This is a genomic window from Xanthomonas sp. WHRI 7064 (genome assembly GCF_040202355.2).
GTDB lineage: Bacteria > Pseudomonadota > Gammaproteobacteria > Xanthomonadales > Xanthomonadaceae > Xanthomonas > Xanthomonas arboricola.
Map to the genome: position 1 here is coordinate 4,469,656 of NZ_CP167821.1, position 115,343 is coordinate 4,584,998.

The 115,343-nt window shown below is 65.9% G+C and carries 94 protein-coding genes, 1 other RNA gene and 4 pseudogenes (2 of these 99 only partly in view); 44 read left to right on the top strand and 55 right to left on the bottom strand.

All coding sequences use genetic code 11. The features are described from left to right. Positions 1 to 724, bottom strand: partial view of a shikimate dehydrogenase gene (aroE, locus tag ABQY74_RS19065; protein ID WP_349794049.1) — the 5' portion only. Its footprint begins 128 nt before the window's first position; 724 of the gene's 852 nt are visible here — the first part of the coding sequence; its start codon is at positions 722 to 724; its stop codon lies beyond the left edge, outside the window. Positions 725 to 776: 52 nt separating this feature from the next. Between aroE and ABQY74_RS19070 the strand changes: the two genes are divergently transcribed. Next, positions 777 to 1,658 (top strand): TolB-like protein, encoded by an 882-nt coding sequence (locus tag ABQY74_RS19070; RefSeq protein ID WP_349794047.1) that lies wholly within the window; start codon positions 777 to 779, stop codon positions 1,656 to 1,658. 882 nt (positions 1,659 to 2,540) lie between these two features. Here ABQY74_RS19070 and ABQY74_RS19075 read toward each other — a convergent pair. The 3 genes from ABQY74_RS19075 to ABQY74_RS19085 form a co-directional block, all read right to left on the bottom strand. Then, a complete protein-coding gene (locus tag ABQY74_RS19075) occupies positions 2,541 to 5,060 on the bottom strand; it encodes a sulfite reductase flavoprotein subunit alpha (protein ID WP_349794045.1) in 2,520 nt (839 codons plus the stop codon). A 379-nt stretch (positions 5,061 to 5,439) separates the two neighbouring features. Beyond that, entirely contained in the window at positions 5,440 to 6,429 is a 990-nt protein-coding gene (gene hemB / locus ABQY74_RS19080; protein ID WP_024939082.1) for a porphobilinogen synthase, read from the bottom strand. 258 nt (positions 6,430 to 6,687) lie between these two features. Beyond that, complete coding sequence (locus ABQY74_RS19085; RefSeq protein ID WP_005989387.1) at positions 6,688 to 6,930, bottom strand: hypothetical protein; 243 nt, start codon at positions 6,928 to 6,930, stop codon at positions 6,688 to 6,690. Positions 6,931 to 7,130: 200 nt separating this feature from the next. Between ABQY74_RS19085 and ABQY74_RS19090 the strand changes: the two genes are divergently transcribed. From ABQY74_RS19090 to ABQY74_RS19125, 8 genes and pseudogenes are all read left to right on the top strand, one after another. Beyond that, positions 7,131 to 7,571 (top strand): hypothetical protein, encoded by a 441-nt coding sequence (locus ABQY74_RS19090; protein ID WP_104555866.1) that lies wholly within the window; start codon positions 7,131 to 7,133, stop codon positions 7,569 to 7,571. A 364-nt stretch (positions 7,572 to 7,935) separates the two neighbouring features. Next, complete coding sequence (locus tag ABQY74_RS19095; protein ID WP_172454298.1) at positions 7,936 to 8,724, top strand: hypothetical protein; 789 nt, start codon at positions 7,936 to 7,938, stop codon at positions 8,722 to 8,724. Between the two features lie 51 nt (positions 8,725 to 8,775). Continuing rightward, positions 8,776 to 9,921, top strand: a complete 1,146-nt coding sequence (locus tag ABQY74_RS19100) for a type IV secretion system protein (protein WP_349794044.1) — start codon at positions 8,776 to 8,778, stop codon at positions 9,919 to 9,921. Between the two features lie 237 nt (positions 9,922 to 10,158). Then, a complete protein-coding gene (locus ABQY74_RS19105; protein WP_258080438.1) occupies positions 10,159 to 10,554 on the top strand; it encodes a DUF4189 domain-containing protein in 396 nt (131 codons plus the stop codon). Positions 10,555 to 10,647: 93 nt separating this feature from the next. Then, positions 10,648 to 11,253: pseudogene (locus ABQY74_RS19110) on the top strand (type IV secretion system protein); the annotation flags it as partial. Positions 11,254 to 11,266: 13 nt separating this feature from the next. Next, on the top strand, positions 11,267 to 11,797 hold the full coding sequence (locus ABQY74_RS19115; RefSeq protein WP_104555911.1) for a DUF4189 domain-containing protein: 531 nt from the start codon (positions 11,267 to 11,269) through the stop codon (positions 11,795 to 11,797). A 58-nt stretch (positions 11,798 to 11,855) separates the two neighbouring features. Further along, positions 11,856 to 12,203 carry a DUF4189 domain-containing protein gene (locus ABQY74_RS19120; protein WP_372470107.1) on the top strand — a complete coding sequence of 116 codons (348 nt, stop codon included), beginning with the start codon at positions 11,856 to 11,858 and terminating at the stop codon, positions 12,201 to 12,203. A gap of 93 nt (positions 12,204 to 12,296) precedes the next feature. Next, positions 12,297 to 12,623, top strand: a pseudogene (locus tag ABQY74_RS19125) (type IV secretion system protein); the annotation flags it as partial. A gap of 82 nt (positions 12,624 to 12,705) precedes the next feature. On the opposite strand, the gene ABQY74_RS19130 reads toward ABQY74_RS19125, so the two are convergent. The 3 genes from ABQY74_RS19130 to ABQY74_RS19140 all read right to left on the bottom strand — a co-directional run bounded on the left by ABQY74_RS19130 (position 12,706) and on the right by ABQY74_RS19140 (position 18,238). Continuing rightward, complete coding sequence (locus ABQY74_RS19130; protein WP_181109827.1) at positions 12,706 to 14,496, bottom strand: DUF885 domain-containing protein; 1,791 nt, start codon at positions 14,494 to 14,496, stop codon at positions 12,706 to 12,708. Positions 14,497 to 14,837: 341 nt separating this feature from the next. Next, positions 14,838 to 17,066: a S9 family peptidase gene (locus tag ABQY74_RS19135; protein WP_349794041.1), complete on the bottom strand. Its 2,229-nt coding sequence runs from the start codon at positions 17,064 to 17,066 to the stop codon at positions 14,838 to 14,840. A gap of 482 nt (positions 17,067 to 17,548) precedes the next feature. Next, positions 17,549 to 18,238: a glutathione binding-like protein gene (locus ABQY74_RS19140; RefSeq protein ID WP_016902799.1), complete on the bottom strand. Its 690-nt coding sequence runs from the start codon at positions 18,236 to 18,238 to the stop codon at positions 17,549 to 17,551. Between the two features lie 252 nt (positions 18,239 to 18,490). On the opposite strand from ABQY74_RS19140, the gene ABQY74_RS19145 reads away from it, so the two are divergent. From ABQY74_RS19145 to ABQY74_RS19165, 5 genes are all read left to right on the top strand, one after another. Continuing rightward, positions 18,491 to 21,505 (top strand): TonB-dependent receptor, encoded by a 3,015-nt coding sequence (locus ABQY74_RS19145; protein WP_349794039.1) that lies wholly within the window; start codon positions 18,491 to 18,493, stop codon positions 21,503 to 21,505. Between the two features lie 176 nt (positions 21,506 to 21,681). Then, a complete protein-coding gene (locus ABQY74_RS19150) occupies positions 21,682 to 22,383 on the top strand; it encodes a SapC family protein (protein ID WP_349782800.1) in 702 nt (233 codons plus the stop codon). Beyond that, positions 22,373 to 23,386 (top strand): cupin-like domain-containing protein, encoded by a 1,014-nt coding sequence (locus tag ABQY74_RS19155; RefSeq protein WP_349794037.1) that lies wholly within the window; start codon positions 22,373 to 22,375, stop codon positions 23,384 to 23,386. The genes ABQY74_RS19150 and ABQY74_RS19155 overlap by 11 nt, the downstream gene beginning before the upstream one ends. A gap of 12 nt (positions 23,387 to 23,398) precedes the next feature. Further along, positions 23,399 to 24,964, top strand: coding sequence for a tryptophan halogenase family protein (locus tag ABQY74_RS19160; RefSeq protein WP_349794035.1), 1,566 nt, complete (start codon positions 23,399 to 23,401; stop codon positions 24,962 to 24,964). Positions 24,965 to 25,096: 132 nt separating this feature from the next. Beyond that, positions 25,097 to 26,116 carry an energy transducer TonB gene (locus tag ABQY74_RS19165; protein ID WP_016904635.1) on the top strand — a complete coding sequence of 340 codons (1,020 nt, stop codon included), beginning with the start codon at positions 25,097 to 25,099 and terminating at the stop codon, positions 26,114 to 26,116. Between the two features lie 332 nt (positions 26,117 to 26,448). Here ABQY74_RS19165 and ABQY74_RS19170 read toward each other — a convergent pair whose 3' ends face one another. From ABQY74_RS19170 to ABQY74_RS19190, 5 genes are read right to left on the bottom strand one after another with little or no spacing between them, the layout of a single operon-like run. Then, positions 26,449 to 27,642, bottom strand: a complete 1,194-nt coding sequence (locus ABQY74_RS19170; protein WP_349794033.1) for an ABC transporter permease — start codon at positions 27,640 to 27,642, stop codon at positions 26,449 to 26,451. Further along, complete coding sequence (locus ABQY74_RS19175; RefSeq protein ID WP_016903657.1) at positions 27,639 to 28,385, bottom strand: ATP-binding cassette domain-containing protein; 747 nt, start codon at positions 28,383 to 28,385, stop codon at positions 27,639 to 27,641. The genes ABQY74_RS19170 and ABQY74_RS19175 overlap by 4 nt, the downstream gene beginning before the upstream one ends. A gap of 31 nt (positions 28,386 to 28,416) precedes the next feature. After that, positions 28,417 to 29,994, bottom strand: coding sequence for an alpha/beta hydrolase (locus ABQY74_RS19180; protein ID WP_349794030.1), 1,578 nt, complete (start codon positions 29,992 to 29,994; stop codon positions 28,417 to 28,419). 60 nt (positions 29,995 to 30,054) lie between these two features. Further along, positions 30,055 to 30,255, bottom strand: a complete 201-nt coding sequence (locus ABQY74_RS19185) for a helix-turn-helix transcriptional regulator (protein ID WP_016903655.1) — start codon at positions 30,253 to 30,255, stop codon at positions 30,055 to 30,057. Beyond that, the gene (locus ABQY74_RS19190; protein ID WP_349794028.1) at positions 30,252 to 30,839 is read right to left on the bottom strand and encodes a hypothetical protein; all 588 of its coding nucleotides are present in this window, start codon (positions 30,837 to 30,839) and stop codon (positions 30,252 to 30,254) included. The genes ABQY74_RS19185 and ABQY74_RS19190 overlap by 4 nt, the downstream gene beginning before the upstream one ends. A gap of 328 nt (positions 30,840 to 31,167) precedes the next feature. Here ABQY74_RS19190 and ABQY74_RS19195 point away from each other — a divergent pair, with 328 nt between their 5' ends. Continuing rightward, a complete protein-coding gene (locus ABQY74_RS19195; protein ID WP_349794027.1) occupies positions 31,168 to 32,733 on the top strand; it encodes a beta-xylosidase in 1,566 nt (521 codons plus the stop codon). Between the two features lie 282 nt (positions 32,734 to 33,015). Here ABQY74_RS19195 and ABQY74_RS19200 read toward each other — a convergent pair. Together ABQY74_RS19200 and ABQY74_RS19205 are read right to left on the bottom strand one after the other, a co-directional pair. Further along, positions 33,016 to 33,090: non-coding RNA, sX9 sRNA (locus ABQY74_RS19200), on the bottom strand. Between the two features lie 62 nt (positions 33,091 to 33,152). After that, entirely contained in the window at positions 33,153 to 33,425 is a 273-nt protein-coding gene (locus ABQY74_RS19205; RefSeq protein ID WP_039514053.1) for a metal/formaldehyde-sensitive transcriptional repressor, read from the bottom strand. A 65-nt stretch (positions 33,426 to 33,490) separates the two neighbouring features. Here ABQY74_RS19205 and ABQY74_RS19210 point away from each other — a divergent pair, with 65 nt between their 5' ends. After that, on the top strand, positions 33,491 to 34,552 hold the full coding sequence (locus ABQY74_RS19210; RefSeq protein ID WP_349794025.1) for a cation diffusion facilitator family transporter: 1,062 nt from the start codon (positions 33,491 to 33,493) through the stop codon (positions 34,550 to 34,552). Positions 34,553 to 34,808: 256 nt separating this feature from the next. On the opposite strand, the gene ABQY74_RS19215 is transcribed toward ABQY74_RS19210, so the two are convergent. Then, positions 34,809 to 35,636 carry a ferredoxin--NADP reductase gene (locus ABQY74_RS19215; RefSeq protein ID WP_161961245.1) on the bottom strand — a complete coding sequence of 276 codons (828 nt, stop codon included), beginning with the start codon at positions 35,634 to 35,636 and terminating at the stop codon, positions 34,809 to 34,811. A gap of 35 nt (positions 35,637 to 35,671) precedes the next feature. Here ABQY74_RS19215 and ABQY74_RS19220 point away from each other — a divergent pair, with 35 nt between their 5' ends. The 4 genes from ABQY74_RS19220 to ABQY74_RS19235 all read left to right on the top strand — a co-directional run bounded on the left by ABQY74_RS19220 (position 35,672) and on the right by ABQY74_RS19235 (position 39,334). Further along, the gene (locus ABQY74_RS19220) at positions 35,672 to 36,688 is read left to right on the top strand and encodes an ABC transporter ATP-binding protein (protein ID WP_039521112.1); all 1,017 of its coding nucleotides are present in this window, start codon (positions 35,672 to 35,674) and stop codon (positions 36,686 to 36,688) included. Next, the gene (locus tag ABQY74_RS19225) at positions 36,685 to 37,488 is read left to right on the top strand and encodes an ABC transporter permease (protein ID WP_016903649.1); all 804 of its coding nucleotides are present in this window, start codon (positions 36,685 to 36,687) and stop codon (positions 37,486 to 37,488) included. The genes ABQY74_RS19220 and ABQY74_RS19225 overlap by 4 nt, the downstream gene beginning before the upstream one ends. A gap of 5 nt (positions 37,489 to 37,493) precedes the next feature. Continuing rightward, positions 37,494 to 38,438, top strand: a complete 945-nt coding sequence (panE, locus tag ABQY74_RS19230) for a 2-dehydropantoate 2-reductase (RefSeq protein ID WP_181098573.1) — start codon at positions 37,494 to 37,496, stop codon at positions 38,436 to 38,438. A 380-nt stretch (positions 38,439 to 38,818) separates the two neighbouring features. Next, the gene (locus ABQY74_RS19235) at positions 38,819 to 39,334 is read left to right on the top strand and encodes a hypothetical protein (protein ID WP_016903647.1); all 516 of its coding nucleotides are present in this window, start codon (positions 38,819 to 38,821) and stop codon (positions 39,332 to 39,334) included. 6 nt (positions 39,335 to 39,340) lie between these two features. Here ABQY74_RS19235 and ABQY74_RS19240 read toward each other — a convergent pair whose 3' ends face one another. The 7 genes from ABQY74_RS19240 to ABQY74_RS19270 all read right to left on the bottom strand — a co-directional run bounded on the left by ABQY74_RS19240 (position 39,341) and on the right by ABQY74_RS19270 (position 49,782). After that, complete coding sequence (locus ABQY74_RS19240) at positions 39,341 to 39,748, bottom strand: acyl-CoA thioesterase (RefSeq protein ID WP_104626514.1); 408 nt, start codon at positions 39,746 to 39,748, stop codon at positions 39,341 to 39,343. Positions 39,749 to 40,122: 374 nt separating this feature from the next. Further along, a complete protein-coding gene (locus ABQY74_RS19245) occupies positions 40,123 to 40,449 on the bottom strand; it encodes a thioredoxin family protein (RefSeq protein ID WP_039514063.1) in 327 nt (108 codons plus the stop codon). Next, positions 40,421 to 40,906, bottom strand: a complete 486-nt coding sequence (locus ABQY74_RS19250) for a flavodoxin (RefSeq protein WP_349794022.1) — start codon at positions 40,904 to 40,906, stop codon at positions 40,421 to 40,423. The genes ABQY74_RS19245 and ABQY74_RS19250 overlap by 29 nt, the downstream gene beginning before the upstream one ends. A 200-nt stretch (positions 40,907 to 41,106) precedes the next feature. After that, positions 41,107 to 42,150: a ribonucleotide-diphosphate reductase subunit beta gene (locus tag ABQY74_RS19255; RefSeq protein ID WP_039521116.1), complete on the bottom strand. Its 1,044-nt coding sequence runs from the start codon at positions 42,148 to 42,150 to the stop codon at positions 41,107 to 41,109. Positions 42,151 to 42,334: 184 nt separating this feature from the next. Then, complete coding sequence (locus ABQY74_RS19260) at positions 42,335 to 44,833, bottom strand: ribonucleoside-diphosphate reductase subunit alpha (RefSeq protein ID WP_024940692.1); 2,499 nt, start codon at positions 44,831 to 44,833, stop codon at positions 42,335 to 42,337. A gap of 1,093 nt (positions 44,834 to 45,926) precedes the next feature. Beyond that, positions 45,927 to 46,967 carry a DUF475 domain-containing protein gene (locus tag ABQY74_RS19265; RefSeq protein WP_102255111.1) on the bottom strand — a complete coding sequence of 347 codons (1,041 nt, stop codon included), beginning with the start codon at positions 46,965 to 46,967 and terminating at the stop codon, positions 45,927 to 45,929. Positions 46,968 to 47,073: 106 nt separating this feature from the next. Next, the gene (locus tag ABQY74_RS19270; protein ID WP_184231458.1) at positions 47,074 to 49,782 is read right to left on the bottom strand and encodes a bifunctional acetate--CoA ligase family protein/GNAT family N-acetyltransferase; all 2,709 of its coding nucleotides are present in this window, start codon (positions 49,780 to 49,782) and stop codon (positions 47,074 to 47,076) included. 198 nt (positions 49,783 to 49,980) lie between these two features. Here ABQY74_RS19270 and ABQY74_RS19275 point away from each other — a divergent pair, with 198 nt between their 5' ends. The 3 genes from ABQY74_RS19275 to ABQY74_RS19285 all read left to right on the top strand — a co-directional run bounded on the left by ABQY74_RS19275 (position 49,981) and on the right by ABQY74_RS19285 (position 54,286). Beyond that, a complete protein-coding gene (locus tag ABQY74_RS19275) occupies positions 49,981 to 50,766 on the top strand; it encodes a DUF4198 domain-containing protein (protein ID WP_349794017.1) in 786 nt (261 codons plus the stop codon). Between the two features lie 141 nt (positions 50,767 to 50,907). After that, entirely contained in the window at positions 50,908 to 51,807 is a 900-nt protein-coding gene (locus tag ABQY74_RS19280; RefSeq protein ID WP_349794015.1) for an EF-hand domain-containing protein, read from the top strand. Positions 51,808 to 51,946: 139 nt separating this feature from the next. Continuing rightward, the gene (locus tag ABQY74_RS19285) at positions 51,947 to 54,286 is read left to right on the top strand and encodes a TonB-dependent hemoglobin/transferrin/lactoferrin family receptor (RefSeq protein WP_104608776.1); all 2,340 of its coding nucleotides are present in this window, start codon (positions 51,947 to 51,949) and stop codon (positions 54,284 to 54,286) included. A 220-nt stretch (positions 54,287 to 54,506) separates the two neighbouring features. Here ABQY74_RS19285 and mgtE read toward each other — a convergent pair whose 3' ends face one another. Then, positions 54,507 to 55,874, bottom strand: coding sequence for a magnesium transporter (gene mgtE / locus ABQY74_RS19290; RefSeq protein ID WP_039521126.1), 1,368 nt, complete (start codon positions 55,872 to 55,874; stop codon positions 54,507 to 54,509). 548 nt (positions 55,875 to 56,422) lie between these two features. Here mgtE and ABQY74_RS19295 point away from each other — a divergent pair. Continuing rightward, complete coding sequence (locus ABQY74_RS19295; RefSeq protein WP_349794012.1) at positions 56,423 to 58,234, top strand: monovalent cation:proton antiporter-2 (CPA2) family protein; 1,812 nt, start codon at positions 56,423 to 56,425, stop codon at positions 58,232 to 58,234. Between the two features lie 311 nt (positions 58,235 to 58,545). Here the strand turns inward: ABQY74_RS19295 and zwf are convergent, their stop codons facing one another. The 5 genes from zwf to ABQY74_RS19320 all read right to left on the bottom strand — a co-directional run bounded on the left by zwf (position 58,546) and on the right by ABQY74_RS19320 (position 66,197). Further along, positions 58,546 to 60,408 (bottom strand): glucose-6-phosphate dehydrogenase, encoded by a 1,863-nt coding sequence (gene zwf, locus ABQY74_RS19300; RefSeq protein WP_349794010.1) that lies wholly within the window; start codon positions 60,406 to 60,408, stop codon positions 58,546 to 58,548. Next, positions 60,405 to 62,204 carry a glycoside hydrolase family 15 protein gene (locus ABQY74_RS19305; protein WP_349794008.1) on the bottom strand — a complete coding sequence of 600 codons (1,800 nt, stop codon included), beginning with the start codon at positions 62,202 to 62,204 and terminating at the stop codon, positions 60,405 to 60,407. Before ABQY74_RS19305 ends, zwf begins: the two co-directional genes overlap by 4 nt. 63 nt (positions 62,205 to 62,267) lie before the next feature. Further along, positions 62,268 to 62,597, bottom strand: coding sequence for a low molecular weight protein tyrosine phosphatase family protein (locus tag ABQY74_RS19310; protein ID WP_016902847.1), 330 nt, complete (start codon positions 62,595 to 62,597; stop codon positions 62,268 to 62,270). A 26-nt stretch (positions 62,598 to 62,623) separates the two neighbouring features. Continuing rightward, the gene (locus tag ABQY74_RS19315; protein ID WP_102257126.1) at positions 62,624 to 65,944 is read right to left on the bottom strand and encodes an ankyrin repeat domain-containing protein; all 3,321 of its coding nucleotides are present in this window, start codon (positions 65,942 to 65,944) and stop codon (positions 62,624 to 62,626) included. Next, on the bottom strand, positions 65,937 to 66,197 hold the full coding sequence (locus tag ABQY74_RS19320) for a YcgL domain-containing protein (RefSeq protein ID WP_039529613.1): 261 nt from the start codon (positions 66,195 to 66,197) through the stop codon (positions 65,937 to 65,939). Before ABQY74_RS19320 ends, ABQY74_RS19315 begins: the two co-directional genes overlap by 8 nt. A gap of 218 nt (positions 66,198 to 66,415) precedes the next feature. On the opposite strand from ABQY74_RS19320, the gene ABQY74_RS19325 reads away from it, so the two are divergent. The 5 genes from ABQY74_RS19325 to ABQY74_RS19345 all read left to right on the top strand — a co-directional run bounded on the left by ABQY74_RS19325 (position 66,416) and on the right by ABQY74_RS19345 (position 71,249). After that, positions 66,416 to 67,612 (top strand): beta-ketoacyl-[acyl-carrier-protein] synthase family protein, encoded by a 1,197-nt coding sequence (locus tag ABQY74_RS19325; RefSeq protein WP_046345038.1) that lies wholly within the window; start codon positions 66,416 to 66,418, stop codon positions 67,610 to 67,612. Next, positions 67,612 to 68,385 carry a beta-ketoacyl synthase chain length factor gene (locus tag ABQY74_RS19330; RefSeq protein WP_039521138.1) on the top strand — a complete coding sequence of 258 codons (774 nt, stop codon included), beginning with the start codon at positions 67,612 to 67,614 and terminating at the stop codon, positions 68,383 to 68,385. The genes ABQY74_RS19325 and ABQY74_RS19330 overlap by 1 nt, the downstream gene beginning before the upstream one ends. Then, complete coding sequence (locus tag ABQY74_RS19335; protein ID WP_039521140.1) at positions 68,382 to 69,203, top strand: glycosyltransferase family 2 protein; 822 nt, start codon at positions 68,382 to 68,384, stop codon at positions 69,201 to 69,203. Before ABQY74_RS19330 ends, ABQY74_RS19335 begins: the two co-directional genes overlap by 4 nt. Continuing rightward, positions 69,200 to 70,822, top strand: a complete 1,623-nt coding sequence (locus ABQY74_RS19340) for an NAD(P)/FAD-dependent oxidoreductase (RefSeq protein WP_349794005.1) — start codon at positions 69,200 to 69,202, stop codon at positions 70,820 to 70,822. The genes ABQY74_RS19335 and ABQY74_RS19340 overlap by 4 nt, the downstream gene beginning before the upstream one ends. 91 nt (positions 70,823 to 70,913) lie before the next feature. Next, complete coding sequence (locus tag ABQY74_RS19345; protein WP_372469976.1) at positions 70,914 to 71,249, top strand: hypothetical protein; 336 nt, start codon at positions 70,914 to 70,916, stop codon at positions 71,247 to 71,249. A gap of 263 nt (positions 71,250 to 71,512) precedes the next feature. On the opposite strand, the gene fabG is transcribed toward ABQY74_RS19345, so the two are convergent. The 10 genes from fabG to xanC form a co-directional block, all read right to left on the bottom strand. Next, the gene (gene fabG / locus ABQY74_RS19350) at positions 71,513 to 72,250 is read right to left on the bottom strand and encodes a 3-oxoacyl-ACP reductase FabG (RefSeq protein ID WP_039524640.1); all 738 of its coding nucleotides are present in this window, start codon (positions 72,248 to 72,250) and stop codon (positions 71,513 to 71,515) included. Positions 72,251 to 72,414: 164 nt separating this feature from the next. Then, positions 72,415 to 72,864: a phosphotransferase gene (locus tag ABQY74_RS19355; RefSeq protein ID WP_228608012.1), complete on the bottom strand. Its 450-nt coding sequence runs from the start codon at positions 72,862 to 72,864 to the stop codon at positions 72,415 to 72,417. After that, on the bottom strand, positions 72,851 to 75,217 hold the full coding sequence (locus ABQY74_RS19360) for an MMPL family transporter (protein ID WP_349794003.1): 2,367 nt from the start codon (positions 75,215 to 75,217) through the stop codon (positions 72,851 to 72,853). The genes ABQY74_RS19355 and ABQY74_RS19360 overlap by 14 nt, the downstream gene beginning before the upstream one ends. Beyond that, complete coding sequence (locus ABQY74_RS19365; RefSeq protein WP_104575922.1) at positions 75,207 to 75,431, bottom strand: hypothetical protein; 225 nt, start codon at positions 75,429 to 75,431, stop codon at positions 75,207 to 75,209. Before ABQY74_RS19365 ends, ABQY74_RS19360 begins: the two co-directional genes overlap by 11 nt. Before the next feature lie 93 nt (positions 75,432 to 75,524). Then, on the bottom strand, positions 75,525 to 76,172 hold the full coding sequence (locus ABQY74_RS19370) for a LolA-related protein (RefSeq protein WP_104575970.1): 648 nt from the start codon (positions 76,170 to 76,172) through the stop codon (positions 75,525 to 75,527). Continuing rightward, positions 76,096 to 77,070, bottom strand: a complete 975-nt coding sequence (locus tag ABQY74_RS19375; RefSeq protein ID WP_039524636.1) for an acyltransferase — start codon at positions 77,068 to 77,070, stop codon at positions 76,096 to 76,098. The genes ABQY74_RS19370 and ABQY74_RS19375 overlap by 77 nt, the downstream gene beginning before the upstream one ends. Further along, positions 77,067 to 77,354: a hypothetical protein gene (locus ABQY74_RS19380; protein ID WP_102255125.1), complete on the bottom strand. Its 288-nt coding sequence runs from the start codon at positions 77,352 to 77,354 to the stop codon at positions 77,067 to 77,069. The genes ABQY74_RS19375 and ABQY74_RS19380 overlap by 4 nt, the downstream gene beginning before the upstream one ends. A gap of 11 nt (positions 77,355 to 77,365) precedes the next feature. Beyond that, a complete protein-coding gene (locus ABQY74_RS19385) occupies positions 77,366 to 78,115 on the bottom strand; it encodes a lysophospholipid acyltransferase family protein (protein WP_349794000.1) in 750 nt (249 codons plus the stop codon). 53 nt (positions 78,116 to 78,168) lie between these two features. Next, a complete protein-coding gene (locus tag ABQY74_RS19390; protein ID WP_081400688.1) occupies positions 78,169 to 78,852 on the bottom strand; it encodes a ketosynthase in 684 nt (227 codons plus the stop codon). 37 nt (positions 78,853 to 78,889) lie between these two features. Further along, positions 78,890 to 79,159 (bottom strand): xanthomonadin biosynthesis acyl carrier protein XanC, encoded by a 270-nt coding sequence (gene xanC, locus ABQY74_RS19395; RefSeq protein ID WP_011260626.1) that lies wholly within the window; start codon positions 79,157 to 79,159, stop codon positions 78,890 to 78,892. A 291-nt stretch (positions 79,160 to 79,450) separates the two neighbouring features. Here xanC and ABQY74_RS19400 point away from each other — a divergent pair, with 291 nt between their 5' ends. Together ABQY74_RS19400 and ABQY74_RS19405 are read left to right on the top strand one after the other, a co-directional pair. Beyond that, a complete protein-coding gene (locus tag ABQY74_RS19400; RefSeq protein WP_349793998.1) occupies positions 79,451 to 80,833 on the top strand; it encodes an FAD-dependent oxidoreductase in 1,383 nt (460 codons plus the stop codon). After that, a complete protein-coding gene (locus ABQY74_RS19405) occupies positions 80,830 to 81,837 on the top strand; it encodes a pteridine-dependent deoxygenase (protein ID WP_047127604.1) in 1,008 nt (335 codons plus the stop codon). The genes ABQY74_RS19400 and ABQY74_RS19405 overlap by 4 nt, the downstream gene beginning before the upstream one ends. A 71-nt stretch (positions 81,838 to 81,908) precedes the next feature. On the opposite strand, the gene ABQY74_RS19410 is transcribed toward ABQY74_RS19405, so the two are convergent. After that, entirely contained in the window at positions 81,909 to 83,252 is a 1,344-nt protein-coding gene (locus ABQY74_RS19410) for an AMP-binding protein (protein ID WP_349793996.1), read from the bottom strand. 366 nt (positions 83,253 to 83,618) lie between these two features. Between ABQY74_RS19410 and ABQY74_RS19415 the strand changes: the two genes are divergently transcribed. The 4 genes from ABQY74_RS19415 (at position 83,619) to hemF (ending at position 89,560) form a co-directional block, all read left to right on the top strand. Continuing rightward, positions 83,619 to 85,979, top strand: a complete 2,361-nt coding sequence (locus ABQY74_RS19415) for a S9 family peptidase (RefSeq protein WP_349794120.1) — start codon at positions 83,619 to 83,621, stop codon at positions 85,977 to 85,979. A 311-nt stretch (positions 85,980 to 86,290) separates the two neighbouring features. Beyond that, positions 86,291 to 87,007 (top strand): hypothetical protein, encoded by a 717-nt coding sequence (locus ABQY74_RS19420; protein ID WP_039529606.1) that lies wholly within the window; start codon positions 86,291 to 86,293, stop codon positions 87,005 to 87,007. Beyond that, positions 87,004 to 87,582 (top strand): hypothetical protein, encoded by a 579-nt coding sequence (locus ABQY74_RS19425; RefSeq protein ID WP_349793994.1) that lies wholly within the window; start codon positions 87,004 to 87,006, stop codon positions 87,580 to 87,582. Before ABQY74_RS19420 ends, ABQY74_RS19425 begins: the two co-directional genes overlap by 4 nt. A gap of 1,078 nt (positions 87,583 to 88,660) precedes the next feature. Continuing rightward, on the top strand, positions 88,661 to 89,560 hold the full coding sequence (gene hemF, locus ABQY74_RS19430) for an oxygen-dependent coproporphyrinogen oxidase (RefSeq protein WP_047130070.1): 900 nt from the start codon (positions 88,661 to 88,663) through the stop codon (positions 89,558 to 89,560). Positions 89,561 to 89,989: 429 nt separating this feature from the next. Here hemF and polA read toward each other — a convergent pair whose 3' ends face one another. Beyond that, the gene (gene polA / locus ABQY74_RS19435) at positions 89,990 to 92,791 is read right to left on the bottom strand and encodes a DNA polymerase I (RefSeq protein WP_047127611.1); all 2,802 of its coding nucleotides are present in this window, start codon (positions 92,789 to 92,791) and stop codon (positions 89,990 to 89,992) included. A 77-nt stretch (positions 92,792 to 92,868) separates the two neighbouring features. Here polA and ABQY74_RS19440 point away from each other — a divergent pair, with 77 nt between their 5' ends. Beyond that, complete coding sequence (locus ABQY74_RS19440; RefSeq protein ID WP_039515413.1) at positions 92,869 to 93,150, top strand: DUF2782 domain-containing protein; 282 nt, start codon at positions 92,869 to 92,871, stop codon at positions 93,148 to 93,150. Between the two features lie 210 nt (positions 93,151 to 93,360). Here ABQY74_RS19440 and ABQY74_RS19445 read toward each other — a convergent pair whose 3' ends face one another. From ABQY74_RS19445 to ABQY74_RS19455, 3 genes are all read right to left on the bottom strand, one after another. Continuing rightward, a complete protein-coding gene (locus ABQY74_RS19445; RefSeq protein ID WP_349794471.1) occupies positions 93,361 to 95,889 on the bottom strand; it encodes a tetratricopeptide repeat protein in 2,529 nt (842 codons plus the stop codon). Next, a complete protein-coding gene (ecfK, locus tag ABQY74_RS19450; protein WP_026064380.1) occupies positions 95,868 to 96,407 on the bottom strand; it encodes an ECF-type sigma factor EcfK in 540 nt (179 codons plus the stop codon). The genes ABQY74_RS19445 and ecfK overlap by 22 nt, the downstream gene beginning before the upstream one ends. 132 nt (positions 96,408 to 96,539) lie before the next feature. Beyond that, positions 96,540 to 96,962, bottom strand: a complete 423-nt coding sequence (locus ABQY74_RS19455; RefSeq protein WP_372469977.1) for a DUF2147 domain-containing protein — start codon at positions 96,960 to 96,962, stop codon at positions 96,540 to 96,542. Between the two features lie 296 nt (positions 96,963 to 97,258). On the opposite strand from ABQY74_RS19455, the gene ABQY74_RS19460 reads away from it, so the two are divergent. Then, complete coding sequence (locus ABQY74_RS19460) at positions 97,259 to 97,399, top strand: glutamyl-tRNA(Gln) amidotransferase (protein WP_104590307.1); 141 nt, start codon at positions 97,259 to 97,261, stop codon at positions 97,397 to 97,399. A 214-nt stretch (positions 97,400 to 97,613) separates the two neighbouring features. On the opposite strand, the gene ABQY74_RS19465 is transcribed toward ABQY74_RS19460, so the two are convergent. Both ABQY74_RS19465 and ABQY74_RS19470 read right to left on the bottom strand, forming a co-directional pair. After that, complete coding sequence (locus tag ABQY74_RS19465) at positions 97,614 to 97,997, bottom strand: hypothetical protein (RefSeq protein WP_047127613.1); 384 nt, start codon at positions 97,995 to 97,997, stop codon at positions 97,614 to 97,616. Then, positions 97,997 to 99,031 (bottom strand): NADP-dependent oxidoreductase, encoded by a 1,035-nt coding sequence (locus ABQY74_RS19470; protein ID WP_349794474.1) that lies wholly within the window; start codon positions 99,029 to 99,031, stop codon positions 97,997 to 97,999. Before ABQY74_RS19470 ends, ABQY74_RS19465 begins: the two co-directional genes overlap by 1 nt. A gap of 64 nt (positions 99,032 to 99,095) precedes the next feature. Between ABQY74_RS19470 and ABQY74_RS19475 the strand changes: the two genes are divergently transcribed. Continuing rightward, positions 99,096 to 99,659, top strand: coding sequence for a TetR/AcrR family transcriptional regulator (locus ABQY74_RS19475; RefSeq protein WP_047127615.1), 564 nt, complete (start codon positions 99,096 to 99,098; stop codon positions 99,657 to 99,659). Positions 99,660 to 99,783: 124 nt separating this feature from the next. Next, on the top strand, positions 99,784 to 100,473 hold the full coding sequence (locus ABQY74_RS19480) for a hypothetical protein (protein WP_349794476.1): 690 nt from the start codon (positions 99,784 to 99,786) through the stop codon (positions 100,471 to 100,473). Between the two features lie 376 nt (positions 100,474 to 100,849). Here ABQY74_RS19480 and ABQY74_RS19485 read toward each other — a convergent pair. Continuing rightward, positions 100,850 to 100,977 (bottom strand): annotated as a pseudogene (locus ABQY74_RS19485) (type VI secretion system contractile sheath small subunit); the annotation flags it as partial. A gap of 339 nt (positions 100,978 to 101,316) precedes the next feature. Between ABQY74_RS19485 and tagK the strand changes: the two are divergent. Then, a pseudogene (gene tagK / locus ABQY74_RS19490) lies at positions 101,317 to 101,947 on the top strand (transcriptional regulator TagK). A 154-nt stretch (positions 101,948 to 102,101) separates the two neighbouring features. Here tagK and ABQY74_RS19495 read toward each other — a convergent pair. The 4 genes from ABQY74_RS19495 to ABQY74_RS19510 all read right to left on the bottom strand — a co-directional run bounded on the left by ABQY74_RS19495 (position 102,102) and on the right by ABQY74_RS19510 (position 107,669). Further along, positions 102,102 to 102,548, bottom strand: coding sequence for a universal stress protein (locus ABQY74_RS19495; RefSeq protein ID WP_024937550.1), 447 nt, complete (start codon positions 102,546 to 102,548; stop codon positions 102,102 to 102,104). 376 nt (positions 102,549 to 102,924) lie between these two features. Beyond that, positions 102,925 to 103,563, bottom strand: coding sequence for a hypothetical protein (locus ABQY74_RS19500; protein WP_349794478.1), 639 nt, complete (start codon positions 103,561 to 103,563; stop codon positions 102,925 to 102,927). A gap of 114 nt (positions 103,564 to 103,677) precedes the next feature. Further along, on the bottom strand, positions 103,678 to 105,864 hold the full coding sequence (gene uvrD / locus ABQY74_RS19505; protein ID WP_039521182.1) for a DNA helicase II: 2,187 nt from the start codon (positions 105,862 to 105,864) through the stop codon (positions 103,678 to 103,680). Positions 105,865 to 106,274: 410 nt separating this feature from the next. Then, on the bottom strand, positions 106,275 to 107,669 hold the full coding sequence (locus ABQY74_RS19510; RefSeq protein WP_349794481.1) for an FAD-dependent oxidoreductase: 1,395 nt from the start codon (positions 107,667 to 107,669) through the stop codon (positions 106,275 to 106,277). Between the two features lie 166 nt (positions 107,670 to 107,835). Here ABQY74_RS19510 and ABQY74_RS19515 point away from each other — a divergent pair, with 166 nt between their 5' ends. Then, the gene (locus ABQY74_RS19515; protein WP_349794483.1) at positions 107,836 to 108,231 is read left to right on the top strand and encodes a VOC family protein; all 396 of its coding nucleotides are present in this window, start codon (positions 107,836 to 107,838) and stop codon (positions 108,229 to 108,231) included. Positions 108,232 to 108,241: 10 nt separating this feature from the next. On the opposite strand, the gene cls is transcribed toward ABQY74_RS19515, so the two are convergent. Both cls and ABQY74_RS19525 read right to left on the bottom strand, forming a co-directional pair. Further along, the gene (cls, locus tag ABQY74_RS19520; protein WP_349794485.1) at positions 108,242 to 109,660 is read right to left on the bottom strand and encodes a cardiolipin synthase; all 1,419 of its coding nucleotides are present in this window, start codon (positions 109,658 to 109,660) and stop codon (positions 108,242 to 108,244) included. 13 nt (positions 109,661 to 109,673) lie between these two features. After that, positions 109,674 to 110,984: a LysR substrate-binding domain-containing protein gene (locus tag ABQY74_RS19525; RefSeq protein ID WP_349794487.1), complete on the bottom strand. Its 1,311-nt coding sequence runs from the start codon at positions 110,982 to 110,984 to the stop codon at positions 109,674 to 109,676. A 101-nt stretch (positions 110,985 to 111,085) separates the two neighbouring features. Between ABQY74_RS19525 and ABQY74_RS19530 the strand changes: the two genes are divergently transcribed. From ABQY74_RS19530 to ABQY74_RS19540, 3 genes are all read left to right on the top strand, one after another. Beyond that, a complete protein-coding gene (locus ABQY74_RS19530) occupies positions 111,086 to 111,757 on the top strand; it encodes a 4-carboxy-4-hydroxy-2-oxoadipate aldolase/oxaloacetate decarboxylase (protein WP_349794489.1) in 672 nt (223 codons plus the stop codon). Then, a complete protein-coding gene (locus ABQY74_RS19535) occupies positions 111,750 to 112,805 on the top strand; it encodes a 4-oxalomesaconate tautomerase (protein WP_228600185.1) in 1,056 nt (351 codons plus the stop codon). Before ABQY74_RS19530 ends, ABQY74_RS19535 begins: the two co-directional genes overlap by 8 nt. Before the next feature lie 234 nt (positions 112,806 to 113,039). Continuing rightward, on the top strand, positions 113,040 to 114,062 hold the full coding sequence (locus ABQY74_RS19540; protein WP_349794492.1) for an amidohydrolase family protein: 1,023 nt from the start codon (positions 113,040 to 113,042) through the stop codon (positions 114,060 to 114,062). Between the two features lie 341 nt (positions 114,063 to 114,403). Here the strand turns inward: ABQY74_RS19540 and rpmG are convergent, their stop codons facing one another. The 3 genes from rpmG to ABQY74_RS19555 form a co-directional block, all read right to left on the bottom strand. Continuing rightward, positions 114,404 to 114,571, bottom strand: a complete 168-nt coding sequence (rpmG, locus tag ABQY74_RS19545; protein ID WP_002809462.1) for a 50S ribosomal protein L33 — start codon at positions 114,569 to 114,571, stop codon at positions 114,404 to 114,406. Between the two features lie 13 nt (positions 114,572 to 114,584). Continuing rightward, a complete protein-coding gene (gene rpmB / locus ABQY74_RS19550) occupies positions 114,585 to 114,821 on the bottom strand; it encodes a 50S ribosomal protein L28 (protein WP_002809459.1) in 237 nt (78 codons plus the stop codon). A 202-nt stretch (positions 114,822 to 115,023) separates the two neighbouring features. After that, positions 115,024 to 115,343 carry the end of a CusA/CzcA family heavy metal efflux RND transporter gene (locus ABQY74_RS19555; protein WP_349794494.1) on the bottom strand. It continues 2,860 nt past the right edge of the window, so the window shows 320 of its 3,180 coding nt (coding positions 2,861-3,180); the start codon falls outside the window, past its right edge; its stop codon occupies positions 115,024 to 115,026.

A 115,343-nucleotide genomic window follows, 5' to 3' on the forward strand; every position in this document is an offset into this window, starting at 1 on the left:
CAACGGCGTAGCGGCATTGCGCCGCACGTGCCCAGGCCAGGAAGGCGATGGCGGTGGCGCCATAATTGAGATCGACCGCCGCGGTGAGGCTGTTGACCAGGCCCAGCGGCATGGCGAACGCGCCGGCGTCGCGATCACGCCCGGCCGCGGTAGCGTTGACGATCAGTTCGAAGTCGCCCAGATCGCGCAGGTCTTCGATGTAGCGCGAGACCACCCGCCCCGGCTCGCCGAGCGCATCGCACAAGGCATCGGCGCGCTCGGGCGAGCGGTTCACCACCACCATCTCGGTGATGCCCGCTTCCAGCAGCGCCGGCGCCACGCCGCGCGCGGCACCACCGGCGCCGAGCAGCAGCACACGGCGACCGCGCAGATCCAGCCCGTGGCGGTCGGTGAGGTCGCGTACCAGGCCGGCGCCATCGGTGTTGTCGCCCTGCCACTGGCCGTCGTTGCGCACCAGCGTATTGACCGCACCGGCCAGACGCGCGCGATCGCTCAGGCTGACCGACAATGCACAGGCGGCTTCCTTCAGCGGCAGGGTGACGTTTGCGCCCTTGCCGCCTTCGTCGGCGAAGCGCTCCAGCGCGGCAGTGAACGCCTCCGGCGGTGCGTCGATGGCGGTGTAGTCCAGCGCGATGCCGGTCTGCTTCCCGAAGTCGGCATGGATGGCCGGCGACAGCGAATGGGCGACGGGGTGACCAAACACAGCATAACGGGATACGGGCATGAAACGCTCTCTGGTTGACTAGACTGTGCGCGACTTGAGGCAGGAACCCCGCATGCAACTTCGATGGACACTGCTCGCGCTGGCGGCAAGTTTACTCTGCGTCCCGGCCGCGTCGGGGCTTGCCGAATTCGGCATCGAAGGCATGGGCGTGGTCTCCACGCCGGCCAACGAAGCGCGCGCCACGCTGAGTCCAGACGGGCAACGCATTGTCTGGGCCAGCGACCGCGCCGGCGGCACCGGGGGCTGGGATCTGTGGCAGGCCCGGTTGAACGGCGGGCGCTGGCAGAACGCAGAAGTGCTGCCGATCAACACGGCGCAGGACGAGACCTCCCCGCTGTTCAGTGCCGATGGCCGCTGGCTGCTGTTCGCCTCCACCCGGCCCGGCGGTGCCGGCGGCGCCGACCTGTATCGCGCGCCGGTGGATGCGCAGGGCCGGATCGGTGCGGTGCAATCCCTGGGCGCGGCGATCAACAGCCGCGGCGACGAGCGCTCCCCGACACTGTCGCTGGACGGCACCCGCCTGCTGTTCGCCAGCAATGGTCACGGTGGCGCAGGCGGCATGGACATGTTCGTGGCGCGCTGGGATGGGCAGGCCTTCATCGCGCCGGTGCCATTGAGCGATATCAACAGCGCTGCCGACGAGCTGGATGCGGCCTGGCTTGGCGATGGACGGGGGCTGGTATGGGCACGCGGCCAGCAAAATGGTCCCAGCCAGTTATTGCTGGCGACCTGCAGCAACGGCCATTACACCGTGGGCCAGGCAGTGCCGCTGTCGTTCAACGGGCCGCAGGAACGCACCTTCGGTGCGGTGGTGGATGCGGCCAAGCCAGGCGAGTTGCTGGTGACCGGCAGCGCGCGCGCACCGCGTGCGGGGCAGTTGGACATCTATCGGATGAAGGCGCCGGCGGTGGAGGGGGATACGAGCTGCCGTTGAGGATGGGTGGGTGCGCAGACCCAGGCCAGGAGCTGCAGGGAATACGACTTCACGCCGAGCTGTTGTAGAGCGGATGATCTGGGTCCTCGCTGCAGGGTTGCTGATCTGCTGTTTGGCTGCACGAGGTCTGACTGCAGGGCTGCTGATCTGAGACTTGGTCGCAGGGCCCTTGCCCGCCCACCATCGCGGGACACGCCGCAAGTACATCCCTGTAGGCTCTTACGCGGCATCCATGCCGCGTAAGGTCCCGCGACGGTAGGCGGACAAGGGCCAGTCGAGATAGTCGGTGTGCATGGTCAGAAGCGGGAGCGGCGACCGGTGGGTCAGACGCAGCGGTGGTTCCGTGCTCCTTTTGATCTGGCCGACGTGGTCTGATTTCCTGATCTTTCCGCCGAAGGCGGGCAGCAAGTAGATTGGGTTTGCCCCCTATCGCTAATAGTCATCCACACATGCATACAAGCAGCCAGGCCGCTGCGTTAAGTCGTCTCGCTTAAGTCATCTCGCTTTTTGCAGTTCCATCAGCGCACGACCAACTTGGTAGGCGTGATGTCCTTACCGGTTCCGGGACCCTTGGCGGCATGGATGCCGTCAAGGAGCCTCCATGGACGGATTCACGGCGTGTCCTGGAAGTGGTGAGGGCATCGCGCCCTCGACCAACCAGGCTTTTGATTCAAGCATCGGACCGCGCTTAGACGCCGCCTTGGTTGGCAGCTAACAAAACCACCGCACACGCTGCAAGGAGGGCACGGTCGATGCTAGCTAGGACGCAGCATGTACCCGTCGTTCACCGCGATATCTCCAAACCGTTCGCACCCGCTCGGCGACCGCACGCCACGTTTTACTAGCCGCTCCAACCCAGCGATGCAGCGGCCATGACCGCGCTCAATACACATCGCGCCGATAACGTCCCGCTGCGGTCAGCGACTCCAGCCGCGTCTCCCCCAGCAATTCGCGCAGCGTGGCATCGACCTCACGCGCCATGCTGTCCAGGCTACCGCAGACATGGATCACCGCACCGCGATCGATCCAGTGGCGCAAGGTGTCGCCGGTCTCGCGCAAGTGATGCTGCACGTAGCGCTTGTGCGCCTGGTCGCGCGAGAACACCCGGTCCAGCTGCTGCAGGTGGCCACGCGCGTGCCAGGCCTGGAGTTCGTCGGCAAACAGACCATCGTGCGCGGCCTGCCGTTCGCCGAACAGCAACCAATGTCCGTGCACGCCGGCCAGCTCGGCCTCGCGCAGCAGACTGCGCAAACCGGCGATACCGGTGCCGTTGCCGATCAACACCATCGGCGCCTGTTCGATGCGATGGAAGCCGGGATTGGTGCGCAACCGTGCGCGTATCTGCCCACCGACGGGTGCGTGGCAGATCAGCCAGCCCGAGCCCAGGCCGGGGCTGCCGTCGGCGCCTGTGGTCAGGCGCACCACCGCGGTCGCAACGCCATCGGCCGGCACGCTGGCCAGCGAGTAATCGCGGGTTGGCAGCCAGGCGCAGGCGTCCAGCCAGGTCTGCGGATCTGGATGCGGCGTTGGCGGGCGCGTGGGTGGCTCCGGCAGCACGCGCTCGGCAACGGCCTGCTGCAGCGGCAGCAATTGCGCATCGACATGCACCAGCGCGTCGGGCGGCAGTCCCCAGGCGGCCAGGCACGCACGCACGTGCGTGTAGGCGTGCGCCGGCTGCACTTCGAGAATGTCGCCCGCCTGCCACTGCGTGCCGGGCGGTGGCAGCAGATCGATCTGCCAGATCGGTGCTCCCTCGCTGCCCGGGTTGAGATGCGTACGCGCCGACAACGTCCAGTGAAGCAGCGTCGGGCGTGCCAGCGGCACGGCGGCCACCGGCGCACCGGCAATCTGGGCCAATTGCGCATGCCATTGCGCCAGGGCCTGCGGATCGGTGTTGTCCATCTCCACTGCCGGAAACAACGGCTGCGCGCCCTGCGCCTGTAGCCACTGCTCGATGCGTCGCGAAAACCCGCAGAACTGCGCGTACTGGCGGTCGCCCAGGGCCAGCACGGCATAGGTCAGCTGTGGCAGCGTCATGCGCTGACGCAACAGTTCGCGCTCGAAGCTGCGGGCGGTATCGGGCGGCTCGCCATCACCAAAGGTGCTGACCACGAACAAGGCATGCCGGGTGCCCTGCAGATGCTGCGCGGTGAGCTGTGCCAGCGAGCGCACCTGCACCGGCAGACCGGCCGCCTGCAGATGCCCGGCCGCCTGCCAGGCCAGCCGTTCGGCAAACCCGCTCTGGCTGGCGAACCCGATCAACCACGGCTCAGCCTGCGAGGCCGCCGGTGCACCGTGCAGGACATCGCGCGCGGCACGCAGCGCGCGCTTCTTGCGGCGGCGATCCAGGTACAACATCCAGCCGGTCACGAAGAACACCGACATGCCGACACTGGCCAGCATCACCACGATGCGGCCCGGCAGCCCGAAGAAGCTGCCCGAGTGCAGCGGAAACATGCTCACCAGCAACTGCTGCCCGCGCGGCAGCAGTGCATAGTCCTGGCGACGCAGCAACGCACCGCTGCCCGGCTCGATCTCCAGATTGTCGTAGGCGCGATCGTGATCGGGATGGTCGGGCAGGAACCGCACGCTCAGCGGTTGCCCCGCACGCGGCGGGATACGCAGGTCCAGTGCCGTGCTGTGCGTGGCCGGGATGGCATCCAGGGTGCGCTGCACGGCTGCAAAATCCACCGTGGCCGGGCGGTGATCGCGCCCGTCGCCACGCATCGCCGGCTCGGTGCCGAGCAAGGCCACCATGCCGTCGCGGTACCAGGTGTAGGACCAGGTCAGCCCGGTCAGCGCCACCAGCAGGTACACCAGCAGACACCAGGTGCCGAACACCGCGTGCAGGCTCCACAGAAAACTGCGCCCCTGCCGCCGCCATTCCACTGCCCACCAGGTGCGCAGACTCCACCAGCGTCGCGGCCAACGCAGATACAGGCCGGAAGCGCAGAAAAACAGCAGGATCAGGGTGCTCGCCCCGGTCACCGCCTGGCCGCGCTTGCCGGCGGTCAGATGGCGATGCAGGTCTTCGATAAAGGCAAACGCGCCGCTCAGCCGCGGAGCGGCGACTTTGTCGCCGGTATACGGATCGAAATACACCCGGCCGCCGCCCTTGCCGGCCAGGCGTGCGGTGGACGGACGCTTGCCGGTCGTATCGATCAGCATGCGGGTGACTGCTTGCTGCCGGTCCAGATCGAGCTTGCGCAGCAATGCGTCGAGCGGCATTGGTCGTTCGCCTGCCGCATGCCGCTCGGCCAACTGCGCGATGGCCGGATTGGCGAGCCGCACGATCTCGTTTTCGAAGGACATCAGCGCGCCGGTCAGCCCCATCACCGACAGCACCAGCCCGGCGGTAATGCCGAGCAGCCAGTGCAGTTGGAATAGAACGGTCTTGAGCACGCGCGAGCAGCCTGGAACAGTGGGCTCGCCATTGTAGATGAGAATCGTTATCGCAGCTTGGTGGGCGAAACTGCGCCGATAGCGTCATCCGCCGGGCCAGAACAAGCACCGTCGGCAGATGCTTGCTGGCCTATCCGCCTGTGCGCCCGGTGTGCGTATTGCTGCAGTGGCTGGGCGATTGCAGGCACGCTAGCTCGGACCAACGCACCTATTGCTGCGCCTGCCAAGCGGGCCACGCACCAGGCGACGGATTCGCGGCACACGGTCCATACCGCTGGTAAAGATCACAGCAGGACCGAAACGCTTACTTCAATGCATCAGCGATGCACTATGACGAGGGAGACACCAACGTCTCCCACGCGCAATCGCAGCGCTGCACTCAGCCCTCGCGCAACCAACGCGCCACCTGCGGTGCGAAATAGGTCAGCACGCCGTCGGCGCCGGCGCGCTTGAACGCCATCAGTGCTTCCAGCACGCACTTGCGTTCGTCCAGCCAGCCATTGGCGGCAGCGGCCTTGAGCATCGCGTACTCGCCGCTGACCTGATAGGCGAAGGTCGGCACGCGGAATTCCTGCTTCACCCGCCGCACCACGTCCAGATACGGCATGCCCGGCTTGACCATCACCATGTCCGCGCCCTCTTCCAGGTCCAGCGCGATCTCGCGCATCGCCTCGTCGCTGTTGGCCGGGTCCATCTGATAGGTGGTCTTGTCGGCCTTGCCCAGATTGCCGGCGCTGCCGACCGCATCGCGGAACGGGCCGTAGAACGCCGAGGCGTACTTGGCCGAGTAGGCCATGATGCGCACGTTGAGATGGTCCTGCGCATCCAGCGCGCGGCGGATCGCACCGATGCGGCCATCCATCATGTCCGACGGCGAGATGATGTCCACACCGGCTTCGGCATGCGACAGCGACTGCCTGACCAGCGCCTCGACGGTGATCTCGTTGAGCACATAGCCCTTGGCATCGATGATGCCGTCCTGGCCGTGCGTGGTGTACGGGTCCAGCGCCACGTCGGTCATGATGCCGAGTTCGGGAAACCGCGCTTTCAGTGCGCGCACAGCACGCTGCGCCAGGCCGTCCGGATTCCAGGCCTCGGCCGCGTCCAGGCTCTTGCCGGCCGGGTCGATCACCGGGAACAGGTCGATCACCGGAATGCCCAGCTCCAGGGCCGCCTCGGCTTCGCGCAGCAATTCGTCCAGCGACAGGCGCTCGACGCCGGGCATGGATGCGATCGGCGCGCGGCCGGACAACTCATGCACGAACACCGGCCAGATCAGGTCATCGGTGGTCAGCGTGTTTTCGCGCATCAAACGGCGCGAAAACGCATCGTGGCGCATGCGGCGGGGACGGTAATGGGGATGGGCCATCGTGGGCTCCTGTCAGCAGCCGGCAAGTTTACGCCCGCGACCCGCCCCCGAACGCGCTGCGACGCTGTGTCGCAGCGGTGCAACGGGCCGGATCACGCTGTGATCAATGCAAGCGTGATCCGCTTGGACCACGCGGTCAGCTCACCCCACAGGGAACGCGCCCGGCTGGCGGCGGTGCCACGCGTCGATCTTCCCCATCGCCAGCCGGTGCACAGCCCCTCGAGCTCGCGCGACCTGCCTGGAAGGCGACGCCGCGTGCTAGATCACGCCGCCGCCCAGGCTCAGGCGGATCACCCCGACCACGATCACCAGGCCGTTGAGCAGCAGACCGGTCTTGGCACGCCCGCGATTGCCGGCCGAGGTGAACAGCAGCGCGATCGCCGCAATCAGCGCGCCTACCGCCGCAAACGGGATCAGGAACCAGTTGCCCCAGCCCAGCAACGGGATGAAGGCCAGCACCATCCACAGCAGCGCCACAATGCCCCACAGCAGGCTGATCAATCCCACGTGCCACCTCGCCATTCAAAGAAGCCCCGAGCTTAGCGCCACGCCCGCCAAGGCGCTGTGGGCAGGTGGTCACCCTGACCAATGGCGGCTTGGCGGTAGCCTCACGTGGGCATGGCTAGGGTGCGGCAAAGTCCGGAGCGATTCAGTCCGGGCGCCGGATCATCGCTGCCATCGTCGTCAACAGGGCCCACATCATGAACAAGCATGTCGTCATCGCCGCTGCGCTCGCCATGCTCCTGGCCGGTTGCGCCAGCAGTTCCAAGGTGATGCTGGGCCAGGCGCGCGCGCCGATCGACCCGGCCCAGGTGCAGGTGTACGCCAATGCACCAGTCGGCTCGGTGGAGATCGCCCAGCTCGAATCCACCAGCGCTGCCGGTTTCGGCACCCAGGGCCAGACCGATGCAGCCGTGCAACGGCTCAAGCGCGAAGCCGCCAAGCTCGGCGCCAACGGCGTGGTCATCGTCGGCGTGGGCTCGGAACGCTCCGGCGGCGGCCTGTCGGTCGGCGGCGGCAGCTACGGCGGCCGGGTCGGCGGTGGCCTGGGCATCGGCATCCCGACCACCCAGAAACGCGCGGCAGGCATGGCGATCTGGGTGCCGGCGGGGGCTGGGGATACATCCACCAAGGAACCCTGAGAGGCGCTTCAAGACAGCAATGGGCCGGAGCTTCCTTGCGATGACGAACAGTTAGCACGCACGTCTCCCAAGAGTGCTTCCCCCAAAAATCTGAAGGCATTCATTAAACACCCAAGCATTAAAAGTATGGAAATGCGCCATGCTCTGTGGCACCTTACGGCAGACCTGCGTTTAACCGCACACAAGGAAGATGGCCGTGGCAGGCACTCAAACGAACAATTTCAGCGCTGACAGTAGCGCCAGCGCGGGCGCCTATGGCTGTATCGGCAACGTTGCGCCCGCTCCCAGGCAAGCCGCCAACAGGATCCGTTGGAGTTTTCGCCTGTCTTTTTTTCCGTATCGAGCCAATTCAGTGAGACTTGCCATGACTGACCATGTCCGTCGTTCACGCGCGCCACTTTCACGCATTGCAGCAGGCCTGCTCCTTTCCGTGGGGCTTTGCGCTGGTCAAGCAAATGCACAAGTGATTACCCATGACCCGATGACGCTGGAAAGCATGATTGCTGAATACGGAAAGGACTTCGATCGTTGGAAGGAAACGTTGTCGCAATACCAGAAAGAATATTCACACTACCAGCAACAGTTGATCAAGCTGCAGAGCCTGAATCTGACCGGCTCAACGATGCAGGACAACTTTACCGAGCGTGACCTCAACTACGGGATGGAGAACGCCTGCCCCGGGGCCGGAGGCAGTGACATGGTCTCGATAGTAGGCAACGCCATCAAGTCCTCGATGCCGAACATATCACTCGATATGCAGGGTGATTTGGTCACGCAACAACTCAAGGTCTGCCAGTTGCTAGTGATGACCGACAATGCGCGTTACAACGAATCGGTACGCATGCTGAAGCGGTTGGTCCAGCGCAACCAGGACTTCCAGAACAGGGTAGAACGGCAGCGCAAAACAGTTGGCACCAGCCAGGGCGCCCTTGCAGCCAACGATAATGAAGTAGCGCGCTTCATGACGCAGAACTCCATGGATCTTGATTATTGGCAGGCCAGGGTCAAGGCATACGACTCTTACGAAGTAGCACTCAAGAACGATCAGAAGCGGTTGGCCAAGCGCGCACTCAACGGCGATAAGGGCCCAAATAAAATATTGGGCCAGCTAGTTCAGGCTGTTGCATTAAAGACGGCACTGTCGGTCGACTAAACACGTGTCGGGGAATCACGGCGCGCATTATCAGCATTAACGGGAAGAATCATGGACAGCGTTTTCCAGGGGGCGATGAGCTGGTTGCGGCCAATGGCCGATACAGGCATCGGTGATTACGTTTTTTTCAAACTGATCAACGATTACCTGAATCACGAGATCGACCATTTCGGCATGCAACTGCTGAAGAATGCGATGGATTGGGTCAATATCGCAGCCATGGTCTTGGCCACACTCTGGGTGATGGTCGTGGGTTACCGCCTGGCCACCGGGCAGTCGCGCGAGTCGGCCATGGCTGTGATGGGCAAGGCGACCAAGATCGTCTTCATCGTGATGATCGCCACCAGTCTGGGTGCCAACGGCGCCCCGCTGCACAAGACGCTCACCCAAAACCTAGACAAGGAGCTGCATGAGCTCTTCACCGATGAAGAGGGCACCACGTCGGCCGATGCGATCGACGAGAATCTGGCGCTGACCCAGCTCGCGTTGGCGGCGGTGGATGTGGTGCGCATCGACCCGGATGACCCGGAGTCGCTTGAGCAAAAGCGCAGCGCCATGCTGATGGCAGGCGTTGGCGCGTCCAGCCCGGCTATGGCGGCCGGTGCAATGTTGCTGCTGTTCAAGTTCACCATGGCTTTCTTGATCGGCGTGGGGCCGATCTTCGTCCTGGCGCTCATGTTCGATTCCACCAAGGACCTGTTCAAGAAATGGCTGTTCTACGTCATCGGCACGCTGTTCTCGATGTCCATGCTCTCGGTGGTCTCTGCCATCGTGCTCAAGCTCTCCTACAAGGTGGCCGCCGCGCTGTGGGCCGCAAAGGGCATCAACAGCTTGATGGGCAATGACGTGGAAGGTCTGAGCTCGCAAGCCATGCAACAAGGCGGCATCGGCCTCTTGCTGACCACTGTCATCATCACCATGCCCACTGTAGCCGCTGCGCTGTGGCAGGGCAGCATGGGTAGCTTCATGGCGTTCTCGGCGTTTGATCGAGCAGGGTCAAGCCCAGGTCCGCAAGGACAGGCGCCGGGATCTTATATGCCGCGTCAGATTGCTAGCGATAGTGGCTCTAATAGTGGGCAGAGAGATTCAGGAACAAGTACTCAGGCTGTGACAAGGCCTATCGGAGGAACTTCAGAATCTTTACCAGCACCAGGCTCTAGAGGCAATGCTGGAAGGGCGGACAACTTAAATATCTAGACTTAATTTGTCTATTCAACTGCTACCCATATCGCACAACAAAACGAACCCGCGCAGCTTCAGAATATATAACGCGAAAGATTTTTGTTAAATCAATTACCTCCGGCCTTCAACATGAAATTACGTGCCCCCGCATTCATTTTTTTATTATTTCTCAGTCATTCTGCAATGGCTGAGCAAGGCTGTCCGCCAGGTCAATATCCTATAGGCGGGCAAGGAGCCATAGCGTGCGCTCCAATGCCCCAAGGTCAAACACAACAAGCACAGCCTAGCCCAGTCGGAAAATGGGTAAAGACTTGGGGTGCTGTAGTTCTAGACGAATCTGAAGTAGGTGCACTCGGCGTATCGACTGGGAAACTATCGAAAAATGATGCACAGCAGGCCGCACTTCTCAATTGCGCCAAGGTAGGTGGCACTGCTTGCAGAGAATGGACGACATATCGAAACCAATGCATAGCTGTTGCAGAACCCTATAGTGATGGAAGATCAGTACCAGGAAGCTTACAATTTGTAACAGGTCCATCTTCAGAAAAGAACAACAGCGAGGCATCCAGAAAATGTTCGTCTACAAATAAAATTAGCTGCCGGGTCATTTATTCAGCATGCTCCGAGCCAATTTTTGAGAATTTCTAACGCGGAACATTAAATTGGCACATGTTCAGCTGAAACCTGGACAAGGAGCTGTATACGCTTTTCACCGGCGACGCGGATATCAACCCGGCCATGATGGCGGCCGGTGCGATGTTGCTGCTGTTCAAGTTCACCATGGCCTTCTTGATCGGTGTGGGGCCGATCTTCGTCCTGGCGCTCATGTTCGATTCCACCAAGGACCTGTTCAAGAAATGGCTGTTCTACGTCATCGGCACGCTGTTCTCGATGTCCATGCTCTCGGTGGTCTCTGCCATCGTGCTCAAGCTTTCCTACAAGGTGGCAGCAGCACTGTGGGCCGCAAAAGCCATCAATAACGGCCTGATGGGCAACGACGTGGAAGGCCTGAGCTCACAAGCCATGCAGCAAGGCGGCATCGGTCTATTGCTGACCACTGTCATCATCACCATGCCTACTGTCGCGGCTGAACTATGGCAGGGCAGCATGGGGAGCTTCATGGCGTTCTCGGCGTTTGATCGTGCGGGCTCAAGCCTAGGGCCGCAGGGACAGCCGCCTGGGTCTTATATGCCAACCAGAATTGAAAATAATGCAAGTCCCAGCACATACCCCTCTATCCAAGCGCAAAATAACTCCCGAGGGTTAAATGCAGTCCAGGACTCTGTACCGCCAGAGAGTAGTGGCTCCAGAGGTTTAGCCAATCAGAATCCGAGTCGCTTTACCTAACGCAGGGTTAGAGATGAGATTACTCTTAGTTTTTTTCATATATCTCTTGTTTGCGCCCCCTTCTTTGGCTGAAGGTGGCTGCCCGCCAGGGCAATATCCTATAGGTGGACAGGGGGCAGTTGCGTGCGCTCCCCTGCCCCAGAACAACGTCCAGCAAGAATCTAGGCCTAGCGGAAAATGGCTAAAGACCTGGGGCGCCGTTGCAGTTGGCTTTATTGATTCTGCTACGAGTTACGGCGTAACGACGGGAAAACTCTCAAAATTTGAGGCAGAAGAAGATGCACTGAGGCGTTGCTCTTCCCACGGAGAAACTAACTGCCGAATTGGACTGAGCTACGAAAACCAATGTGCTGTTATCGTTGAACCCCATATAAACGGAAGGCCCTACTCGACAGGCTTGCTTAGAATCCTGGGGAGAAAAACGATTGCACAAGCGAGTAGTGAAGCCGTAAAAATATGCCAGAAAGACAATAGACAGAACCCTCAGGCTGAGTGCAAAATCGTTTATGCCGCTTGTTCGGAGCCGATTTTTGAGAAATTTTGACTTCTATCCGTGAAATTCGTATTTCCACTTGATTTTCTCCATCGTATTTCTCTCCACGATGCAAGTGGTGAAGGCAGCTGTCGTCCTAGACGAATCTGAAGTAGGTGCACTCGGCGTATCGACTGGGAAACTATCGAAAAATGATGCACAGCAGGCCGCACTTCTCAATTGCGCCAAGGTAGGTGGCACTGCTTGCAGAGAATGGACGACATATCGAAACCAATGCATAGCTGTTGCAGAACCCTATAGTGATGGAAGATCAGTACCAGGAAGCTTACAATTTGTAACAGGTCCATCTTCAGAAAAGAACAACAGCGAGGCATCCAGAAAATGTTCGTCTACAAATAAAATTAGCTGCCGGGTCATTTATTCAGCATGCTCCGAGCCAATTTTTGAGAATTTCTAACGCGGAACATTAAATTGGCACATGTTCAGCTGAAACCTGGACAAGAAGCTGTATACGCTTTTCACCGGCGACGCGGATATCAACCCGGCCATGATGGCGGCCGGTGCAATGCTGCTGCTGTTCAAGTTCACCATGGCCTTCTTGATCGGCGTGGGGCCGATCTTCGTCCTGGCGCTCATGTTCGATTCCACCAAGGACCTGTTCAAGAAATGGCTGTTCTACGTCATCGGCACGCTGTTCTCGATGTCCATGCTCTCGGTGGTCTCTGCCATCGTGCTCAAGCTCTCCTACAAGGTGGCCGCCGCGCTGTGGGCCGCAAAAGGCATCAACAGCTTGATGGGCAATGACGTGGAAGGCCTGAGCTCACAAGCCATGCAGCAAGGCGGTATCGGCTTGCTGCTGCCGACTGTCATCATCACTACCCTCATTCCGGGGCTGCGACATGCTTCCGTTTGGTTGAATGCCGCAGCCACCATGGCGAACGTTACCCGTAGGCCATGAGTTAGCGCTTACCCTGCTGCGCCGGAATGAACTGCGTCTCCACCGCCTTGGCGAGTTGGTCCGGCGGCAGCAGGCCCTGATCGAGCAGGAAGTTGTTGAAGGCCAGGCGGTCGAACTTCTTGCCCAGGACCAGCTCGGTGCGCATGCGCAATTCGAGGATGCGGGTGTAGCCGTAAAAGTAGCTGCCGGCCTGGCCGGGAGCGCGGACGGTGTAGCGGTCCAGTTCCTGGCGGGTCATCGCTGGCGAGAGGCCGACGTCGTCCTCGAGCACCTGGCGTGCGCGTTCGCGGTCGATCAGGCCGAGGTTGAGCATCGGGTCGAGCATGGCGCGGGCGGCGCGCAACAGGCGGAACTGCAGGGCGATCAGCTGGCCGTCAAGCGGTTCGTACGGCACCATTTCGGCTTCGGCGTACAGCGCCCAGCCTTCGACGTTGACCGAGTTGAACGCGAACAGGCTGCGCGCCAGCGACACGCCGCGTTCGACCATGGCGGTGAACTGCAGCTCGTGGCCGGGGCGGCCTTCGTGCGCGCTGAGCGTCCAGGCGGCCGAACCGAAGTTGAAGTCGTCGTACTGTTCCTTCTTGGCACCATCGGCGGTCGGGTTGCCCAGCGGCAGCACGAACTGACCCTGCTGGCCGGTATTGCCGATCAGCGGTGCCGGCAGGAAGTGCGGTGCCGGTTGCGCGGCACTTTCGGCGGCACTGCCCAGGCGCATCTGCATCGGACGATTGGGCACATCGACGATGCGCTGCTGACGGATGATCGGGTCGATCTGGTCGATCACGCCGCGGTAATGGGTTTCCAGCTGGTCGTCGGCGATCTTGTTGCCCTTGAGCGCACGGATCACCTGCACGTAATCGCTGCCCTGCACGCCCTTGGCCTTGGCCACCAGCGGCGCCAGCTGACGCATCGCCGAGCGGGTTTCCATGAATTCCAGCTGCGCGCGCTGGATCAACTGCTGCGGGGCGATATCGATGCCGACCTGCTTGAGCTGGAAGGCATACAGCGGTTCGGGCAGGCGGGTGTCCTTGCGCGCCTTCGGCAATACCGTGGTGCGGGTCCAGGTGGCGTAATCCTTCAACTGGGTGGACATCGCCTTGAGCGCTTCGTCGGCGCCGGCGATCTTGTACTTGGCGAACAACTCGCCGATGCCGGCGACGTAGGTGTCCACGTTCGCCAGTGCCTGCTCCACTTCGCGCTGGGTGGGCTGCAGCAAGGTGGTGTTGCCGAGCTGTTCTTCGTAGCGCTGGCGGGCCAGCGTGGTGGTCGGTGTGCTGCCCGGCACCAGGCCGACGTAACGCTTGAGGCGATCCAGCGCCTTGGCGCGGCGCTCGGGCACGGTCTGGTCGGACAACAATCCATTGAGGCCGCTGAAAACCAGCTGCGGGGCATCGTTCCATGGCAACAGATAGCGCTCGTTGAGTTCGCTGCCTTCGATGTTCTGCTCGGCCGCAGCGATCATGATCTGCAGGTCCTGACGCACATTGACGTCGCGCTCGGTGGCCAGCTTGGCCTGCAATGCGGCGCGCGCCTTGTTCATCGCATCGCGGTAGCGCGCGGCGTTGTTTGGCCCCAGGTCGATGACCTGGTCGTCGTAGCCGGGCACGCCGAAGAAGCTGGCGTATTCGGGCTGGAACGGCGCCTGCGCGTTCAGCAGGATCTGTGCGTAGCCGTTGCTGGTCTGCACCCAGGCCGGCGTGGCAGGTTGGGCCTGCGCGACTTTGCCGGTCTGTGCCTGCAATGGCAGCGAAGCACCGAGCGCCAGCGCAATGGCGAGAACAAGTGGTTTCATGAGGCGGATCCGCAAGTTGAGTAGCGCGACCCTACCCATCCGCAGCGGCTGCGGCAATGCGTCTTAGGTCATGGTCGGCAGGAGTGCGGCGGCGCTTGCGGGTCGGCTACCAGGTTGATTGGATCGGCGGTCTGCTGGCGAATGTCAGCATTTGCTAGCGCCATCACCCGTGCCTGCGGCTGGCGTCCACCTGGCGCCGGCTTCCCTCGCCGCGCGGCCCGTGCAGGTCCACGCTACAACGCGCATCTCCTGCCCGACCGCTCTGGTGAATGTCGCCGATGCCAGGCATCGGCGACCGTTTACCGCTGCAGTCCGTCTCCCCGGCACCGATCGCCGGCCGCTCAGGGCATCAGGCAGCGCTGGATGAATGCCTCCGCGGTCTTGTAGCGATGCAAGGCAGTGCTGCCGGACAAGCCGTGCTTGGCGCCGGGATAGGTCATCAATTCGAAGGCAGTGCCGCGCGCCTGCAACGCGCTCATCAGCGCGGTGGAGTTGGTGAACAGCACATTGTCGTCGGCCATGCCGTGGATCAGCAGCAGCTTGGCGCGCAGGCCGTCCAGATGGGTGGCGATGCGTGCGTCGCGGTAGCCGTCGGCGTTGCCTGCCGGCAGGTCCATGTAACGCTCGGTGTAGTGGGTGTCGTACAACCCCCAGTCGGTGACCGGTGCGCCGGCAACGCCGCAGGCGTAGGCCTCGCTGTGTTTGGCCAGCAGCATCAGCGTCATGTAGCCGCCGTTGGACCAACCTTGCACGCCGATGCGGGTGGGATCGACCCAGCGCTGCGCCTTGAGCCAGGCCACGCCTTGCAGTTGGTCGTCCACCTCGACAGTGCCCTGCCTGCCGTACAGCGCGCCACCGAAGGCACGGCCGCGTCGCGGGGTGCCGCGGTTATCCAGCGAAAACACCACGTAACCACGCTGCGCAAGATATTGATCGAACAGCGCATCGCCACGGCTTGGCCAGGCATCGAGCACGGTCTGCGCGGCGGGGCCGCCATACACGTACACCATCACCGGATAGCGCTTGGCCGGGTCGAAGTTGTCCGGTTTGATCAGGCGATACTGCAGCGGCGTGGTGCCGTCGGCAGCAGTGAGCGTGCCGAATTCCACCGGGCGCTGCGCGTCACGGTATCTGGCATACGGGTGCTGCGGATCGGCCAGATCGTTCTTCAGCAACGTGGCGATTTTTTCGCCATTGGCGCGAAACAGCTCGATCTGCGGCGGCGTGGTGGTGTTGGACCAGCTGTCGACATACACGCTGGCGTTGTCGGCGAAGCTGGCGGCGTGCGTGCCGTGGGTTGTCGAACGTTGTTCGATCGCACCGCCGGCCAGCGGCACGGCATAGAGATGGGCCTGGGTCGGCGATTCCTTGCTGGCGGAAAAATACACCGTGCCGGCTTGCTCATCGACGGCGAGCAGTGCATCGACCACCCAGGCGCCGGAGGTCAGCGGCGTGAGCGTGCGGCCGTCTTCCGATGCCACGTACAGATGCTCGTAGCCGCTGCGCTCGGAGTTCCAGATGAAGCGGCCGTCCTTGAGAAAACGCAGATCGTTGTGGAGCGGCACCCAGGTCGGCGAGGTCTCGGTGATCAGCACGCGTTGCTTGCCGCTGGCCAGCGTGGTTTCGATCAACTCGAGGGTTTTCTGGTCGCGCGACTGGCGTTGGAAGGTCAGCCGCTGCGCATCGCGCCAATCCACCCGTGCCAGATAGATATCGGGGTTATTGCCCAGCTCGATCCAGCGCGGCGCAGCGTTGGCGCGCGGTGCGATCACACCCAGTTGCACGGCCACATTGGGCTGGCCAGCCTGCGGATAGCGCTGGCTGATGACTTCGGTGTGGTCCGCATAGACTTCGGGGCGCTTTTGCACCGGCGCGCCGGATTCGTCGATACGCGCGAAGGCGATCGCCGAGTCGTCCGGCGCCCACCAATAGCCGGTGTGGCGATCCATTTCCTCGTCGGCGACGAACTCGGCCACGCCGTCGCCGATGGTCTCGCTGCCGTCGCTGGTGAGCTGCAACTGCTTGCCGCTGGCCAGATCGATCACCCACAGGTTGCGCTCGCGCACGAAGCTGACAAAGCCGCCCTTGGGCGAGAGCTTGGCGTCGGTGGCGAAGCCTTCGCCATGGGTGAGCTTGCGCACTGCCGCCGTGCCGGTCTTGCGCAGGTCGTACAGATACAGTTCGCCACCGAGCGGGAACAACAGTGCATGTGCATCCGGCGCCCATTGGTAATCGACGATGCCGGCGAAGGCGGCGATGCGTTGGCGCTCGCGGCGGGCCTTTTCGACATCGCTGAGCGTTTCGGTGCCGGGCAGGACGATTTTGGAATCGACCAGCAGGCGGGTCTGCCCGCTGGCGATGTCGTACTCCCACAAATCCAGTTGATTGCGGTCGCTGTCCTTGCCGCGCAGGAAGCTCACGCGCGAGCCGTCGGGGGCGATCTTGGGTTTCATCAGCGTCGGGCCGGACAACGGCAACGGGCCGGTGATGGCATCGAGGGTGAGCTTTTCGGCGTGGGCGGTGGTGAGCGTGCTGAGCATGAGGGCAAGGGCGGCGAACAGGGCGCGCATCGAAGATCCTGTCTTGAGATAGCACACAGGATGCGGGCGCATGGGGTGTTTGAGAAGCGCGGCGATGCTGCGCGTGCGCGATGAAGGGCTGCGCACGGTTGTGAGCGTGTACTGCAGCATGGTGCTGGGGTTGTTGTCGCTCAGTTTTTAGCGAGCAGAGGTGCGTTTGGGCTGATGGTCGCAGTTGGCGGGCTACGGATGGTGCATGCGCGTTTCGTGGTGCGCAGGTTACGGGGGGGCGGTGGGTCTGGCTCCACTTGCGTACCCTCACCCCAACCCCTCTCCCGGGGGGAGAGGGGCTCGAGGCGCCCGGGTTTGTGCACACCCGGTTGATGCAAGCGCGTGCCGCTGCTAATTCCTGATGCTATTTGCTGTTGTCGTTGCTGCTGCGCAGTTGCAATAGTTGTCGCTATCGCCGCATGTACTGTATAGTTGTCGCTATCGCCGCATGTACTGTTACGCCACCGTTCCTACGCTTTGCCTCAGCGTTTGCCGAACAGATGCTTGCGCTCTTCCTCGCTCAGCGGCTTGCCGGCGTTGGGGTTGACCTGTTCCTTGAGCGCGTACGCACGTTGCGTGGCCGGGCGCGCGGCGATGGCGTCGTGCCAGCGCTTCAGGTGCGGGAACTCGGCGTAATCGGGGCGGATGTCGGCGTAGACCTCGATCCACGGATAGCTGGCCATGTCGGCGATGCCGTATTCGGGGCCGGCGAGGAACGCCTGCTCGGCCAGGCGCTTGTCGAGCACGCCATGCAGGCGACGCACCTCGGCGTTGTAGCGTTCGATCGCGTAGGGAATCTTTTCCGGCGCGTAGACGTTGAAGTGACCCATCTGGCCGCTCATCGGCCCCAGCCCACCCATCTGCCAGAACAGCCACTCCAGCGCGGCGATGCGGCCACGCGCATCGCGCGGCAGGAAGCGGCTGGTCTTTTCAGCTAGGTACAGCAGGATGGCGCCGGATTCGAACACGCTCTGCGCGGGGCCGCCGTCGGCCGGTGCGTGGTCGACGATCGCCGGCATCTTGTTATTGGGCGAAATCTGCAGGAAGGCCGGCTCGAACTGCTCGCCCTTGCCGATGTTGACCGGCTTGAGCGTGTAGTCCAGCCCGGCTTCTTCCAGGAACAAGGTGACCTTGTGGCCGTTGGGGGTGGGCCAGTAGTACAGGTCGATCATCGTGCGCTCCAGTTCGGCAGGGGATGGTACGCAGCGCGCACCTTGGCGATCGATGGTACGACCAAGCCCGCTACCGGCGCGTGCGCGCACGGTGGTGCTGGCTGGAACGATGTGTGACGCGATTGGCTCGCGGCCGATGCTGCAGTGCAAGTTGACTTGGTTAAGCCTGCGCTCACAAATGCACGATTGTTTCATCGACCTTCGCCTGTCCTGCCTGGGGCCGGCTTATCTTCACTTGGGGAAGAAATCATCGTGAGAGAGCCACGCACCCTGCCGCGCACGCGGCGTCTGACGTCTGCCCTGCTGTTTGCCCTGTCGACGCCGCTGGCCGCGCAGACCGCGCCGGCACCGCAGTCCGCATCCACCGTCCCCGGCGCGAGCCAGGCCGACCCCGCCACGCTCGATGCGGTGCAGGTCACCGGCATCCGCGGCAGCCTCACCTCGTCGATGAACGTCAAGCGCGATGCGCAAGGCATCGTCGACGGCATCGTGGCCGAGGACATCGGCAAGTTCCCCGATACCAATCTGGCCGAATCGCTGCAACGTATCAGTGGCGTGTCGATCGACCGTTCGCTGGGCGAAGGCTCGCGCGTCACCGTGCGCGGCGTCGGCCCGGACTTCAACCTGGTGCTGTTGAACGGCCGGCAGATGCCGGGCGCCAGCATCGAGGAATCCAACGCCTCCAACTCGCGCGCGTTCGACTTCGCCAACCTGGCGTCGGAGTCGATCTCCGGCATCGAGGTGTTCAAGACCAGCCGCGCCAGCACGCCCACCGGCGGCATCGGTGCGACCATCAACATCAAGACCAGCCGGCCGCTGGACAACCCGGGCCTGCATGCCAACGTCGGCCTCAAGGGCGTGCACGACAGCTCCAACGAGAATCTGCCCGGACGCCTGCAGGGCGATTCGCTGACCCCGGAAATCTCCGGCATCTTCAGCAACACCTCGGCCGATGGACGCTTCGGTGTATCGCTGAGCGGCAGCTACCAGGAACGCAACTTCGGCTATAGCCAGGTCGGCGTGCCCAACGGCTGGCGTTCGTTCCGCGGCGATTCCACCGCCTACGGCACCATCCCGCAGCCGGGTGCGCCGGGCTCGGAGAACATCGTCAACCGCCCCGGCCCGAATGACATCTATTCGGTGCCGCAGAACCTCAACTACCGCGTGGTCGGTGTGGAGCGCCAGCGCACCAACGGCCAGTTGACGCTGCAGTACAAGCCGCTGGACAACGTCACCACCACGCTGGATTACACGTACTCGGAAAACAAGATCCAGCAGCAGCGCAACGAGATGTCGGTGTGGTTCAACTATGGGCCATCGGCCAGCGCCTGGACCAATGGCCCGGTCGCCGGGCCGGTGACCTATTCGGAAATCGTCAATCCGGCCACCAGCGATCTGGCCACCGCCGGCTCCAATGCGGCCACCCGCAACCAGAACAAGTCGCTGGGCTTCAATGTGGATTGGGCGGTGAACGACCAGTTCAAGCTCAACTTCGACATCCACCGCTCCACCGCAGAAGCCGGTGCGGACAGCCCGTACGGTTCCAGCAACTCGCTGGGCGTGTCCGGTTTCTACCGCGGCACTTCGGTGGTGGATTTCAGCAAGGATTTCCCGGTGTTGCAGCAGCAGTTGGGCTTTGGCCTGACCGGGCTGGATCCGTCGCGCACCTTGGTCACCGGCTCGGCGTTCCGCAACAGCTACATGAAGTCGGAGATCGACCAGGCCCAGGTCAACGGCGACTTCACCTTCGAAAATTATTCGCAGTTGAAGTTCGGTATCGGCAGCACCGAGGTCAAGAACCGCTCGGCGTTCTCCAACGTGCAGCGCGACACCTGGGGCGGTGCCGGCACCGCAGCCGATTATCCGGACGATCTGTGGATCCCCAGTTCGTTTGCGCAGTACTTCGATGCGATCGACGGCAGCGGCAACCCGGCGCAGTTCAACCAGCTGTTCCTGTTCGACTTCGAACGTGCCCGCCAGGCGGCTGCACAGGTGGCCGGCGACGATGCGCTGTACCGCACCTCGCCGGTGTTCACCACCGACCGCCGCGTCACCGAAAAATCCAAGAACGCCTACCTGCAGTGGAACAACAGCTGGGACGATCTGCGCGTGCCGATCAGCCTGGCCGCCGGTGTGCGTTACGAAGAAACCAAGGTGGACGCGCAGGCACTGGTGCCGGTGGCGGTGGGTATCGACTGGGTCGCCAACAACGAGTTGCCGATCCGCCTGGCCGACTCGGCATTCGCCAGCGGCAGCGGCAAATACGAATACTGGCTGCCCAGCCTGGACCTGAGCTTCAAGCTCACCGAGGATCTGGTGCTGCGCGGCAGCTACGGCGAAACCATCGGCCGGCCCGGCTGGGGCGACATCCAGGGCGGGCAGACACTCAACCAGATCGCGCGCCTGGAAGGCGGCACCGGCCAGGAAGGCAATCCCGGCCTCAAGCCGCTGCTCTCGCACAACATCGATTTTTCGCTGGAGTGGTACTACAGCGATGCCAGCTACGCCTCGGTGGGCTTCTTCCGCAAGAACATCGACAACTACATCGGCGTAACCACGCGCAACGACTCCTCGCTGGGATTGAACACGCCGGTGGGTGGTGCGTACTGGAACGAAGCGCTGGGCAACGGCTGTGCCTCGGCCGACCTGACCTGCATCCGCAACTACATCTTCCGCAACCGCGGCGGTGCGCCGGGTGTGGTGCGCGGGCAGGATGATTCCAACGGCAACGCCACCGGTGTGATCAGCGGGCAGCCGGGCGACCCGGTGGCCAACTTCGCCATCACCGCGCCGGCCAACCAGCGCTCGGCCTCGCTGGACGGTTGGGAATTCAACCTGCAGCACATGTTCGGCGACAGCGGCTTTGGCGTGTCGGCCAACTACACCATGGTCGACTCCGGCCTGACCTACAACAATTACGTGATCGGCGAGCAGTTCGCGCTGGAAGGGCTGAGCGATTCGGCCAACGTGGTCGGCTTCTACGACCGGGACAAGTGGCAGGTGCGTGCGGCCTACAACTGGCGCGACGAGTTCCTGGCCGCACGTTTCGATGGCAGCGGCCAGCCCAATCCGGTCTACACCGAAGCCTATGGCCAGCTGGACCTGAGCATCGGTTACCAGTGGACCGAGAACCTGTCGCTGAGCCTGGAGGCGATCAACCTCACCGACGAGGTGCAGCGTCAGCACGGCCGTCACCCGAACCAGATCATCTACGCCACCCAGACCGGCCCGCGCTACATGCTGGGCGTGCGTTACAAGTTCTGGTGATGCAGCGCGTTGGTCATGCAGTGATGTTCTTATAAGCGCTCCCGGCAGTGAGTCTGCCGGGGCGTTCGCACGGCGCTCTCCTGGCGTTTCCCGGATGTGTCGCATCCGGGGCTTGCCATGCCGAAGCAACTGTCCAAGCATGGGCCACGCGCCCCGCGTGATGTGTCTTTCCCCCCATGACCAATGCCGTGTTGTTGAACAATCTCGATCACCGCGACCTGCGCGTGATCACCGCACACGGCGCCGCCTACGGCGACGACGTGATGTCGGCTGCGACCTTTCCACAGGAATTCCGCCAACTGCAGGCGCAATACCCGATCGTGTTCCATCGCAGCGGCGAGCGCAGTTTTCAGCCGCTGGCATTGCTGGGATTACGCCTGGGCGAGAACCTGTTCCTGGATGGTGCGCGCTGGGATGCGCCGTACGTGCCGCTGGCGATCCAGCGCCAACCGTTTTTGATCGGCGAGCAGGCGGACGGGCCGATGGTGCACGTGGACCTGGACAGCCCGCGCATCAGCCGCAGCGAAGGCGAGGTGCTGTTTCGCGAACACGGCGGTACCACCGAGTTTCTCGACCACATCAGCCAGGTGTTGCGCACCTTGCACGATGGCCTGGCCGCGAGCGAGGCCTTCGTCGGCCGCTTGCTTGGCTACGACTTGCTCGAACCGTTCGTGTTCGAGGCCACGCTGCAGAACGGCCTGGAATGCCGTCTGACCGGGCTCTACGCCGTGCATGAGGAACGCCTGCGCGCACTCGACGATGCGGCCTTGCTCGATCTGCATCGGCATGGCGATCTGGAACCGTTGTACATGGCGGTGGCCTCGATCGCGCAGTTCCGCCATCTGCTCGACCGCATGCAGCGCCGTCATGCTGGCTGAGCCGCGCGCCATCGAAGAACGGCATGGGCTGGACCCGCGGCAGCTGGACCCGGCCGTGCTGCGCTCCACCACGCCGTTGGTGTTGCGCGGGCTGGTGCGCGACTGGCCATTGGCGCAGGCCGGCGCGACCTCGGCGCAAGCGGCGGCCGCCTACCTGCGCGGTTTCGATCGCGGTGAAGCGGTGGTGGCACAGGTCGGCCCGCCGGACATCGGCGGGCGCTTCTTCTACAACGCGGACATGAGCGGCTTCAATTTCCGCCCCGAGCGCGTGCCGCTGGGCGTGGTGCTGGAGACCTTGCTGCGCGATCTGCACAACCCGCAGCCACCGGCGATCTACGTCGGCTCCACCACGCTGGACACCTACCTGCCCGGCCTGCGCGCGCACAACCCGATCGCGCTGCCGCAGCGCGAGCCGCTGGCCAGTATCTGGATCGGCAACCGCACCCGCATCGCCGCCCACCAGGACCTGCCCGACAACCTGGCCTGCGTGGTCGCCGGGCGCCGCCGCTTCACCCTGTTTCCGCCGCAGCAACTGGCCAATCTGTATATCGGCCCGCTCGATCTCACCCCGGCCGGTCAGCCGGTCAGCCTGGTGGATATTGCCGCGCCGGACCTGCAGCGCTTTCCACGCTATGCGCAGGCGCTGGAACACGCGCTGGTGGCCGAGCTGGAACCGGGCGATGCATTGTTCATTCCGAGCATGTGGTGGCATCACGTCGAAGCGCTGACGCCGTTCAACGTGCTGGTGAATTTCTGGTGGCGGCAGAGCCCGGCCTACATGGATTCGCCGATGAACGCGCTGATGCTGGCGCTGCTCACCGTCCGCGACCTGCCAGCGGAACAACGTGCGATCTGGCGGGACGTGTTCGACCATTACGTGTTCGATGCCGATGCGGACACCGCCGCACACATGCCGGAGTCTGCGCGCGGCGTCCTGGCGCCGATGGACGAGGCCCGTGCCCGCAGCCTGCGCGCGCGGTTGCTGCAACGCCTGAATCGCTGAGGATCTGACGCCATGACCGACACCGCCCCTTCCGACCCACAACAGCGCCCGGTGCGCCGCGTCGTCATCGCCGGTGGCGGCACCGCCGGCTGGATGGCCGCCGCCGCGTTATCCAAAGTGCTGGGCCGGCACCTGCAGATCACCCTGGTGGAATCGGACGAGATCGGCACGGTCGGCGTGGGCGAAGCCACCATCCCCAGCCTGGTCACCTTCCACCGCCTGCTGGAGATCGACGAAGCCGCGTTCATGGCCGCCACGCAGGCCACCATCAAGCTGGGCATCGGCTTCGAACACTGGCGCGATGTGGACCGGCACTACATCCACTCCTTCGGCCACACCGGCACCGATCACTGGAGCGCGGGCTTCCAGCATTTCTGGTTGAAGGGCCGGCAACGTGGCGTGGCGCGCGACTTCGGCGACTACTGCCTGGAACTGCGTGCCGCGCAGGAAGGCCGCTTTGCGCATCTGCCCAACGGCGGCATGAATTACGCCTACCACCTGGATGCCGGCCTGTACGCGCGCTTCCTGCGCCGCTTCAGCGAAGGCTTCGGCGTGCAGCGTATCGAAGGCCGCATCGGCAACGTGGAGACCGACGCGCACAGCGGCTATCTCACCGCGCTGACGCTGGACAACGGCACGCGGGTGGAAGGCGATCTGTTCCTGGATTGCACCGGCTTTGCCGGCCTGCTGATCGGCAAGACGCTGGGCGTGGGCACCGACGATTGGTCGCAGTGGCTGTTCGCCGACAGCGCGCTGGCGGTGCAGACCGAATCGGTCGGCGCGCCGGTGCCCTACACCCGCTCGCGTGCCGATCAGGCGGGCTGGATGTGGCGCATACCTCTGCAGCACCGGGTCGGTAACGGCATCGTGTACTCCAGCCGCTACATGGATCAGGACAGCGCCGCGCAGGTACTGCAGCGCAATCTCAGCGGCCGCGCACTGACCCAGCCGCGCGCACTGCGCTTCACGCCCAATCAGCGGCATCGGGTGTGGGAAAAGAACTGCGTGGCGCTGGGCCTGGCCAGCGGCTTCCTGGAGCCGTTGGAATCGACCAACATCCATCTGATCCAGCGCGGCATCATCCGGCTGATGCAGACCTTTCCGCAGGTCATCAACGATGTCGACATTGCCGAGTACAACCGCCAGGCCGCCGCCGAAATCACCCATATCCGCGATTTCGTGATCCTGCACTACCATGCCACCGACCGCCGTGACACGCCGTTCTGGCGCGATTGCGCGGCGATGGACATCCCCGACACGCTGCGGCACCGGGTGGAGTTGTTCCGCCAGAGCGGGCGGGTGTTCCACCAGGCCAACGAGCTGTTTGCAGAAAATTCCTGGGTGCAGGTGATGCTGGGCCAGGGCATCACGCCAAAGCAGCACCACCCGGTGGCCGATCTGATGGGCGATGCCGAGCTTCGTCATTTCCTGGAAACCATCCGCACACGGGTCGATGCCGCATTGGCGCGGCTGCCTGCGCATGCGGACTTCCTGCACCGCTACTGCCCTGCGCCGCCGCTGCCCGAGCCGGCCACGCGGCTGCCGGCCAACGCCGCACTGGCCACCGGAGCGCGATGAATTTCGCACCCGGCAGGCGCCCCCCTTGGCTTAGACCGCCCCAGCAATGCTAGATTGCCGCTTTGCCGTCCATTGCGGGAACAATGGCCGGCCTCGCCGCAGCATCTTTCGCAATCGGGGTAAGGGGGACGCATGTTGGATCTGACACAGGGCCGTATGGCACGCCGGATCGCGCCGGTCATTTTGTTGGTCGGCCTGGCCGCCTGCTCCAAGCAGGACGACAAGGCCGCCACCACCGCGCCTGCCACCGGCGCCACGCCTGCGGCACCGGCTGCCGCGCCGACGCCGGCCACGGCAGTGTCGCCGCAGGTGCAATCGATGGCCGCCGACCAGTTGCGCGCATCGGCCACCAAGGCCTTGCAGGACAATCGCATGTACGCCCCGGCCGGCGACAACGCGGTGGAGTACTACCTGGCCTTGCGTGAAAAGCAGCCGCAGGACGCCACCGTCAACAGTGCGCTGACCGATCTGCTGCCGTACACGCTGATCGCCGCCGAACAGGGCATCAGCCGCGAAGAATTCCCCGAAGCGCAGCGCCTGATCGCGTTGATCGAAAAGGTCGACCCCAAGGCACCGGCACTGCCGCGCCTGAAGAGCGGCCTGGAAACCGGCATGAAGACCGCCGCCAGCCGCTCCGAGCAGGATGCCGAGCAGGCCAAGAAGCTGGTCGAAGACAAGGCCAAGCAGGCCGCTGAGCAGAAGCGTCTGGCCGAGCAGCAGACCCGCGAGGCGGCCGCTGCGCAGCAGATCGCCGCGCAACAGGAAGCCGCCCGCCAGCAGAGCGCCGAGGCCGAACGCCAGGCTGCGGCGCGCCGTCAGGCCGAGACCCCGACGCCTGCTCCGACCCCGGCCGCCCCGCGCCCGGCCCCGGCGACTGCCGCAGCTGCACCGGCCGCGCAGTCGCTGCGCCCGATCAGCACCCCGGCACCGCGTTACCCACCGGAAGCGCTGCGCGCCGGCACCTCCGGCGAAGTGCTGGTGGAGATCACCGTCGGCACCGACGGCTCGATCACCGCCTCGCGCGTGCTGCGCGCCACCCCGCCACGCGTGTTCGACCGCGAAGCGCTCAATGCGGTCAAGCGCTGGCGCTTTGAACCGGTGGCCGCACCGGTGACCACGCGACGCACGCTATCGTTCAACCCGGGCGGTTGAGTAGGGCGTTGGGCGATCGGGCACATCTGCATGCGGCTGAGTGAGTGAGTCTGTTGGTCGCTTGATCGCTTGATCGCTTGATCGCTTGGTTGCTTGATCGCTTGGTTGCTTGGTTGCTTGGTTGCTTGGTCGTTGATCGCTTGATTGGTCGATCGTTTGTTGATTGCTGGCTGATGGCTGATGGCTGATGGCTGCCGATGATCGATGCACTGCACGCCCGGCGAATGTCGGGTACCAAACAAAAAGCCCGCAGCGATGCGGGCTTTTTGTTTGCTGGTGATCGGTACCCTCATCCGCCCTGCGGGCACCTTCTCCCAATGGGAGAAGGAACATCAGCCGGAAATCGCCAGCCGCTCCTGGTGATAGCGCCGCACCGCTGCGTACCACAGCACCGCGGCCACACCGAAGCCCGCCAGCAGATACACCGCCCAGGTCTGCGCAGTGATGTGCTCGTGGCGGATCACCTTGAGCAGCATCTGGTTCTGCGCCAGAAACGGCACCGCGAAATGCCAGAGCTGCGTCTTCAACGGATACGCCATCAGCGCATAGCCCGGCAGCATCGGCAGCAGCAACAGCCAGGTCATATGCGCCTGCGCTTCCTTCATGCTCTTGGCGGCAGCGGCCAGATAGGTCAGCAGCGAGGTGCCGATGAACAGCATCGGCACCAGGATGAACAGCATCTGCAGCATCGGCACGAAGCCGACGTTGAGCTGGCGGCCCAGGTTCGAGGTGGACAGCTGCGCACTCAACTTGAAAGCCAGCAAGGTCAGCAACAGCGACACCATGCCGATCACGCAGGCAGCGGCGATCTTGCCGCTGACGATCGCACTGCGCGGCGCCGGGGTGGCCAGCAAGGGTTCCAGCGACTGGCGTTCGCGCTCGCCGGCAGTGGCATCCAGGATCAGCGAGGCGCCACCCAGAAACGAGGTGATCACCAGCAGCACCGGCAGCAGCATCGCCATCATCTGCCCGCGCTTGGCGTCGGCGGTGGCCAGATCCTGCGCGGCGATTTCCAGCGGCCTGCCCACCTGCGCGTCGATGCCGCGCGCCAGCAGGCGCAGTGCACCCACCTGCTGGCTATAGCTGCCGAGCGCAGCCTGCAGGCGCAGGCTCGGCACGTCGGCTTCACGCCGCGTGCTGTCCTTGATGACCTCCACCAGCGCCGGGCGCCCGGCGCGCCAATCGTCGGCGTAGCTGTCGCTGATGCGCAGCGCCACATCCACATCCTGATTGCGGATTGCGGCGGTCAGATCGGCCGGCGCATCGACCGCATTGAGCCCCTGCGCGGCCAGGAACCGCACCAGATTGGGCGCGTTCTCGCGGCCGAGCATGGGGATCTCCAACGGCTTGTCGATCTGCGTACGCACGCGGCTTTCGCTCAATGCGCCCATGCCCAGGATCAGCACCGGATACAGCAATGGCGACAGCAGCAACGCCAGTGCGAGCGTGCGGCGATCGCGGCCGATGTCGCGCAATTCCTTGCGCAGCACCGTCCATAGCGTGGACAACAACGATATGGTGCTCATGCGTGCAGTCCCTCGTCCGAACCGATCGCCTTGACGAAGGCGTCTTCCAGGTTGTCTTCACCGGTGCTGGCGCGCAGTTCGTCGGCGCTGCCGCAGGCCACCACCGTGCCCTTGGCGACGATGACGATGCGATCGCACAGCGCCGCCACCTCCTGCATGATGTGGCTGGAAAAGATCACGCAACGCCCCTCGGCCCGCAGTTGCTGCAAGAAGCCACGCATGGCGCGCGTGGTCATCACATCCAGCCCGTTGGTGGGCTCGTCGAGGATGACGTTGCGCGGGTCGTGCACCAGCGCGCGCGCAATCGCGGTCTTGGTGCGCTGGCCCTGGCTGAAGCCTTCGGTCTGACGGTCGAGAATGTCGTCCATGTCCAGCGCGGCCGACAGCAGGCGCGTGCGCTCGGCGATCTGAGCACGCGACAGGCCATGCAGCTCACCGAAATAGGCGATGTTCTCGCGCGCGGTCAGCCGCTTGTAGACGCCGCGCGCATCCGGCAACACACCCAGCGCGCGGCGCACCGTCACCGGGTCGCGGGCGGCATCCACACCGTCCACCATGACGCTGCCCTGGTCGGGCGACATCAGCGTGTAGAGCATGCGCAAGGTGGTGGTCTTGCCGGCGCCGTTGGGACCGAGCAGGCCGGTGATCTGGCCGTCGGCAGCACTGAAGCTGACCCCATCCACCGCCTTCACCAGGCCGGTCTTGGTCTTGAACGATTTGTGCAGGTTGTCGACGACGATCATGCGTGCGCCTCCGTGGCGTGGTCGGTGCGGCTCATGGTTCCCATCCGTTGAACGAGGTAAACGCAGGCACGTTGTTGAGATCGGCAACGCACTGCGCGTCCAGCCCACCGGCATTGGTGGTTTCCATGAACTGGGCCATCAGTTTGGGGATGCAGCCCAGCGCCATGACGCTGTGTCCCTGGCCGGGCGCAACCAGATGCCGCCCATTGGGCAGTCCCTTGAGCACGGTGTCGGCATAGCGTGGCGGCGTGACCGGATCCAGCTGACCGGACAACAGCAAGGCCGGAACCTGCGAGCGCAGTGGCGCGGTGAAGTCGGCGGCACGTTTGCCGGTGGGCCACACAGGGCATGCGGCAAAGACGCTGCGTGGGACATCCTCGCCCAGCAGCAGCGCCTGGTGTTCGGGCGCCGGGCGATAGCGATCCGCATCTTCAGCGCACACCACCGACCATTGCATGGGCTGGTTGATCTGCATGTCCATGTGCGACAACGCCATCAGCGACGCGTAGCGACCCGCGGCGGCTTCATCCAGCACCAGCGGCAGCAGGGCAGCGCTCTGCGGTGCGTAGGAGAACGTAAACGCCAGGCCTATCACCGCATCGGCGGTCACCCGGTCGCGCTTGATGGCGTTGGTGCGCAGATCGCGATACTCCACCTCCGGTGATTCGGTCTTCAACCGCTCCATGACGGTGCGCAGTTGCGTGCGCACATCGGTGGGAAAGCGCGCGCGACACGCGGCGATGGCACGGCACTGTTCGGACTGCAGGATCAGTGCATCTTCGAAGGTGCGTGCAAACTCACCACTGATCACCAGATCGCTGGGCGCAACGCCATCAAGCACGATGGCCCGCGTCTGTGCGGGATAGCGTTTGGCATAGTGCTGCGCCACCCGCGTGCCGTAAGACACACCGACCAGGTCGATACGTGGCACGCCCAGGGCGGCTCTGACTGCATCCAGATCGCCGATGGCTTCGGCGGTGGTGTAGTACCGCGGGTCGGCACGGCCTCGCAGGCCTTCGGCACACTGCTTGGCATGGGCCATCAATTCTTCCGGACTGGACGCCATGCCGGTCTGCAACGGCTTGCCATCGGCAGTCTCGCAACGCAGTGGGTGCGATCCCCCGGTGCCGCGTTGATCGACCAGAAAGATGTCGCGCTTTTTACGCACTTCGCGCAATGCCGCCGCGGCGATGGCGGCAACCTCGGTCGCCGATTGCCCCGGCCCGCCGGCGATGAAGAACACCGGATCCGGCGTGCTGCCGGCGCCGGCATCGCTTTCCAGCCAGGCGATCTTCAGATCGATGCTGCGCCCGGTCGGCGCGGCCGGGTTTTCCGGCACGCGCAGGCTGGCGCATTGTGCCTCGATATTGCCGGCCGCGCTGCCGGAACTCAGCGTGCACGGTGCAAATTGCAGCGTGCCGTAGCGAGTGCCTGCGGCGGTGCCGGTCTGTAGCTTGGCCGCCTGCGGCTGCGCGGTGCCGGGCGTGGCTGCGCCCGCCTTGGGCGCGGCAACTGCGTTTTCAGCCGATTTTTCCGCAGGCTGACATCCGGTTGCCAGCAATGCGATCAGCAGCGCCGCCACCAGTGTGGGTTGCTTCACCATATTCACCATCTCTCCTGATAGTTCCTGTCCCCTGACGCCGCATCCGGTCGGGCGTGACCGGCGCGGCTACTGCCCGTCTTCGTAAAGAAAGACGTGCTCGATCGATTCCCCAAACAGACGCGCGATGCGAAATGCCAACGGCAGACTGGGATCGTACTTGCCGGTTTCCAGCGCATTGATGGTCTGCCGCGATACGCCCAGGCGTTCGCCCAACTCGCCCTGTGACCAGCCGCTGGCCTCGCGCAATTCGCGCACCCGGCTATTCATTCGAACCGTCGGGCATTGATGCTTTTGGTGATGCCGTAGATGGCGCACAACATCGGAAACACCCACAACATCGCCACCGTCGCGGGGATGTCGATCAGCTCGGCGGCCTGCAGGAACCCGCCGGTCATGTACGCGCCGCTGACCAGGCCGGCGGCAATGGCGATCGACTCCAATTCGATGCGCCGCTGCATTTCGTCCGAGTCGCGCACGTAGCGCGCCACCGCGCGGATCACCAGGGCGACCAGCACGGCCGGCAACAAGGCGATCAGCACGCGTGCCCAGCTCGGATCCACATGCGCAAGCAAGTATCTCCAGAACAGCATCACCACCACATACAAGCCCATCGGCACGCCGAATTCGCGGTAATAGCGCCGCGCCAATGCCGGCCGTGTGCTGTCGCGCAGGCTACCGCGCGACAGCAAGAGCAGCAGCGACAGCACCAGGCAGGACACGCCCGCGCCGGCACAGAGCCCGGCAAGGTGGGCACTCATCGGCAGCAGCTGCCAGCGACCGAGCGCGCTGACGGCGAGCAGGCCGGCTCCCAGACCGAGCGCCAGCAGCGCATTGCGTTTGCAGCGGCTCATATGCGTTGCCTCGCGCGCGCCGATGGGCGCACTGGCAGGCCAGTGTTCCCCATCCCGGCATCGCCGCGCAGCGGCCGCTGCGCCGACCATGCCGGTGTGCATTCCCGTTGCCGATGCTGCTGACGCATTCCCTTCGCCTGTCAAGTTAACTTGACAGGCACGATGCGCCTGGCGCGGCCGGCTGTCAAGCACCCTTTACACACTCGACCGCGTGCAATCCCTGCTCATCGCCACGCAACGCTGGCAGCAGGAAGACCAAGCACGCCCGTCCGCAGCACTGGGCCGGAGCTGGGTTACGCTCCGCGATCGAACATTGGCGGGAGCGGTGATGCGTCTGAAGATCTGGTTGGCAATTGCACTGAGCGGCTGCATGGCGAGCTCTGCCATGGCGCAGGAGGCGGCGCCTCGCACGATCGAGCTGGATCTGGCCAGCGCCGCCGGGCCGGTCGACCGGTTCTACGACCTGTCGATCGGCTCGGACTTTCCCGGCACCTTGATCCGCAGCGACAGCCAGGCGCAACTGGTTCCGGCGGTGCAGGAGCTGGGGTTTCGCTATATCCGCTTCCACGACGTGTTCCACGACGTGCTCGGCACGGTGAAAGACGTCGACGGCACGCTCGTCTACGACTGGACCAAACTGGATCAGCTCTACGATGCGCTGCTGGCCAAACGCATCCGTCCGTTCGTGGAATTGGGCTTTACGCCCGGCGCGATGAAGACCTCCGAGCAGACGCTCTTCTACTGGAAGGGCAACACCTCGCATCCGGACCCGGCCAAGTGGACGCAGCTGATCGACGCCTACGTGCGCCACATCCGTGCGCGCTACGGTGCCGACGAGGTGCGGCAGTGGTACTTCGAGGTGTGGAACGAGCCCAACCTCAAGGATTTCTGGGAGAACGCCGACCAGCAGGCCTACTTCGACCTGTATGCGAACACCGCGCGCACGATCAAGGCGATCGATCCGCAGCTGCGCGTCGGTGGCCCCTCCACCGCCGGTGCGGACTGGGTGCCGGAACTGCTGGCCTTCGTTGCCAAGCACAAACTGCCGATCGACTTCGTCACCACGCATACCTATGGCGTGGACGGCGGCTTTCTCGATGAGGACGGCAAGCAGGACGTCAAGCTGTCGGCATCGCCAGATGCCATCGTCGGCGACGTGCGCCGCGTGCGTGCACAGATCCAGGCCTCGCCGTTTCCGGATCTGCCGCTGTACTTCACCGAGTGGAGCAGCAGCTACACGCCGCGCGATTTCGTCCACGACAGCTACATCAACGCGCCCTACATCCTGACCAAGCTCAAGCAGGTGCAAGGCCTGGTGCAGGGCATGAGTTACTGGACCTATACCGATCTGTTCGAAGAACCCGGCCCGCCGCCCACGCCCTTCCACGGCGGCTTCGGGCTGATGAATCGCGAGGGCATCCGCAAGCCGGCGTGGTTTGCCTACAAATACTTGAACGCGCTCAAGGGCCGCGATGTTCCACTGCGCGATGCGCACGCATTTGCGGCGGTGGATGGCCAGCGCATCGCCGCGCTGGCCTGGGATTGGCAGCAGCCGGTGCAGGCGGTGAGCAATACCCCGTTCTATACCAAACAGGTGCCGAGCACCGACAGCGCAGCGCTGGTATTCCGCTTGGCGCACGTGCCGGCCGGCAACTACCGGCTGCAGGTGCGCAAGACCGGCTACCGGCGCAACGATCCACTGTCGCTGTACATCGACATGGGCATGCCCAAGGACCTGGCGCCGCGGCAGCTGGCGCAGTTGCAGCAGGCCACGCGCGACACGCCCGAGCAGGACCGGCGCGTGCGCGTCGGCACCGATGGCGTGGTGGAGATCCGCGTGCCGATGCGCAGCAACGATGTGGTGCTGATGACGCTGGAGCCGTCGGCGCGCTGAGCGCCCGGCACGCCATTGCGCCTGCAATCAGGCGAGGCGTTGGGTGTGGATTGCGTGCGCGCAGCGATGCGCGCAGTTCGGCGCGACGCCCCGACCGTGCATCGTTCGCGACGTCGGGTTCGTCATGCGTGCGTTGCCGCATGTCACGCGCATCGCCGCAGGACATTGCAGGCACGACATCATCAAGGTCCAGCGCGCTGGACCGTCACTCAGTCCGCGCAGCGCACAAGGTGAAAAGCGAATCGGCGTGATCGCATGGACCCGATGTGCAGAACTTGAAGCGGCAAACAAAACGTAGCGCGCAGTGACCAGCGGGTGCAGACAGCGCGGAGCAACCGCAGTGCACGAGTGGTACATGCCAGGCGCGGGCACCGGCCGCGCCCACCTGACGGTGAGCGCAGTCGTTTTGATGGCCGCTCTTACTTGAGATAGGTCTTGAGAATGGCGGTGATGTCGTCGACCGCCAGCTCGCGCTCGCCCAGCGCCTCCGGTGCCGCGACATGGTGCTTCAAGTGCTCGCTGAGCAGCTCGACCATCAGGCCCTGCGCCGCGCCACGAAACGCCGCCACCTGCGTCAGCAACGCGGTGCAGTCCACGTCCTGCGCCAGAGCTTTCTCCAGCCCCTCCACTTGCCCACGGATCCTGCGCACGCGGGCGAGCAGTTTGGATTTGTCCTGATTCAGATGTGCCATTGCCATATACCCCCTGGGGGTATCTGAGATACCATAGGGGGGTATCGTAGCCAGAGCCTCTTCCGATGTCGATCACGCACGCCGCTCCGCACTGCGCGCAATCGCATACATTCGCCAGCGCCAACCCGCTTGCCGAGCGCAGCACCCGCAAGGCCGTCATCCTGACCGTGGTCATGATGGTGGTGGAGATCGTCGGCGGCTGGACGCTCAATTCCATGGCCCTGCTCGCCGATGGCTGGCATATGAGCTCGCACGCACTGGCGCTGGGGCTGGCACTGTTTGCCTACCGTTTCGCGCAGCGCAATGCCAACGACCTGCGTTTCAGCTTCGGCACCTGGAAGGTCGAAGTGCTGGGCGGCTATACCAGCGCCATCCTGCTGTTGGGCGTGGCCGGCCTGATGGCGTTTCAGTCGATGGAACGGCTGTTCTCGCCCAAGCGCATCCAGTACCAGGAAGCCACCGTCATTGCCGTCATCGGCCTGCTGGTCAACCTGATCTGCGCCTGGTGGTTACGCGACTCGCATGGCCATGCGCATGGCCATCACCACGGCCACGCCCACGCGCATGACGGTCATGGTCATGGTCATGGTCGTGGTCATGGTCATGGTCATGGTCGTGGTCATGGTCATGGTCATGGTCATGGTCATGGTCATGGTCATGGTCATGGTCATCATGATGCTCATGCCGATCTCAATCTGCGTGCCGCGTATCTGCACGTGGTGGCCGATGCGGCGACCTCGGTCCTGGCGATCGTCGCGCTGCTCGCCGGCATGTACTGGGGCGTGACCTGGCTGGATCCGATCATGGGCATACTCGGCGCGGTGCTGGTCACCGTGTGGGCGTGGGGGCTGCTGCGCAGTACCGGCCGCGTGCTGCTGGATGCGGAGATGGATGCGCCGGTGGTCGAAGAAGTGAAGCAGGTCATCGCCGAGCTGCCGCATGCCATCGACATCGGCGACCTGCATGTCTGGCGCGTGGGCAGCGATCGTTATGCCTGCGTCGTCAGTCTGGTCACGGCAGCCGACATCGATGCGGACCTGGTCCGCGCTGCCCTGCAGATCCACGAAGAACTGGTGCACATCACCGTCGAGTTGCAGCGCCCGCCAATGGCGCGGGCTGCGGTCTGACGATTCGGCGGCGCGCTGCATTCGGCGCCCTGCAATAGTGAGCGCGGAAGCGGTCGGTGAGAATGCCAGCCCGAGCAGCAGTGGCTCCAGTTGCACCACGCGCCGGAGCACAGGATGCGACTGCAGCAGCGCAGTGGGGGGAGGGATGGCCGGGACAGCATCGCGATGCTGTCGAGGGGCCTTGAACGCATCGGGACCCGCCACCGGGCGCGATCGGTGGATGCCGAGCAAGCCAGCCCGGCACCGTACGACTGGCTCAGGTTTTTGCCGGAGCCGGGCTGACGTATTTCTCGCGGCGGATCTGCGCGTTCGGCAGGCCGGCTGCCTTCAGGGCCTCGATGCAGCTGTCCACCATATCCGGGTTGCCGCACAGGTAGGCAATATCGCCTTGCGCATCGGGCGCGCATTCGGCTAGCTGCTGCTGCACGTAACCGTGCCGCACATCGGCATGCGGCTGCTCGGGCAGCTCGCGCGAAAAACACGGCACGTAGCGGAACTGCGGGTGCGCATCGGCAAACGCGCGGAAGTCGTCGCCATACAACAGCTCGGCCGGCGTGCGTGCGCCCTGCAGCAGCAGCACCTGCACGCCACGGGTGGCGATCGCCTCGGCCAGCAACGGCAGCATCGACCGGTACGGGGTGACGCCGGTACCGGTGGCGATCAGCACATAGCGCCGGTTGTGGTCGCCCGGCGGCAGGCAGAAGCGCCCGTAGGGGCCGCTGGCCTGCAACTGGTCGCCGATCTGCAGACCTTCGAACAGCGCGGTGGCCGAGCCGCCGGGCACGAAGCTCACCGCGATATCCACCGCCTCGCCCGGTCCGAGCGCATGGTCGTGGATGGTCGCCAGCGAATAGCTGCGCTTGGTCGGCGTGCCGTCGGCGGCATCGAAATGGATCTGGATGAACTGCCCGGGCTGGAAATCCAGCGGCTGCCCGTCGTCACGCAGGAACTGGCAGTGGGCCACGGTGGGCGCAATCATGCGCCGGTCGACAAGCTTGAGGGGGAATTGAACGGGCACGAACGTATTTGGGACAGTCTGTGATCGGGGCTTGCCCCCGCGGGCTTCTATAATAACGGCCTGCAACTCGCTGCGCCGTCACGCTGACGCGAAGGAACATCTTGAATTCTCCATCTCCGATCACCGCACCCGCGCTGCGTGTGTGCGATCTGCGCAAGACCTACGACAACGGCACCCAGGCGCTCAAGGGCGTCTCGCTGGACGTGGCGCCAGGCGATTTCTTCGCCCTGCTCGGCCCCAACGGCGCCGGCAAATCCACCCTGATCGGCATCATCAGCTCGCTGGTGAACCTGTCCGCCGGCCAGGTGGAAGTGTTCGGCACCGACCTGGTCGGCCAACGCAGCGATGCGATGCGCCTGATCGGGCTGGTCCCGCAGGAGGTCAACTTCAACCTGTTCGAAAAACCCTTCGACATCCTGGTCAACTACGCCGGTTTCTACGGCATGCCGCGCGCCGAGGCCGAGCGCCTGGCCGAAGCGGAGCTGCGCCGCTCGCACCTGTGGGAAAAGGCCCAGGTGATGAGCCGCACGCTGTCCGGCGGCATGAAGCGCCGGCTGATGATCGCCCGCGCCATGATGACCCAGCCGCGGCTGCTGATCCTGGACGAGCCCACCGCCGGCGTGGACATCGAGATCCGCCGCGACATGTGGCGCGTGCTCAAGGAGATCAACGCCGCCGGCACCACCATCATCCTGACCACGCATTACCTGGAAGAAGCCGAGCACCTGTGCCGCAACCTGGCCATCATCAACCACGGCCAGATCGTCACCCAGGGGCCGATGCGCGAACTGTTGGCCAAGCTCGACGTGGAAGGCTTCCTGTTCGATATCGACGGCGACCTGCCGGCCGAATTGCCGGTGATCGAAGGCACCACGCTCACCGCCATCGATGGCCACACGCTGGACCTGGACATGCCGCGCGCGATGGACCTCAACCGCGTGTTCGCCACGCTCGGCAGCGCCGGCATCCGGGTGCGCTCGATGCGCACCAAGAGCAACCGGCTGGAAGAGCTGTTCGTGCGCCTGACCGGTGACGCCCCGGTACCGGCCACCGCCCCAACGCCTGTCGCCCCCAACGGCACACCGCCCGCGCAGCCGCGCAGCGGAGGCCAGCCATGAACGAGATCCGCACCGTGACCGAACCCACCAACGCGCGCCGCAACTGGATTGCGCTGGGCACCATCGTGCGCCGCGAAGTGCAGCGCATCCTGCGCATCTGGGGCCAGACCCTGGTGCCGCCGGCCATCACCATGACGCTGTACTTCTTGATCTTCGGCGGGCTGATCGGCTCGCGCGTCGGCGACATGGGCGGCTATTCGTACATGCAGTTCATCGTGCCGGGCCTGGTGATGATGAGCGTGATCCAGAACAGCTACGGCAACATCTCCTCCAGCTTCTTCGGCGCCAAGTTCGGCCGGCATGTGGAAGAGCTGCTGGTCAGCCCGATGCCCAACTGGGTGATCCTGTGGGGCTACGTCTCCGGCGCGGTGCTGCGCGGGGTGATGGTCGGCGCGTTGGTGCTGATCATCGCGATGTTCTTCACCCCGGTGCGCATCCCGCATCCGCTGGTCACGCTGACCACCGTGTTGCTGGGCGCGACCATCTTCTCGCTGGCCGGCTTCGTCAATGCGGTGTACGCCAAGAAGTTCGACGACGTGGCGATCGTGCCGACCTTCATCCTGACCCCGCTGACCTACCTGGGCGGCGTGTTCTACTCGGTGAAGCTGCTGCCGCCATGGGCCGAAGCGGCCACCCACGCCAACCCGATCTTCTACATGGTCAACGCGTTCCGCTACGGCCTGCTCGGCAGCTCGGACGTGCCGATCTGGGTCGCCTACGCGCTGATGCTGGGCTTTGTCGCGGTCCTCAGCGCGCTGGCGCTGTGGCTGCTGCGCCGTGGCGTGGGTTTGCGGAGCTGATGACGATGGCGATGCGTATCCTCATCCTCGGTGCCGGCGGCACCGGCGGTTATTTCGGTGGACGCCTGGCGCAGGCCGGTGTCGATGTGACCTTTCTGGTGCGCGGTGCACGGGCCGCGCAGCTGCAGGCCGATGGCTTGCGTATCCGCAGTCCCTTGGGCGATGCGGATCTGCCGGTGGCGCATGTCACCGCGCAGGACTTGCCGGCCCTGGTGGCGCAGCGGCCGTTCGATCTGGTGATCCTCAGCTGCAAGGCCTACGACCTGGATAGCGCGATCGAGGCGATTGCGCCGGCGGTGGGCGAGCACACGACGTTGCTGCCGATCCTCAACGGCCTGCGCCATTACGCGGCGCTGGACGAGCGTTTCGGTGCCGCACGCGTGCTGGGCGGGCTGTGCTTCATCAGCGCGACCAAGGGCGAGCACGGTGAGATCCTGCACCTGGGCAAGCCGGCGGCAATGACCTTCGGCGAACGCGATGGCCGCGCCGCATCGGCATGCGTGCAGGCGCTTGCGGCGGCCTGCGCGCAAGCCGGCATCGATCATGTGGCCAGCGAGCAGATCGCTCAGGAGCAGTGGATCAAGTACAGCTTCCTCACCGCGCTGGCCGCTGCCACCTGCCTGATGCGTGCACCGGTCGGGGCGATCGTCGCCACCGACGACGGCCGTGCGTTGATCAACGGCCTGTACAACGAATGCCTGTGGGCCGCCGATGCGGCCGGGCAGCCGATTCCGGAAGCTGCGCGGGCCAAGGCGCTGCAGACCTTGTTGCAGGTGGATTCGCCGCTGAAGGCCTCGATGCTGCGCGATCTGGAAGCCGGCCAGGACGTGGAAGCGGCGCAGATCGTCGGCGACATGCTCAGGCGGGTGCGCGAGACAGGGCGCAATGCGCCGCTGCTGATGGCGGCCAATGTGCATCTGCAGGCGTATCAGGTGTTGCGGCATAGCTGAGGGTGTTGGGGTGCGGGTGCGGCAGGGGTGCGTGTAGACGGTACCCCCATCCGCCCTGCGGGCACCTTCCCCGGCGGGGGAAGGGCTGCGACCTGGAGCGGACGGCTTTTTGTGTAGCGCCGTCCGCCTCTCTGGCACCTCCACCCTTGTCGCGGCTGATTGGCGCCCTTTCGGCGCTGATCGTTGAAGCGGTCTTCGGAAAGAAGCTGACTCCTGATGCCTGCTTCGATCAGGCGCATGCGTTGCAGTGCCAACGCATGACCACTGCAAGGCGACATCGCCGCAACGCGCCACCGCCGACATGGGCATTGCCATTGCCTTCGCGCCATCACGACGCGGTGCGCACGATGCTCTGCATCCCCTCGCCCATGTCGCCGCCGATGAAACTGCTCAGCCACCTGTTCCGTGCCGGTCACTTCGTGATCCTGGCATTTTTTGTGCTGTGCGCGGCGGGTCTGGTGGCGATGGCCGGGCTGGAGCTGTGGCATGGCTTTACCCCGGGCGGCGACATGGTGGTGCGCGACCGCTTCAACGTGGTGCTGGAGGCGATCGGCCTGCTCACCGTGGCGCTGGTGACGCTGGAGCTGGGCCAGACCATCTTCGAGGAAGAGATCCTGCGCGACGTCAAGGTCAGCGGTCCCACGCGCGTGCGCCGCTACCTGTCGCGGTTCTTCGTGGTGATCGTGATTGCGCTGGCGATCGAAACGCTGGTGTCGATCTTCGAGCTGATGCACGACGACCCGGCCAAGCTGCCGTATGCGGCGGCGGTGGGCCTGTGCGCGGCGCTGTTGCTGATTGCCTGGGGCGTATTCGTCAAACTCAATCGCAGCGCCGAAGAGCTGGAGCCCGAGGCGATGGCGGAAACCAAACGCGAGGACCGCGAGGTCGAGGAATAAACGCCGTCAGCTGCTGACGGCTGGCAGCGGCGGCACCGTGGTCGGCTTGCCGTCGTCGCCGAGCGCGATCATCACGAAGTGGCCGCGGGTGCACAGCTCGCGCGCCCCGCTGAGCAGGTCTTCGGCGATCAGTTCCACTTCCACTTTGATCGAACTGCGCCCCACCGACACCACCCGCGCGATGGTTTCCACCATCTGGCCCTGGCGGATCGGCAGCTTGAAATCCACCTGGTCCGAGCGTGCAGTGACTACCGAACGCCGCGCATAGCGCGATGCGGCCAGGAATGCGGCCTTGTCCATCCATGCCAGCGCCTGCCCACCGAACAGCGTGCCCATGTGGTTGGTGTGGTTGGGAAACACGATCTCGGCCATGCGGACTTCGATCGGTGGCTGGGTCTGCAGGCTGTCTGACATGGGGGTTTCCAGGGAAAGGGGTCGCTGCGCGCCAGGGCGATTGCAGCAGCCTGGCACCCACAGGATAGGCGGTCAGCCGCAGCGGCGTACGCCGGAACGTAGCGCAGTGGTGATGGGCAGCCATCTTGCCGACGCAGGCGCTGCACTGCGCTTGCGCGCGGCTGCCGTGGGCGGGTCGGCCGGTGGCCGGCATACGGCGTGGCTGTCGTGTACCGCAGCGCGCACGATGGGGTTTATCGGGACGGCGGTCGCGGCCGGGGCCGCTCCTACGGGAGCATCAGATTGCGTCTCGCTCGCTTAGGCGGCATGCAGCCACCTTTCCGATGCGATGACGGGCAACCGCAGGCGCGCAGGCGGCTGCGCGCCACGGTGGCTCAGAGGCTGGTCTTGACCGCGGTTTCCACCTGCGCCGGCGACTGGAAGCCGGGCAGGCGCGCCACCTCGCTGCCATCGCGGTACAGCGCCAGGGTCGGGGTCTGGCGCAGGCCCAGGTCGCGGAAGAACTCCTCGCCCACCACTTCCAGCTTGACCTTCAACAAGGCCACACCTTCGGCGGCATCGCTGTTGGCGAACTTGTCCAGCGACATGTCGAGCATGCGGCAGCCGGGGCAGTTGTCCTTGTAGAAATCCACCAGCGCGCGCGGATGCGCGGCCAGGGTGGCGGTGTAGTGCTCAGGCGACGTGACGGTAATGGTCTGCATCATGGGGATCGTTCTTGCATTGGGCCAGGACCTCGTCGGTCCAGGCGGCGATGGCCTGCGCGTCGCGCTGGCCGTGGGGCATCTGTTCGATGGTCAAACGCGGAAACGGGCTAGCGAAGAAATGGGCGATGCGATGCACCGCGCCGCAAAAATAGTCCTCGCCCCACTGCGTTTCGCCGGTGCCGAACACCGCCACCCGCGGCGGCTTGCCCAGCGTCTCGACCAATTCGACGATGAAGCGTTTCATCTCTGCCGGCGTACGGCCGCCGTTGTCGGTCCAGCTACCGAGCAGAAACAGTTCGTACTGCCCCGGCGCATGCGGCACCTGCGCCAGCGTCTGCACATCGGTTTCCACCCAGGTCACCGCATGCCCGGCCGCTTCGCAGCGCAGTGCAACACTGCGCGCGACATCGCGCGTGTTGCCGCTCAACGAGGCCAGTGCGAGCAGGATGTTCATGAGGCGGGGATTCGGGAGTCGTGATTAGGGATTCGTCTAAAGCAGGGATTGGAGAGTCGAAGTGGAGATTCGTCAAAGCCCATCAAGTTGCTGTTGCAAATCCCGCCTACCCACTCTCCAATCCCGGATCTTGATGATTCGTAAAGCGCATCGATGCGGCTGCGGCGAATCCCAAATCCCGAATACCTAGTCCCGGCTCCTCACAGATCGTCGAAGCCGTTATCCGAGTTGGTCTTCTTGTACGAGGCATTGCGCATCTCGAAGAAGTCGGTCTTGGTTTCGGTGAAGTTGTCGGCGTAGGCCTTGATCCACGGCATCACGTTGTCGTTGGCGCCTTCGTACAGCTTCTCGATGCCGAGCATGCCGGCCATCTTGTTGGCGCGGTACTTCACGTAGCGGATCATCTCGTCGACGTCGATGCCGTCGATGCCGTCCAGCACTTCGGCCGTCCACACCGTTTCCAGGTCGATCGCGTGCTCGAAGGCCTTGTGCACGTAATCGGTGAGCTGGTCGCCCTGCAATGCCTGGTTCTCGCCGATGATGGCGCGAATCAGCTCGCTGATGAACTTTGAGTGGGCCAGCTCGTCGCGGTTGATGAAGCTGATGATCTTGCCGGTGCCGGTCATGCGGTTCTGGCGGACCAGATTGTAGAAATACGCAAAGCCGGAATAGAAGTTGATGCCTTCCAGGATCGAGGACTGGATCAGCGCGCGGATCAGCGTTTCGGCCGTCTTGTCGCGCATGAAGTCTTCGTAGGCGCCCATGATCGGCGCATTGCGCTTGATGATGGTCGGATGCGTGCGCGCGATCTCGAACACGCGGTTCTGATCGGCCAGGCCGGTGATCGAGGCCAGCACGTAGCTGTAGCTCTCGTTATGGATCACTTCCTGCTGGCCGATGATCGCGGCATTGGCGTGCGCGGCCGGGTCGGTGATGTATTCGGCGACGTTGTAGATGAAGCGCGTCTGCGGCGAATCCAGCGTGGCCAGCAGGCCTATGATCGAGTCGTAGGCATTCTTCTCGCGCGCCGACAGCTCGTTGTACTGGCGCGCGTCGCCCTTCATGTCCACTTCGTCGGGGATCCAGAAGTTGGTCGACAGCTCCTTGTAGGCCCGATAGAAGGACGGGTACGGGATGTCGTTCCAGTTGAGGATGCCGGAGGTTTCGCCATTGATGATAGCGGTGGAGCGGTTCGGGTGACGCGGCTCCAGGATCTTGATGCGCTCAAGCGGTGTTGCGGACATGGGTCTCTACTCGTGTTTCAGGCGTCGCGCGTACGGCGGCGCAACAAATCAATCTGGAGGAAAGCCCCCTGAGTCAGGGGGCGCGCCGAAGGCGCGGGGTGTGGGAGCTGGTGAAGCAGGGTCCACGGTTCGCAACGCGAACCGTGGAAGCGAAGCGCGAATGCGCTTAGCTACTGCATGCGCTTTAGCTCGAACACCACTCGCATTCGCTGATGTCGATGTCGTTGGAGCGCACGTAGTACGTGGTCTTCAGGCCTTCGCGCCAGGCCGTCATGTGCAGGTCCAGCAAGGTGCTCGCACGGATGGTGCTGGGCACGTAGAAGTTGAAGCTGATCGACTGATCGATATGCCGCTGGCGACGCGCGTTCTGACGTACGCTGGCGAACTGGTCGACCTTGTAGGCGCCCTTTTCGTAGTACGGCCAGGTTTCCAGCGACAGGCCAGGTGCGGCGACCGGACGACGGAAGTCCTTCTTCTCTTCGTAGTAGAACGCGCTGTAGATCGGGTCGATCGAGGCGGTGGAACCGGCGATCTGCGCGGTGCTCATGTTCGGCGCAACCGCCAGCATCCAGGCATTGCGCACGCCGTTGACGGCCACCTGTGCGGACAGCTCCAGCCACTGCGGGCTGTTGTAGTCGCGCGCACGGAAGTACTCGCCGGTGTGCCAGTCGCTGCCACGGAACACGCTGTAGGTGCCCTTTTCCTTGGCCAGCTCCATGCTCGCCTGGACGGTCAGATAGTTGATGCGCTCGTACAGCTCGTCGCTGTAGTCCTCGGCTTCCTTGGCATTCCAGTGGATGGACTTCTGCGCCAGCAGATGGTGCCAGCCGAAGGTGCCCAGGCCGATGGCACGGTACTTCTGGTTGGTGATGGTGGCCTGCGGCACCGGCAACTGATTCAGATCGATCACGTTGTCGAGCATGCGCACCTGGATCGGAATCAAGCGCTCCAGCACGTCGGCGCCCAGCAGATCGGCCTGGTCTGCCTGCACGGTGATCGCGCGGCCCAGGTTGATCGAGGACAGGTTGCACACGACGAAGTCGCCGGCCTTCTTGGTGGTGACGATCTGATTGCCGCTGATGATCTCCTGCATCATCCGCGTCGGGCTCATGTTCTGCAGGATCTCGGTGCACAGGTTGGACGAATAGACCATGCCCTCGTGCTTGTTCGGGTTCTTGCGATTGACTTCATCGCGATAGAACATGAACGGGTTGCCGGTTTCCAGCTGGCTGACCATGATCCGCTTAAAGATCTCGATCGCCTTGACCGTCTTGCGGGTGATGCGCTCGTCGGCAACCACTTCCTCGTACTTGCGACGGAAGCTGCTGTTGGCGTCGCCCTTCTTCTCGTCGTAGAAGTCCTGCAGGTACCAGCCCTTGATCCGCTTCACTTCGTGCGGATCGAACAGGTACCAGTCGCCACGACGCTCGACCGCTTCCATGAACAGGTCGGGGATGCACACCGAGGTGAACACGTCGTGCGCACGCAGGCGCTGGTCGCCGTTGTTCAGGCGCAGATCCAGGAACGACTCGATGTCGCGGTGGAAGATGTCCAGATAGACCGCGATGGCGCCCTTGCGCTGGCCCAGCTGATCCACCGACACCGCAGTGTTGTTGAGCTGCTTGATCCACGGCACCACGCCGCCGGAGGAATTGGACACGCCGCGGATCGCCGAACCGGACGAACGCACATAGCCCAAATACGCGCCCACGCCGCCGCCGTGCTTGGACACGCGCGCCACGTCGGTGTTGGAGTCGTAGATGCCCTGCAGGCTGTCGTCGACGGTGTCGATGAAGCAGCTCGACAGCTGGCCGCCGACCTTGCCGGCGTTGGCCAGGGTCGGAGTGGCCACGGTCATGTACAGGTTGGACAGCGCCCAGTAGGCCTCGCCGACCAACTGCATGCGGCGCTCGCGGCTGCCCTTGCCGTTGCCGATCTCGTCCTGCATCAGGTACAGCGCGATGGTCAGCCAACGCTCCTGCGGCAGCTCGAACACGCCGCGCGAGTTGTCGGTGGCCAGGTAACGCGTGGCCAGCAGGTACAGGCCGTTGTAGGCGAACAGCTTGTCGCGCTCGGGCTCGATCATCTTGCCGGCTTCGATCAGCTCGTCCTTGGAGTAGCGGCGCAGGATGTCGTTGGAATAGACATTGCGGTCGGCCAGGCTCTCCTGCAGGCCGACGAACGAGCCGTACTTCTGGCTGGCGTCGTAGAAACGGTTGCGGCTGGCGCGCTTGTACAGGCGGCGCAGGTACAGGCGCGCGGCAAAGTGCTCCCACTCCGGGGTGGTCAGATCGACGCGGGCCTCGGCCTCGCGGATCAGGTGGTCGACCAGGTCGTCAGCGTTGACGCTGTCCTTGCGGTCGACGAAGCCGAACACCGAGCGCTTGTAGTCGGCCACGTCCAGCTGCGGGAATTCGGCATGGATCTGGTCGATGGCGCGCTCCAGGCGCTCCGGCTCGAACGGGATCCGGCGGTTGCCGGCTTCCTTGGTGATCCAGGTGGCGACGGCTTGTTCTTCGATGGTCTGTGCGTGCATTGCAATGGCTTGGCGGGGAGGCGGCACGATGTCCGACGGGTCGGTCAATTCCGGCGCGCCGCAACCGGGCGCGCTGACACTGGCGGGAACGCTGGTGGGTGTTGCGGTACCGGCGGCGATCGCGGCAAGGGTGTCGTTGGTGGTCATGCGTCCTCCATGCGTAGGCACACGAACCCGGCTGGGGACGGGTTGCGGCCGGATCCGGATTCCCTGGACAGCGATGGCGGTGCGCGACGACCAGCACGCAAGACCCACGGTCTGCGGCGGCATCGCCTTCACCAGCCATCTCCTTACCGGAGATTCCACGGCCGCCACCGCGCGGTGTGCTGTCGCGCAGTGGTCGGTGGCGAAACAACCGCGGCGCAACGAGACCACGCCGCCCGCTCCAGGCGACGCCCGGATGGCTGTGATCGTTCGTTGCTGCCGCCGCGGAGAGGCGTTTGATTGGCAACCTGCTGCAAATCATGCTCTCACTGGTCCGGACGCCTTGGGGCGACCAACCACCGACTCCCCCAAGATAGTGGGGTCACCCGGAGGGGTCAACACCAAATGTAGGAAAATCGCGAAAACCCTTACAGCACAAAGCACTGTCTGACGAACGGTCGGCGCGGGGCTGCGAACCCGTCCAATTGGACTGCGCAGTCAAGGCCCAAACCGGCAATTCTGCCGATCAGTTGGGTCCGGTTGGGTTGGCTGCGACACCCATCGACACTGAAGCTGGTTACAGTTATGCGATCCCTGCCTCAGGCGGCACCGCACGCCTGGGGCGCCTGCCCTGACACCGGCACTGGAGGAACTCGCCGCTGCCGACGTCGGGTCGAGGGCGCGGCGCCCTCATCGCTCGAGGGACACGCCATGAACCCGCCCCTGGGGGCTCGGTGGCGGCATCCATGCCGCCACACGGTCCCGCAATCGGCGAGGACACCGCACCAGAAAGATGGCTGGCCGCTTTGTTGAAAACCGTGCACACCGACCATCTCGACAGGTCCTTGTCCGCCCACCGTCGCGGGACCTTACGCGGCATGGATGCCGCGTAAGAGCCTACAAGGACGTACTTGCGGCGTGTCCTGCGATGGTGGGCGGGCAAGGGCCCTGCTGCAAACCCACAGCGTCGAGGTTGGGCGTGCAAAGGCATGCAGCCAAGCCACCGACAAGCCGCGCCGTCCGGTGGCCACGAAGGCACTGTCAGCCGCTCTCAAGTAAACGGCGTGACGCCTTGCGCGCTGCCCATGCGCAGGAATCAGATCTCGGTCGGGCCGATGTGGTGGCGCTTGCGGTAGCGGATCGACGACCACACCGAGGCGGCGATGAAGGCCACGCCGATTAGGCCGGTCAGCACTTCCGGCACGTGGTACACGGTGCCGACCAGCATGATGATCGCCAGCACGCCGATGGCGTAATGGGCGCCGTGCTCCAGGAACACGAATTCGTCCAGCGTGCCCTTGTGCACCAGATAGACCGTCATCGAACGCACGAACATCGCGCCGATCGCCAGGCCCAGCATGATGATGACCACATCGCGGGTGATCGCGAACGCACCGATCACCCCGTCGAACGAGAACGAGGCGTCCAGCACTTCCAGGTACAGGAAGGCGGCAATGCCCGAGCGCTTGGCCGGGCCCATGCCGTCTTCGCTCTCTTCGGACTCGAACAAGGCATCCACGCTGCCGACCAGCAGGTACAGCAGGATGCCGCCCAGGCCGGCGAACAGCACGCTCTGGAAGATGGCCTCGGGCAGGAACAGCTTGGTGCCCAGCAGCACCGTCACCGCCACGATCACCGACATCGCATCGGCCTTGCCCAGCTTGCCGACCAGCCTTTCCACCGGGCCGAGCCAGTGCAGCTTGCGCTCCTGGTCGAACAGGAAGTTCAGGAACACCAGCAGCAGGAACATGCCTCCGAAGGCGGCGATGGACGGGTAGTTGTCGGTCAGCACCTGGCTGTAGCGGTCGGGCTCCTTCAGCGCCATCTGCATCACCGGCACCAGGCCCATGCCGGTGGCCACCGACACGATCACGATCGGAAACACCAGGCGCATGCCGAACACCGCGATCAGGATGCCGACGGTGAGGAACAGCTTCTGCCAGAACGCGTTCATGTGCTTGAGCACACCGGCGTTGACCACCGCGTTGTCGAACGACAACGACACCTCCAGCACGCTCAGCACCAGGCACAGCCACAGCGCCTGCCAGATACCCATCGAGGAGGTATGACCCCACCAGGCAGCCAGGCCCAGGCAGATCGCTGTGACCAAAAACGACATTCTGAAATCGCGGAACATTGACACTCCCAGGCGGGCCGAGACGACAGCCGAAGCAACCGGCCAGGGCGAGGCCCGGCAGATCCGGCATGCGGTGGAGGATGGGGGACCGCGGCGTGACGCTAGGTCAGGCCGGGCGTGGCTCGCCCATTATAGGGAGTGTCACCGCCATCAGGGTCGCATCGTCCGGATCCGGGCGGACCCCGAAGCCCAGGCTCTGGCACATTGCCAGCATGGTGCGGTTCTCGCGCAGCACCTGGCCTTCGATCTGCTTCAGGCCCAGCCAGCGCGCGTACTCGATCATGATGCGCATCAGCTGCCAGCCGATGCCGTGGCCCTTGAGGTCGGAGCGGATCAGGATGCCGTATTCGCCGCGCTCGTAGTCGGCGTCGGCATGCAGCCGCACCGCGCCGAGCATGTCGCCGGTCTTGGGGTCGATGGCCACCAGCGCGATCGAGCGCGCGTAATCGAGCTGGGTCAGCCGCGCGATGAACTCGTGGCTGAAATGCTTGACCGACTGGAAGAAGCGCAGCCGCAGGTCTTCGTCGGTGACCCGTGCGAAGAACGCGCGGAACAGCGCATCGTCTTCCGGGCGCACCGGGCGCACCAGCGCATGCGTGCCATCGCCCAGCCCGATCTGGCGCTCCCATTCCTTCGGATACGGAAAGATCGCAAAGCGCGGATGGCCGCGGCCCTTGTGCAGCTTGCGCGCCGGCGCCACCGCCACGCGCGCGTCCAGCGCGATCACGCCATCGCGGTCGGCCAGCAGCGGGTTGATGTCCAGCTCGGTGATTTCGGGGATGTCGGCGGCCAGCTGCGCCAGCTTGACCAGCACCAGCGCCACCGCGCGCTCGTCCGCGGCCGGCACGTCGCGGTAGGCCTTGAGGATGCGCGACACCCGCGTGCGCCCGATCAGCTCGTGGGCCAGGCGCAGATCCAGCGGCGGCAACGCCAGCTCACGGTCGTTGATCACTTCCACCGCGGTGCCGCCGCGGCCGAACACGATCGCCGGGCCGAACACCGGGTCGTCGGCGATCCCGGCGATCAATTCGCGCGCCTTGGGCCGCAGCACGGTGGGCTGCACGATCACCCCTTCGATCAGCGCATTGGGGTGCGCGGCGCGCGCACGCGCCAGGATGCCGGTCGCCGCTTCGCGCACCGCCGCCACGCTGGACAGGTTCAGGCGCACGCCATCGACATCGGACTTGTGCGCGATGTCGCTGGACAGCACCTTCAAGGTCACCGTGCGGCCGACGGCCAGTAACGGGTCGGCCAGCAATGCGGCCTCGTTGGCGGTGGCGGCCACCTGCAGCGGCACGATCGGGATGCCGTAGGCGGCCAGCAGGCGGTTGGTGGCGACCGGGTCCAACCAGCGCCGACCGGCGGCCAGGGCGTCGTCGACCACCGCGCGGGCGATGCCCGCATCCACCACGAAATCTTCCGGCAGGCTGGGCGGGGTCTCCATCAATGCCGCCTGCGCCTCGCGGTAGCGCACCAGGTGGGTGAAGCCGCGCACCGCGTCCGACTCGGTGGCATAGGTGGGCACGCGCGCTGCATTGAGCGCGGCAATCGCCGCATCGTCCTGGCCCAGCCATACCGCAAACACCGGCTTTTCGCGCTGGTAGCGGTTGCGTTGGTCCAGCGCGCGGGTCAGCGCCTTGGCCGCATCGGCCGAGGAGGTGAACGCGGTGGGCACGTTGACCACCAGCAGCGCGTCGTTCTCCGGGTCGTCCAGCAAGGCTTCGATCGCCGCCGCATAACGCGGCCCGTCGGCATCGACGATGATGTCGACCGGATTGCTGCGCGACCAGCCCTGCGGCAGCGACTGATCCAGCCGCTCCAGGGTCTTGGACGACAGCTCGGCCAGGGTGCCGCCGCGCAGCACCAGCTGGTCCACCGCCAGCTGCCCCACCCCGCCGCCGTTGCTGAGGATGGCCAGCCGCCGGCCGGGAAAACTGCCGAGCCGGCCCAGGGTTTCGGCGGCGGCGAACAATTCGTCCAGCGCGCCCACCCGCAACAGGCCGGCACGTGCGAATGCCGCGCCATACACCGCGTCCGAGCCGGCCAACGCCTGCGCGTGGGTGTCGGCATTGGGATTGATGCGGAACTGACGCCCGGACTTGACCACCACCACCGGCTTGGCGCGCGCGGCGGCGCGTGCGGCCGACATGAACTTGCGCGCATCGCCGATGCGTTCGACGTACAGCAGGATCGCGCGGGTACGGTAGTCGGTGGCGAAGTAGTCGAGCAGATCGCCGAAATCCACATCCAGCGTATCGCCCAGCGACACCACCGCCGAGAACCCCACCGAGCGCGCCACGCCCCATTCCACCAAGGCTGCGGCAATCGCGCTGGATTCGGAGATCAGCGCCAGGTCGCCGGCCTGCGGGCAATGCGCGGCGATGCTGGCATTGAGCCGCGCATGCGGGGCGATCACGCCCAGGCAGTGCGGGCCGAGGATGCGCATGCCCTTGGCGCGCGCGGCCGCCTCCATGCGCGCGGCTGGCGAGCCGGGGCCGTTGCCCAGTCCGGCGGTGAGGATGATCGCTGCGGCCACCCCGCGCCGCGCCGCGATCGACACGATGCGCGGCACGATGCGCGCCGGCGCGGTGATCACCACCAGGTCCGGCACCCAGGGCAGATCGGTCAGCCGCGCCACCGTGCGCACGCCATCGATCTCGCTGTAGCGCGGGCTCACCCAGCCGATCTGCCCGGGAAATCCGGCCGCGCGCAGGTTGCGCACCACCGCCCGCCCGGCCGAGCGATCGCGCGGACTGCCGCCGACCACCGCCACGGTGGTGGGACGAAAGACCTGCTGCAGGTGGTAGGTACTCATGGCTAAGAGAGACGACGGGAAACGGACACGGTACACGTCGGCCCGAGCGCACGTCATCGATCACGCGGCGGAAAAGCGCGACACAACGTCTGCCATTGTTGTGAACGATTCCCATTTTCGTTAATATCCCGTGGTCAGCCAGCTTCCTGCGCCGCCCCGCGCCCCTCCGCCAGCGACTTACTCGGAACAGGGCCCCCCATGAAACTGCTGACCTTGTCGGCGCTGCTGCTCGCTGCCTCCGCCTCTGCGCATACCCCTTATCTGGCACCCAATACCTTCGCGCCCCAGCCCGGCCAGACGGTGACCCTGGACGCAGCCTTCGCCGAGACCTTCTTCGTCCCGGAAGCGGCCTTCGACCAGAGCCACTTCAGCATCACCGGGCCCGACGGCCGCGATGTGGAACCGGCCCGGGTGCAGGCGCTCGACACTCGCACCGTGCTCGAACACACCCTGGGCAAACAGCCCGGCACCTACCGGGTCAGCAGCGGCCTGCGCGTGGGGGCGCAGTTCCGCACCTGGGAGCTGGACGGCAAGCGGCAGACCGTGCGCGACCCCAACGTAGCCATGCCCAAGGGCGCCACGCTGATCTCCAGCTTCCAGTCGCGCACTTTGGCGGAAACCTATCTGAGCGTCGGCAAGCCCGATCGCCGCGCGCTGGCGCCGCGCAACCGCGGGCTGGAACTGGTGCCGGTGACGCACCCCAACGACCTGTATGTCGGCGAGAGCTTCGCCTTCACGGTGCAGTACGACGGCTTGCCGCTGGCCAGGCAGAGCGTGGACATCAGCGAGGCGGTGTGGACCTCCGACCGCAAGCCGACGCAGGTCAGCGTGACCACCGACGCCGCGGGCCGCGCGACCTTGAAGCTGGACCGCGCCGGCACCTGGTTGGCGCTGACCCGTCACCGCACCCCGGCCCCGGCCGATGCCCCGGTGCGCGAATACAGCAACAGCACCACGCTCACCTTCCAGGTGCTCGAACAATAGCGTTGCGCAACCGCTAACCGCGGTTGCATCGCCCTGGCAGCATGACACTACCGGCGCGGCCATCCGCCCGGCACCGCACTCCACCTGCAGGCCCAGCCAGCGCCACGGCCCGGCACCGTTTCTCCCCTCAAGAGGCAATCCATGAACACTGGCTCCCTGGCCGGCGCGTATCTGTGCGCGCTGTTACTTCCTGCCACCGCTCTCGCCCAATCTGACCCGCGCCCGTTGCTCGGCGGTCACGGCAACAACGTGCAGGCCTTCATCACCCAGCATGACGACGACCGCGACGGCCGCATCACCACCGCCGACTTCGCGGCCTTCCGCCGCGCCCGCTTCGACGCCACCGACCGCAACCAGGACGGCAGCGTCGACGAGGACGAATACGTGGCCGAGTTCCGCCAGCGCCGCCAACGTGCGCTGGAGCAGGAACGCGGCGCACAGGCGGCACAGGGCCGGACCCGCTTTGCCGCCCTGGACGCCGATGGCGACGGGCAGGTGTCGCGCGCCGAATTCGACGCGGCCGGCGCGCAGGACTGGACGCGCGGCCAGGCGGCGCTGGCGGCAGCGGCCAAGGATGCGCCTGCCGATCGGACGCAGGCCTTCGACCGCGACGGCGGCCGCCCGGGCATGCCCGACAGCGGCTCGGCCGAGGGCTTTCTCGCGCTGTACGACGAAAACGGCGACGGCAAGGTGGGCCGCAAGGAATACGCAGACCTGCGCACGGCACAGTTCGCCAGTGCCGATACCGACCGCAACGCGGCGCTGTCGCCGGAAGAGTACCGGGTGGAATTCGAAGACCGCCTCAACCGTCGCCTCACCGCGCTCGAACAGGCCGACGACCGCCAGGTGCATGTGCGTTTCACCGTGCTCGACACCGACAAGGACCAGCGCATGAGCTTTGCCGAGTACCAGGCCTCGGGCCTGCGCACCTTCGCCCGCGTCGACCGCAACCACGACGGCGTGGTCGATGCCGGCGATGCCGCGTTGCCGCCGCCCGCACCTGCGACTGCGCCGGCCACCACGCCGGCCCGGGCCGACTGACCTCCCGACGCGGGCCTTGCCGCCCGCCCCCCTGGCCCGCCACCGGCGGGCCCACCCAGCCACGCGACCGCTCTTGCCGCCCGCAGCCAGGTCCGCGCCTTCCGGCGCCCCTTCCCCTTTCCTGACTGTGGACTTCACGATGACCTCGACACCGACCCTGCTGGCCCTGGCGATCGCCGCCGGCCTGGCCTTCCCGCTGCATGCCGAACAGGCACCCGCCGACGCCACCACCTTCGACCCGGTCGAAGTGAAGGCCGCGCGCGACAAGCGCGCCTCCAGCAACCAGAACGTCACCACCCTCGACACCGCGCAGCTGCAGCAGGAACAGGCCGAGAGCATGGAAGACCTGATGCGCTACATCCCCGGCGTGAGCATCGCCGACATGGGCCGCTTCGGCGAGAACGGCTTCAACATCCGTGGCCTGGAAGGCGACCGGGTGGCGATGACCATCGATGGCCTGTCGATGGCCGAGGGCGTGGAGACCGCGCGCGACTACGAGTTCTTCCGCGCTGGCCGCGGCGGCGTGGACGTCGATTCGCTCAAGCAGGTGGACATCGTCAAGGGCGCCGACTCCATCAGCGCCGGCAGCGGCGCGCTCGGTGGCGCGGTGGTGTTCACCACCAAGGACCCCTACGACTACCTCAAGGCCCAGGGCAACGACAGCTATGTCGGCCTGAAGACCGGCTACACCGGGCATAACGACCAATTGCTCGGCAACCTCACCGTCGCCAACCGCAGCGGCATCGTTGAATCGATGCTGAGCTACACCCGCCGCGAGGGCCACGAATCCGAGGGCTGGTATTCCAGCACCGACATCGACACCGGCAGCGCGCGGCGCACGCCCGACCCGGTCGACAGCCAGAGCGACAACGTGCTGGCCAAGCTCGACGTGGTGCCGAACGCACAGCACCGCGTCGGCGTGGTGTACGAACGCAACCGCTCGCAGAACCGGGTCGACAACCTCAGCCGTGTCAGCGCACCCAGCTACGCCGAGCGCATCGGCGAGGACAGCAACGACCGTGACCGCTACGGCCTGCGCTACCTCTGGAAGGCCGACAACGCCTTGTTCGACACCCTGGAGGCGCAGCTCGACCGCCAGCAGACCGACAGCCGCGGCACCACCCGCATCCTCACCCAGAGTGGCAGCTCGAGCACGCCGGCCACCGCCGCCACCACGCGCTGCACGGTGGCGCTGCCATGCCGCCGTGCCGAGGACCGCGACACCGAGCAGACCCTGGACCGCCTCGCGGTCGACTTCGACAAGCAGCTGCATGGCAGCGGCTGGTCGCAAGCGCTGCTGTACGGGGCGGCCTGGCAGCGCCGCAGCATCGACTTCAGCGCGATCGACTACCGCTGGAACAACGCCGGCACGCTGGACACCGCCACCGTCGACCCGGCGCAGGTACCCAAGACCGATGCCGACACCTGGAGCGTGTACCTGCGCGACCGCATCGGCCTGCTCGACGACCGCCTGCAGCTCACCCTGGGTGCGCGCTACGACCACTACCGCTACGCGCCGACGCTGTCGTCCACCTTCGTCGATGTCACCGGCACGGTGCGCGAGGTGACCTTCGCCGCACCGACCTGGCAGGCCGGCATCAGCTACGCCTTCACCCCGCAGCAGACGCTGTGGTTCCAGGCCGGGCGCGGCTTCCGTGCGCCGACCACCGCCGAGATGTACGCCCCGACCAGCATCACCGCACTGACCCGACTGGACACCGGTGCCACGGTCAACGTGCCGACGGTGGCCGCCAATCCCGCGCTCGACGCCGAGCGCAGCCTCAACCTGGAACTGGGCTGGCGCTGGGAGAGCGACTGGGCGCGCGTCGGCCTGTCGGTGTTCCGCGACCGCTACGACGACTTCATCCAGAGCGAGACCGTCACCACCGATGCCGGCACGCTCTACCAGACCTGCACCCGCGGCGTGTGCAGCACGCGCAACGGCTACGCCTACACCACGCTGCTCAACGTCGGCCAGGTCGAGGTCAAGGGCGTGGAACTGGATGCGCAGTTCAAGCTCGGCGATGCCTGGCTGCTGCGCGCGGCATGGACCCACAACCAGGGTGAGCTGGAAGATGGCCGCCCGCTGGACAGCATCAATCCGGATCGCGGCGTGCTCGGCCTGAGCTGGCAGGGCCTGGACGAGCGCCTGCGTGTCACCGCCAACATCACCCACGCGCTGGCCAAGAAAGCCAAGGACGTCAATGTCGAGAACGACATCTTCGGCGCTGCGGCCGAGCCGTTCCTCAGCGACGCCTACAGCGTGGTCGACCTGTTCGGCAGCTACCGCTTTAACGCGCACGTGCGCGTCAATCTCGGCGTCTACAACCTGTTCGACGAGCGCTACTACCAGTGGGCGCGCATCCGCAATGTCACCCGCGGCGATTTCTATCTGTACGGCTATGCCACCGACGACGGCATCGGCCGCTACAGCGAACCGGGACGCAACCTGCGTGCCACGCTGTATGTGACCTTCTGACCCGCGCCCGTGCTACGCATCGCTGCATGGCCTGCCGCGCAGCGATGCGCGGTAGACCAGCCGCTACGGCCTGAGCCTGCACACGCCGCGCTACGCCGGCTGCCGGTCCGCGGCGTCAGCCATCCGGTCAGAGGTGCCGCAACACCTGCGGCACCTCGACCATCGCGGTCCTCATCCAGGGCACGGCGGGGCGCAACTTCCGCGCGCCCCGCCCGCTGCGCTACAACAAGGTGCCGCTGAGGATTGCGGCGGCAATGCTGAAATAGATCACCAGCCCGGTGACATCCACCAGCGTGGCCACGAACGGCGCCGAGGCGCTGGCCGGGTCGAAGCCGAGCCGTTGCAGCACGAACGGCAGCATCGAGCCGGACAGCGAGCCGAAGGTGACGATGCCGATCAGCGCTGCGCCGATGGTCAGCGCCACCATCTGCCAGTGCGGGCCGTAGTCGTACAGGCCGGCGGTCTGCCAGATGGTGATGCGCACGATCGCCAGGATGCCCAGGATGGTGCCCAGGGTGAGCCCGGTCGGCAGCTCGCGCAGCGCCACCTTCCACCAGTCGCCCAGGCGCAGCTCGCGCAGTGCCAGCGAGCGGATCAGCAGCGAGGTGGCCTGCGAGCCGGAGTTGCCGCCCGAGCTCATGATCAGCGGAATGAACAGGGTCAGCACCACCGCCTTGGACAGCTCGTCCTCGAAGTGCTGCATCGCGCTGGCGGTGAGCATTTCGCCCAGGAACAGCACGCTCAGCCAACCGGCGCGCTTCTTGATCATCTGGCCGAAGCCGATCTGCATGTAGGGCTTGTCCAGCGCTTCCATGCCGCCGAACTTGTGCACGTCCTCGGTGGATTCGGCGATCAATGCGTCCAGCACATCGTCCACGGTGACGATGCCGAGCACATGGCCATGCGCATCCACCACCGGGATCGCCAGCAGGTCGTGGCGGCGGATCAGGCGGGCGACTTCTTCCTGGTCCAGCGCCGGGTCTACCGTGACCGGCGGGTTGACCTGTGCCACCTCCAGGATCGGCGCCTCCGGCGCGCCGGTGATCAGCCGGCGCATGGTGACCACCTGGGTCAGCACGCGGCTGTGCGGGTCGAGCAGATAGATCGCATAGACCGTCTCGCGACTGCGCTCCACCTCGCGGATGTGCTGCAGCGTGCGGCCCACCGTCCAGTCGGCCGGCACCGCCACGAACTCGGTGGTCATCAGCGCGCCGGCGGTATTGGGCGGGTAGCGCATCAACGCCTGGATCGACAGCCGCGCCTCGGCACTGAGCAGCCACAGCAGCGGCTGGCGCTGCTCGGCATCCAGGCCATGGAAAATGTCGGTGGCGCGGTCGTCGGCCATCTGCCCGAGCAGGGAGGCGGCCTGCTCGGCCGGCAGCAGCGCGACCAGCGCGCTGGCGGCATGCAGCTCGGGCTGTTCGAGCAATTTCACCGCACGCGGCTGCGGCAGCGCGGCCAGCACCTGTGCGGCCTCATCGCGGTCGAGGGTGTTGAGGTATTCCACCGCATCGGCCGTGTTGAAGTCGGCGATGGGTGCGATCAAGGCATCGACGCCTTGGGCAAGGCGCAGGGTTTCGTTGTACATGGTGGTTCGCCTGGTGACGACCGTCGTCGATGACAGCCGGCGAACCTGAGCCTCAGGCGTGCGCCAGCTGGGTCATCGACCCGGGTCTAGGGTGACTGTCGCTGGACATGAGTAAGGGCTCCGAAAAGTGCGTACCGGCCGGTGATCCGGGCGGCAGCGCGGCGCAGTCTGCGCGCCTGCGCCCGCTTGGTCAATGCCCTGCGCAGGCCATGCTCAGCGGGCGTCCAGGCGGACGCCACAACGCCGGGCCTGTCATGTCGACAAGCGACTGCACTGCACCCGACGACCGGCCGTGCGCGACCGACCAGGACCGTGGGTCATCGCCTGCAACGGCGGCGGCGTGCACGCGTGCAATGCGGAACGACGTGGCGACATGCAGCTCAGTCATGCGGACGACGTGGCGCATTGCTGCCCGCGATGTGGTGCTGCCGGCTTGCATCACCGAACCAGAGCACACCGCCAATCCACACAGTTGCACGCAGCGCACGCCGATCCAGGCCAGCAGCCGACCGCGGGCGGCATAATGCGAACCTCAACGGAGAACGTGCATGCATAGCGGTGGTCTAGAACTGGCTCTGGTGCTGATGCTGGCCGCCATCGTGGCGGTGCCGGTGTTCAAGCGCTTCGGCCTGGGCGCGGTGTTGGCCTATCTGGTCGCCGGTGTGGTGCTCGGGCCCGATGGCGTGGGCGTGGTGCAGGATGCCGAGCGCATCAGCGGCGCGGCCGAGATCGGCGTGGTGATGCTGCTGTTCGTGATCGGCCTGGAACTGTCGCCGGCCCGCCTGAAGGTGATGCGTCATTCGGTGTTCGGTGCCGGCGCCACCCAGGTGGTGGTGACCACGCTGATCCTGGGTGGCCTGCTGATGCTCGGCAACCTGGGCTGGAAGAGCGCGTTGATCGTCGGCGTGGCGCTGGCGTTGTCGTCCACCGCGGTGGGCCTGCAGCTGCTGGCCGAGCGCAAGGCGCTCAATAGCGACTACGGGCGCCTGGCGTTCGCCATCCTGCTGTTCCAGGATCTGATCGCCATTCCGTTGCTGGCGGCCATTCCGCTGCTCGGCGGCAGCAAGAACGCCACGCTGGCATGGCCCGACGTGGCCAAGGCGGTCGCGGCACTGGCGCTGGTGATCCTGTGCGGGCGCTTCGTGCTGCGCCATCTGTTCAACGTGGTGGCGCGCACGCGCATGCCGGAAGTGTTCACCGCCAGCGCCCTGCTGGTGGTGCTGGGCACCGCCTGGATCATGCAGGAAGCCGGATTGAGCGCCAGCCTGGGCGCCTTCATCGCCGGCGTGCTGCTGGCCGATTCGGAATTCCGCCATGAGCTCGAATCGCAGATCGAGCCGTTCGAAGGATTGCTGCTGGGGCTGTTCTTCATCTCGGTCGGCATGGGCATCGATCTGAACCGGGTGGTCGCCGAGCCAGGCCTGATCGCCGGCGGCGTGGCGATCCTGCTGGTGGTCAAGTTCTCGCTGCTGGTCGGCATCGGCAGCGTGGCGAAGTTGCCGCTGCGCAGCAGCCTGATGCTGGGCAGCGTGTTGTGGCTGGGTGGCGAATTCGCCTTCGTGGTGTTCAACGAGGCCGATCGGGTCGGCTTGCTGGAGCGCGCCAACCACGACCGGCTGGTGGCCGTCGTCGGCGTGTCGATGGCACTGACGCCGCTGTTGCTGCTGGGCATGCAGCGCATCCTCAACGGGCCGCTGCGGCTGCATGCGCCCAAGTCCGACCGCCCGTTCGACACCATCGATGCGCAGACGCCCAAGGTGCTGGTCGCCGGCATGGGCCGCTTCGGTCAGGTGGTCGCGCGCCTGCTCACCGCGCGGCATGTGCCGTTCGTAGCGCTGGAACACAATCCGGACACCGTGGAAGATTTGCGCCGCTTCGGCAGCCAGCTGTACTACGGCGACCCCACGCGACCGGAACTGCTGCGCGCCGCCGGCGCCGACCGCATCAAGGTGTTCGTGATCGCGGTGGACGACCCGGACACCAACATCAAGACGGTGCGGCTGATCCGCCGCCTGTACCCGCAGGCCACCGTGCTGGCACGTGCACGCAATCGCCAGCACGCCTGGAAACTGATGGACCTGGGAGCCGAACCGTTCCGCGAGGTGTTCGCCTCCAGCCTGGAACTGAGCGAACGCGTGCTGACCTCGCTCGGCCTGGGCGAGGCGGTTGCCAAGGATCACGTCAAACGCTTCCGCCAGCACGACGAAGAGTTGCTGCATCGACAGCACCTGGTCTACGACGACGAAGCCAAGGTGATCCAGACCTCGCGCGACGCACGCGCCGACCTGATGAATCTGTTCGAAGCCGACGTCCAGGCCGATGTGGACGGCGAGCCCGCGCCTACCACACAGGATCGCTGAGCCCTTCGTAGGAGCGTGCCTGCGCGCGACCGGGCGTTACCGATAAAGCCTCGTCGCGCGCAGGCACGCTCCTACGTGGATGTGGTGCATCGTTCGTCAGCGGTAGCGACGCAGTCGATGCGTTGGACACGACCTGCACGCGAGCGGCCGATTGCGTCCAAGTCATGCGCCAATGTGATGGCGAGCCCTCACCAACCACCCACCATCGCTGCGCCTTTCGTAGGAGCGTGCCTGCGCGCGACCCGGGCGTTACCGATAAAGCCCGTCGCGCGCAGGCACGCTCCTACGTGGAGCTGCGGCGGCTACCTCCGTCAGCGGCGTGGCGTGCGCGCCGCGGTCTTGCTGGCCGACTTCTTCGCTGCGCTCTTGCCAGCCGCGGTTTTGCCGGTGGTCTTTGCGACCTTGCCGGTTGCGCGTTTGCCCGCGACTTTCTTTGCCGCACTGCCCGGCGACGTAGCCGCATCCTGCGATGGTCTTGCTGCAGCCGCAGATACGCGTTTGGCTTGCGCCTTGGTGACCTTTTCAGCTGCCGCCTTGGTGATCTTCCTGGCCGGCGCCTTGGCAGCCTTCTTGACCGTTTTCCCGGTGGCTTTCTTGATCGGCGTTGCAGCGCTGCTGCGCGCTTCCGGTGCGCGGCGCGGCGGTGGCTTGCGGCCGGGGGTGAGCGCGCGCCAGGCGTGTCCGCCGTTCATGGCCAGCAAGGCGTCGGCGGCCGAGGGTCCGGCACTGCCTGCAGCGTAATTGGGGAAATCGCTGGGCGGTTGCTTCCAGGCATCCAGGATCGGTTGCACGATGCGCCAGGCACCTTCCACCATCGCCGCATCCTGGAACAGGCCGGCCTCGCCGTTCATGCAGTCCTGCAGCAGGCGCTCGTAGCCCACCGTGTATTCCTTGGGAAACCAGTCGCGGTAACGGAAGTCCATGCGCACCGGTGCCAGGCTGACCTGCGCGCCGGGGCGCTTGACGTCGAACTGCAGCGAGATGCCTTCGTCAGGCTGGATGTGCAGCACCAGCCAGTCGGGGCCGTAGCCGCCCACTTCGGTGCTGCGGAACGGCGCCAGCGGCGCAGGCTTGAAGCGGATCGCGATCTCGGTGGTGCGCTCGCGCAGACGCTTGCCGGTGCGCAGGTAGAACGGCACGCCGGCCCAGCGCCAGGTGTCGACCTGCAGCTTCATCGCCACATAGGTTTCGGTTTCCGAATCGTCCGGCACCGTGTCTTCTTCGCGATAGCCGGGCACGGCGCTGCGGTTGACCGCACCGGAGGCGTACTGGCCACGCACCACGTCTTCGGGCTTGATCGGGCGCACCGCTTCGATCACTTCGGCGCGGCGGCGATGCATCGCTTCGGTGGTGAATGCAGCCGGCGGCTCCATCGCAATCATCGCCAGCAACTGGAACAAGTGATTGGGCACCATGTCGCGCAGGCAGCCGGTGGGGTCGTAGAAGCGCCCACGCCCTTCCACCCCGATGGTTTCGGCGGCGGTGATCTGCACATGATCGATGCGGTCGCGATTCCACACCGGCTCGAACAGGCCATTGGCGAAACGGAACGCCAGGATGTTCTGCACGGTTTCCTTGCCGAGGAAATGGTCGATGCGGAACACCTGGTCCTCATGCAGCACCTTGGCGACGGTGGCGTTGAGCGCGACGGCGCTGGGCAGGTCGTGGCCGAAGGGTTTTTCCACGATCACCCGACGCCAGCCCTCGCCCTCACGTTGCTTGACCAGCCCCGCTTCGCCCAGGTTGAGCAACACCGGCTCGAAGAAGCGCGCGGCGGTGGCCAGGTAAAACAGCACGTTGCCCTGGGTGCCGTAGCGCTTGTGCAGCTTCTCCAGCGCGCCACCCAGGGTTTGATAGGCGCCCAGGTCAGTGAAATCGCCGCGCAGATAATGCATGCGCTCGCGCAGCCACTCCCAGGTGTCGGTATCGAACTCGTCGGTCTGGAATTCGGCATCGCGGCTGCTGAGCAGCTCGGTCATCGACTGGCCCATCATAGTGCGCCACGAACGCTCGCTGATATCGCCGTGGTCCATGCCGACGATGGCGAACTGCTCGCCCAGTGCGCCGGAGCGGCGCAGGTTATACAGCGCCGGCATCACCAGGCGCTTGGTCAGATCGCCGCGTGCACCGAACACCACGATGATGCACGGCGGGGTGGTGGCTTGTTCGTTCATGGATGTGTTTCCTCTTTGCCCATGCGTCCGTGCAGGCGCAATGCCGCATTGACCAGAGCCACGTGGGAATACCCTTGCGGGAAGTTGCCAAGCATGCGTTTGCTGCGCGGGTCGTACTCTTCGGCGAGCAGGCCCACGTCGTTGCACAGCCCGAGCAGACGTTCGAGCAGCACGCGTGCCTGCTCGGTGCGCCCGAGCAGGGCGTAGTTTTCCACCAGCCAGAAGCTGCAGGCAAGAAAGGTGCCCTCGCCGGCCGGCAAGCCGTCGGCGCTGTCGTCGGCGCGATAGCGTTCGACCAATCCGTCAATGGTCAGATCGCGTGCGATCGCATCGGCGGTCGCGGCAATGCGCGGGTCATCGGCCGGCAGGAACCCCACGATCGGGATCAGCAACAACGCCGCATCCAGGCGATCGGAGCCGTAGCTCTGCACGAAGTGCCCGTCCGGGTGCACGCCTTTTTCCAGCACTTCGGCGCGGATGTCGTCGGCGATGCGGCCCCAGTGCGCGCGCTTGGCCGCATCGGCGTTGGTGATGCCATCGCGCGCGCCGCAGTCGAATGCCAGCCAGGCCATCACCTTGGAATGCACGAAATGACGGCGCTCGTCGCGGATTTCCCAGATGCCTTCGTCGGGCAGGCGCCACAGCGTTTCCAGCGTCTCCAGCACCTTTTCCAGCAACGATGCCGACGAGCCATCGTCATCAGACGACGGCGCCACGCCCTTTTCGCGTGCGTAATGGAACGCGCCGATCAACTCGCCATAGACGTCGAGCTGGAACTGGTCCACCGCGCCGTTGCCGATCCGCACCGGGCCGGAATTTTCATAGCCGGGCAGCCAGTGCGCTTCCCACTCCTGCAGGCGGCGCTCGCCGGCAATGCCGTAGAGCGCCTGCAACTGATCCGGCGAACCGGCGATGGCACGTTGCACCCAGTCGCGAAAAGCTTCTGCTTCGTCGCGATAGCCGGCCTGCAGCAAGGCGATCAGGGTGAACACCGAGTCGCGCAGCCAGCAGTAGCGGTAATCCCAGTTGCGGCTGCCGCCCAGATGCTCGGGCAGCGAAGCGGTCGGCGCGGCGACGATGCCGCCGGTGGGCAGATAGCTGAGCCCCTTCAGCACCACCAGCGAGCGACGCACCTGCTCGGTCCAAGGGCCGACATCGGTGCAGCGCCGCGCCCAGCCATGCCAGAACGCGGTCGTGCGTTGCAGCGCCTGCTCCGGATCGATCGCCACCGGCGTGGGCTGATGCGACAGGCCGTGGCTGAGCAGAAACCAGGTGCTCTCGCCCTGCCGCAGCGTGAAGTCGGTTTCGGTGCCCATGTCCTCGCCGTGCAGCGCCTGCGGCGAGCGCAGCGCAAGCTGGTCGGGGCCGGCAATGGCGCGGATACCACCGTCGATGCGCGTCACCCATGGCACGGTGCGGCCATAGTTGAAGCGGAAGGTCAGGCGCATGTGCATCGGCACCTGGCCCTGCACGCAACGCACGATCCGCACCAAGTGCTGGTGGCCGTCGCCTTCATCGCTGGCGACCATGAAGTCGACCAGTTCCACCGTGCCGGTGTCGGTGTGCATGCGCGTGCACAACACCAGGCTGTCGTCTTCATAGGCACGTTCGCTGCGAAAGTCGCCGGCCGGCGACAACGCCCATTGCCCGTGCTGCTCATCGCCCAGCAGGGATGCGAAAAACGCATCGGAATCGAAACGTGGCAGACACAGCCAGTCGATGGTGCCGCGGTGGTCGACCAGGGCCGCGCTGTGGCAATTGCCCAGCATGGCGTGGTCCTCGATACGCACGCTCATCGTAGAGGCGCTTCCTTCGTGCGAGGGAACGCCAAGTTTTGCATGCGCGGTGTCGGGATCAGGTTACGACTGCGCCGGCAGACGCAGCAACGGTGGCACCGTGTGTTCCAGGCGACGGATCAGTGCCGGATCCATATACGCGTAGTCGTCGGGAATCTGCAGGCAGATCACCCGGCAATGGCGCAGATGGGCGGCGAAGCGTTTGCGCAGCAACTGCAGATGGCGACGCTCCATCACCAGCACCAGCTGCGCCTCATGCAACAGCTCCGGGGTGAGCTGTACCTCCGCATCGGCGGCCAGCCCGGCCGATTGCGTCTGCACGCCCGGCCAGTCGGCGAACACGCGCTCGGCAGTGGGGCTGCGCAGGCGGTTGCGGCTGCACACGAACAGCACCCGCAGCGGTGCGCCGCCGCGCTGGCTCAGCGGCCTTCGCGCAGGAAGCGCGCCATCGAGGACACCCCCGGCAAGGCGGGTTCGAACTGGCCGGCCACATCGATGAAGCCGCGCATGATCGCGATCTCGCGCGGGGTGCGGTTGAGCGCGTCGCGGCGGTCGGCATCGGCGCCGGCACGCAGCAGGCGCTGCACCAGCAACGGCAGGCCGTGCAGTGCGGCCAGGTGCAGCGGGCCGAAACCGCGTTGATCGGCCACGTCCAGCGAGACGTCTTCGTCCAGCAGGCGTTCCACGCCGGCCAGCACCACCTGCTCGTCGCAGGCGGTGCCCGGTTCGGCGCGCGCACCCAGCACCAGCAGCAAGGGGCTGACCCGGCCACCGGCCAGGTAGTCCGGGTCGGCGCCGGCCAGCAGCAAGGTATCCAGCAAGGCCAGCAGGCGGCTCTTGTCGCGCGCGGTGAAGCCGTACAGCGCGGCGCAATGCAGCGGCGCCAGACCTTGGTCGTCGTTGGCGTGCACATCGGCCGCCGCGGTGAGCAGGCGCGCCACGATATCCGGCAGGCCCAGCGCGCAGGCCAGCATCAGCACGGTGACGCCGCCGGGCAGGCGGTGCTCGATCTGCGCGCCGGCCTGCAGCAACGCGGCCACGATCTCGGTCTGGCGCATGCTGACCGCCGCCGACAACGGCGTGGCGCCGCTATTGGCCGCGCGTTGCGGGTCGGCGCCGCGACCGAGCAGATGCGCCACCACGCCCAGATGGCCGCCACCGGCGGCACGCAGCAACGCGGTGCAGCCCTGGGCATCGATCGCATCGACCGGCAGGCCGAGATCGATCAGCCGACGCACCGCATCGGTGTCGCCGACCATTGCGGCGGCCGGCACATCCGCTTCGCGCAGGCTGCGCTGCGGCAGCGACCAGATGCGCCAGTCCAGCCAGTCGGCCAGGTCGCGGCGGCCGATCGACAGCGCCACGCCCAGCGGGGTCTGCCCGTCGGCAGCGCGCGCTTCCGGCGAGGCGCCCTGCTTGACCAGCAATTTCAGCGACGCCTCGCGACCCAGCGCGGTGGCCAGGTGCAGCGCGGTCATGCCGTGGCTGTCGCGTGCCTCGCGGTCCACGCCATGTTCCAGCAGCCACTGCTGCAGGCGCAGCCAGCCCAGCCGCACCGCCAGCGACAACGGCGGATCGCCGGCGGCCGACGCGGCGAACGGGTCGGCGCCGCGTTCGAGCAGTTCCAGCGCGAACTGTTCCAGCCCGCGCGATGCCGCATCGTGCTGCACGCAGGCGCTGAGCAGCCGCGTCAGACCGCCGGCACCGGCCGGCGACACGCCATGGCGCAGCAGCGCCTGCAGCGCCGGCACCGCCTCCACGCCCCGCGACAGCAGCGCAAACATCGGCACATCGCCACAGGCATCGCGCACTTCGGCGTCGGCCCCGTGGCGCAGCAGCCAGTCCACCGCGTCGGCGTTCAAGGCCAGATGCGCGTCGTGCAGCAGACCGCCGAGTTCTTCCGGGCCGCACAGGCGGGCCAGTGCGACCAGACCGTCGCGCTGACCGAACTGCAGGCCTTCGCGCAACAGAACCAGTGGCGGGCGATCGGGCAGCACCGCCACGCCGGGGCTCTCGCCGTGCGCGTCGCTGACCGCCGCCGGCAAGGGATAGCCGGGGTCGAGCAACTGCACGATCGCCCAGCGCCCGGCTTCGGCGGCCACATCCACCGCGCGACGGCCGTGCGCGTCGGCGCTGTCGGCCGGCACCTGCAGCTCGAGCAGGCGCCGGATCAGCGCCGGCGACACGCTGTCGGCGGCGCAGGCCAGCATCACTGCATTGCGGCCCTCGCCGTCGATGGCCAGCACATCGGCCTTGCGCGCGACCAGACGTTCGAGCACGCCGCTGCGCGCCTGCCGCGCCGCATCCAGCCACGGCGTGCGGCCGAGCAGGTCGCGCGCTTCCAGATTGGCGCCGGCCGCCAGCAGCGCCTCGACGATGTCGCCGTGTCCGGCCAACGCGGCTTCGTGCAGGGCGCTGCGGCGTTGGCGGTCGCGCGCATCCACGCGCGCCTTGTGCTTGAGCAGCAGCTGCACGCCGGCCGGGTCGTCTTCCTCGGTGCCGGCCGCGGCCAGCAGCACCGGCGCGCCACCCTCCGGTTCGGAGTGCGCGCCGCGTTCCAGCAGGAACTTGGCCAGCCGCCAATTGCCGACCTGGCAGGCCATCGCCAGCGGCGAGTGGCCTTCGTTGTTGAGCGCATCGAGCTCGGCGGCGGCATCGCGCAGCAGCGCGGCCACGCCCGGGTCGGAACTGCGCACCGCGTGGTGCAGCGGCGTGTTGCCGTCGTTGTCGCTGGCGCGCGGGTCGGCCCCGTTGGCCAGCAGCGTCATCACCGCGTCCGGGCGGCCATGCCAGCTGTCGCGGGTGGCGGCCAGCAACGGGGTCATGCCGCGATGCGGCTGGTTGACGTCGACGCGGCGCACGATCAGCTCGCGCAGCAGGCGCAGATCCGGCAGCACCGCGGCCAGCGCGGGCAGGCTGCGTTGGTCGCGCCACTCCGGCAACGGCATCGCCTGCGGGTCGGCCCCGGCGTCGAGCAACTGCAGCGCACGGTCCACGCGTCCGCTGCGCGCGGCCTCGAACAGCTCCGGCACCAGTTGATGCTGGGCCACCGGCTCCAGCGGACGCGGCTCGGCCGCCGCTTCGGAAAAGAAATCGGCCGCCTGCAGGGCCGCCGGGGCATCGCTGCGCGCCGGGGCGGCGGTGCGTTGCAACAGCAGGTGGGCAGCGGGCAGCAGCACGCTGGCCGCGATCGCCAGACTCCAGCGCAGGCTGCTCGACAACCAGCCCGGCCAGGCCAGCGCCACCACCAGCGTGCACATCGCCAGCACCAGGGCAGCGGCCAGCAGGCCGCGCCAGGCGTGCAACTCCTGCGTCGCCAGCGCATGCCAGCGCGGGGCCAGGGCGCCGCCATCGCGTTCGACCTCGCCCCACAGCGGCCAGGTCCGCCACAACCCGAGCAACGCGGCGCTGACCGCCACACTCAAGGCCAACGCGGCGGCCAGGCTGCCGCTGTCGCGCAGGGCGGTCAGCGGCCAGCTGATCAGCGCGGCCAGCGCCAGCAGGCCCACACCCCAGATCGTCAGTAACGGCGGCAAGGCCTGCGCAACCGCGCGCGGCCGGCTGGGCAGTGCGCGGCTACCACGCGCCCACGACACCGCCAGCGCGAACGCCGGCTGCGCCAGCCACAGCGTCACTGCGGCAACACCGCCACCGATGCCGCCCAGCAACGACAACGCCACGCCGGCCAGGCCGGCCAGCGCTGCGGCCCGCAAGCGTGCGGCCCGTGCGGCCTCAGTCATAGTCGCACTCGCCCGCCAGCACCACCGTCTTGGGCAGTTGCAGATAGAAGCCGTGCCTGGCGAGCGCTTCGCGCACCGTGGCCACGTCGGCCTGCGCCAGACGGCGCTCCGGCGTCAACGCCACCTCCAGCACGAACGCGAACGGCGCCAGCTGCGCGTGCACGGCGGCGGGAAGACCGGAGAAGTCGTCGCGCGTGGCGAGGTAGACGAAGGTGTCCTGCTTGCGTTGGCTTTTATAGACGTAGGCGTGCATGCGCGCGTGGTCGCGCTCGATCGGCAAGTGTGTCGCAGGATTGTGTCCCAATTGCGCCGATGGCGAAAGCGCGGCAACGCGCGAAAACTCCAGCCCCGTCAGCGACATGACTGGCACGTTCAGTTGCGCCATCGACGGGAGGCGCACCCGCCATCGATATACTGAGTCCACTTCTTGCCAGCCAGACCACCGTGAGCCAAGCGCAGCATTCGTCCCAGATGGCCCCGGTCGCCGTCACCGCTTTTACGTCCACCACCGCGCTCGGCGCCGGGCTCGATGCCCAGGCCGCCGCCCTGACTGCTCGCCGCAGCGGCATGCGTCGCAACGATTTCGGCCCGCAGCCGCTGGCGTGCTGGATCGGCCGCGTCGACGGCGTGGAAGACGTCGTGCTGCCGGAGGCCCTGCAAGGCTGGGACTGCCGCAACAATCGCCTGGCCTGGCTGGCCCTGCAGCAGGACGGCATGGCCGAGGCGGTGCAGGCCGCCGCGCAGCGCTACGGCGCCGAGCGCGTGGCGGTGATCATCGGCACCTCCACCTCCAGCATCGGCGCCAGCGAAGAGGCCTACACGCGGCTGGTCGAAGACGCCGACGGCGCGCGCTTTCCCGACGACCTGGATCGCCCGATCGTGCACACCCCGCACTCGCTGGGCGACTTTGTGCAGCACGCCACCGGCCTGCGCGGCCCGAGCGTGACCGTGGCCACCGCCTGTTCGTCCAGCGCCAAGGTGTTTGCGCAGGCCGCGCGCCTGATCGACGCCGGAGTGGTGGATGCCGCCCTGGTCGGCGGCGTGGACACCTTGTGCGGCAGCGTGCTGTTCGGCTTCAACTCGCTGCAGGTGGTGGCACCGGAGCTGTGCCAGCCGTTCGATGCGCGCCGGGTCGGCCTGAGCCTGGGCGAGGCCGGCGGCTTTGCCATGCTCGAACGCACCGCCGCTGCACCGGACGCAACGCTATGGCTGTACGGCTATGGCGAATCCAGCGATGCGCACCATATGTCCGCCCCGCATCCGCAGGGCCTGGGCGCGCAGCTGGCGATGCGCGGCGCGCTCGAACGCGCCGGCTTGGAGCCGGCCGCGGTGGGCTATCTGAACCTGCACGGCACTGCCACCCCGGCCAACGACAGCGTCGAAGCCGCCGCGGTGGCGGCGATCTTCCCGGCCACCCTGCACGCCAGCTCGACCAAGGCCTGGACCGGCCACACCCTGGGCGCAGCCGGCATCGTCGAGTCGGTGATCGCGCTGCTGGCGCTGCGCGACGGCGTGCTGCCGGGCACGCTCAACAGCGAAGTGCCCGACCCCGCCTGCGGCCCGCAGATCCGTTTCGACAATGCCCATTCCAAGATCGATTACGCAATGAACAACTCCTTCGGTTTTGGCGGCAACAACTGCTCGCTGCTGTTCGGGCAGGCCCGCTGATGCTGGCTGCCACCATCGAGGGGATCGGCTTCTGGACCCAGGGCCTGCCGAGCTGGGACGCCGCTGCGGCGTTCGTGCGCGGCGGCGCGCTGCAGGACACCGGAGCACGCCCGGCGCCGCAGCTGCTGGCCGCCAACGAGCGCCGTCGCGCACCGGACACGGTGGCGGTTTCGCTGGAGGCCGCGCTGGCCGCCTGCACCGCCGCCGGCCGCGAGCCGGCCAGCCTGCCGTCGATCTTCACTTCCACGTACGGCGACCTGGCCATCTCCGACTACATGTGCACCACCCTGGCCAGCGACCCCACGGCGATCTCGCCGACCAAGTTCCACAACTCGGTGCACAACGCTGCGGCCGGCTACTGGACCATCGGCGCCGGGGCGATGACCCCCGCCACCGCGATCAGCGCCAGTTTGGGCAGCTTCGCGCAGGGCTTGCTGGAGGCGCTGGTCCAACGTGCCGCCGGCATGGACGCAGTGCTGCTGGCCGGCTACGACGCCCGCTCGGTCGGGCCGCTGGGCCGGGTCGCCCCCAGCCAGGGGCTGCTCGGTGGCGCGCTGGTGCTGGGTGCGCCCGGCCAGGCCGGCAAGCCGCAGTTGCGGGCGCGGCTGGACGACGGCACGCCGACGCCGGGCGAGGGCCCGCTGGCGCGGCATGTCGCCGCCAATGCGATGGCGCCGATGCTGCCGTTGTTCGACCTGATCGCCACTGGCGGCGACAGCGTGGCGCTGTACGCCGGCCCGGGCCGGGTGTTGCGCGTGGAGCTCCAGCAGTGAGCCGGCAGCCGCTGACCCGCGAGGACACCGCGATCCTGGTGCCGGCGCTGAACGAGTCGCTGCGCATCCGCGAAGTGGTCAACGATGCGCTGACCTATTGCTCCAACGTGATCGTGATCGACGACGGCTCCGATGACGGCACCGCCGACTGCATCGCCGGCCTGCCGATCACCTTGATCCGGCATCCGCAGCGCAGGGGCAAGGGCGCGGCGTTGCGTAGCGGGTTTGCGCAGGCGCAGCGGATGGGCATGCGCGCGGTGATGACCATGGACGGCGACGGCCAGCACAAGGCCGCCGATTTCCCGCGCCTGTTGGCGGCGGCCAACCGCCACCCCGGCTGCGTCATCGTCGGCGCACGCATGCGCAAGCGCGCCACCCAGCCCACCATCCGCCGCATCGGCAACGATTTCGGCGACTGGGGCATCGCCTGGGCCTGCGGCTTCCAGCTGGTCGACAGCCAGAGCGGCCAGCGCCTGTATCCGGCCTCGGTGTTCACCCTGCCCGACGTGCCCGGCGAAGGCTTCGTGTTCGAAGCGCAGCTGCTGATTTCCGCCGCACGCCAGGCCGGCGCGCGCGTGGTCGCGGTGCCGATCGAAACCCGCTACGCCGGCACCTCGCCGGGCACGTTCCGCAAGAGCCATTTCCGCCTGGTACGCGATCTGTGGGAAATCACCTCTCATGTGGTGGTCCAGGCCTGGAGCTACGGGCATATCTGGCGCGAGTACCGCCGCGTGCGCGCCAACCCGGTGCTGATCGACGACGCTGACGGCGAATTTGCTACTGTGCCCGCGGTTACCAAGAGCAAGCCAACTCCATGAATGCACAGCGTGCCGATGTCGTTATCACCGGTGGTGGCCTGGCCGGCCTGAGTCTGGCCCTGCAGCTGCGCCAACGCGATCCCGCGCTGGCGATCACCGTGCTGGAGCGCCGTGCGCACCCGGTGCGCGAGGCGGCGTTCAAGGTGGGCGAGTCCACGGTGGAGATCGGCGCGCATTACTTCGCCGAGGTCTTGGGCCTGCGCGAGCATCTGGAGACCGAGCAGATCCGCAAGTTCGGGTTCCGCTTCTTCTTCTCCGACAAGCGCGAGGACATCGACCGCTGCACCGAGCTGGGCGTCAGCCAGATCCTGCCGACGCCGTCGTGGCAGATCGACCGTGGCCGCTTCGAAAATTTCCTCGGCGAGCGCGCCCGCGCGCAGGGCATCACGTTTGTCGACAACTGCAGCGTCAAGGGCGTGGACCTGTCCGATGACGAGGCCGACCACGCCGTGCGCTACGAGCGCGCCGGCGAGGCCGGCACGCTGAGCGCCCGCTGGGTGGTGGATGCCAGCGGCCGCGCCGGCCTGCTCAAGCGCAAGCTCGGCCTGGCGCAGGACAATGCACACGACGCCAATGCGGTGTGGTGGCGTGTGGAAGGCCTGATCGACCCCAATGGCTGGTCGCAGGACAGCAGCTGGCTGCAGCGTTGCACGCCACCGGACCGCTGGCGCTCGACCAACCACATGTGCGGGCCGGGCTACTGGTTCTGGCTGATTCCGCTGTCGTCCGGTGCGCATTCGCTGGGCATCGTCTGCGATGCGTCGATGCACCCGCTGGACACGATGAACACCCACGACAAGGCGATGACCTGGCTGCGCACGCATCAGCCGCAGGTCGCCGCCACGCTCGACAAGGCCGACTACCGGCTGCAGGACTTCCTGTTCCTGCGCAACTTCTCCTATGGCTGCAAGCAGGTGTTCTCGCCGCAGCGCTGGGCGCTGACCGGCGAAGCGGGCTTGTTCCTGGACCCGTTCTATTCGCCCGGCAGCGACTTCATCGCGATTTCAAATACCTACATCTGCGAACTGATCGGCCGCGACCGCGCCGGTAGATCGCTCAGCCCGTATGTCGAGCTGTATCAGCAGCTGTATTTCTCGTTCTACGAAAATACCCTGACCCTGTATCAGGACCAGTACGCGCTGTTCGGCGACGCGCAGGTGATGCCGGTCAAGGTGATCTGGGATTACACCTACTACTGGTCGCTGCTGGCGCCGCTGTTCTGCTCCGGACGCATCGCCGACCTCAGCCTGCTCTCACGCATGAAGTCCGATTTCTTCTATGCGCGCGACATGAATCTGGCCATGCAGCGTGTGCTGCACGACTGGGGCCAGCACAACACTGCACAAGGCCTGGCCACCGACGATGGGCGCCTGCTCGATCAGTACCTGATCGGCTGGTTCAACGAACTCAATGGCGCCTTGAACGACACCCTCGACGACGACGCCTTTGCCGCACGCATCCACAACAACGTGGCGCAGATGGCGGTGCTGGCACGCGAGATCCTGCAGCAGGCACGCCAGCGCCATGCCGCACTGCCGGACCACGGGCTGGACACCTTGACCGCCAACGCCATCGGCGAGCCGATCCTCACCGCCGCCTGGTACGCCGACGCGGCGTGAGTTTGAAAACCGCCCCGGCAACGGCGCGTGCATTTCTGCATTCAGTCGTGGCATTTATACTTCGAGCATCCGCATTCACAGGAGGTGACCCGTGTATCGAAGACTGCTCTATTCGCTTGTCGTGGCAATGACTGGCGTTATCAGTGCCCAGGCTGTCGCGCAGAACGTTGTGCAGTACACACCCGAGCCGCTGCTCATGAATGGCAGCGACCTGGTGCCAGTGTGTCGGCGCGCCGCTGAAACGCATTACCTCGCGCAAGGCGCCAGCATCTACAACTGGACAGCGTCGTATCACGATCGCGGCGATGGCTTGTATGTCGACGGCCGCCTGCGTGCCAATGGCAATACCGTGTCGGTGCATTGCAGCGCCGCGCGGGGTGCGCACGAGCGCGATCTGGTCATGAGGATCGACGAGACCGGTGGCTAATTCGGTATGCACTGCTGTCGATGTGCAGCGCAGTGTTCGGATGAAACTGAGCTGATCCTAGACCGCACCTCATCGAAGAGCCGCGCAGCGTGCATTGCTTGCACCATGCACACCGACCATCTCGACTGGTCCTTGCCCGCCCACCGTCGCGGGACCTTACGCGGCATGGATGCCGCGTAAGAGCTTACAAGGACGTACTTGCAGCGTGTCCTGCGATGGTGAGCGGGCAAGGACCCCGCAGCAAACCAGCAGATCACCCGCTCTCAGCCCATCCCACCATTGATGCCGATGACCTGGCCGTTGATGTAGCCAGCTGACTCCGAACACAGAAACGCCACCAACGCGGCCACTTCGTCGGGCTTGCCGACGCGGCCCGCCGGTACCAGTTGCTTGATCACTTCCGGCGCGAAGCTTTCGCCGACCATCTCGCTTTCGATCACGCCCGGCGCGACCACGTTGACGGCGATGCCGCGGCTGGCCATCTCGCGCGACAGCGATTTGCTGGCGCCGTGCAAGGCGGCCTTGGCCGCGGCGTAGTTGGTCTGCCCGCGATTGCCCAGCACTGCCGCCACCGACGACACGCTGACGATGCGGCCCCAGCGCGTACGCGCCATCGGCAGCAGCAGCGGCTGGGTGACATTGAAGAACCCGTGCAGCGATACGTCGATGACCCGATGCCACTGTTCGGCGTTCATGCCGGCCATCGGCGCATCGTCGTGGATGCCGGCGTTGTTGACCACGATCTGGATCGGACCGCCCTCCAGCAGGCCTGCCAGCGCCACCGCACTGGCCTGCGCATCGGCCACATCGAACGCCACCGCCTCGGCGCTGCCGCCGTCGGCCACGATCGCTGCAACCACGTCATCGGCGCGGGCGATATTGCGATTGGCATGCACGATCACATGGCGACCCTGCGCCGCCAGCTGACGGCAGATCGCACCACCAAGATCGCCGCTGCCGCCGGTGACGAGTGCGCGGCGCTGTGGAATGGAAGTGCTCATGGAAGCCTCGATGAAAGCCGCAGACGCGACGGCGGAAAGAGCCTCATCCTAACGACTCGCAGCAGGCGCAGGAATAGATCCAGCATTGATCGCCTACATCTTGTAGGAGCGCGCTTGCGCGCGATGCGGCATCACCGCTAAAGCCATCGCGCGCAAGCGCGCTCCTACGAGGCCTCGATGGCCTGCGCGGCGCCCAGCATCACCGTGGCGCGCCCTTCGGCGAGCAATTGCGCGCCGTGGCTCAGGCGAAAACTGTATTGCTGGCTGTCCTCGCCCTGCAGCAACACCTGCGCTTCGCAGACGATTGCATCGGGCAGGTCGTCCAGATACGCGACGTGCAAGTCCACTGCGCGCAACGCCACCAGCATGCCCGGGCGCACCGGCTTGCCCGATTCCCGGCCGAGCAAGCCGCCATGCACGGCCATGGCTTGTGCACCGTATTCGCATAGATGCAGCGCGCGCAGGCGGCCATTGGCACGCAGCGGATGCGTGTCGCTGCGATGGGCATCACTGCGCAACACGATGCGCTGCGCATCCCATTCCAGCACTGCTTCCCATAGGCACATGCTGCCCTGGTGCGGAATCAGCGCGGCAATCGCATCACGTCCCTGCATGTACATCTCCGTGTCTTGCGCGCTCCAGCGCCGGCTCGCGCGACACCAGCAAGGCGAGGATGAAATTGAACAATACCCCCAACGCCACCGTGCTGCCGATCGCACGCAACACCGGGATGCTGGAGGCAGCCAGTAGCGCGAACACCAGCAGCGTCATCAGGCTGCACACGATCAAGGCATGCAAGGTGCGCAACTGGTCGGCGTGGTCGTCGCCGGCATGGTCGAAGAACAACGCGTAATCCAGGCCCAGGCCTGCCGCCAGGATCAGCGCTATCAGATGGAACAGGTTGAGCTCCACCCCCATGCCGCGCAGGATCGCCAGGATCAGCACCGTGGTCAGCGCCATCGGCAGCAATACGCGCACAATCCGGCGCGGGCTGCGCAACGCGATCGCCACCGTCACCGCCAGCAACAGCGCGGCCAGCACCAGCGCGCCGAGCACACGTCCGCGATACGCGGCAACCAGGGACTCGGAAGCATCTTTCAGATCCAGCAACTGCGCGCCGCTGCCTTGCACGGCGGCAGCCAGTACCGACGGATCGCGCAGGCCGGTCAACGACACCAACGCGGTGCTGCGATCGCCGCGACCCAGCAGCAGCCCGCCGACCGACGTTGCCAGCGGCGAGCCGGCCAGGTCCTTCGGCAACAGCGGGGCGGCGCGCTTGGCAGCGTCCAGGTCCTGCAGGAACGGCGCAAACGCGTCGCTGCGAAACGGTGTGGCGGCCACCGCACTGTCGGTCAATGCGCGCGCTTGCGCAGCATCCGGCAAGGCAGCCTGGCGCGCATGCTGGGTCTTGATGCTGGGCAGATAGCGTGCAGCCATGTCGTAACCGGTCAATGCGCCGGCGCGCACCAGGGCATCCAGGCGCGGGCGCAACTGCTCGCTGGCCTGCAGCGCAGCCTCGTCGTTGGCGGCAGGCAGCGCGAGTACGTAACGCACGTCGGGGGCGCCCAGTTCCTGGCGCAGATGCGTGTCCTGCGCCAGGGCCTTGGGCGGCACGGGGGTCAATTTCGACAGATCGTTCTGCCAGAACTGCCCCGGCGCGAACGCGATCACCGCGATGCCGATCAGCGCAATCACTGCCAGGCTGATGCGCGGCCGTGGCAGGCGCGCGATACCGCGCCACAGCGCGGCGAGCATGCGCGAATCGGCGTAGTCGCGCGGCGCCGGGTCGATCAACCATGGCAGCAGCCAACGGGTGGTGATCGCGGCGGTCGCCAGCCCGGCGATGGTGAACACCGCCAGCTGCCGCAAGCCGTCCACACCGGAAAACAGGAAGGTCACATAGGCAATGCAGGTGGACACCACGCCGGTGGCCAGCGTCGGCCATAGATGACGCGCGTTGTCGCGTGGATCCAGACCCGGGCGCTGATGACTGAACAGGTGGATTGGATAGTCCTGCACCACGCCGATCAGGGTGAAGCCGAAGGCCACGGTGATGCCGTGCACGCCATCGAACAGCAGCGCCACCGCAGCCAGACCGGCCAGGCCGGCACTGGCCAGTGGCAGCACGCCGAGCACCGGAATCTTCCAGCTGCGATAGGCGACCAGCAGCAACAACACCAGTCCCACCGTATCCAGCGTCCCGATCCATTGCGCCTCGCCCTGCGTGCGCGCGGTGATTTCCACGGCGAATGCACCAGGGCCGGTCAAGGTAAGCCGGGTCGTGCTGCCCTTGCTGACCTTGGCGAACGCCGCCTGCACCGCGTCGTAGGCCAGTTGCTGGCCGGTGGGATCAAAGCCGGCTGCGCGCGTCTGCACGACCAGCAAGGCCGAGGTACCGGCACGGTCGAACCACACCTCGTTGCGCGTCTGCGGCGCCGCGGCCGGCTGCAGGGTTTCGGCCAGATGCAGCACTTCCAGCGTGGGGTCGCGCGGCAGCAATGGCTCCACCAGCGCCGCCGCAGGCGAACCCAGATCCTGCACGCGCGACTGCAACGCCGCTTGCAGGGTGTGCGCATCCAGCGGCGTGGTGTCGAAGCTGTCGCTGAGCAGATAGCGATACGGCAGCAGGCGCTCGGGGATCGCATCCAGCCCCGCAGTGCCGCCATTGCCGACCAGCTCGAACAGCTGCGGCTGCGCAGCCAGGGCCTGCTGCAGGGCCTGCGACTGCGTGGCCAGCGTGGCCGGGTCGCTGTTGGACAGCGCCATCAGCAACAGGCGCGAGCCAGGGCCTTCGCCCAGTTCTTCGATCAGCAGTTTCTGCGCCGGCGTGCGCGGGGCGGGCATGAATTTGCGCAGATCGCCGGTGACCTTGAGCGTCTCGCTCAACCAGAACCCAGCCACCGCCAACAATGCCAGCCACAGCAGCGCCAGGCCGATGCGGCGATTTGCGTTCAACTTAAACGCCATGCGCAAGCCTCGCTATGCCAGCGGAACGTCGACCGGCCGCGCGCGCGGCATCGGGCTGTGCGGGCGCCTTCCCGTTGCTGCGGGCGGGCATGAATTTGCGCAGATCACCGGTGACCTTGAGCGTCTCGCTCAACCAGAATCCGGCCACCGCCAGCAACGCCAGCCACAGCAGCGCCAGGCCGATGCGGCGGTTTGCGTTCAACTTAAACGCCATGCGCAAGCCTCGCTATGCCAGCGGAACGTCCACCGGCCGCGCGCGCGGCATGGGATTGTGCGGGCGGCTTGCTTGCGCCGTGGGCGCGCTGCGTCACGCGCCCGACCCGTGGCATAGCGTGGTCAGCGCCGCCGCATCGGTCACGCTTGCGGCCTCGCGCGCCGCACCGGCCAGCAGCGTGCGTTGCACGTCGCCCTTGGCCGGCTGGCTCTCGATGCAGCGCAACTCGTCATTGCGCCCGTACAGCCGCAACTCGCGCACCTGCTTGGCCACGGCAGCGTCCTTGGGCTGCAGCGTCAGTTGCCAGGCCTGCGGCTGGCCCTGCCCGCTGATGCGGTAGTGCTGCTCCAGCAGCGCGCGGTCGCCGGCCAGCAGCGCGCCGAAGCCAGACTTCAAGCCGGCCAGTTCGGGCACCCGGCTCAGCGAAAAACGCCGCGGCGATTTGCCTTCGCGTTCCAGCACGCCTTCGTCGCCCTGCAACGTGGTGGTCTCGCGATACGGCGCGCTGACCTCGCGCACCAGGGTCTGCGCGTCCGGGCGACGGTAATTGCCCTGCACGCGCAGCGGCGTCTTCAGCAGCGCCGAGCCACGCAGTTCGACGAACTCGGTACTGACCGGTGCGGGGCGTGCCAGGCGCTGCAGCACCTGGCCGACGTCCAGCGTCTCAGGCGGTGCGGCGCATAGCGGTGCGGCGCTGAACAGCAGTATCAGCATCCACGGCAGGGTGCGGCACATCGGCATGGTGGGTGTTCCAGAAATCGTAGAAGTTGAACCAGTTGTACGGCGCGTAGCGTGTGTAATGTTCCAGCCTGGCCGCGTAATCGCGCATGAGTACCGCCAGCACCGGTGCGCGCTGACGACGCGGCACGTCCAGGCCCTCGCTGAAGGTCTCGAACGCCAGCTCGTAATGATTGCCGCCGCGATATAGACCAAACGCCAGCACCACCGGCACCTTCAGCGCTGCGGCGATCAGCCACGGCGAGGTCGGGAACATCGCGTTGCGGCCAAGGAACGTCGCCGGCAACGCCGGGTCGCCCTCGCGCGGGCGATCGATCAGCAGCGCCACCAGCGCACCGGCGTCGGTGGCGTCCTTGATCGCCATGACGATCGAGGTGGCGTCCATGCCGGCATCGATGATGTTGGCGGCCAGCTGCGGATTCAGCGCGCCCAGCAGCTCGGTCATGGCGCGGTTGTGCGCCTTGTCCAGCACCACCTTGACCTGCACGTCCGGCCGCTCGGTGGCCAGCACGCGCAGCGCATCGAAGCTGCCCAGGTGCGAGCCGAAGATCAGCACGCCGCGGCCGCGATCCATCTGCGCATGCAACTGGTCCAGCCCGGTGATGTCGACCCGGAAGCGCTGCATCTGCCCGCACAGCATGTACACGCGATCCAGAATCGTCGAGGCGAAGGTGTGGATATGCCGCGCCACATCGCGCAGCGTGGCCGGGCGCTCCAGCACGCGCGTCAGATAGGCACGCGAGGCACTGCGCTCGGGCGCACGCACCAGCAGGAAGTACAGCGTGATCGGGTACAGCAACGCGCGCCCCACCGCGCGACCGGCGTGCTGGGCGATGCCGCGGATCAGCCACAGCGCGAAACGTCCGCCGCCTTCCGGGCGTTGCTTCCACTGACTGCTCATTGCGCCGCCTCCGCCACCAGTTCGCCGCTGACCAGCAGCTCGTCTGCGCGCTGCACGCGAAAGCGCCAGCGCGGGCCGGCGCCGTCCAGCGTGACCGATGCCGTCTGCCCGGGCAGCAACGGCTGCACGAACTTCACCTGCGGCAGGCGTGCCGCCGCGCGTGGGCCATGCGCGGCCTCCACCGCCTGCAGCACATGGTCGAGCACGACCACACCAGGCACCACGGGGCGCCCCGGAAAGTGCCCGGGCAGGCAGGGATGATCATGCGGCACGACGAAATCCATAAGCGGGTAACTCAAATCCTGGGTTGGAGCATCGCAGCCACGGCGTTATGTGCCTGCTCGGTCAATTGCTGGCGGTCCGGCGCATCCGGCCCGGTCACCGGGATCGGATCGCCGATCCGCACCCGGATGATGCCCGGGCGCACCCTGAACATACCCTCCACCGGCAGCACCTTGCCGCAGCCATCCACCGCCACCGGCACCACCTGCACACCAGCATCGATAGCGGCCTGCAACAGCCCGGCCTTGAATGGCAATAATGCGCCGCTGCGGCTGCGGGTGCCTTCGGGAAACAGACACAACTGCTTGCCCTCGCGCAGAAGCGCGGCAGCCTGCCGGCGCACCATCGCCCCGGCACGGCGGCTGTCGCGGTCCAGGAACAACATGCCGGTGGCCCGCGCATACCAGTTCACGAACGGCACCTTGAGCATTTCGTCCTTGAGCAGGAACCGCAGCGGCACCGGCAAGGCGTAGAACAACGCGCAGATATCGATGATCGACTGGTGGTTGCTGACGAACAGATAGTTCCTGGACCAGTCCACGCGCTCGCGGCCTTCCACGATCACCGTGGCGCCGGCGCCGCGAAACAGCACCGGCGACCACATCAACGCGCCCATGCGCAGCAGGCGGTCGGCATCGCGCGTGATCGCCAGCAACGCCAGCGCATAGACGATTCCGCCAGCGGTAAACGTCAGCGTGAAAGCCAGTTGCAGCAGATTGAACACGGCCCACGCCAGGCGCGACGGCATCCTTGCCAGCGGCATTTTTGTCTTGTCCCCGAAAATATGCACGTACGTCGCTGCCCCTGGCCACGCACTCAGCGCAGCAGATCGCGCCAGAATTCCGGCCCGAGCCGCGCCATCTGGCGCAAGAAGTCTGGCAGATTACGATAGGGGCGCTGTGGAAACCAGCGGCCGCGCAATAGATATTCGCCTACAAAGAACCCGCCAACCACCCCGTACGCCAGCAGATTGGCGAACAACGATGCGCGCGCGTCGCTGATCGGCAGCGGCGAGGCATAGCCCAGTTGCGCCAGCACGCCACTGGGTTCGGCGCACAGGCCCAGCACCAGGTTGACCAGGGTCAGCGCGCACAGCAGCAGCGCCCAGGCCAGGGTGAGGCGGCGCGTGTAGCGGTACTGCTCCGGAGTGATCGGCATACCGGCCTGGCGATACAGCCCCTCGACGATGCGCGTGATCAACGGCGTGCGGCCACGGCGCAGGCTGCGGCCGAAGAACCAGGCGATCCAGCCGGTGAACACCACCGGCGGCGCGGCCAGCACCAGCATCGCGTACGGCGAGTGCCACAACGCACTCAGGCCCAGCAAGGTCAGCACGGCCAGCGCCCAAGCCCAGGCGCGGCGCGCGACCATCGGTTCGATCAGCACCATCAGCACCAGCAAGCCACCGGCGATGACGGCCAGCTCCGGGCGATGGCTGGCGTTGGCCCAATGCGCCAGCGGCGAATACGCCACCGCCAGCAGCACGCCCAGCCCCAGCACCCACGGGGGCGCATCGCCAGGCGCGGCGGTCGCAACCTCAGACGGTCTTGTTGGCTTCGACATGCGCCGACAATGCGCGCAGCGACGCGAAGATACGACGGTTCTCGTCATTGTCCGAGCGCAGCTGGAAGCCATAGCGCTTGCTGATCGCCAGCGCCAGTTCCAGCGCGTCGATCGAATCCAGTCCCAGCCCGGTGTTGAACAACGGCGCCTCCGGGTCGATGTCGGCGGGCTGGACGTCTTCCAGGTTCAGGCTTTCGACCAGGAGTTCGGCCAGTTCACGTTCGGCAGCGGTTTGCGAGGACATCCAGAGAGCTTCCAGGTGAGGGGCGGGCGACAGATTCACAGCGAAATTGCAGAACAACCACCACAGCGGCGCGGACAACCGTCAGGTCGGCATCGGCGATGCTGCGGAACACAGACAGTGTACGTTGCCGTGCCGGCCGATTCCGAGCACTCGCCACGTCGGCCTTGCGGCCACATTGTCGAGGGTGTCGATGGTTGTGCAACAGCGATTCGGCGGCCGGCATACCTGTCCGGGCCGCCGGTCAGGCTATCATGACTGCATGACGCTCGCCCGCTGCAGGTTCGTTCCAGGATGACTTCCACCGCTGTTGGCCCTACCCCGACCGCCAAGCCGGCAGCCGGGCCGGCTCCCGGACCCGAGTGCCCGGATGTCCTGATCATCGGCGGCGGGCCGGCAGGCTGCGCGGCCGCCATCGTCCTGGCCCAGCAGGGCTGGCAGGTGACCTTGCTGGAGAAGGCGCAGCATCCGCGCTTCCATATCGGCGAGTCGCTGCTGCCGATGAACATGCCGATTCTCGAACGCCTGGGCGTGTTGGAAGAGGTGCGCAGCATCGGCGTGCTCAAGCGCGGTGCGGACTTTCCCAACGACAGCGGCGGCTACAACACCTTCCGCTTCTCGCATGCGCTGGATGCCAAGGCAGATTTCGCCTTCCAGGTGCCGCGTGCGCAGTTCGACCAAGTGCTGTTCGAGCGCGCGCGGGCGGTGGGCGTGGATGCGCGCGACCAGGTCAAGGTCGAAGCGGTGGAGTTCGACGGGCAGCAGCCGGTGCTGCAGGCGCAAGGCGTGGCGGGGGTGCAGCAGTTCCGCCCGCGCTACCTGCTCGATGCCAGCGGCCGCGACACCTTCCTGGGCAACCGTTTCAAGCTCAAGCGCGCCAATGCCAGGCATCAATCGGCCGCGTTGTTCAGCCATTTCCGCGGCGTGACGCGCCGACCGGGCGAAGATGCCGGCAACATCAGCATCTATCGCCACGCGCATGGCTGGATGTGGCTGATCCCGTTGCCGGACGACATCATGAGCGTGGGCGCGGTCTGCTACCCGGAATACATGAAGACCCGCAAAGGCGACAGCGAAGGCTTCTTCATGCGCACGCTTGCGCTCAACGCCGAGCTCAACGCGCGCATGCTCGGCGCCGAACGCGTGGCCCCGGTGCATGCCACCGGCAATTACGCCTACGAGTGCACGCGCATGTCCGGCCCGCGCTGGTTGATGCTGGGCGATGCCTACACCTTCGTCGACCCGATGTTTTCATCGGGCGTATTCCTGGCCATGCACAGCGCCGAGCGCGGTGCGGCGATGGTGGACCAGGCCCTGCGCATGCCGCAGCACGAGGCGAAACTGCAGCGTGCCTTGCAGCGCGAACTCAAGCGCGGCGTGGACGAGTTCAAGTGGTTCATCTACCGCTTCACCTCGCCAACCATGCGCGCCCTGTTCGCGCAACCGCAGAACACCTGGCAGATCGAGGAAGCGGTGGTGGCGATGCTGGCCGGCGATGTATTCGACAGCCCCAAGGTGCGCCTGCGCCTGCGCGCGTTCCGCGCCATCTATGCACTGACCACCTTGTCGATGATGCCGCGCGCCTGGCAGTCCTGGCGCCAACGCCGACGTCAGGCCACGCTCGGCTTCGACGGCGACACCTTGCAACGCGACACGCAACAACGAGATACGCGATGACCGCTTCCCAGGCCCAGACCACGCACACCGTGCGCCATCCCCGCCTGCAGGTCGACTATGTCGATCAGACCGACCCGTCTGCACTGCTGGCCGATCCGCAGGTGCTGGCCGTGTTCGGCTTCGGCACGGCGGCGCCGCGCCTGGACGACCCGCGCTACCTGCGCGTGCCGCTGCAGCCGTATCAGGCCGACGTGCTGGAGGTGTGGCGCAGCGATGCGGCCGTGCACAGCGGCCGCGATGGCAACATTGCCTGGGCCAGCGACGGCCGCCTGCAGTTCGGCGTGATCGAAATCGACGAGCAGGATGTCGATATCGAAGCCGCCGCCGCCAAGGCCTATGCGGAAATCACCGCCTTCGTCACCGGCAGCCAGACTCCGCGCCTGCTGCGTATCTGGAACTATCTGGACGCCATCACCCTGGGCAGTGGCGACCGCGAACGCTACCGGCAGTTCTGCGTGGGCCGTGCGCGCGGCCTGGGCGCCTTCGACAATGCGCAGTTGCCGGCCGCCACCGCGGTGGGACGCTGCGATGCCGAGCGCATCATCCAGATCTACTGGCTGGCCGCCAGCGACGCCGGCACCCCGCTGGAAAACCCGCGCCAGGTCAGCGCCTACAACTACCCGCGCCAATACGGCCCGCAGCCGCCGAGTTTCGCGCGCGCCATGCTGCCGCCGGCCGGCAGCGACATGCCGCTGCTGCTGTCAGGCACCGCCGCCGTGGTCGGGCATGCCTCGATGCACACCGGCCAGTTGCTGGCGCAGCTGGAAGAGACCTTCGCCAACTTCGACGCCCTGCTCGGCGCTGCCCGCCAGCATGCCCCCGCCCTGCCCGCGCAGTTCGGCGCCGGCACCCGTCTGAAGGTCTACGTGCGCGAGCAGGATGATCTGCCCAAGGTCGCGCAGGCACTGGACGCCCGTTTCGGCGACGCGGTGCCGCGTCTGCTACTGCACGCGGTGATCTGCCGCGACGAGCTGGCGGTGGAGATCGATGGGGTGCATGGGTGAGCGATTGCGGGCATCAGCACTGATGCCCGCTGCGGCCACGCAGCAGCAATGCTCCGTGGCGAGGCCTGCGCTCAGCCGTTGAGCAAACCCAGCACCACATCGCGTGGCAGCTTGCCGGTTTCGTTGCGTGGCAGTGCGGCGAGTTTGCGCAGGCGGCGCGGCAGGAACACCGGGTCGACGCTGACGCGCAGAGCGGCGAGGATCTGCGCTTCGTCCAGGGTCGGGGCGACCACCAGTGCGGCGATACGGCCGACCGCCTGACCGGGCTCGGGTGCGAGCTGCACGATGGTGCCGTCGACGACGCCCGGGATGGCCAGCAGGCGACGGGTCAGATCGGCCAGCGAGGCGCGCTTGCCGGCGATTTCCAGCAGATCGGCCTGCCGCCCGCGCACCTGGAAGGTGCCGTCGGCAGCCACGTCCATCATGTCGGCCAGCAGCACCGGCGTGGCCAGATGCGGTGCGTGCACCAAGGTGCCTACCGCCTGCGTTTCCAGGCGCACACCGGGCAGCGGTGTCCACGCCGCCTCCAGCGCGGTGCGGCGCACCGCGAACACGCAGGTTTCGGTGGAACCGAACATCTCGCGTACCTCGCCGCCAAACCGCGCTTCGGCGGCCGCGGCCACCTCCTGCGCCAACGGCGCGGTGGCCGAGACGATGCCGACCAGCGGCGGCAACGCCACGCCGGATTCGACCAGCGCGCGCAGGTGCACCGGCGTGGTCACCAGCACGCGCGGGGCAGGAATGTCCGACAGCGCGCGCGCCACATCGTCCGGAAAGAACGGGCGGCCCGCATGCACCGCAAGCTCGGTCACCATCGGCAGCAGCACCGACAATTCCATGCCGTACATATGTTGCGGCGGCACCGTAGCGACCACGTGTGGCACCGCATCGGTGTGCGCCCACAGGCTTTCCAGCGCGACCAGATCCTGACGCGTACTGGTCAGGAAGCTGCCCCAGGTCTTGGGGTTGGGCTGCGGGCTGCCGGTGCTGCCGGAGGTGAAGCCGATGGCCACCAGCGCGTCATCGGCCAGCTGCGGAATCGGGCCTGCGGCCTGCGGCAACTCGGACGGCAGCTGCCAATAGCGCGGCGGTGCCAGCTCCAGTGCCAGATCGCCCAGGCAGTAGGCATCGGCATGCCGCGCCTGCACTTCGCCGACCACGGCCGGCGCGCGCGAGGACGGCAGCAGCGACACCTGCCCGCGCAATGCGCACGCATAGAACGCGACCATGAAGCGATAGCGGTCTTCGCACAGATTCACCGCGTGGCGACCGTCCGGCAATTGCTGCGCCAGGCCATGCACGTGTGCAATGAAGGTGGCCAGATCGACCGACTGCCCCGCGCGCCAGGCCAGCGGCCGGCCGGGCGCGCCGACGGCCATCGGGTGGGAAACGGCAGGAACAGGCAGGCTGGACATGGGAACCGGCAATCGCAAAAGCGCGCTAGCTTGGCCGCCACCTGCCCTGCTGGCAAGTCGGGAGGTTTCCGGCTGCGCCACGAGGGCCGCGGTCGGGAACCTCTGCGAGGCACGTGCGCGAAGCACATTCCAACTCATTGCAGCTGCGCATCGCAGCTGGAGTGCATTGGCCGTCAAGCGCGTACGCCCGTGCGAGCCAATGCGCGCATAACCGCTTATGGTCGCGTCCGCCACTCGTCCATGCCTTGCCTGTTCGATAACGCACTCGCCTCCACGCGCACATGACCTGTGGCCCAAGCCCCCGGCGGAAGCGAGCTGCTAGGCTTGTCCGCTCCTCGTTGCGTCCAGTTGTTACCGATGCCCAGATTGTTGCCGCTGTCCTTGTTGTTGCTGGCTGTCACCGCGCATGCGCAATCCGCCACACCGCTCACCATCGAACAGGTGATGGCCGATCCGGACTGGATCGGGCCGTCGGTGGATCAGGCCTGGTGGCAGTGGGACGGCAAACAGGTGCAATACCTGCTCAAACGCGATGGTTCCCCGGTGCGCGACACCTATCGCCAGGGCGCCGGCGGCGGCAGCGCCGAACGCGTGGCCGACAACGCCCGCGCCGGCCTGGATGCGGATAACCCGAGCTACGACGCGGCCCGTCAGCGCATGCTGTTCGCGCGCAATGGCGACATCTTCCTGCGTGACCTGCGCTCCGGCGCACTGACCCAGCTGACCCGCAGCAACGAGGTCGAATCGCGGCCGCAATTTGCCAGCGATGGCGGCGCGATCTGGCGCGCGGGCAACAACTGGTACCACTGGCGCGCCGACGGCGGCACTGCGCAGGCTGCAGTGGTCAAGGCCGAGCGCGATCCCAACGCTGCGCCCAAAGCCGACGTGTTGCGCGAGCAGCAGCTGGCCACGCTGGCCACGCTGCGGCGCGACCGTGAGCAGCGCGATGCGTTACGCACCCAGGAAGACGCCTGGCGCCGCGCCGATGCGACGCGTGCGGCAGCGCCGGTGTACCTGGGCGATGAGGTGGAGATCGTCGACAGCGCGTTGTCGCCGGACGGCCGCCACCTGCTGGTGGTCACCCAGGCCAAGAGCGCCGAAGAAGGCCAGGCCGGCAAGATGCCCAAGTACGTGACCGAATCCGGTTACGAGGAATTCCAGGAAGTGCGCACCCGCGTCGGTCGCAATGCGCCGGTGGCGCATGCGCTGTGGTTGGTCGATGTCAGCGCCGGCACTGCAAAACCGCTGTCCTTCGACACCCTACCGGGTATCGCCACCGACCCATTGGCCGCGCTGCGCAAGGCCGCCAAGCGCGACGCGCTCAAGGGCAACCGCGCCGTCCGCGTGGAAAGCGACGGCGACGGCAGCGGGCCGGCGGTGCACTGGAGTGACGACGGGCGCAACGTGGCGGTGGAGATTCGCGCGGTGGACAACAAGGACCGCTGGATCGCCAGCGTGGACCTGGCCAACGCCACGTTGCAGCCGCGGCACCGCCTGAGCGACAGCGCCTGGATCAACTGGGACTTCAACGATTTCGGCTGGCTGCCCGACAACCACACGCTGTGGCTGCTGTCGGAAGAATCTGGCTATTCGCAGCTGTACACCGTGGAAGGCAACGGCAAGCCGCGCCAGCGCACGCGCGGCAAGTGGGAAGTGTCGACGCCGGTGCCCAGCGCCGACGGCAGCAGCATGTTCTTCCTGTGCAACCAGAAATGGCCTGGCGATTACGAGGTGTGCAAGCTGGACCTGCGCAGCGATCAGCTCAGCGAAGTCACTGCGTTGAATGGCGTGGAAGGCTTCAGCCTGTCGCCGAACGGGCAGCAACTGCTGGTGCGTTACTCAGGCAGCTACCTGCCACCGCAGCTGGCGGTGGTGCCGGCCGCAGGCGGCCAGGCCACGCTGCTGACCGACACCCGCACGCCCGCGTTCAAGGCGCAGCCGTGGATCGCACCGCAGTATGTGCAGGTACCGTCCAAGCATGGCGCCGGCACGGTCTGGGGCAAGTACTACGGGCCGCAGAACCCCGAGCCTGGCAAGCAGTATCCGATCGTGATGTTCGTGCACGGCGCAGGCTATCTGCAGAACGTCTCGCAGCGCTACACGCCGTATTTCCGCGAGCAGATGTTCCACAACCTGCTGGTGCAGCAGGGCTACATCGTGCTGGACCTGGACTACCGCGCCTCGGAAGGCTATGGCCGCGACTGGCGCACCGCGATCTACCGCAACATGGGCCACCCGGAGCTGGAAGACTATCTGGACGGGCTGGAGTGGCTGGTGACGCAGAAGCAGGGCGACCGCGCGCGTGCCGGCATCTACGGCGGCTCGTACGGCGGCTTCATGACCTACATGGCGCTGTTCCGCAGCCCCGGCACCTTCAAGGCCGGCGCGGCGCTGCGTCCGGTCGGCGACTGGATGCAGTACAACCACGAATACACCTCCAACATCCTCAACACGCCCGAGCTCGATCCCGAGGCCTACAAGACCTCATCGCCGATCAACTACGCCGACGGGTTGCGCGACCATCTGCTGATCGCGCACGGCATGATCGACGACAACGTGTTCTTCAAGGACTCGGTCGACATGACCCAGAAGTTGATGGAGCTGCACAAGGACAACTGGCAGGTGGCGCCGTATCCGCTGGAACGCCATGGCTTTACGCGTGCCGATTCGTGGCTGGACGAATACAAGCGCATCCTCAAGCTGTTCAATGAGCAGGTAAAGCCGTAAGCCATGCCGCTGCGGCCGGGCGATGCGTGCTGCATCGCCCGGTCGATGACATGGCGCACTTGCTGCAGCATCCCCATGCTGCAGCAGGCGACAGATCGCCCAGGTTGCACGCGTGATGCGCTACTGCGTCACCCATCGCCACGCGTCACCCTGCGCGGCACTCACCTGCACGTACGCAACTGGCCCTAAGCTTGGCGCAGGATCGGCAGATCGCTGGCGCATTGCGCTCCCCTTTGCCGGCCCGCCGCCCGACCGGAGCGCCGCCGGCACCGCAGCGGTTTCCGATTCGCGGCGCGCAGAAGGTAATCGCGATGGGCCTGTGGGACCGTTTGTTTGGACGCAAGACCCCGGTGGCGAAGACGCCCCGAGCCGAACCGACCGCAGCGCCGGCAGCTGCAGCCGATGACACCGATACCGAGGTCCAGATCGACCCGGCACTGCAGCCCGCACTGAGCCTGTTCCAGCGCGGCGATCAGCTGGGCGCCTACAACGCTGCGCAGGCGCAGCTGCACCTGGGTGCCGACGCGCAACGCCTGTGCGCGCTGGCATTGAGCGCGCTGGACCGCTATCGCGAGGCGTATCCGCACTGGCTGGCGCTGTACGAACTGGAGCCCACCGCGCACAACGCATTGCAGTTGGCGACCACCTCGGTGATGTGCAACGAGATCGATCGTGGCGAACAGTGGCTGCTGACCTTCGACGATCTGAATGCGCAGGAGCGCTCCACCTCGCCGGCCACCGCACGCACCAGTTTCCTCACCGCGCTGACCCGCGCCGGTCACGGCGCGCACGCGTTGCCGCATCTGGAGTGGTTGCGCGAGGCCTACGCCGGGATGTCGATCACCGACAGCCACTTCCTCTACGTGCGCGGGCTGCCCTTCTTCGAGGCCTTTCTAGAGCGCAGCACACCGTTGTTGCGCCAGTGCCTGCCGGCCGACGCCCTCCCCGGCTGGTACGCGCAACTGCAGCCAGCCCTGGATCCGGCTGGCCAGGCCGCGGTGGCCGCCCATATCGCATCGCTGCAATGAGCGCGCCGACACCGCCCCCTCGACCGCGCGGCGGCTTCGTCACGCCGCTGGCGTGGGTGTCCCTGCTGCTGGGTGTCGTCAGTGCGATGTCCAACCTGGTGCAGATCATGATGATCGTGCTGATGCCCGACGCGGCAGCGCTGGGCTTGCCCGAAGGGATCACCCTGCCCACCTCGTTGCAGTGGCTGATCGATCATGCGTTGTCGTTGTCCGTCGTAGGCGTGGTGCTGTCGGTGGCCTTCGCATGGTTGAGCTGGGCCTTACTGCAGCGACGCGAGTGGGCGCGGGTCGGGTTCGTGGCGGTGCTGCTGGTGACCGCACTGCTCAATGTCGGTGGCCTGGCCTTGATCGGGCCGCTGTTCGAGGGCGTGCAGGCGATGCTGCCTGCCGATGTCGTGCACAGCCCCGAGTGGCCGCAGCTGCAGGCGCGCCTGCAGGCAACCCGCCAGGCGGCATTGCTGCTGACAGGCCTGGGCGTGCTGGCAATCGGCTGTCTCCACGCAGCGCTGGCATGGCGGTTGTGCACGCCCGCAGTGCGCGCCGAATTTGCCGCCTCGCGCGGGCGCAACGCATGAGGGAATCGAGACGTCGAGCCGTGGCGACGGTTAGACAGGGCACGAGGCTTGAATCAAAGGTTCGGTGAGTCGAGGGCGCGATGCCCTCACCACTTCCGGGACACGCCGTGAATCCGTCTGTGGAGGCTTCCTGGCAGCATCCATGCCGCCAAGGGTCCCGGAACCGGTAAGGACATCGCACCAGGATGCTCTTAGGTTGCTTCATTGAAAGCCTGCCGATTGCTAGGCTCGTCTTGGGAAACTGATTGGGCGCGCTGTCACGACAACGCCGTCATGCTCTGCTTGCAACCTGCACACCAACCATCTCCGGCGGTCCTTGCCCGCTCACCGTCGCGGGACCTTACGCGGCATGGATGCCGCGTAAGAGCCTACATGGACGTACTTGCGGCGTGTCCTGCGAGGGTGGGCGGGCAAGGGCCCTGCAGCCAACTCACAGCGTCGAGGGCGCGGCGAGGACATCGCACCGTTTGCCGGCTGTTTTGTTGAAAACCATGCACACCAACCATCTCTGGTGGTCCTTGCCCGCCCACCGTCGCGGGACCTTACGCGGCATGGATGCCGCGTAAGAGCCTACACGGACGTACTTGCGGCGTGTCCCGCGAGGGTGGGTGGGCAAGGACCCTGCAGCAAACTCAGCCTCGAGGGCGCGGCGAGGACACCGCACCGGTTGCAGGCAGTTTTGTTGAAAACCATGCACACCGACCATCTCGACAGGTCCTTGCCCGCCCACCGTCGCGGGACCTTACGCGGCATGGATGCCGCGTAAGAGCCTACAAGGACGTACTCGCGGCGTGTCCCGCGGGGGTGGACGGGCGAGGGCCCTGCAGCCAAACCGCAGATCGCATGCCCTGCTTCTGCTTCTGCTTCCTCTTCTCTTCCGCTTCTGCTGCTTCTACCTCGCCCACACTGCCCGGTCCCAACTAGAAAACAGCCGGCATATAAATCCTGGCGTGGGACGACCCGGCAAAGCCTGACTGGTCAAGCACCCGATGCCTACACGACGCAGCGCCTCGCCCTGCGACAAACGGGCGCGTTTGCCCGACTGCATGAAGCCCGATGCACCGCTTAGAATCGTGGCATGAACGAATTCGACCGTGTACGCGATTATTTGACCGGCCTGCAGGACCGTATCTGCGCTGCCGTGGAAGCCATCGATGGTAGCGCGCGTTTTGCCGAAGATCTTTGGCAGCGCGAGGAAGGCGGTGGCGGGCGCACCCGCATCCTGCGCGATGGCGCGGTGTTCGAGCAGGCCGGCATCGGGTTTTCGGATGTGTCCGGCTCGCGCCTGCCGCCTTCGGCCAGTGCGCACCGGCCCGAGCTGGCAGGGGCGACCTGGCGCGCCTGCGGCGTGTCGCTGGTGTTCCACCCGCACAACCCGCACATCCCCACCACCCACGCCAACGTGCGCTACTTCCGTGCCGAGCGCGATGGCGAGGTGGTGGCGGCCTGGTTCGGTGGCGGCTTCGACCTGACCCCGTTCTATCCGGTGGACGAGGACGTGCTGCACTGGCACCGCACCGCGCAGGCGCTGTGCGCGCCATTCGGCGAGGAGCGCTATGCCGCGCACAAGCGCTGGTGCGACGAGTACTTCTTCCTGCGTCACCGCAACGAGACGCGTGGCGTGGGCGGGCTGTTCTTCGACGACCTGGGGCAGGATTTCGAACGCGACTTCGCCTACCAGCGCGCGGTCGGCGACGGGTTCCTGGATGCCTACCTGCCGATCGTCGAGCGCCGCAAGGACGCCCCCTACGGCGAACGCGAACGCGAGTTCCAGCTCTACCGCCGTGGCCGCTACGTGGAGTTCAACCTGGTCTACGACCGCGGCACGCTGTTCGGCCTGCAAAGTGGCGGGCGGGCCGAAAGCATCCTGATGAGCCTGCCCCCACGGGTGCGCTGGGAATACGGCTTCACGCCGGAACCGGGCAGCGCCGAGGCGCGGCTGATGGACTATCTGGTCCCGCGCGATTGGCTCGGTTGAATCGGTCAATTAAAAAACACAGCGCCAATGAAACGCTGTGTTGATTGATCAAGTTTATTCGGCCTATTTAAATTTGTGATTTCCAGCGATGCCGGCGAATCGTGCAATACGATGAACCGGTTATGTTGCGTAGCAAAATAATTGCGGGCCGAAAATAAAAAGCCCCGCAGACCAGGGGGAGGTCGGCGGGGCCAGGGAACGGAAACTTGGGGAGTAGTTTCCGCTCCGAGATCTGCTCCAGGGGATGGGAGAGATCTGCCGACAGGCGTTGCGCCCGTCGAGGGATATAACACCATTTTCTACATTGATGGATCGTGAAGATAACTGTTAAAAATATGTAGAATTTAGCGGTTATTCATTCCATCGGCGCAGTCTCGATTCGTATTATGTCTGGTCTGCGCGTTCAGCATATCAGCCTTATCTGCTGCGTCAGTGCGCCTCATCCCAGTTATCGCCAACCCCGGAATCGACCACCAGCGGCACGCGTAATTCGGCCGCGGCCGACATGCGCGTGGTCACCTCGCTCAGCAGCGTGTCGACGAAATCGGTCTCGGCTTCGAACACCAGTTCGTCGTGCACCTGCAGGATCATCAGCGCACGCTCGGCGTGGTCGGCGATCCAGCCGTCCACGCTGACCATGGCGCGCTTGATGATGTCGGCGGCGGTGCCCTGCATCGGTGCGTTGATGGCGGCGCGCTCGGCGCCGGCGCGCTGGCCCTGGCTGCCGGCGTTGATGAAGTCCAGATACAGCCGGCGGCCGAACACCGTCTCCACGTAGCCCTTGTCGCGTGCCTGCTGACGGGTGGTTTCCATAAAGTCGCGTACGCCCGGGTAACGGCTGAAGTACAGCGCGATGTAGTCCTGCGCCTCGCCGCGGCCGATGCCGAGCTGGCGGGCAAGACCAAACGCGCTCATGCCGTACATCAGGCCGAAGTTGATCGCCTTGGCGGCGCGGCGCTCGTCAGCGCTGACGGTGTCGATGGTGCGGCCGAACACCTCGGCGGCGGTGGCGCGGTGCACGTCGGCGCCGGACTCGAACGCACCGACCAGGCCCGGGTCGCCGGACAGGTGCGCCATGATGCGCAGCTCGATCTGCGAGTAATCGCAGGCGATCAGCTTGCGCCCGGCCGGGGCGACGAAGGCGCGGCGGATGCGGCGGCCGTCTTCGGTGCGGATCGGGATGTTCTGCAGGTTGGGATCGGACGAGGACAGCCGCCCGGTGGCCGCGCCGGCCTGGTGGTAGCTGGTGTGCACGCGCCCGGACTGCGGGTGGATCATTTCCGGCAGCTTGTCGGTGTAGGTGCTGCGCAGCTTGGTCAGGCCGCGGTATTCCAGGATCACCCGCGGCAACTCGTGCTGGTCGGCAATGGCTTCCAGCGCCTCCTCGTTGGTCGAGGGCTGGCCCTTGGGCGTCTTGACCACGGCGGGCAGCTTGAGCTCGTCGAACAGCAGCGCCTGCAGCTGCTTGGGCGAATCCAGGTTGAAACTGCGCCCAGCCAGCTCGGTGGCCTTCTGCTGGGCGGCGAGCATGCGCTTGGACAGGTCCGCGCTCTGGCGGCGCAGTTCGGCCGCGTCCACGCACACGCCGTTGGCTTCGATGCGTGCCAGCACCTCCACCAGCGGCATCTCGATGTCGCGGTAGACCTGCTCCAGGCCCGGCTCGGCGGCCAGCCTGGGGCCGAGCACCTGGTGCAGGCGCAGGGTGATGTCGGCATCTTCGGCGGCGTAGCGGGTGGCGTCGTCCAGGCTGATCTGGGCGAACGGGATCTGCTTGGCGCCCTTGCCGCAGACGTCCTCGTACTTGACCGTGTCGTAGCCCAGGTAGCGCTTGGCCAGGCTGTCCATGTCGTGGCGGGCGCTGCCGGAATTGAGCACGAAGCTCTCCAGCAGGGTGTCGTCGCTGTAGCCGGCCAGGGCGATGCCGTGGCGGCGCATCACGTGCAGGTCGTACTTGCCGTGCTGGCCGAGCTTGCGCACCGCAGGGTCGGTGAGCAACGGCGCCAGCTGCGCCAGCGCCTGGGCACGGTCGAGCTGGGCCGGGGCGCCGGGGAAGTTGTGGCCGAACGGCAGATACGCCGCCTGGCCGGGCTCGGCGGCCACGCTCAGGCCGATCAGGTCGGCCTGCAGTGGGTCCAGGCTGTCGGTTTCGGTATCGAAGGCGAACTGGCCGGCGGCGCGCAGGCGCGCGATCCAGCTGTCGAGCTGTTCCTGGGTCAGGATGGTCTCGTACTGGCCGGGCGCCGACAGCGCGGGGTCCACTTCCACCGAGGCGCTGACCGGGCCGGACACGAAGCCAGTGCCGCGCGCGCGGCCGGGTTCGGTGCGGGCGCTGGCGGCGGCGGCTCCCAACGGCATCGGCTCGGTCAGCAGGCCGGCCTGGGCGGCTGCACCGCCGAGTTCGCGCAGCGCCTGGGTGAAGCCGTAGCGTGCGTACAGCACCGCCAGCGTTTCGGCGTTGGGCTCGCGCAGGTCCAGCGCGCGCGGGCCGCTGGCCAGGGTCACGTCGGTCTTGATGGTGACCAGTTCGCGGTTGAGCGGCAGCCGTGGCAACGCGGCGCGCAGGTTGTCGCCGATCTTGCCCTTGATCTTGTCGGCGTTGGCGATCACGCCATCGAGCGAGTCGTATTCGGCCAGCCATTTGGCGGCGGTCTTGGGGCCGCACTTCTCTACGCCGGGCACGTTGTCCACGGTGTCGCCCATCAGCGCCAGCAGGTCGACGATCTGGTCGGGGCGCACGCCGAACTTGGCGATCACCGCCTCGTCCGAATCCATGCGGCTGCCGCTCATGGTGTTGACCAGTTCGATGCCCGGGCGGACCAGCTGGGCAAAGTCCTTGTCGCCAGTGGAGATGGTCACGCTCAGGCCGTCGGCGGCGGCCTGCAGGGCCAGCGTGCCGATCACGTCGTCGGCTTCCACGCCGTCGATGCGCAGGATGTCGATGCCCAGCGCATGCACGATGTCGCACATCGGCTGCACCTGCGCGCGCAGGTCGTCGGGCATCGACGGGCGATTGGCCTTGTAGTCGGCATACAAGTCATCACGGAAGGTCTTGCCCGGCGCGTCCACCACGAACGCGACATAGGCTGGGCGTTCCTTCAGGGTGGCGCGCAGCATGTTGACCACGCCGAACAAGGCACCGGTGGGCTCGCCCTGGGCATTGGTCAGCGGCGGAAGCGCGTGGAACGCGCGGTACAGGTAACTGGACCCGTCGATCAGGACTAATCTGCTCATGCGCCAATTCTACGCTGCACGCTCACGCCACACCGTGCCGGCGCATACTTGCCGACGACCTAGAACGGATGACGACGATGAAGAGAGCGAGTCTTTTGCTGCTGCCGTTACTGCTGCTCGGCGGCTGCGCCACCAGCGGCGCGGTCGGCGATGTGCCGGCCGGTGCGGATGTCACCAGCAAGACCATGGGCAACGGCGACAAGGTCGACGAGTACCGGGTCAACGGCCAGCTGGAAATGGTGCGGGTGACGCCTGCACGCGGTGCGCCCTACTTCCTGTACGACCGCGATCACGACGGGCATACCGATGCGGAGAAGGACAAGGTCAACAAGGTGTATTGGAAGCTGTATAGCTGGTGATTCGGGAATCGGGAATCGGGAATCGGGAATCGTAGAGCGTAAGCCTCGCGGGAGCTCGGGCGCCGGTTCGGTGACGTCTGCCTTGTGTGGCTGATGCCGGGCGCGATGGCCCGCCGGTTTCGGTACGCTGCCGCATGGCGACAGGGATTGCCTGTGCTGTCGCCTTGCGGCAGCTGTCGGCCGGCGGCACTAGACCAACCAGATCCTCATCTAGCGTTGCGCCACCGACGCCGTGGTTTCTGTGCTGGAGGTTGCGGCAAGCACCTCGGCCGGGGCGACCAGGGCCAAGGTCTGGCGTGCGGCGCGCAAGGGTTGTTCGGCATCGCCATAGATGCCGGTCAGAATCTGCAATGCCTGCTGCGCGTGGTCGCGCGCGGCGGCCATCTGGCCGAGCCTGCGCTCGGCTTCGGACAGGCCGCGCAGGATCTCGGCGGTCTGTGGATGCGCACGGCCCAGTACCCGCATGGACGACGCCAGCGACGCGCGTTGTTCGGCCAGCGAGGCATCCAGCTGGCCATTGTCCAATAGCCACAACGCATGGTTGCTGCGATAGCCGATGGTGGCCGGCGCATCGTTGCCGAACAGGGTGCGCGCGCGCTCCAGGACTGCGCGGTAATGCGGGCCGGCGTCGGCCAGCTTGCCCTGCTGCCGCAATGCGTCGGCCAGGTTGCTTTCCACCATCAAGGTGTCGGCGGCGTTGTCGCCGTAGAGCTTGCGGGTGAGGCGCAGCAGCGAGGCCAGTTCGGTTTCGGCAGCGGCAAAGTCGCGCTGCATCAGCAGGAACACCGCCAGGCTGTTGCGCATCGACAGCGCCAGCGGGTGCTCCGGCCCGCGCAAGGCGATACGCTCGCGCAGCAGGCTGCGCTGCAGGGCGATCGCCGGCAGCAGCTGGCCGACGTCGGCCAGCAGGCCAGCATAGACATTGCCGGCATCGATGCGTTGATCCGCAGTGGTGGCGCCGTTGGCCAGCGCAGCGACATAGGCATGCCGGCTCTCTGCCATGGCATCGGCCATGCGGCCCTGGTCGCGCAACGCCCAGGCCAAGCGCGCGCGCATCTCGCTGCCCAGCGCCTGCTGTTCTGCGTTGCCGCCTGCGGCCAGCGCCATGCCCTGGCGTAGCGTCTGTTCGGCCTCGTTCGCCTTGCCGGCGCCGGTGAGCGCCTGGCCGAGCATCGAGGCCGCTTTCAGGGCCGGCACGCTGGCTGCGCCCGTGTGCTGCTGCGCCAATGTCTGGGCGATGCGCAGATGCAGCACCGCCTGCGGATAATCGCCCAGCGCGATCAGCGTGCGGCCCAGGGTCAGCTCCACCTGCGTACGAGCATCCGGCTGACCGGCCAACTCACGCGCGGCACGCTGCGAGGCCTGCTGCAGCACGCGCAGCATCAGCGTCTTGTCCAGATCCTGCGCAATGCCCGGGTCCACGCTGGACAGCACCGAACTCATGAAGTCGCCAGTGACCTGCGCGCGTTGCGCATCGCGCGCAGCGCGTTGCAGCGACCACAGTGTTGCGCCCAGGCCGGCAACCAGCGCGATCGAAACAAGTGCAGCAGCCAGCACGCCGCTGCGATGGCGCTGGGTGAACTTGCGTAGCCGCAACCAGCCGCCGGCCTGCACCGCATGTGGCGGGTAGCCGTCCAGCCAACGGTGCAGATCCTCCAGCAAGGCCGACACCGACGCGTAGCGCGCGCCCGGTTCCGGCGCCAGCGCGCGCAGCACGATCGCATCCAGGCCATCGCGCAGCTGATCCTGCAGCTTGCCGTGGGTGGTCGCACGGGCCGCGCAGATGCGCGCGCGCGCATCCGCCGGCACTGCCGCCACCCGCTGCGATGGCGGCTGCGGCACGCCGTCGCGGTCTGCCACCGGGGCCAGCCCGCAACTCAGTTCGTAGAACATCGCACCCAGCGCATAGATGTCGCTGCGTGCGTCCACCTCCGGCGCGCCGCGCGCCTGTTCCGGGCTCATGTAGCCGGGCGTGCCGCGGCCATGCGCGGAGGTCATGCCGGGGTTGGACGCATCGATGGCGATGCCGAAATCGATCACGCCCGGCATCGGCCGCCCATCGACCGCGCTGACCAGCACGTTGCTCGGTTTGAGATCGCGATGGATCACGCCTTTCTGGTGGGCGTGCTGCACTGCCTCGCCCACCCGCAGCATCAGCAGCACGCGCGCCTGCAGCGACAGCAGATGCGCATCGCACCACCAGGTGATCGGCTCGCCGCGCAGATACTCCATCACCAGATACGGACGGCCGTGCGCATCGGTGCCCACGTCGTGGATCTGCGCGATCGCCGGGTGCACCATCTGCGCCAGCAGCCGGCATTCGAATTCGAACAAGGCGCGGCCCTGCGCATCCAGGGCTTCGGCGGCCACCAGCTTGATCGCCACCTCGCGCTCGTAGGCACCGTCGGCGCGATGGCCCAGATAGACCTGGCCCATGCCGCCGGCGCCGATCAGGCGGTCGATCGCCCATGCACCGAAGCGCGTGCCGGCCGGCAGTTCCGGCAGCGGCGCGCGCAGTGCCGCGGCGGCCTGTTGCAGCGGCGCGCGCACGCGCAGCGTGGCCTGCGATTCCACCGCCAGCATCGCCAGCAACTCATCACGCAGCACTGCATCGTCGTCGGTCTGCGCACGCGCGAATGCCTCGCGCGCTTGCACCGGCAGCAGACAGGCCTGATGGAACAAGGCCTCCAATCGCTGCCAGGAGGTGGCGGCACTGCTCACAGCTGCGCCGCCAGCCACACCCGCGCGAAGCGCAGGTCGCGCTCCAGCGTCGGCACCGACACCTCCAGTTGCTCGGCCGCCTCGGCCACGCTGAAACCCACCAGCTCGGTCAGCGCGAAGGCCTTGGCCTTGCGCTCGTCCACCCGCGCCAGCTTGTCGAAGGCATCGGCGACCACCATCAACGCCTCCGGCCGTGGCGCGCCGTCGGACAAACTAATCGTCAGGGTCACCGCCTGCCCCAGCCGCTTGGCGCTGGCATGCTGGCGCGCCAGATCCACCAGCAGATGGCGCATCTGCAGTGCCGCCACCGCATAGAAATGCGTGCGCGAGCGAAACGCCTGCTGGCCCTGCTCCAGCCGCATCCAGGCCTCGTGCACCACCTCGGTCGCCTGCAGGCCGGCACGCGCATCGCGCCGCAGCTCGCGCAACGCGGTGGCGCGCAGCACCTCATAGACCTGCCGCGCCAATGCGTCGCCCGCGCCGGGCTCGTCGCGCTGCCAGGCCTGCAACAACTCGGTGATCGGCAGCTCGGACATCCGGTCCATCTCGCCTGCGTGGAAGCGCAGTATCCCGCATTGGCGGCTGGGCAGGCATTTCAAAACCAAACGGTTTAGCTCGCCTGCGCCGTCCCTGGCAAAAGGCGCGTGGGGCCGTGGATCAGGCAGCCATCAAGGTGCGGGCTGCCAGGTCGGCCCCTGGCAGATGAAGGCCACGCAGCCCTCCACCTTCAAGGAGCCATCCGCCCCGCGCGTGAGCTTGGCGTTGTAGGTCTTGCCGGATTCGGGGTTGTAGATCCTGCCTTTCCACAGATCCCCGGCATCCACCAGTTCGCTGAGGATCACCGTGCCTTCCATCGGGTTGTTGCGCTTGCCCGGATCCGGATTGAAGACATCGGTCTTTGCACTACCGGGCTTGCTCCTCAAGACCTTGATGATGGTGCCGCAGAGCGACGCGCCACAGGGCCGGATTTCCACCAGGGCCTGCTGGTTGTCGGTGAACCATTTCCCGGTGATCGGTTCGGCGGCGAATGTCGGTGCACTCAACGTCGCAAAGGCAAACGCAAGACAGCTTGTGACTGAGATCGGGTTCATCGGATTTCCCCAGACGTCGATACGACGCGTATGGCACGCGGATTGACAAGCTACGGCGGTGCCACTGCCGCCGCTGCAGCTTGCGTTGGATCAAGCGAATCGAAGCGTAGCGACGCGGTCTTGGGAGATGATTAGAAGCCTGGAACTTCGCAGGAAGCTCTCAAGGTTTCTGTTTGATCCATTGCACCAGCGACCAACGGCGTCGCCGAATTCAGCATCGACGGCAAGACCGTGGACGCCGCCTATCTCCAGGGCGCAACCGTGCCGCTCAATGTCGCCGCCTGCCTGGCGTTGCGATGTGGTTCGGCACGAGCAGGGAAGGTCTGCCGATCAACGTGCAGATCGTCGGCAAGTGGCAGGCGGAATCCACCATCCTGCACCTCGCTGCGCTACTGGAGAGCGTCAGTTCCGTACGCAACCTGCATCCGGTGCCGTGACGACAGCGCCCGAAGTTGGCCACTTCCGGGCGCTTTCAGTTCGACGCGGGCAAGCGGCCTGCAACACGCAACGGCCGTCATCAGGCGGGTGTGGAAGACGCACCCAGAATCTGGGTATACACGAGTTACATGCCGCACTGCACACCGGCTGTGCGTACCTGGCGGTGAGCGCTGCAGTGTTTGTTGCTGCTCTTCGGCGTCATGACAGGTTGGCTTATGCCACTGCAACTGAATGAACCGCTTCCTCGATCCACAGAAACCGCCCATCGGCATCGCGCTCGGCGAACACGTAGACATCGAGCGCGGCCGCTGCGCCATCTCGCATCGCAAGGGCAATCGTGTGCCGCTGCGCATAGCGATTGCCGCAACAAAACTCGTCGCGTACAACAAACGTGGCGTGCTGCAGATCTTCGCGTAGCTGCATGATGCGTTCGCGCACGGCAGCGCGGTCTTCCCAAAGGCCGTTGGTACATTGACGAAAGTCGGGGCTGAAGTGCCGGTCCATGGCCTCTTCCACGCTCAGCTGGCGATTGTTGAGCAGGTCATCGACAGCGGCCTTGAGAACATTCGTATGCAGGAGTGCCTGGCGGTCGTCCATCACTCAACGGTCATCACAATCTTGCCCTGGATGTGGCCTTGCGCGGCGCGTTCGTGTGCCTGCCGCGCCTGCGACAGATCGAAGCTGCTGTCGATGGCTACGCGCACGACACCGGACTGCAATAGCGGGGCCAGTGCAGCGAGTTGTGCGCCGCTGGACCTGACCTGGGTGGTGGAGACGCTCACACCCAAGGCGCCGGCGGCTTGCCGGCCATCGAATCCGAGCGGAAAGATTGGAAACAGCGCTCCACCACGTTTGAGCGTTTGGAGGAATCGCCCCGTCGCCGGACCGCCCACGGCATCCACAACCAGATCTGCCTCGCTGATGGCATCTTCCGGCGTTACCCGGGTGTAATCGATGAATACATCTGCGCCCAACTCACGCACGAATGCTTCGTGTCTGCCTGAGGCGATCGCAACCACGTGTGCACCCTTCCATTTCGCCAACTGCACTGCAAAGTGACCGACGCCGCCGGCGGCACCGTTGACCACCACGGTCTTGCCGTCTAGCTCCACCGGCACATGCGGCATCGGTTGCAGCGGATTGGGTGCGTTATGCCCTTGTTCGACCATGAACTGCCAGGCCGTCAACAGCGACATGGGCGCACCCGCAGCGTGGGCATGATCGATCCCGGACGGTTTGACGGCGACCTCGCCCGCTGGTGCGGTCACATACTGTGCATACGCCCGGCTGCCTCCGGCCAATCCGCTCGGAAAGCGCACCATCGCATAGACCTCCTCGCCCACCGACAGCCCTTCGACGTCGTTGGCGACTGCTTCGATCACGCCTGACACGTCCGTGCCCAGAATCAACGGAAAATCCACCGCCGGGCGCCACTGCGCGGGCAGCGCCTTGTAGCCCTCACGCAGGTACCAGTCGGGGGGATTCAAGCCGACGGCGCGCACCCGAATCAGCACCTCGCCCGATTGCAGCGCAGGCATAGGCGAATCTTCGTAGCGGAGCACGTCGGGCCCGCCGAATGCGGTCTGACGGATGGCTTTCATCGTCTTGATCTTTTCTGCAGTGGCTTGCATGCGATACCCTTAACGGAACAGTGATCCGAATATACGGAGCACTGCTCCGAATGTAAAGGATGGTATGAGAGCCGACGCACAAAAGAACTATGAGCGCTTGCTGGACGTGGCGCGGCAAGCCCTCGCAGAATCAGGAGCGGAGGCATCGCTGCGCGACATCGCCCGCCGTGCCGGAGTCGGGCTGGGCACCTTGTACCGGCACTTCCCCACACGTGAGGCGTTGCTGGAAGCGCTATTGCGCAGCAGCTTCGAAGACCTGGCGACCAAGGCCGATGGCTTGCAGCACGCAGACGCATCGGACCGGGCATTGGTGCTGTGGCTGCAGGACATCATCGACTTCACGCACCGCCAGCGCGGCGTCCTTGCGCCGATGATGTCGGCCATCGAAGACGAATCCTCCGCGTTGCACGGCTCCTGCGTCAGGCTACGCTGCGCTGGCGCGGCACTGCTGGCGCGAGCCCAGGCAGATGGCAAGGCGCGTGCCGACATCGACGGAGACGAACTGTTCGACCTCATCGCCGCGTTGGCCTGGCTTCGCGAACAGCCATCGCATACCGACCGGTCCGGCCGCTTGTTCGAGGTCGTGACCGGGGCGATTCTCGTTGGTGCCCCTGCAGCGACGCAGTAGATAAGCTAGGAGCAGCAGCGTTGCAACGACCGACGCGTCTGACCCGACGCCCTTTCTTCAGCAACTTCGGGCAGCTGTGCTTACCTGTTCACGATGACGCCCCCTGATAAAGAGAACAAGCGACATGGAACTGTCCAAAGCCGTCGGCATTTTCTTTCTGGCACTTCTTTTCATCAATTATCTGCTCTTTATGGAGCCCAGTTCTGCGCCCAACTTGGGGCATCGTGTCCGTTGGCGTCGTTGGCTCCATCGAGCATTGGCCTATCCTATTTGTCATACCATCGGCATCGCACTGGCCAACGCTTTATTGGATCAATTGACTAGCATCATCCCGACACAAGTTGAGGCAATCGAGCGCAATTACTGGATGATATTGGTGATCTTGCCCCTTCCGTTTTCACTAGCCCTCATGAAGCTGGGCATCTGGTCCCAGCGCTTTCTTGGCTATGACCAGTGGCCTAAACCCCCCGCCATACCCGCCTGGGTTCCAGCACAACCACGTCTAGGAGGCTTTGAAAAGATCGATCTTCAGGACGACGCGTTGGTACAGGAACTTGCCAGGTCGCATTGGAATGTCATGCATGAAGCACTGATGCGTGATACGCCTCTGTACGATGCATATTGTCTACAGCGTGCCTTTCTCAATAATCACTTATTGCAGGTTGAACCTCAGTTGGCTGAAAGCGCCTCCAAGACCTACCAACAAGAAATGATCAGGCAAGCCTTGATTGCTGAGGCACACAGGGCGGCTACACAGGCAGCGCATGGGCCGCCGAGCAACCCAGCGATCACTGAGAAAACGACGATTCACTGACCGGGCTGTGCATTGCGCTTTACTCGGGAGCGCCTGGAAAACGACTCAGTCTCCCGAAGTCCAACAATGCCTTCGAGATGATGCGTGCAGTGATCTTCGGTGAGCACGTTGGCGGCCGACGATTCCAGCACCATTTCGGTCGCACACGACCGCCCATCGGCGCGACGCGATCTGACAACGCTTACTTGCGCGCAAGGACACAGGCCGCCTCATGCTCAGCGCATGGCCGCCTCGCATAGCTTGCGATTGAACCAGGTGGACTTGGCGACGGGCAGGTAGGCGTCCCAATCGCTGGGTGGCAACATCGTGCTGTTCTGATCCAGCTCCGTCAGGCCCCTTCCGGTTCGGAGACAGGCTTGGCCGCTGACGCCAGCGACTGCAATGCCTTGCGATCGTCCAGCGACGGCAGCTCAGATTGGCGCCGGACAGGTCCGACATCACGCCCATCACGAACGGAATCTGCACCTTCTTCTGCGCGCCGTAGACCTCCACGTCGTATTCGATCTAAACGCGTGGCGCCCAATTGCGGGCGATGAACTTCTGATGGCTGGCCATGCCTGATTTCCGATTGAGCTTGCCCGTTGCGCCAACGTGCGGGGCACGTGCGCTGTCTTGTGGCCTGGATATCGCCGGCCCGGCCGATCGCCTGGAGCCTGCGTGCGACGCCGGTGCTGCTGGACTGCCCGCAACTACCGCACCACGCGGACCCAAGCGACAGGCCGTGCGATGACGCCTCTTCAGTAGTGCGGCGAGTCTAGAAATGCCCCTGCACACAACCGACAAATCCTCTCACTCGTGCCGATGCGTGATGCGCGGCCGACTTCATGAAAGAAACGTGATGGGTTGGCGATGCTTTTTTCGGTTGATCGAAGGACAGGCCCCGGAGGTGGGCCGCAGGCAGTACCGCATGAGCATCAGCTACTACAACGCCATCTCTCCGCAAGCGTCCTCGACCATGGAGGCGCATGCGTCGCTGATGAGCGATCTGCTGGCCTACATCGAGCAGCACATCGGCGAGGCCGAGCTCGGTACCGAGTCCCTGCAGCAGGCGTTCGGGCTGTCGCGTGCATCGTTGTACCGGCTGTTCCAGTCGCGCGGGGGCGTAGCCAGCTATATCCGCGAGCAGCGCCTGTGCGCTGCGTACCGTTATCTGCAGGCCTACCCGGAGTGCGGCCTGACCTGGCTGCTGTACGAAATGGGCTTTGCGTCGGAGCGGCAGTTCCAACGCTGTTTCCAGCAGCGTTTCGGCATGCCGCCGATGCAATGGCGCCGCCAGTGCCGCGCCGCGCCGCCGACGCATTCGCCACGCCGCGGACACTACATGCCGGTGTGGCGCTTCATGCGCGAGCTGAGCGAGGATGCGCAGCGCGATCACGCATCGGTGCGCGCCGGCACGCTGCCGGTGCAGTCCGCCACGCTGGCGCATACCGAAGCGCTACGGCGTCTTGCACAGCCGGCACCAATGGAAAGCTGACCTCCAATTTGCAATCCGCGTAGGGGCGCGCCTGAGCGCGATGAGGCTTTACCGATAACGCCCCGTCGCGCTCAGGCGCGCTCCTACGAGAGATTGTGCGACTTGGAACGTAGGACGCTTTGCATCTGCTTTGGCGCAGCAAAACATCCAACGATCAGCGGATCACCAGCACCGGGATCGAACTGTGCGTGAGCACCTCTACCGTCTGGCTACCAAGCAGCATGCGGCGCATGCCACGGCGGCCGTGCGAGGTCATGATGATCAGATCGCTGTTGCACTCCTTGGCGGTCTGCACGATGCCTTCGGCGGCGAAGCGGTCCAGCACGTGGCGCGACGTGGCCTTGATATTGGCCGCAGCCGCCAGCTCCAGCGCCGGGCGCAGGATCTTCTCTGCGGCAGCTTCGCGTTCCTTGCGGTACTCCGGACTTGCCTCGTAGCCCACGCTCCAGCCCATCGCGTCGTACATGCCCATTGCCCACGGCTCGGACACGGTGACGATATCGACCTTGCCGCCAGTCGCCTTGGCCAGTTCAAGACCCTGGAACAAACCACGATGCGACAGCTCGGATGCATCGATGGCGATCAGGATACGTTTGTACATGGTGATCTCCGAAGTGACTGGCAGCATCGCCGGTGATGGCAGCCTGACAGGGTCTAGCGACGCAGACATTGATGTGGATCAATCCAGCTGCGGCGGTCGCACTGTTGCTCAAGCAGGGTTGTAGAGCTCGCCCGATGCATTTTCTGCGCATCCTGCCGTCTGTTGCTCTGCGTTCGATTCGATCGCAGGGTGTCACGGATGATGCTGTGAATGCATCGGGCAGCGCACAACGGCACGCTCGTAGTGACGGTTACATGCCCAATTTACGACCGCAATGCGTAGATGCAACGCGTTCGTCTGCTGTCGGATGCGTTGCACATGTACGCATGACATGAAAACTTTCGCTGGCCGCTGATATTGTCCAGCTCGGCAGCCTCTAGCAGGACTGGCTGAAATTTACGAATGCTCCAGTGTGATCATCATAGAAAATGTATAGCTGCGCAGTGTCGTGACGGAGGCTGCCAATATCGATCTGCCCTACAAACACCAACGGCCGTCCTTCAACGATAGGCCAATCAGGGCCTTGCAGCCACTTCGGCGCCGATTTCAAGAAACGAAAATCCTGCGCGATCTTGTCTTTTAAAATTCTCACCAGTTCCTTTTCCTTGCTATCGCCCTGACCTTCGATAGCAAGGGAGAAGTACCAGGATGGAAGATCAAGCCATTTGGGCTGAGCTTTCAGTGTCAACTCGAGTAACTCGCTATGTTTTTCACTACAGGCATGCGCAACCTTGTGTTTCTTCAAGAAGCTGCAAAGTAGTTTTTGAACATTGTAGACAGAGCCGATCCGGCTGTAGTCCTGACTGATCAGATGCGTGTAGAGATCAGCTTCCTGGATGTAGGCAGGAAGTTGAACTTCATTCTTTAGAAGACGTTCGAAGGATGCATCTGACTGAATCTTGCGTTCAAATTCCTCTGCAGAAATCGAGGCTTCCACAAAAGCTTTTATCGTCGCTTCCACCATCATTGCTTCGCTCCGTCCTGTGGAAATTCGCGCATCGCCACTGCCAGCCACGACATACCCTCCTCCGGCGCTGCGCGCCACCTTCTCCCGATGGGAGAAGGGAAAACCTCGTTGTCCAATCAGCAGCGGCCACCACAGTGCGTCTCCCCGTAGTAGAAGAAACGCCTACATCACCGTCAAATTCGCATACGCCATCACCAGCCACTTGGCGCCGACGTCATCGAATTGCACCTGCACCCGCGCGTGCGCACCGGCCCCCTCGTAGTCCACGACAACGCCGCCGCCGAACTTGGGGTGTTGGACATTGGCACCGAGCTTGATCGGTGCGGCTTCGACCACGCCGTGCACCGGGCCACCGCGTGCCGCGCCCAGCGAGGCGGTGCGCGAGACCTGCACTTTCGGGCGCACTTCGTGCAGCAACTCGCGCGGGATCTCGCGCAGGAAGCGCGAGGGCACGTTGTAGTTGTCCTGGCCGTGGATGCGTCGCGATTCGGCGTAGCACAGCACCAGCTTCTGGCGCGCGCGGGTGATGCCCACATAGGCCAGACGGCGCTCTTCTTCCAGCCGGCCGCTTTCTTCCAGCGAGCGAGCGCTCGGGAACAGGCCATCTTCCAGGCCGACCAGGAACACGATGGGGAATTCCAGGCCCTTGGCCGAATGCAGCGTCATCAACTGCACGCCTTCTTCGCCGGCCTGGGCCTGGCCTTCGCCGGCTTCCAGCGAGGCGTAGGCCAGGAAGGCCACCAGCTCGGTCATGCCCTGGCTGTCTTCATCGTCCGGGCGGGTGAAGCGCGAAGCCACCGACACCAGTTCGTCAAGGTTCTCGGTACGCGATTCCGAATCCAGCCCGCTGCGGCTTTCCTTGGCCCAATGCTCGCGCAAGCCCGAGCGCATCAGCACATGGTCGATGCGTTCGGCCAGTTCCATGTCGCCGGTTTCGGCATGCAGCTGGCCGACCAGGCTCAGGAACGTGGCCAGCGCATTGCGGGCGCGCGCGGCCAGGGTGTTTTCCTGCGTGGACAGCATTGCCGCTTCCCACAGCGACAAGGCGTTGGCGCGTGCCAGGCGGCGCACTTCATCCAGCGTGCGATCGCCGATGCCGCGCGTGGGCGTGTTGACCGCGCGCTCGAACGCGGCATCGTCGCTGCGGTTGGTAAGCAGGCGCAGGTACGCCAACGCATCCTTGATTTCGGCACGCTCAAAGAAGCGCATGCCGCCGTACACACGGTACGGCAGCTGCTCGGAAATCAGCGCTTCTTCCAGCGCGCGCGACTGCGCGTTGCTGCGATACAGCACCGCCACTTCGCCATAACTGCCGCCATCGCGCACCCACTGCCGCGCGCGTTCGACCACATAGCGCGCCTCGTCGACCTCGTTGTAGGCCGCATACAGGTCGATCGGATCGCCGTCGCCGGAATCGGTCCACAGCTGCTTGCCGATCCGGTCCGGGTTGTGCGCGATGACCGCATTGGCCGCGCCCAGGATATTGGCGCTGGAGCGGTAGTTCTGCTCCAGCCGCACGGTCTGCGCGCCGGGGAAATCCTTCAGGAAGCGCTGGACGTTCTCGACCTTGGCGCCGCGCCAGCCGTAGATGGCCTGGTCGTCGTCGCCCACCACGAACACGTGGCCGGTTTCACCGGCCAGCACGCGCACGAAGGCGTACTGGATGGCGTTGGTGTCCTGGAACTCGTCGACCAGGATCTCGCGGAAGCGCGCACGGTAATGCGCCAGCAAGGCCGGGGTGTCGCGCAGCAGTTCGTGCGCGCGCAGCAACAACTCGGCGAAATCGAGCAGGCCGGAGCGGTCGCAACGTTCCTGGTAGGCGGCGTAGACCTGCCGGCGTACTTCGGTCCAGTCGTCGTTGGGCTCGGGCTGGATATGCTGCGGACGGCGGCCTTCGTCCTTCTGCTCGTTGATCCACCAGCTCATCTGCTTGGGCGGATACTTGCCCTCGTCCAGCTCCAGCGCCTGCACCACGCGCTTGACCAGCCGCAGCTGGTCGTCGCTGTCCATGACCTGGAAGCCTTCCGGCAGCCGCGCGTCCTGCCAATGCAGCCGCAGCAGCCGATGCGCCAGCCCATGGAAGGTGCCGATCCACATCCCGCGGCTGCCGTTACGCAGCTGCAGGTCGGTACGGTGGCGCATTTCGCCGGCGGCCTTGTTGGTGAAGGTCACCGCGAAGATGCCGTGGTTGGGCACGCCCTGGACTTCGTTGAGCCAGGCGATGCGATGGATCAGCACGCGCGTCTTGCCGGAGCCGGCGCCGGCCAGCACGAGGTAATGCCCCGGCGGCGCGGAAACGGCCTCGCGCTGGGCGGGGTTTAAATGATCGAGCAAATGAGAGACATCCACCGCCGCATTTTACCGGTTGTGGCGTCGCTGCGGCTGAGATTGCGATGAAGCGGTTGGGAATGCTGCCCCCATCCGCCCTTCGGGCACCTTCCCCCGCAGGCGGGGGAAGGCAGGATAGTGGTTGCTCTGCCGCCTGCCAGAGAAGCAAGACGCTGATTGTTTTCCTGCCTGCAAGAGCGCAGGCGGATGCTCGCCGTGGCAGAGCCCCTCTCCCGCCTGCGGGAGAGGGGTTGGGGTGAGGGCAGAGGGGTTGGGGTGAGGGCACGAGGCGCAGCCACGACGCATTGCGGGTCACCCGAGGCTTTGCTCGCGCCCTCATCGGGCGCTATGCGTCGCCGTCGCCTCTCGAAGAGGCCAGCGTCACGGCCGGAGACGGCAGCCAAGCTGTATTTCCAGTCCCCACACGCCTATCAGCGCTCCAGCTGCAGCAACACATCCCGCGCGATCGCCGCTGCCTGCTCACGCAACTCCGGCACCGCCAGGCTCTCCCACAGCGCGCCGATGCGCAGGCTGCCGATCACCCGCAGGCGCGGGTTCGCATGGCCGTCGGCATCGATCAGGCTGCCATCGGCAGCGGTGTCAACGCCGATGCCGTGCGGGCCGGCCATCGCGATGCCCTGCCCCAGCAACTGCTGCAGCAACGGGTTTCGCATCGCCTGCACGCGCATTTCTACGCCGGTGGCATTGACCAGCGTCTGCACATCCAGCTGCAATGCATGCCCGGCACGGGCAGCGCCCGCACTCACGCGCACGCATGCACCGACCTCAAACGCCACATCCAGCCGCGCGCGATGCAACTGCAGCTGCCCGCGCGCCTGCATCGCCTGCAATTGCGCATGCACCGGCGCGGCAACGCGATGACGATGCACATCCCAGTAACGCACCACATGCCGCAGGAAACGGCGCTGATCGGCGACCGACAAGGTCTGCCACAAGGCCTGACTCAAGGGCCGGATGCGTTCCATCACGCCCTGCCACGGCAGCCCCTGCGCCAGCGCCAGGCGGGCGTGCCGGCGCAACGCGCGCATGCGCGCACGCAACGGCAGCGCCAGCAGCGGTTGCGGGTCGAACACGGCCACCGCGCCATGCGCATGCGGCAAGGGCAACAGCCCGTGCCGCGACACCACATGCACCGCGCCGCGATGGGCCTGCGCGGCCAGCGTCACCACGGTGTCGGCCATGCTCAGCCCCGAACCGACGATGCACACCGCAGCGTCCTGCGGCAACGCGGCCACCGCCTCGGTGTCCCAGGCTTCCACCCGCTGCGCAGCCGACAGGCCGGTGGCGCCACGCAACGGCAACGGGCGCAGCGCGTTACCAACCGCAAGCACCACGGCGGCGGCCTGCAGCGCGTGCCCGTCGTCCAGATGCAACAGCGCACCGTCTGCGTTGGGCTGCAAGGTCTGTACGCGTGCGGTACGCACGATCAGGGCGGCAGCGCTGGTTGCACGCGCGGCCTGCAGACGATCGTGCAGATACGGGGCGTAATGCCTGCGCCCGACACACTGCTGCGGCAGCTGCGTATCGTCCAGCTCCGGGCAACATGCGTGCGTACGCAGATAGTCGACAAAATCCTGCGGTGCATCCATCAGCGCACTCATGCGTGCGGCCGGCACATTGAGCAGGTGTTCGGGACGCGTGGTGGAATACGCCACCCCCTCGCCCAGCAACGGATGCGGCTCGATCAACACGATCCGTCGCGGCGCGGCGGCCTGACGCAACAGCTGCAGCGCCACCAGCACACCGGATGCGCCACCGCCGACGATGGCGATCGTTGCATCGCCGGAATCACGCACTGGGTTCATTGCGGCATTGTAGGCGATGGCTGCGCCGGACCCCCGATCGCCGTGTCCTGGCTGCGCAGGCGCCTCGCCGGCCGGCCCCGGGCTTGCCAAGTTTCCGCGCGCCCGGCATCACAAGCGCTTACGATTGGCTGCGCACGCTCGGCAAAGGCCCTGGGAGGCCCACAGCATGTCTGTTGCATTGGTCAGGCTCATCATCTACGTCCACGATGTCGCGGCAATCAAGGCCTTTTACCAGGCCCATTTCTCACTCCCCGTCCGCGAAGAGATCGCCGATCAGTGGGTCGTCCTGGCCGCAGGGCAGATCGAGCTGGCGCTGCACCTGGTCGGCGACAGGTACCGCCAGTTGCCGGCATCGCCGGCATCGGATCCGCCACGACCGGCCGCCGGCTCCACCACAAAGCTGGTTTTTGCCATCACCTCGGACCTGGCGGCCCATCGCGAGCAATTGCGCAGCGCAGGCGTACCGGTGGGCGAGCTCAAACGCTACGTCGGCTTTGCGTACCAGATGTACGACGGCCGCGACCCGGAGGGCAACGTCTTCCAGGTGATGCGCCTGGACTGACGTAAGGCCGCTACATCAACGCATCGGCCAGGCGCGCAATGCCCTCGCGACTGCGGCGCCAGGCCGGGCGCGTGCGCCACTGCTCCAGCTCCAGTTGGCGTGCGTTGGCCAGGTAATCCTGCTCGATCGCACGCAGCCGCTGCACCACGCCCTGGTCGTAGCAGAGCATGCCGATCTCGGCATTGAGCGCGAACGAGCGGATGTCCAGGTTGATCGAGCCGACCAGCGCGATGTCCTCGTCCATGCTTAGGTGCTTGGCATGCAGGAAGTGCGGGCGATACAGCGCGATCTTGACCCCGCAACGCAGCAGCTCTTCGAAATACGCCTCCTGCGCCCAGGCCGCCAGGATCTGGTTGTTGCTCTCCGACAGGATCAGCTGCACATCCACGCCCGACACCGCGGCAATGCGCAAGGCACTGAGCAAGGCCTCGTCGGGGACGAAATACGGTGTCACCAGCACCACCTTGCGCCGCGCCAGATGGATCACCGCGTTGATCGCATCGCGCGCATTCTCGAACGGATACGCCGGCCCGCTGGGCAGCAGCTGCGTGGCGATGTTGGCCTCGCACACCGGCGCATCCGGCCATACGTCCAGGCGCTGCCCGGTTTCGGTGAACCAGTCGCTGGCGAACACCGCTTCCAGATGATTGACCACCGGCCCGCGCACGCGCGCTATCAGCTCGCGGTTGGGCACCCCGTCGATGAAGCTGGCCTCGGCCAGGTTCTGCGAGCCGACAAAGCCCACCTGGTTGTCGATCACCGCAATCTTGCGATGGTTGCGCAGATCCATGCGCCCGCTGCGGCGCCAGCGCAGGCCACCGGGCAACACCGCCAGCACGTCCACTCCACCGGCCTGCAGGCGCTGGCGGTAATGGCGCAGACCGCGCTTGGCGCCCACCGCATCCAGCAGCACGCGGCAGCGCACGCCACGCGCACCGGCGCGCAGCAGCGCGGCGACCACAGCGTCGCCCACCGCGTCATCGAACATCAGGTAATACAGCAGATGCACGCGCTTTTCCGCCATGTCGATCGCGGTGATCAAGGCCTGCAGCGACTGCGTGTAGTCGTCCAGCAAGTCCACCGCATTGCCCAGCGTGGGCATGAAGTCGCCCTGGCGTTCGATCAGCGGCACCACCTCGGCGCTGCTGGTGTCCGCCTGCGGGGTCCAGCGCAAGGCATGCAGCGGCAGTTGCTGCTCGCGGATCACCTGCGAGGCAGTGGCCTGGCGTTCCACCCGCACCCGCGATAGCCACGGATGCCCGAACAGCAGATACAGCGGCAGGCCGACCACCGGCACGAAGCCGATCAGCAGCAACCAGCTGCGCGCCGCACCCGGCGTGGTGCGGGCCGGAATCCACAACAGCGCGGCCAGGCGAATCGCCCAGTCCAGTGCCAGCAGCCAGGTCCCTTGCAACCAGTCAGGCAGCATCAGCGATCCGTTCTCAAGAAGGCTCCGATTCTGACCGCCCGGTGCGTGAACGCAACGGGGCGGGCGCGTCGATCGGCGCGCAATAGCGAAACGGCCCGCCCTGCGCATCGGCCGGCTGCACGCGCTCGGCACAGACCTGCCGCAGCGTCTGCACGAATGCCGACTGCGCGCGGGTGGGATGCCAGTCGCTGCGAAGCGTCATGCCGATCTGGCGGCGCAGCTGCGGCCCGGCGCGGCCGACCTCGCACAACAAGCCGGCGCGGCGCTCGAACAGGAACTGGTCGCGCGACATCAGCGTGAGCCAGTCGCCTTCCAGCAGCAGCCCGCGGATGGTCAGCTCCGCGCCGCATTCGATGCGCAGCGCCGGCGGCTCGATGCCCTGATCGCGAAACATCTGCTCCCAGCGTGCGCGCACCGGCGTGCCGGTGGTGGCGATCACCCAGGGGTACTCCAGCAACTGCGCGAACGCATAGGCGCGCCCGGCCAGCGGATGCCCGCTGCGCGCCACGATCACCGGCTCGTCGTCGAACAACGGCTCCTGCAGCACATCGCGCACCGGCAACGGCTCGCGCAGCGCACCGATCAGCAGGTCCAGCCCGCCCTCGCGCAGATGCGCCAGCAATTCGTCATACGGGCCTTCGACCACGTTGACGCTGGCACCGGGATGCGCGCGCGCAAACCGCGCCAGTACCTGCGGCAGCAGGATCGCCCGCGCCAGCGGCATCACCCCCAGCGCGATCCGGCCGGCGTGCTGCGAGCGCAACGCGCTCACTTCGTCCAGGCCCGCACGCAATTCGGCCAGCGCCAGGCGCACCTGCCGCAGCAGCCGCGTGGCCACCGGCGTGGCCTGCATGGTCTTGCCGCGGCGCACCGTCAGCGGCACCTCGATCACATCGGCCAGCGACTGCACAGCGCGATAGATCGCCGGTTGCGAGACCCCGGCGCGCGCCGCCGCCAGCGAATAACTCCCGGCCACATCCACCGCGACCAGCGCCTGTAGTTGCCCCAGCGAGACCCGTCGCTCCAGGCCGGGCCGGGCCGGCAACCGCAACGCCCGCCGCGCCACCCGGATGCCGCGACCCAGTTGCTCCAACGCCCGTGCGATGCGCGGCACCAGCCACTGCGTGGCCTCGGTGGCGACCATGCCGCCCGGATGCCGCTCGAACAGGCGCACGCCGAGCTGCTGTTCCAGCCGCGCCACCGCCTGGGTCAATGCCGGTTGCGACAGATTCACCTGCGGCGCGGCCGCGCTGATGCTGCCCAGCCGGTGCACCACCACCAGGGCGTAGAGATGGCGAAGGTTCGGCTCGGGAGTCGGCGGCATGCTCTAACTATAAGCAAAACCAATATGCATACCTCAAATGAATCTTGAGCCAGCAGGCGCTCGCCGCACAGACTCGGTGCACGCCTAACGAGGATGGATGGATGAGCCAGGTCGTCACCCGGATCGCGCGCACCCCGTTGGCCGTCGTCGACGGGCTTGCGCAGGCCGGCGTAGCCACCGTGCACGAGGCGCAGGGGCGCAGCGGCCTGCTGCACCATCGCCTGCGCCCGATCTATGCCGGCTGCCGCATCGCCGGCACCGCCGTCACCGTGTCGATCCCGCCCGGCGACAACTGGATGATGCATGTGGCCATCGAGCAACTGCATCCCGGCGATGTGCTGGTGGTCGCCCCGACCAGCGCCTGCTGCGATGGCTATTTCGGCGACCTGCTCGCCACCTCGGCGCAGGCGCGCGGCTGCCGCGGGCTGATCATCGATGCCGGGGTACGCGATGTGCGCGACCTCACGGCGATGCAGTTCCCGGCCTGGAGCCGCGCCATCTGCGCGCAGGGCACCATCAAGGAGACGCTGGGCTCGGTCAACGTGCCGCTGGTCTGCGCCGATGCGCTGGTGCAGCCGGGCGATGTGGTGGTAGCCGACGACGATGGCGTGTGCGTGGTACCGCGCGCCAGCGCCGCCGCGGTGCTGGCCGGAGCGCAGGCACGCGAAGCGCGCGAACTGCGCAAACGCGAGCGCCTGGCACGCGGCGAACTGGGCCTGGACATCTATGCCATGCGCGAGCGGCTGGCGGCCAAGGGCCTGCGCTATGTCTGAGCACGTCCGCGCAATGTGGATGCGCGGCGGTACCTCCAAGGGCGGCTTTTTCCTGGCCGACGAGTTGCCGAGCAAACGCGCCGCACGCGATGCCTTCCTGCTGCGCGCCTACGGCTCGCCGGATGTCCGCCAGATCGACGGCATGGGCGGCGCCGACCCGCTGACCTCCAAGGTCGCGGTGGTGTCGCGCTCGGCACGCGCCGATGCCGACGTGGACTATCTGTTCCTGCAGGTGTCGGTGGACCAGGCACAGGTCAGCGACGCGCAGAACTGCGGCAACATGCTGGCCGGCGTTGCCCCCTTCGCGTTGGAGCGGGGCTTGTTGCCGGCACGCGATGGCGAAACCGAGGTGCGCATCTTCATGCGCAACACCGGCACGCTGGCCACCGCCAGCGTGCAGACGCCCGGTGGCCAGGTGCGCTACGACGGCGACGCCCGCATCGACGGCGTGCCCGGCACCGCTGCGCCGATTGCGCTGGCATTTGCCGACATCGCCGGCTCCTCGTGTGGTGCGTTGCTGCCCACCGGCAATAGCGTCGATATCCTGGATGGCGTGGAGGTCACGCTGATCGACAACGGCATGCCCTGCGTGGTGCTGCGCGCCAGCGATCTCGGCATCAGCGGTTACGAAGACCGCAACACCCTCGATGCAGATGCGGCACTGAAGACCCGCCTGGAATCGCTTCGTTTGCAGGCCGGCCCGTTGATGCAGCTGGGCGATGTTGCCAAGGCCACCGTGCCCAAGATGATGCTGGTCGCCGCCCCGCGCCACGGCGGCGCGATCAGCGTGCGCTCGTTCATTCCGCACCGCTGCCACGCCTCGATCGGCGTGCTCGGCGCCGTCACTGTGGCCACTGCCTGCCTGCTGCCTGGCTCCCCCGCGCACGCTCTGGCGCAGCTGCCTGGCGGCACCACCCAGCAGCTGGAGGTCGAGCATCCCAGTGGTGCGAGCAGCTGCGTGATCACGGTCGATTCGCACGGCGAGGTGGTGCGCACCGCCGTGCTGCGCACTGCACGCAAGCTGTTCGATGGGCAGTTGTATGGCTGAGCGGATGGATGCGCCACCACGCTGGATCGATTGCCATCGGCCATGCCCGGTCCACGACCTGCGCCTGCGGCGCGGCATGGCCGACACCGCGTGCCGCAGCGACCTGCGCGTGAGCATCCATGCGCGCACCACACCCCACGTGGGCACCTGCAGGTGCCGCGCACCGGGTGGGCCCGCCTTTCGCGTACGTGGTCGTTTGCTCACCGATCCCGCCGCCTCAACAAGACCCTTGCCATGATCATCGACTGCCACGGCCACTACACCACCGCGCCCGCGGCGCACGATGCCTTCCGCAAGGCGCAGATCGCGCAGTACGACGACCCGAGCCTGCCCGCGCCGGTGTATCCGTCCATCTCCGACGACGCATTGCGCGAAAGCATCGAACAGCACCAGCTGCGCCTGTTGCGCGAGCGCGGTGCCGACATGACGATTTTTTCGCCACGCGCCAGCACCATGGCGCACCATATCGGCGACGAAGCAGTCAGCCAGGTGTGGACGCGCCACTGCAACGACCTGATCGCGCGCGTGGTGCAGCTGTATCCGCACACCTTCATCGGCGTGTGCCAGTTGCCGCAGTCGCCGGGCGTGCCGATCGCCCAGTCGATCGCCGAGCTGGAACGTTGTGTCAGCGAACTCGGATTTGTTGGCTGCAATCTCAATCCCGACCCGTCCGGCGGACACTGGAACGGCATGCCATTGACCGATCGCGCCTGGTATCCGTTCTTCGAAAAGATGGTCGAGCTCGACGTGCCGGCGATGGTGCATGTGTCGGGCAGCTGCAACGCCAACTTCCACGCCACCGGCGCGCATTATCTCAATGCCGATACCACCGCGTTCATGCAGTTTCTGGAAGGCGATCTGTTCGCTGATTTCCCGGACTTGCGCTTCATCATCCCGCACGGCGGCGGCGCGGTGCCGTATCACTGGGGTCGCTTCCGCGGCCTGGCCGACATGCTCGGCAAGCCACCGCTGTCCACGCATGTGATGCGCAATGTGTTCTTCGACACCTGCGTGTATCACCAGCCCGGCATCGATCTGCTGTTCGAGGTCATCGACATCGACAACATCCTGTTCGGCTCGGAAATGGTCGGTGCGGTGCGCGGCATCGACCCGCAGACCGGCCAGTATTTCGACGACACCAAGCGCTACATCGATGCCTTGGCGATTTCCGACGCCGACAAGCGCAAGGTATTCGAAAGCAATGCGCGGCGGGTGTATCCACGCCTGGATGCGCAATTGCGCGCGCGCGGGCTGTAACTCTTTCTTACCTGCCGGAGAAGGTGCCCCGCAGGGGCAGATGAGTGGCGCCTCGGAGAGCGGTCACCGTCTGCGATGTCAAACGCGTCGCCACGCGCCTTCAGAAGTGAAACGCCGGCTGCTTCGCCTCGAACTGCCAGCGACTGACGGTGCGTGCAATCGGAAAAACGACGTCTCGCTTGCGAGTGGCTTCGCCCCGTACCCTCACCCCAACCCCTCTCCCGGAGGGAGAGGGAAGTGCACGCCGACCATTGTTACGATCACCCCCACAACACTCCACAAACGCAAACACCCGCCTTGCGGCGGGTGTTTGCCTGGATGCAGATCGGGTAATCGGTGGATTACTTGATCTTGCCTTCCTTGTACATCACGTGCTTACGCACGACCGGGTCGTATTTCATCATTTCCATCTTCCCCGGAGTGTTCTTCTTGTTCTTGTCCGTGGTGTAGAAGTGGCCGGTAGCGGCCGAGGAAATCATACGAATCTTGTCACGCTTGCCTTTTGCCATGACTGCTTACTCCTCAGACCTTTTCGCCGCGCGCACGCAGCTCTTTCAGAACGGCATCAATCCCGTTCTTGTCGATGGTGCGCAATGCATGCGCGGAGACACGGAGCTTCACCCAACGGTTCTCGCTGGCGACCCAGAAGCGGCGCTCGTGCAGGTTGGGCAGGAAGCGACGACGGGTTCTGTTGTTTGCGTGGGAGACGTTGTTACCCGTCTGCACACGCTTGCCGGACACTTGGCATACGCGGGACATTACGCACCTCGATAAATGAATTGCCACCCATAGCCTGGGGAGCGGCGGCCCCGACAGCGTCAAGCTGCCACGCAACGTTGGGAATCAAGAACTTACGCTGGGAACAAGCCGGCAACCCCATTGCGCTGGGTGCCGCCATCCGGAGCGATCCGGGCACAGCGAGCCGCGCATTATGCACGGCTTTCCTATGTGCCGCAAGCACTTAGCCCGCACTCCCCGCCCGCTCGCGGTGCAGCCAGCGGTACAGCACCGGCAGCACCAGCAGGGTCAGCAAGGTGGACGAGACGATGCCGCCGATCACCACCGTGGCCAGCGGGCGCTGCACCTCGGCTCCGGCGCCGACATTGAAAGCCATCGGCACAAAGCCCAGTGCGGCCACCAGCGCCGTCATCAACACCGGGCGCAGGCGGCTCAGCGCGCCTTCGCGCAAGGCCTGCTCCAGCGACATGCCCCCGGCCCGCAAGCTGTGCACGAAGGCGATCATCACCAGGCCGTTGAGCACCGCCACGCCTGACAGCGCGA

Coding starts and splice junctions, on each gene's coding strand:
- ABQY74_RS19130 (WP_181109827.1), bottom strand. CDS start 14,496: ATGAAACCACTTGTTCTCGCCATTGCGCTGGCGCTCGGTGCTTCGCTG.
- ABQY74_RS19070 (WP_349794047.1), top strand. CDS start 777: ATGCAACTTCGATGGACACTGCTCGCGCTGGCGGCAAGTTTACTCTGC.
- ABQY74_RS19515 (WP_349794483.1), top strand. CDS start 107,836: ATGTCTGTTGCATTGGTCAGGCTCATCATCTACGTCCACGATGTCGCG.
- ABQY74_RS19210 (WP_349794025.1), top strand. CDS start 33,491: ATGTCGATCACGCACGCCGCTCCGCACTGCGCGCAATCGCATACATTC.
- ABQY74_RS19540 (WP_349794492.1), top strand. CDS start 113,040: ATGATCATCGACTGCCACGGCCACTACACCACCGCGCCCGCGGCGCAC.
- ABQY74_RS19315 (WP_102257126.1), bottom strand. CDS start 65,944: ATGACTGAGGCCGCACGGGCCGCACGCTTGCGGGCCGCAGCGCTGGCC.
- ABQY74_RS19265 (WP_102255111.1), bottom strand. CDS start 46,967: ATGTTCCGCGATTTCAGAATGTCGTTTTTGGTCACAGCGATCTGCCTG.
- ABQY74_RS19150 (WP_349782800.1), top strand. CDS start 21,682: ATGACCAATGCCGTGTTGTTGAACAATCTCGATCACCGCGACCTGCGC.
- ABQY74_RS19370 (WP_104575970.1), bottom strand. CDS start 76,172: ATGCCGATGTGCCGCACCCTGCCGTGGATGCTGATACTGCTGTTCAGC.
- ABQY74_RS19380 (WP_102255125.1), bottom strand. CDS start 77,354: ATGGATTTCGTCGTGCCGCATGATCATCCCTGCCTGCCCGGGCACTTT.
- ABQY74_RS19170 (WP_349794033.1), bottom strand. CDS start 27,642: ATGAGCACCATATCGTTGTTGTCCACGCTATGGACGGTGCTGCGCAAG.
- ABQY74_RS19355 (WP_228608012.1), bottom strand. CDS start 72,864: ATGCAGGGACGTGATGCGATTGCCGCGCTGATTCCGCACCAGGGCAGC.
- rpmB (WP_002809459.1), bottom strand. CDS start 114,821: ATGTCCCGCGTATGCCAAGTGTCCGGCAAGCGTGTGCAGACGGGTAAC.
- ABQY74_RS19410 (WP_349793996.1), bottom strand. CDS start 83,252: ATGTCCAGCCTGCCTGTTCCTGCCGTTTCCCACCCGATGGCCGTCGGC.
- ABQY74_RS19250 (WP_349794022.1), bottom strand. CDS start 40,906: ATGAACATCCTGCTCGCACTGGCCTCGTTGAGCGGCAACACGCGCGAT.
- ABQY74_RS19100 (WP_349794044.1), top strand. CDS start 8,776: ATGGACAGCGTTTTCCAGGGGGCGATGAGCTGGTTGCGGCCAATGGCC.
- panE (WP_181098573.1), top strand. CDS start 37,494: ATGGCGATGCGTATCCTCATCCTCGGTGCCGGCGGCACCGGCGGTTAT.
- mgtE (WP_039521126.1), bottom strand. CDS start 55,874: ATGTACAACGAAACCCTGCGCCTTGCCCAAGGCGTCGATGCCTTGATC.
- ABQY74_RS19375 (WP_039524636.1), bottom strand. CDS start 77,070: ATGAGCAGTCAGTGGAAGCAACGCCCGGAAGGCGGCGGACGTTTCGCG.
- ABQY74_RS19425 (WP_349793994.1), top strand. CDS start 87,004: ATGAGCGCGCCGACACCGCCCCCTCGACCGCGCGGCGGCTTCGTCACG.
- ABQY74_RS19185 (WP_016903655.1), bottom strand. CDS start 30,255: ATGAATAGCCGGGTGCGCGAATTGCGCGAGGCCAGCGGCTGGTCACAG.
- xanC (WP_011260626.1), bottom strand. CDS start 79,159: ATGTCCTCGCAAACCGCTGCCGAACGTGAACTGGCCGAACTCCTGGTC.
- ABQY74_RS19340 (WP_349794005.1), top strand. CDS start 69,200: ATGAATGCACAGCGTGCCGATGTCGTTATCACCGGTGGTGGCCTGGCC.
- ABQY74_RS19460 (WP_104590307.1), top strand. CDS start 97,259: ATGTGGTTCGGCACGAGCAGGGAAGGTCTGCCGATCAACGTGCAGATC.
- ABQY74_RS19305 (WP_349794008.1), bottom strand. CDS start 62,204: ATGAGCGTGCGTATCGAGGACCACGCCATGCTGGGCAATTGCCACAGC.
- ecfK (WP_026064380.1), bottom strand. CDS start 96,407: ATGTCCGAGCTGCCGATCACCGAGTTGTTGCAGGCCTGGCAGCGCGAC.
- hemB (WP_024939082.1), bottom strand. CDS start 6,429: ATGGCCCATCCCCATTACCGTCCCCGCCGCATGCGCCACGATGCGTTT.
- ABQY74_RS19320 (WP_039529613.1), bottom strand. CDS start 66,197: ATGCACGCCTACGTCTATAAAAGCCAACGCAAGCAGGACACCTTCGTC.
- ABQY74_RS19495 (WP_024937550.1), bottom strand. CDS start 102,548: ATGTACAAACGTATCCTGATCGCCATCGATGCATCCGAGCTGTCGCAT.
- ABQY74_RS19245 (WP_039514063.1), bottom strand. CDS start 40,449: ATGCAGACCATTACCGTCACGTCGCCTGAGCACTACACCGCCACCCTG.
- polA (WP_047127611.1), bottom strand. CDS start 92,791: ATGAGCAGATTAGTCCTGATCGACGGGTCCAGTTACCTGTACCGCGCG.
- ABQY74_RS19240 (WP_104626514.1), bottom strand. CDS start 39,748: ATGTCAGACAGCCTGCAGACCCAGCCACCGATCGAAGTCCGCATGGCC.
- ABQY74_RS19090 (WP_104555866.1), top strand. CDS start 7,131: ATGAACAAGCATGTCGTCATCGCCGCTGCGCTCGCCATGCTCCTGGCC.
- ABQY74_RS19155 (WP_349794037.1), top strand. CDS start 22,373: ATGCTGGCTGAGCCGCGCGCCATCGAAGAACGGCATGGGCTGGACCCG.
- ABQY74_RS19235 (WP_016903647.1), top strand. CDS start 38,819: ATGAAACTGCTCAGCCACCTGTTCCGTGCCGGTCACTTCGTGATCCTG.
- cls (WP_349794485.1), bottom strand. CDS start 109,660: ATGCTGCCTGACTGGTTGCAAGGGACCTGGCTGCTGGCACTGGACTGG.
- ABQY74_RS19535 (WP_228600185.1), top strand. CDS start 111,750: ATGTCTGAGCACGTCCGCGCAATGTGGATGCGCGGCGGTACCTCCAAG.
- ABQY74_RS19285 (WP_104608776.1), top strand. CDS start 51,947: ATGACCTCGACACCGACCCTGCTGGCCCTGGCGATCGCCGCCGGCCTG.
- ABQY74_RS19360 (WP_349794003.1), bottom strand. CDS start 75,217: ATGGCGTTTAAGTTGAACGCAAATCGCCGCATCGGCCTGGCGCTGCTG.
- ABQY74_RS19190 (WP_349794028.1), bottom strand. CDS start 30,839: ATGAGCCGCTGCAAACGCAATGCGCTGCTGGCGCTCGGTCTGGGAGCC.
- ABQY74_RS19120 (WP_372470107.1), top strand. CDS start 11,856: ATGCAAGTGGTGAAGGCAGCTGTCGTCCTAGACGAATCTGAAGTAGGT.
- fabG (WP_039524640.1), bottom strand. CDS start 72,250: ATGAGCACTTCCATTCCACAGCGCCGCGCACTCGTCACCGGCGGCAGC.
- ABQY74_RS19365 (WP_104575922.1), bottom strand. CDS start 75,431: ATGGCGTTTAAGTTGAACGCAAACCGCCGCATCGGCCTGGCGCTGCTG.
- ABQY74_RS19440 (WP_039515413.1), top strand. CDS start 92,869: ATGAAGAGAGCGAGTCTTTTGCTGCTGCCGTTACTGCTGCTCGGCGGC.
- ABQY74_RS19165 (WP_016904635.1), top strand. CDS start 25,097: ATGTTGGATCTGACACAGGGCCGTATGGCACGCCGGATCGCGCCGGTC.
- ABQY74_RS19455 (WP_372469977.1), bottom strand. CDS start 96,962: ATGAACCCGATCTCAGTCACAAGCTGTCTTGCGTTTGCCTTTGCGACG.
- hemF (WP_047130070.1), top strand. CDS start 88,661: ATGAACGAATTCGACCGTGTACGCGATTATTTGACCGGCCTGCAGGAC.
- ABQY74_RS19260 (WP_024940692.1), bottom strand. CDS start 44,833: ATGACCACCAACGACACCCTTGCCGCGATCGCCGCCGGTACCGCAACA.
- ABQY74_RS19405 (WP_047127604.1), top strand. CDS start 80,830: ATGACCGCTTCCCAGGCCCAGACCACGCACACCGTGCGCCATCCCCGC.
- ABQY74_RS19135 (WP_349794041.1), bottom strand. CDS start 17,066: ATGCGCGCCCTGTTCGCCGCCCTTGCCCTCATGCTCAGCACGCTCACC.
- ABQY74_RS19275 (WP_349794017.1), top strand. CDS start 49,981: ATGAAACTGCTGACCTTGTCGGCGCTGCTGCTCGCTGCCTCCGCCTCT.
- ABQY74_RS19270 (WP_184231458.1), bottom strand. CDS start 49,782: ATGAGTACCTACCACCTGCAGCAGGTCTTTCGTCCCACCACCGTGGCG.
- ABQY74_RS19195 (WP_349794027.1), top strand. CDS start 31,168: ATGCGTCTGAAGATCTGGTTGGCAATTGCACTGAGCGGCTGCATGGCG.
- ABQY74_RS19175 (WP_016903657.1), bottom strand. CDS start 28,385: ATGATCGTCGTCGACAACCTGCACAAATCGTTCAAGACCAAGACCGGC.
- ABQY74_RS19095 (WP_172454298.1), top strand. CDS start 7,936: ATGACTGACCATGTCCGTCGTTCACGCGCGCCACTTTCACGCATTGCA.
- rpmG (WP_002809462.1), bottom strand. CDS start 114,571: ATGGCAAAAGGCAAGCGTGACAAGATTCGTATGATTTCCTCGGCCGCT.
- zwf (WP_349794010.1), bottom strand. CDS start 60,408: ATGAACGAACAAGCCACCACCCCGCCGTGCATCATCGTGGTGTTCGGT.
- ABQY74_RS19530 (WP_349794489.1), top strand. CDS start 111,086: ATGAGCCAGGTCGTCACCCGGATCGCGCGCACCCCGTTGGCCGTCGTC.
- ABQY74_RS19160 (WP_349794035.1), top strand. CDS start 23,399: ATGACCGACACCGCCCCTTCCGACCCACAACAGCGCCCGGTGCGCCGC.
- ABQY74_RS19510 (WP_349794481.1), bottom strand. CDS start 107,669: ATGAACCCAGTGCGTGATTCCGGCGATGCAACGATCGCCATCGTCGGC.
- ABQY74_RS19400 (WP_349793998.1), top strand. CDS start 79,451: ATGACTTCCACCGCTGTTGGCCCTACCCCGACCGCCAAGCCGGCAGCC.
- ABQY74_RS19470 (WP_349794474.1), bottom strand. CDS start 99,031: ATGCAAGCCACTGCAGAAAAGATCAAGACGATGAAAGCCATCCGTCAG.
- ABQY74_RS19325 (WP_046345038.1), top strand. CDS start 66,416: ATGGCCCCGGTCGCCGTCACCGCTTTTACGTCCACCACCGCGCTCGGC.
- ABQY74_RS19525 (WP_349794487.1), bottom strand. CDS start 110,984: ATGCCGCCGACTCCCGAGCCGAACCTTCGCCATCTCTACGCCCTGGTG.
- ABQY74_RS19420 (WP_039529606.1), top strand. CDS start 86,291: ATGGGCCTGTGGGACCGTTTGTTTGGACGCAAGACCCCGGTGGCGAAG.
- ABQY74_RS19105 (WP_258080438.1), top strand. CDS start 10,159: ATGCCCCAAGGTCAAACACAACAAGCACAGCCTAGCCCAGTCGGAAAA.
- ABQY74_RS19295 (WP_349794012.1), top strand. CDS start 56,423: ATGCATAGCGGTGGTCTAGAACTGGCTCTGGTGCTGATGCTGGCCGCC.
- ABQY74_RS19475 (WP_047127615.1), top strand. CDS start 99,096: ATGAGAGCCGACGCACAAAAGAACTATGAGCGCTTGCTGGACGTGGCG.
- ABQY74_RS19330 (WP_039521138.1), top strand. CDS start 67,612: ATGCTGGCTGCCACCATCGAGGGGATCGGCTTCTGGACCCAGGGCCTG.
- ABQY74_RS19280 (WP_349794015.1), top strand. CDS start 50,908: ATGAACACTGGCTCCCTGGCCGGCGCGTATCTGTGCGCGCTGTTACTT.
- ABQY74_RS19115 (WP_104555911.1), top strand. CDS start 11,267: ATGAGATTACTCTTAGTTTTTTTCATATATCTCTTGTTTGCGCCCCCT.
- ABQY74_RS19465 (WP_047127613.1), bottom strand. CDS start 97,997: ATGGACGACCGCCAGGCACTCCTGCATACGAATGTTCTCAAGGCCGCT.
- ABQY74_RS19205 (WP_039514053.1), bottom strand. CDS start 33,425: ATGGCACATCTGAATCAGGACAAATCCAAACTGCTCGCCCGCGTGCGC.
- ABQY74_RS19255 (WP_039521116.1), bottom strand. CDS start 42,150: ATGTCCGCAACACCGCTTGAGCGCATCAAGATCCTGGAGCCGCGTCAC.
- ABQY74_RS19480 (WP_349794476.1), top strand. CDS start 99,784: ATGGAACTGTCCAAAGCCGTCGGCATTTTCTTTCTGGCACTTCTTTTC.
- ABQY74_RS19140 (WP_016902799.1), bottom strand. CDS start 18,238: ATGATCGACCTGTACTACTGGCCCACCCCCAACGGCCACAAGGTCACC.
- ABQY74_RS19225 (WP_016903649.1), top strand. CDS start 36,685: ATGAACGAGATCCGCACCGTGACCGAACCCACCAACGCGCGCCGCAAC.
- ABQY74_RS19385 (WP_349794000.1), bottom strand. CDS start 78,115: ATGCCGCTGGCAAGGATGCCGTCGCGCCTGGCGTGGGCCGTGTTCAAT.